General features: G+C 62.9%; 127 protein-coding genes and 4 tRNA genes (1 of these 131 cut by a window edge). 79 read left to right on the top strand and 52 right to left on the bottom strand.

Features of this window, described 5'->3' with window-relative positions:
- Positions 1 to 116 precede the first annotated feature (116 nt).
- A complete protein-coding gene (locus HV786_RS14905) occupies positions 117 to 752 on the top strand; it encodes a DUF4136 domain-containing protein (protein ID WP_128827804.1) in 636 nt (211 codons plus the stop codon).
- Between the two features lie 89 nt (positions 753 to 841).
- Here HV786_RS14905 and HV786_RS14900 read toward each other — a convergent pair whose 3' ends face one another.
- Positions 842 to 1225 carry an H-NS histone family protein gene (locus HV786_RS14900; RefSeq protein ID WP_056322597.1) on the bottom strand — a complete coding sequence of 128 codons (384 nt, stop codon included), beginning with the start codon at positions 1223 to 1225 and terminating at the stop codon, positions 842 to 844.
- Between the two features lie 749 nt (positions 1226 to 1974).
- Between HV786_RS14900 and tldD the strand changes: the two genes are divergently transcribed.
- The 6 genes from tldD to glcF all read left to right on the top strand — a co-directional run bounded on the left by tldD (position 1975) and on the right by glcF (position 10308).
- Positions 1975 to 3435, top strand: coding sequence for a metalloprotease TldD (gene tldD / locus HV786_RS14895; RefSeq protein ID WP_056322600.1), 1461 nt, complete (start codon positions 1975 to 1977; stop codon positions 3433 to 3435).
- A gap of 246 nt (positions 3436 to 3681) precedes the next feature.
- Positions 3682 to 4755, top strand: a complete 1074-nt coding sequence (aroG, locus tag HV786_RS14890; protein WP_128829855.1) for a 3-deoxy-7-phosphoheptulonate synthase AroG — start codon at positions 3682 to 3684, stop codon at positions 4753 to 4755.
- Positions 4756 to 4857: 102 nt separating this feature from the next.
- The gene (locus HV786_RS14885) at positions 4858 to 6267 is read left to right on the top strand and encodes an FAD-binding oxidoreductase (RefSeq protein WP_062838468.1); all 1410 of its coding nucleotides are present in this window, start codon (positions 4858 to 4860) and stop codon (positions 6265 to 6267) included.
- A gap of 180 nt (positions 6268 to 6447) precedes the next feature.
- Complete coding sequence (locus HV786_RS14880; RefSeq protein ID WP_128829856.1) at positions 6448 to 7947, top strand: FAD-linked oxidase C-terminal domain-containing protein; 1500 nt, start codon at positions 6448 to 6450, stop codon at positions 7945 to 7947.
- A gap of 12 nt (positions 7948 to 7959) precedes the next feature.
- Positions 7960 to 9066, top strand: coding sequence for a glycolate oxidase subunit GlcE (glcE, locus tag HV786_RS14875; RefSeq protein ID WP_175211163.1), 1107 nt, complete (start codon positions 7960 to 7962; stop codon positions 9064 to 9066).
- A 6-nt stretch (positions 9067 to 9072) separates the two neighbouring features.
- Positions 9073 to 10308, top strand: a complete 1236-nt coding sequence (gene glcF, locus HV786_RS14870; RefSeq protein WP_175211161.1) for a glycolate oxidase subunit GlcF — start codon at positions 9073 to 9075, stop codon at positions 10306 to 10308.
- A 25-nt stretch (positions 10309 to 10333) separates the two neighbouring features.
- Here the strand turns inward: glcF and HV786_RS14865 are convergent, their stop codons facing one another.
- The 5 genes from HV786_RS14865 to HV786_RS14845 form a co-directional block, all read right to left on the bottom strand.
- Entirely contained in the window at positions 10334 to 11773 is a 1440-nt protein-coding gene (locus tag HV786_RS14865) for an NAD(P)(+) transhydrogenase (Re/Si-specific) subunit beta (RefSeq protein WP_175211159.1), read from the bottom strand.
- Complete coding sequence (locus tag HV786_RS14860; protein WP_056567287.1) at positions 11770 to 12087, bottom strand: NAD(P) transhydrogenase subunit alpha part 2; 318 nt, start codon at positions 12085 to 12087, stop codon at positions 11770 to 11772. Before HV786_RS14860 ends, HV786_RS14865 begins: the two co-directional genes overlap by 4 nt.
- A 2-nt stretch (positions 12088 to 12089) precedes the next feature.
- Complete coding sequence (locus tag HV786_RS14855; RefSeq protein ID WP_128827805.1) at positions 12090 to 13208, bottom strand: Re/Si-specific NAD(P)(+) transhydrogenase subunit alpha; 1119 nt, start codon at positions 13206 to 13208, stop codon at positions 12090 to 12092.
- A 191-nt stretch (positions 13209 to 13399) separates the two neighbouring features.
- Positions 13400 to 14275, bottom strand: a complete 876-nt coding sequence (locus tag HV786_RS14850; protein ID WP_128827806.1) for an N-formylglutamate amidohydrolase — start codon at positions 14273 to 14275, stop codon at positions 13400 to 13402.
- Positions 14276 to 14342: 67 nt separating this feature from the next.
- Positions 14343 to 15332 carry a Bug family tripartite tricarboxylate transporter substrate binding protein gene (locus HV786_RS14845; RefSeq protein ID WP_056322627.1) on the bottom strand — a complete coding sequence of 330 codons (990 nt, stop codon included), beginning with the start codon at positions 15330 to 15332 and terminating at the stop codon, positions 14343 to 14345.
- A 238-nt stretch (positions 15333 to 15570) separates the two neighbouring features.
- Between HV786_RS14845 and HV786_RS14840 the strand changes: the two genes are divergently transcribed.
- From HV786_RS14840 to HV786_RS14830, 3 genes are all read left to right on the top strand, one after another.
- Positions 15571 to 16497, top strand: coding sequence for a LysR substrate-binding domain-containing protein (locus HV786_RS14840; RefSeq protein WP_128827813.1), 927 nt, complete (start codon positions 15571 to 15573; stop codon positions 16495 to 16497).
- A 7-nt stretch (positions 16498 to 16504) separates the two neighbouring features.
- The gene (gene mnmA, locus HV786_RS14835) at positions 16505 to 17623 is read left to right on the top strand and encodes a tRNA 2-thiouridine(34) synthase MnmA (RefSeq protein ID WP_128827814.1); all 1119 of its coding nucleotides are present in this window, start codon (positions 16505 to 16507) and stop codon (positions 17621 to 17623) included.
- 84 nt (positions 17624 to 17707) lie between these two features.
- Positions 17708 to 18526, top strand: a complete 819-nt coding sequence (locus tag HV786_RS14830) for a sulfite exporter TauE/SafE family protein (RefSeq protein WP_128827815.1) — start codon at positions 17708 to 17710, stop codon at positions 18524 to 18526.
- 79 nt (positions 18527 to 18605) lie between these two features.
- Here the strand turns inward: HV786_RS14830 and HV786_RS14825 are convergent, their stop codons facing one another.
- A complete protein-coding gene (locus HV786_RS14825) occupies positions 18606 to 19217 on the bottom strand; it encodes a glutathione S-transferase (protein ID WP_128827816.1) in 612 nt (203 codons plus the stop codon).
- Between the two features lie 162 nt (positions 19218 to 19379).
- Here HV786_RS14825 and purB point away from each other — a divergent pair, with 162 nt between their 5' ends.
- Together purB and HV786_RS14815 are read left to right on the top strand one after the other, a co-directional pair.
- Entirely contained in the window at positions 19380 to 20756 is a 1377-nt protein-coding gene (gene purB / locus HV786_RS14820) for an adenylosuccinate lyase (RefSeq protein WP_062838459.1), read from the top strand.
- 58 nt (positions 20757 to 20814) lie between these two features.
- Entirely contained in the window at positions 20815 to 21273 is a 459-nt protein-coding gene (locus tag HV786_RS14815) for a c-type cytochrome (protein WP_056322645.1), read from the top strand.
- A 78-nt stretch (positions 21274 to 21351) separates the two neighbouring features.
- On the opposite strand, the gene HV786_RS14810 is transcribed toward HV786_RS14815, so the two are convergent.
- From HV786_RS14810 to HV786_RS14800, 3 genes are all read right to left on the bottom strand, one after another.
- On the bottom strand, positions 21352 to 22044 hold the full coding sequence (locus HV786_RS14810; protein WP_128827817.1) for a cytochrome b/b6 domain-containing protein: 693 nt from the start codon (positions 22042 to 22044) through the stop codon (positions 21352 to 21354).
- 86 nt (positions 22045 to 22130) lie between these two features.
- Positions 22131 to 22412, bottom strand: a complete 282-nt coding sequence (locus tag HV786_RS14805) for a hypothetical protein (RefSeq protein ID WP_128827818.1) — start codon at positions 22410 to 22412, stop codon at positions 22131 to 22133.
- 582 nt (positions 22413 to 22994) lie between these two features.
- Complete coding sequence (locus tag HV786_RS14800) at positions 22995 to 23354, bottom strand: hypothetical protein (RefSeq protein ID WP_128827819.1); 360 nt, start codon at positions 23352 to 23354, stop codon at positions 22995 to 22997.
- A gap of 236 nt (positions 23355 to 23590) precedes the next feature.
- Between HV786_RS14800 and HV786_RS14795 the strand changes: the two genes are divergently transcribed.
- The 4 genes from HV786_RS14795 (at position 23591) to HV786_RS14780 (ending at position 27515) form a co-directional block, all read left to right on the top strand.
- Positions 23591 to 24301, top strand: a complete 711-nt coding sequence (locus HV786_RS14795; RefSeq protein ID WP_175211157.1) for a DUF3053 family protein — start codon at positions 23591 to 23593, stop codon at positions 24299 to 24301.
- 91 nt (positions 24302 to 24392) lie between these two features.
- Positions 24393 to 25574 carry an AI-2E family transporter gene (locus tag HV786_RS14790; RefSeq protein ID WP_254599481.1) on the top strand — a complete coding sequence of 394 codons (1182 nt, stop codon included), beginning with the start codon at positions 24393 to 24395 and terminating at the stop codon, positions 25572 to 25574.
- 107 nt (positions 25575 to 25681) lie between these two features.
- Positions 25682 to 25903: a hypothetical protein gene (locus tag HV786_RS14785; protein WP_128827820.1), complete on the top strand. Its 222-nt coding sequence runs from the start codon at positions 25682 to 25684 to the stop codon at positions 25901 to 25903.
- Between the two features lie 37 nt (positions 25904 to 25940).
- A complete protein-coding gene (locus tag HV786_RS14780; protein ID WP_128827821.1) occupies positions 25941 to 27515 on the top strand; it encodes a sensor domain-containing diguanylate cyclase in 1575 nt (524 codons plus the stop codon).
- A 24-nt stretch (positions 27516 to 27539) separates the two neighbouring features.
- Here HV786_RS14780 and HV786_RS14775 read toward each other — a convergent pair whose 3' ends face one another.
- The gene (locus tag HV786_RS14775) at positions 27540 to 27779 is read right to left on the bottom strand and encodes a 6-phosphofructokinase (protein WP_128827822.1); all 240 of its coding nucleotides are present in this window, start codon (positions 27777 to 27779) and stop codon (positions 27540 to 27542) included.
- Positions 27780 to 27875: 96 nt separating this feature from the next.
- On the opposite strand from HV786_RS14775, the gene yddG reads away from it, so the two are divergent.
- Complete coding sequence (gene yddG, locus HV786_RS14770) at positions 27876 to 28784, top strand: aromatic amino acid DMT transporter YddG (protein ID WP_128827823.1); 909 nt, start codon at positions 27876 to 27878, stop codon at positions 28782 to 28784.
- A 28-nt stretch (positions 28785 to 28812) separates the two neighbouring features.
- Here yddG and HV786_RS14765 read toward each other — a convergent pair whose 3' ends face one another.
- Positions 28813 to 29004 (bottom strand): hypothetical protein, encoded by a 192-nt coding sequence (locus HV786_RS14765; protein ID WP_056320042.1) that lies wholly within the window; start codon positions 29002 to 29004, stop codon positions 28813 to 28815.
- 259 nt (positions 29005 to 29263) lie between these two features.
- Here HV786_RS14765 and HV786_RS14760 point away from each other — a divergent pair, with 259 nt between their 5' ends.
- The 3 genes from HV786_RS14760 (at position 29264) to HV786_RS14750 (ending at position 30939) form a co-directional block, all read left to right on the top strand.
- Positions 29264 to 29515 carry a hypothetical protein gene (locus HV786_RS14760; RefSeq protein ID WP_128827824.1) on the top strand — a complete coding sequence of 84 codons (252 nt, stop codon included), beginning with the start codon at positions 29264 to 29266 and terminating at the stop codon, positions 29513 to 29515.
- 107 nt (positions 29516 to 29622) lie between these two features.
- On the top strand, positions 29623 to 29814 hold the full coding sequence (locus HV786_RS14755; protein WP_056320045.1) for a hypothetical protein: 192 nt from the start codon (positions 29623 to 29625) through the stop codon (positions 29812 to 29814).
- 201 nt (positions 29815 to 30015) lie between these two features.
- Entirely contained in the window at positions 30016 to 30939 is a 924-nt protein-coding gene (locus tag HV786_RS14750; RefSeq protein ID WP_128827825.1) for a hypothetical protein, read from the top strand.
- 242 nt (positions 30940 to 31181) lie between these two features.
- On the opposite strand, the gene HV786_RS14745 is transcribed toward HV786_RS14750, so the two are convergent.
- The 19 genes from HV786_RS14745 to HV786_RS14655 form a co-directional block, all read right to left on the bottom strand.
- Entirely contained in the window at positions 31182 to 32261 is a 1080-nt protein-coding gene (locus tag HV786_RS14745; protein WP_128827826.1) for a tyrosine-type recombinase/integrase, read from the bottom strand.
- 1 nt (position 32262) lies between these two features.
- Complete coding sequence (locus tag HV786_RS14740) at positions 32263 to 32505, bottom strand: DUF4224 domain-containing protein (protein ID WP_128827827.1); 243 nt, start codon at positions 32503 to 32505, stop codon at positions 32263 to 32265.
- Positions 32506 to 32585: 80 nt separating this feature from the next.
- Positions 32586 to 32798, bottom strand: coding sequence for a hypothetical protein (locus HV786_RS14735; protein WP_128827828.1), 213 nt, complete (start codon positions 32796 to 32798; stop codon positions 32586 to 32588).
- Positions 32795 to 33091: a hypothetical protein gene (locus HV786_RS14730; protein WP_128827829.1), complete on the bottom strand. Its 297-nt coding sequence runs from the start codon at positions 33089 to 33091 to the stop codon at positions 32795 to 32797. The genes HV786_RS14735 and HV786_RS14730 overlap by 4 nt, the downstream gene beginning before the upstream one ends.
- Complete coding sequence (locus HV786_RS14725) at positions 33091 to 33339, bottom strand: hypothetical protein (RefSeq protein WP_128827830.1); 249 nt, start codon at positions 33337 to 33339, stop codon at positions 33091 to 33093. Before HV786_RS14725 ends, HV786_RS14730 begins: the two co-directional genes overlap by 1 nt.
- Positions 33332 to 33712: a hypothetical protein gene (locus tag HV786_RS14720; protein WP_128827831.1), complete on the bottom strand. Its 381-nt coding sequence runs from the start codon at positions 33710 to 33712 to the stop codon at positions 33332 to 33334. The genes HV786_RS14725 and HV786_RS14720 overlap by 8 nt, the downstream gene beginning before the upstream one ends.
- A complete protein-coding gene (locus tag HV786_RS14715; protein ID WP_128827832.1) occupies positions 33705 to 34478 on the bottom strand; it encodes a hypothetical protein in 774 nt (257 codons plus the stop codon). The genes HV786_RS14720 and HV786_RS14715 overlap by 8 nt, the downstream gene beginning before the upstream one ends.
- The gene (locus tag HV786_RS14710) at positions 34475 to 35224 is read right to left on the bottom strand and encodes a hypothetical protein (protein WP_128827833.1); all 750 of its coding nucleotides are present in this window, start codon (positions 35222 to 35224) and stop codon (positions 34475 to 34477) included. The genes HV786_RS14715 and HV786_RS14710 overlap by 4 nt, the downstream gene beginning before the upstream one ends.
- A gap of 2 nt (positions 35225 to 35226) precedes the next feature.
- Positions 35227 to 35877 carry a DUF551 domain-containing protein gene (locus tag HV786_RS14705; RefSeq protein ID WP_128827834.1) on the bottom strand — a complete coding sequence of 217 codons (651 nt, stop codon included), beginning with the start codon at positions 35875 to 35877 and terminating at the stop codon, positions 35227 to 35229.
- 4 nt (positions 35878 to 35881) lie between these two features.
- On the bottom strand, positions 35882 to 36040 hold the full coding sequence (locus HV786_RS14700) for a hypothetical protein (RefSeq protein WP_158216665.1): 159 nt from the start codon (positions 36038 to 36040) through the stop codon (positions 35882 to 35884).
- A complete protein-coding gene (locus HV786_RS14695) occupies positions 36040 to 36204 on the bottom strand; it encodes a hypothetical protein (protein ID WP_158216666.1) in 165 nt (54 codons plus the stop codon). The genes HV786_RS14700 and HV786_RS14695 overlap by 1 nt, the downstream gene beginning before the upstream one ends.
- Before the next feature lie 242 nt (positions 36205 to 36446).
- Positions 36447 to 36860 (bottom strand): single-stranded DNA-binding protein, encoded by a 414-nt coding sequence (locus HV786_RS14690; protein WP_128827835.1) that lies wholly within the window; start codon positions 36858 to 36860, stop codon positions 36447 to 36449.
- Positions 36857 to 37507 (bottom strand): ERF family protein, encoded by a 651-nt coding sequence (locus HV786_RS14685; RefSeq protein ID WP_128827836.1) that lies wholly within the window; start codon positions 37505 to 37507, stop codon positions 36857 to 36859. The genes HV786_RS14690 and HV786_RS14685 overlap by 4 nt, the downstream gene beginning before the upstream one ends.
- A gap of 56 nt (positions 37508 to 37563) precedes the next feature.
- Positions 37564 to 37734: a hypothetical protein gene (locus tag HV786_RS14680; protein ID WP_158216667.1), complete on the bottom strand. Its 171-nt coding sequence runs from the start codon at positions 37732 to 37734 to the stop codon at positions 37564 to 37566.
- A 313-nt stretch (positions 37735 to 38047) separates the two neighbouring features.
- The gene (locus tag HV786_RS14675) at positions 38048 to 38374 is read right to left on the bottom strand and encodes a hypothetical protein (RefSeq protein WP_128827837.1); all 327 of its coding nucleotides are present in this window, start codon (positions 38372 to 38374) and stop codon (positions 38048 to 38050) included.
- A gap of 617 nt (positions 38375 to 38991) precedes the next feature.
- Complete coding sequence (locus HV786_RS14670; protein WP_128827838.1) at positions 38992 to 39447, bottom strand: hypothetical protein; 456 nt, start codon at positions 39445 to 39447, stop codon at positions 38992 to 38994.
- Positions 39448 to 40294: 847 nt separating this feature from the next.
- On the bottom strand, positions 40295 to 40480 hold the full coding sequence (locus HV786_RS14665) for a hypothetical protein (protein WP_128827839.1): 186 nt from the start codon (positions 40478 to 40480) through the stop codon (positions 40295 to 40297).
- 39 nt (positions 40481 to 40519) lie between these two features.
- Complete coding sequence (locus tag HV786_RS14660; protein WP_128827840.1) at positions 40520 to 40813, bottom strand: hypothetical protein; 294 nt, start codon at positions 40811 to 40813, stop codon at positions 40520 to 40522.
- 44 nt (positions 40814 to 40857) lie between these two features.
- A complete protein-coding gene (locus HV786_RS14655) occupies positions 40858 to 41061 on the bottom strand; it encodes a hypothetical protein (RefSeq protein WP_128827841.1) in 204 nt (67 codons plus the stop codon).
- A 141-nt stretch (positions 41062 to 41202) separates the two neighbouring features.
- Between HV786_RS14655 and HV786_RS14650 the strand changes: the two genes are divergently transcribed.
- On the top strand, positions 41203 to 41517 hold the full coding sequence (locus HV786_RS14650) for a hypothetical protein (protein WP_128827842.1): 315 nt from the start codon (positions 41203 to 41205) through the stop codon (positions 41515 to 41517).
- 398 nt (positions 41518 to 41915) lie between these two features.
- Here the strand turns inward: HV786_RS14650 and HV786_RS14645 are convergent, their stop codons facing one another.
- From HV786_RS14645 to HV786_RS27325, 4 genes are read right to left on the bottom strand one after another with little or no spacing between them, the layout of a single operon-like run.
- Positions 41916 to 42317, bottom strand: coding sequence for a hypothetical protein (locus HV786_RS14645; protein ID WP_128827843.1), 402 nt, complete (start codon positions 42315 to 42317; stop codon positions 41916 to 41918).
- A 37-nt stretch (positions 42318 to 42354) separates the two neighbouring features.
- Positions 42355 to 42819, bottom strand: coding sequence for a hypothetical protein (locus HV786_RS14640; RefSeq protein WP_128827844.1), 465 nt, complete (start codon positions 42817 to 42819; stop codon positions 42355 to 42357).
- A gap of 44 nt (positions 42820 to 42863) precedes the next feature.
- Entirely contained in the window at positions 42864 to 43253 is a 390-nt protein-coding gene (locus HV786_RS14635; RefSeq protein ID WP_128827845.1) for a hypothetical protein, read from the bottom strand.
- Positions 43254 to 43283: 30 nt separating this feature from the next.
- Positions 43284 to 44372 (bottom strand): LexA family transcriptional regulator, encoded by a 1089-nt coding sequence (locus HV786_RS27325; protein WP_252870061.1) that lies wholly within the window; start codon positions 44370 to 44372, stop codon positions 43284 to 43286.
- 39 nt (positions 44373 to 44411) lie between these two features.
- Here HV786_RS27325 and HV786_RS14625 point away from each other — a divergent pair, with 39 nt between their 5' ends.
- The 33 genes from HV786_RS14625 (at position 44412) to HV786_RS14465 (ending at position 69596) form a co-directional block, all read left to right on the top strand.
- Positions 44412 to 44681: a helix-turn-helix domain-containing protein gene (locus tag HV786_RS14625; protein WP_158216668.1), complete on the top strand. Its 270-nt coding sequence runs from the start codon at positions 44412 to 44414 to the stop codon at positions 44679 to 44681.
- An 83-nt stretch (positions 44682 to 44764) separates the two neighbouring features.
- Positions 44765 to 45274, top strand: coding sequence for a hypothetical protein (locus tag HV786_RS14620; protein WP_128827847.1), 510 nt, complete (start codon positions 44765 to 44767; stop codon positions 45272 to 45274).
- Positions 45274 to 45699, top strand: a complete 426-nt coding sequence (locus tag HV786_RS14615) for a NinB/YbcN family protein (protein ID WP_128827848.1) — start codon at positions 45274 to 45276, stop codon at positions 45697 to 45699. Before HV786_RS14620 ends, HV786_RS14615 begins: the two co-directional genes overlap by 1 nt.
- On the top strand, positions 45696 to 46148 hold the full coding sequence (locus tag HV786_RS14610; RefSeq protein WP_252870062.1) for a hypothetical protein: 453 nt from the start codon (positions 45696 to 45698) through the stop codon (positions 46146 to 46148). Before HV786_RS14615 ends, HV786_RS14610 begins: the two co-directional genes overlap by 4 nt.
- Positions 46145 to 46852, top strand: coding sequence for a YdaU family protein (locus HV786_RS14605; protein ID WP_128827849.1), 708 nt, complete (start codon positions 46145 to 46147; stop codon positions 46850 to 46852). Before HV786_RS14610 ends, HV786_RS14605 begins: the two co-directional genes overlap by 4 nt.
- The gene (locus HV786_RS14600) at positions 46849 to 47205 is read left to right on the top strand and encodes a hypothetical protein (protein ID WP_128827850.1); all 357 of its coding nucleotides are present in this window, start codon (positions 46849 to 46851) and stop codon (positions 47203 to 47205) included. Before HV786_RS14605 ends, HV786_RS14600 begins: the two co-directional genes overlap by 4 nt.
- Positions 47202 to 48146 carry a DnaB-like helicase C-terminal domain-containing protein gene (locus HV786_RS14595; protein ID WP_252870063.1) on the top strand — a complete coding sequence of 315 codons (945 nt, stop codon included), beginning with the start codon at positions 47202 to 47204 and terminating at the stop codon, positions 48144 to 48146. The genes HV786_RS14600 and HV786_RS14595 overlap by 4 nt, the downstream gene beginning before the upstream one ends.
- 2 nt (positions 48147 to 48148) lie before the next feature.
- Positions 48149 to 48511, top strand: a complete 363-nt coding sequence (locus HV786_RS14590) for a winged helix-turn-helix domain-containing protein (protein ID WP_128827851.1) — start codon at positions 48149 to 48151, stop codon at positions 48509 to 48511.
- Positions 48508 to 48891: a RusA family crossover junction endodeoxyribonuclease gene (locus HV786_RS14585; RefSeq protein WP_128827852.1), complete on the top strand. Its 384-nt coding sequence runs from the start codon at positions 48508 to 48510 to the stop codon at positions 48889 to 48891. The genes HV786_RS14590 and HV786_RS14585 overlap by 4 nt, the downstream gene beginning before the upstream one ends.
- Positions 48878 to 49237, top strand: coding sequence for a hypothetical protein (locus tag HV786_RS14580; protein WP_128827853.1), 360 nt, complete (start codon positions 48878 to 48880; stop codon positions 49235 to 49237). The genes HV786_RS14585 and HV786_RS14580 overlap by 14 nt, the downstream gene beginning before the upstream one ends.
- On the top strand, positions 49237 to 49776 hold the full coding sequence (locus HV786_RS14575) for a hypothetical protein (RefSeq protein ID WP_175211155.1): 540 nt from the start codon (positions 49237 to 49239) through the stop codon (positions 49774 to 49776). The genes HV786_RS14580 and HV786_RS14575 overlap by 1 nt, the downstream gene beginning before the upstream one ends.
- Positions 49777 to 49778: 2 nt before the next feature.
- Positions 49779 to 50276, top strand: a complete 498-nt coding sequence (locus tag HV786_RS14570; RefSeq protein ID WP_128827855.1) for a hypothetical protein — start codon at positions 49779 to 49781, stop codon at positions 50274 to 50276.
- A gap of 343 nt (positions 50277 to 50619) precedes the next feature.
- The gene (locus HV786_RS27585; RefSeq protein WP_128827856.1) at positions 50620 to 50940 is read left to right on the top strand and encodes an HNH endonuclease; all 321 of its coding nucleotides are present in this window, start codon (positions 50620 to 50622) and stop codon (positions 50938 to 50940) included.
- Positions 50941 to 51041: 101 nt separating this feature from the next.
- The gene (locus HV786_RS14560) at positions 51042 to 51455 is read left to right on the top strand and encodes a hypothetical protein (RefSeq protein WP_252870064.1); all 414 of its coding nucleotides are present in this window, start codon (positions 51042 to 51044) and stop codon (positions 51453 to 51455) included.
- Between the two features lie 62 nt (positions 51456 to 51517).
- Positions 51518 to 52960, top strand: coding sequence for a terminase large subunit (locus HV786_RS14555; RefSeq protein WP_252870065.1), 1443 nt, complete (start codon positions 51518 to 51520; stop codon positions 52958 to 52960).
- Positions 52957 to 54192 (top strand): phage portal protein, encoded by a 1236-nt coding sequence (locus tag HV786_RS14550; RefSeq protein WP_128827859.1) that lies wholly within the window; start codon positions 52957 to 52959, stop codon positions 54190 to 54192. Before HV786_RS14555 ends, HV786_RS14550 begins: the two co-directional genes overlap by 4 nt.
- A gap of 5 nt (positions 54193 to 54197) precedes the next feature.
- The gene (locus HV786_RS14545) at positions 54198 to 55055 is read left to right on the top strand and encodes a head maturation protease, ClpP-related (protein WP_128827860.1); all 858 of its coding nucleotides are present in this window, start codon (positions 54198 to 54200) and stop codon (positions 55053 to 55055) included.
- Positions 55056 to 55064: 9 nt separating this feature from the next.
- Positions 55065 to 56267: a phage major capsid protein gene (locus HV786_RS14540; RefSeq protein ID WP_128827861.1), complete on the top strand. Its 1203-nt coding sequence runs from the start codon at positions 55065 to 55067 to the stop codon at positions 56265 to 56267.
- Positions 56268 to 56615: 348 nt separating this feature from the next.
- Positions 56616 to 57938: a glycosyltransferase family 9 protein gene (locus HV786_RS14535; protein ID WP_175211153.1), complete on the top strand. Its 1323-nt coding sequence runs from the start codon at positions 56616 to 56618 to the stop codon at positions 57936 to 57938.
- Positions 57892 to 58482: a class I SAM-dependent methyltransferase gene (locus HV786_RS14530; RefSeq protein ID WP_128827862.1), complete on the top strand. Its 591-nt coding sequence runs from the start codon at positions 57892 to 57894 to the stop codon at positions 58480 to 58482. Before HV786_RS14535 ends, HV786_RS14530 begins: the two co-directional genes overlap by 47 nt.
- The gene (locus HV786_RS14525; RefSeq protein WP_128827863.1) at positions 58469 to 58780 is read left to right on the top strand and encodes a head-tail connector protein; all 312 of its coding nucleotides are present in this window, start codon (positions 58469 to 58471) and stop codon (positions 58778 to 58780) included. Before HV786_RS14530 ends, HV786_RS14525 begins: the two co-directional genes overlap by 14 nt.
- Complete coding sequence (locus tag HV786_RS14520; protein ID WP_128827864.1) at positions 58780 to 59136, top strand: head-tail adaptor protein; 357 nt, start codon at positions 58780 to 58782, stop codon at positions 59134 to 59136. The genes HV786_RS14525 and HV786_RS14520 overlap by 1 nt, the downstream gene beginning before the upstream one ends.
- Complete coding sequence (locus HV786_RS14515) at positions 59133 to 59621, top strand: HK97-gp10 family putative phage morphogenesis protein (RefSeq protein WP_128827865.1); 489 nt, start codon at positions 59133 to 59135, stop codon at positions 59619 to 59621. Before HV786_RS14520 ends, HV786_RS14515 begins: the two co-directional genes overlap by 4 nt.
- Complete coding sequence (locus HV786_RS14510) at positions 59621 to 59983, top strand: DUF3168 domain-containing protein (protein WP_128827866.1); 363 nt, start codon at positions 59621 to 59623, stop codon at positions 59981 to 59983. Before HV786_RS14515 ends, HV786_RS14510 begins: the two co-directional genes overlap by 1 nt.
- 60 nt (positions 59984 to 60043) lie before the next feature.
- Positions 60044 to 60523 (top strand): phage tail tube protein, encoded by a 480-nt coding sequence (locus tag HV786_RS14505; protein WP_128827867.1) that lies wholly within the window; start codon positions 60044 to 60046, stop codon positions 60521 to 60523.
- Positions 60524 to 60525: 2 nt separating this feature from the next.
- Positions 60526 to 60867 (top strand): hypothetical protein, encoded by a 342-nt coding sequence (locus tag HV786_RS14500; protein WP_128827868.1) that lies wholly within the window; start codon positions 60526 to 60528, stop codon positions 60865 to 60867.
- Positions 60868 to 60947: 80 nt separating this feature from the next.
- Positions 60948 to 61166, top strand: a complete 219-nt coding sequence (locus HV786_RS14495) for a phage tail assembly protein T (RefSeq protein ID WP_128827869.1) — start codon at positions 60948 to 60950, stop codon at positions 61164 to 61166.
- 4 nt (positions 61167 to 61170) lie between these two features.
- Entirely contained in the window at positions 61171 to 63501 is a 2331-nt protein-coding gene (locus HV786_RS14490) for a phage tail length tape measure family protein (RefSeq protein ID WP_128827870.1), read from the top strand.
- The gene (locus HV786_RS14485) at positions 63498 to 63845 is read left to right on the top strand and encodes a hypothetical protein (RefSeq protein ID WP_128827871.1); all 348 of its coding nucleotides are present in this window, start codon (positions 63498 to 63500) and stop codon (positions 63843 to 63845) included. Before HV786_RS14490 ends, HV786_RS14485 begins: the two co-directional genes overlap by 4 nt.
- A 1-nt stretch (position 63846) precedes the next feature.
- Positions 63847 to 64323 (top strand): DUF1833 family protein, encoded by a 477-nt coding sequence (locus HV786_RS14480; RefSeq protein WP_128827872.1) that lies wholly within the window; start codon positions 63847 to 63849, stop codon positions 64321 to 64323.
- Complete coding sequence (locus tag HV786_RS14475) at positions 64323 to 64706, top strand: hypothetical protein (protein WP_128827873.1); 384 nt, start codon at positions 64323 to 64325, stop codon at positions 64704 to 64706. The genes HV786_RS14480 and HV786_RS14475 overlap by 1 nt, the downstream gene beginning before the upstream one ends.
- Positions 64697 to 68572 carry a TipJ family phage tail tip protein gene (locus HV786_RS14470; protein WP_128827874.1) on the top strand — a complete coding sequence of 1292 codons (3876 nt, stop codon included), beginning with the start codon at positions 64697 to 64699 and terminating at the stop codon, positions 68570 to 68572. The genes HV786_RS14475 and HV786_RS14470 overlap by 10 nt, the downstream gene beginning before the upstream one ends.
- 1 nt (position 68573) lies before the next feature.
- Positions 68574 to 69596: a hypothetical protein gene (locus HV786_RS14465; RefSeq protein WP_128827875.1), complete on the top strand. Its 1023-nt coding sequence runs from the start codon at positions 68574 to 68576 to the stop codon at positions 69594 to 69596.
- A 128-nt stretch (positions 69597 to 69724) separates the two neighbouring features.
- Here HV786_RS14465 and HV786_RS14460 read toward each other — a convergent pair whose 3' ends face one another.
- On the bottom strand, positions 69725 to 70906 hold the full coding sequence (locus HV786_RS14460) for an acyltransferase family protein (protein WP_158216669.1): 1182 nt from the start codon (positions 70904 to 70906) through the stop codon (positions 69725 to 69727).
- On the opposite strand from HV786_RS14460, the gene HV786_RS14455 reads away from it, so the two are divergent.
- From HV786_RS14455 to HV786_RS14440, 4 genes are read left to right on the top strand one after another with little or no spacing between them, the layout of a single operon-like run.
- Positions 70893 to 71228, top strand: a complete 336-nt coding sequence (locus HV786_RS14455) for a hypothetical protein (protein WP_128827877.1) — start codon at positions 70893 to 70895, stop codon at positions 71226 to 71228. The genes HV786_RS14460 and HV786_RS14455 overlap by 14 nt on opposite strands.
- Entirely contained in the window at positions 71225 to 71443 is a 219-nt protein-coding gene (locus HV786_RS14450) for a DUF7940 domain-containing protein (protein WP_128827878.1), read from the top strand. The genes HV786_RS14455 and HV786_RS14450 overlap by 4 nt, the downstream gene beginning before the upstream one ends.
- Positions 71427 to 71930: a lysozyme gene (locus HV786_RS14445; protein ID WP_128827879.1), complete on the top strand. Its 504-nt coding sequence runs from the start codon at positions 71427 to 71429 to the stop codon at positions 71928 to 71930. The genes HV786_RS14450 and HV786_RS14445 overlap by 17 nt, the downstream gene beginning before the upstream one ends.
- The gene (locus HV786_RS14440; protein WP_128827880.1) at positions 71927 to 72415 is read left to right on the top strand and encodes a hypothetical protein; all 489 of its coding nucleotides are present in this window, start codon (positions 71927 to 71929) and stop codon (positions 72413 to 72415) included. The genes HV786_RS14445 and HV786_RS14440 overlap by 4 nt, the downstream gene beginning before the upstream one ends.
- A 570-nt stretch (positions 72416 to 72985) precedes the next feature.
- Here the strand turns inward: HV786_RS14440 and HV786_RS14435 are convergent.
- The 3 genes from HV786_RS14435 to egtD form a co-directional block, all read right to left on the bottom strand.
- Positions 72986 to 73062, bottom strand: a tRNA-Met gene (locus HV786_RS14435).
- A 160-nt stretch (positions 73063 to 73222) separates the two neighbouring features.
- Complete coding sequence (gene egtB / locus HV786_RS14430) at positions 73223 to 74539, bottom strand: ergothioneine biosynthesis protein EgtB (RefSeq protein ID WP_128827882.1); 1317 nt, start codon at positions 74537 to 74539, stop codon at positions 73223 to 73225.
- A gap of 32 nt (positions 74540 to 74571) precedes the next feature.
- Entirely contained in the window at positions 74572 to 75549 is a 978-nt protein-coding gene (egtD, locus tag HV786_RS14425; RefSeq protein WP_128827883.1) for an L-histidine N(alpha)-methyltransferase, read from the bottom strand.
- A 360-nt stretch (positions 75550 to 75909) separates the two neighbouring features.
- Between egtD and HV786_RS14420 the strand changes: the two genes are divergently transcribed.
- Together HV786_RS14420 and HV786_RS14415 are read left to right on the top strand one after the other, a co-directional pair.
- Positions 75910 to 76245 carry an ElaB/YgaM/YqjD family protein gene (locus tag HV786_RS14420; protein WP_128827884.1) on the top strand — a complete coding sequence of 112 codons (336 nt, stop codon included), beginning with the start codon at positions 75910 to 75912 and terminating at the stop codon, positions 76243 to 76245.
- Between the two features lie 9 nt (positions 76246 to 76254).
- On the top strand, positions 76255 to 77742 hold the full coding sequence (locus tag HV786_RS14415) for a phospholipase D-like domain-containing protein (RefSeq protein ID WP_128827885.1): 1488 nt from the start codon (positions 76255 to 76257) through the stop codon (positions 77740 to 77742).
- A 49-nt stretch (positions 77743 to 77791) separates the two neighbouring features.
- Here HV786_RS14415 and HV786_RS14410 read toward each other — a convergent pair whose 3' ends face one another.
- The 4 genes from HV786_RS14410 to HV786_RS14395 all read right to left on the bottom strand — a co-directional run bounded on the left by HV786_RS14410 (position 77792) and on the right by HV786_RS14395 (position 82904).
- On the bottom strand, positions 77792 to 79459 hold the full coding sequence (locus HV786_RS14410; protein WP_128827886.1) for an FMN-binding glutamate synthase family protein: 1668 nt from the start codon (positions 79457 to 79459) through the stop codon (positions 77792 to 77794).
- A 199-nt stretch (positions 79460 to 79658) separates the two neighbouring features.
- Positions 79659 to 80882, bottom strand: a complete 1224-nt coding sequence (locus tag HV786_RS14405; protein WP_175211151.1) for a YeeE/YedE family protein — start codon at positions 80880 to 80882, stop codon at positions 79659 to 79661.
- Positions 80883 to 81032: 150 nt separating this feature from the next.
- Positions 81033 to 81977 (bottom strand): AEC family transporter, encoded by a 945-nt coding sequence (locus HV786_RS14400; protein ID WP_128827887.1) that lies wholly within the window; start codon positions 81975 to 81977, stop codon positions 81033 to 81035.
- Positions 81978 to 82010: 33 nt separating this feature from the next.
- Positions 82011 to 82904, bottom strand: coding sequence for a DMT family transporter (locus HV786_RS14395; RefSeq protein WP_175211149.1), 894 nt, complete (start codon positions 82902 to 82904; stop codon positions 82011 to 82013).
- 119 nt (positions 82905 to 83023) lie between these two features.
- On the opposite strand from HV786_RS14395, the gene HV786_RS14390 reads away from it, so the two are divergent.
- On the top strand, positions 83024 to 83467 hold the full coding sequence (locus HV786_RS14390; RefSeq protein ID WP_128827888.1) for a GNAT family N-acetyltransferase: 444 nt from the start codon (positions 83024 to 83026) through the stop codon (positions 83465 to 83467).
- A 179-nt stretch (positions 83468 to 83646) separates the two neighbouring features.
- Here HV786_RS14390 and HV786_RS14385 read toward each other — a convergent pair.
- Positions 83647 to 83731 (bottom strand) — tRNA-Leu (locus HV786_RS14385).
- Between the two features lie 150 nt (positions 83732 to 83881).
- On the opposite strand from HV786_RS14385, the gene HV786_RS14380 reads away from it, so the two are divergent.
- Positions 83882 to 84493, top strand: coding sequence for a tRNA-uridine aminocarboxypropyltransferase (locus HV786_RS14380; protein WP_128827889.1), 612 nt, complete (start codon positions 83882 to 83884; stop codon positions 84491 to 84493).
- A gap of 148 nt (positions 84494 to 84641) precedes the next feature.
- On the opposite strand, the gene HV786_RS14375 is transcribed toward HV786_RS14380, so the two are convergent.
- Positions 84642 to 84726, bottom strand: a tRNA-Leu gene (locus tag HV786_RS14375).
- A gap of 237 nt (positions 84727 to 84963) precedes the next feature.
- Here HV786_RS14375 and rnr point away from each other — a divergent pair.
- The 12 genes from rnr to HV786_RS14315 all read left to right on the top strand — a co-directional run bounded on the left by rnr (position 84964) and on the right by HV786_RS14315 (position 97672).
- Positions 84964 to 87429 (top strand): ribonuclease R, encoded by a 2466-nt coding sequence (rnr, locus tag HV786_RS14370; RefSeq protein WP_128827890.1) that lies wholly within the window; start codon positions 84964 to 84966, stop codon positions 87427 to 87429.
- Between the two features lie 138 nt (positions 87430 to 87567).
- Complete coding sequence (gene rlmB, locus HV786_RS14365; protein ID WP_056320073.1) at positions 87568 to 88305, top strand: 23S rRNA (guanosine(2251)-2'-O)-methyltransferase RlmB; 738 nt, start codon at positions 87568 to 87570, stop codon at positions 88303 to 88305.
- A 46-nt stretch (positions 88306 to 88351) separates the two neighbouring features.
- On the top strand, positions 88352 to 89596 hold the full coding sequence (locus HV786_RS14360; RefSeq protein WP_128828378.1) for a cystathionine gamma-synthase family protein: 1245 nt from the start codon (positions 88352 to 88354) through the stop codon (positions 89594 to 89596).
- A 57-nt stretch (positions 89597 to 89653) separates the two neighbouring features.
- Entirely contained in the window at positions 89654 to 90334 is a 681-nt protein-coding gene (locus HV786_RS14355; protein WP_128827891.1) for a Fe2+-dependent dioxygenase, read from the top strand.
- A 355-nt stretch (positions 90335 to 90689) separates the two neighbouring features.
- Positions 90690 to 90962 carry an HU family DNA-binding protein gene (locus HV786_RS14350; protein ID WP_003812968.1) on the top strand — a complete coding sequence of 91 codons (273 nt, stop codon included), beginning with the start codon at positions 90690 to 90692 and terminating at the stop codon, positions 90960 to 90962.
- Between the two features lie 145 nt (positions 90963 to 91107).
- Positions 91108 to 91183 (top strand) — tRNA-Val (locus HV786_RS14345).
- 367 nt (positions 91184 to 91550) lie between these two features.
- Positions 91551 to 92369, top strand: coding sequence for an energy transducer TonB (locus tag HV786_RS14340; RefSeq protein WP_062838440.1), 819 nt, complete (start codon positions 91551 to 91553; stop codon positions 92367 to 92369).
- 1 nt (position 92370) lies between these two features.
- Positions 92371 to 93342, top strand: a complete 972-nt coding sequence (locus HV786_RS14335; protein WP_175211147.1) for a MotA/TolQ/ExbB proton channel family protein — start codon at positions 92371 to 92373, stop codon at positions 93340 to 93342.
- On the top strand, positions 93342 to 93827 hold the full coding sequence (locus tag HV786_RS14330; protein WP_056320087.1) for an ExbD/TolR family protein: 486 nt from the start codon (positions 93342 to 93344) through the stop codon (positions 93825 to 93827). Before HV786_RS14335 ends, HV786_RS14330 begins: the two co-directional genes overlap by 1 nt.
- A 63-nt stretch (positions 93828 to 93890) precedes the next feature.
- Entirely contained in the window at positions 93891 to 94562 is a 672-nt protein-coding gene (locus HV786_RS14325) for a response regulator transcription factor (protein ID WP_008164454.1), read from the top strand.
- Between the two features lie 114 nt (positions 94563 to 94676).
- On the top strand, positions 94677 to 95747 hold the full coding sequence (locus HV786_RS14320) for a sensor histidine kinase (RefSeq protein ID WP_063952906.1): 1071 nt from the start codon (positions 94677 to 94679) through the stop codon (positions 95745 to 95747).
- On the top strand, positions 95744 to 97672 hold the full coding sequence (locus HV786_RS14315) for a potassium transporter Kup (protein WP_128827892.1): 1929 nt from the start codon (positions 95744 to 95746) through the stop codon (positions 97670 to 97672). The genes HV786_RS14320 and HV786_RS14315 overlap by 4 nt, the downstream gene beginning before the upstream one ends.
- 75 nt (positions 97673 to 97747) lie before the next feature.
- Here HV786_RS14315 and argG read toward each other — a convergent pair whose 3' ends face one another.
- Both argG and HV786_RS14305 read right to left on the bottom strand, forming a co-directional pair.
- Positions 97748 to 99088: an argininosuccinate synthase gene (argG, locus tag HV786_RS14310; protein WP_056320095.1), complete on the bottom strand. Its 1341-nt coding sequence runs from the start codon at positions 99086 to 99088 to the stop codon at positions 97748 to 97750.
- A 70-nt stretch (positions 99089 to 99158) separates the two neighbouring features.
- Entirely contained in the window at positions 99159 to 100085 is a 927-nt protein-coding gene (locus tag HV786_RS14305; protein ID WP_152383860.1) for a LysR family transcriptional regulator, read from the bottom strand.
- Positions 100086 to 100182: 97 nt separating this feature from the next.
- Here HV786_RS14305 and HV786_RS14300 point away from each other — a divergent pair, with 97 nt between their 5' ends.
- The 4 genes from HV786_RS14300 (at position 100183) to HV786_RS14285 (ending at position 103178) form a co-directional block, all read left to right on the top strand.
- Positions 100183 to 101049 (top strand): amidohydrolase family protein, encoded by an 867-nt coding sequence (locus tag HV786_RS14300; RefSeq protein WP_175211190.1) that lies wholly within the window; start codon positions 100183 to 100185, stop codon positions 101047 to 101049.
- 69 nt (positions 101050 to 101118) lie between these two features.
- Positions 101119 to 102072, top strand: coding sequence for a Bug family tripartite tricarboxylate transporter substrate binding protein (locus HV786_RS14295; protein ID WP_175211145.1), 954 nt, complete (start codon positions 101119 to 101121; stop codon positions 102070 to 102072).
- A gap of 2 nt (positions 102073 to 102074) precedes the next feature.
- Complete coding sequence (locus tag HV786_RS14290; protein ID WP_128827893.1) at positions 102075 to 102605, top strand: carboxymuconolactone decarboxylase family protein; 531 nt, start codon at positions 102075 to 102077, stop codon at positions 102603 to 102605.
- Between the two features lie 12 nt (positions 102606 to 102617).
- Positions 102618 to 103178 (top strand): DUF4286 family protein, encoded by a 561-nt coding sequence (locus tag HV786_RS14285; RefSeq protein ID WP_128827894.1) that lies wholly within the window; start codon positions 102618 to 102620, stop codon positions 103176 to 103178.
- 75 nt (positions 103179 to 103253) lie between these two features.
- Here HV786_RS14285 and argF read toward each other — a convergent pair whose 3' ends face one another.
- Complete coding sequence (gene argF, locus HV786_RS14280; protein ID WP_056320238.1) at positions 103254 to 104195, bottom strand: ornithine carbamoyltransferase; 942 nt, start codon at positions 104193 to 104195, stop codon at positions 103254 to 103256.
- Positions 104196 to 104251: 56 nt separating this feature from the next.
- Positions 104252 to 105433, bottom strand: coding sequence for an aspartate aminotransferase family protein (locus HV786_RS14275; RefSeq protein WP_175211143.1), 1182 nt, complete (start codon positions 105431 to 105433; stop codon positions 104252 to 104254).
- Between the two features lie 179 nt (positions 105434 to 105612).
- On the opposite strand from HV786_RS14275, the gene HV786_RS14270 reads away from it, so the two are divergent.
- Positions 105613 to 105903 (top strand): DUF3579 domain-containing protein, encoded by a 291-nt coding sequence (locus HV786_RS14270; RefSeq protein WP_013392635.1) that lies wholly within the window; start codon positions 105613 to 105615, stop codon positions 105901 to 105903.
- A gap of 121 nt (positions 105904 to 106024) precedes the next feature.
- On the opposite strand, the gene HV786_RS14265 is transcribed toward HV786_RS14270, so the two are convergent.
- From HV786_RS14265 to HV786_RS14255, 3 genes are all read right to left on the bottom strand, one after another.
- Positions 106025 to 107302, bottom strand: coding sequence for a TRAP transporter large permease (locus tag HV786_RS14265; RefSeq protein ID WP_128827895.1), 1278 nt, complete (start codon positions 107300 to 107302; stop codon positions 106025 to 106027).
- 36 nt (positions 107303 to 107338) lie between these two features.
- Positions 107339 to 107839 (bottom strand): TRAP transporter small permease, encoded by a 501-nt coding sequence (locus HV786_RS14260; RefSeq protein ID WP_056320109.1) that lies wholly within the window; start codon positions 107837 to 107839, stop codon positions 107339 to 107341.
- 103 nt (positions 107840 to 107942) lie between these two features.
- Positions 107943 to 107991, bottom strand: the final stretch of a protein-coding gene (locus tag HV786_RS14255) for a TRAP transporter substrate-binding protein (RefSeq protein ID WP_056320112.1). It continues 926 nt past the right edge of the window; the window shows 49 of its 975 coding nt (coding positions 927-975); the start codon falls outside the window, past its right edge; the stop codon is at positions 107943 to 107945.

Genomic DNA, 107991 nt, shown 5'->3' with positions numbered 1-107991 from the left:
TGTAGTGGCTGGCGGTTGAGCGGTACCTTGGGCGTACGGGCTAGCCTGAAAACTTTTGGCAAGCGCTTATGTCAAAGCTCGGTATGATGGCGCCGTCGCGCGAACAGGAGTCTCAAATGTCCAGGATGTCTTGGATCAGCAGTCTGGGCCGATGGGCCGGTATTTTGTCGGTGCTGGCAGCCATGATGCTCACGGGCTGCGCCGCGCCCACCGTCTCCGCCCGCGTGACGTCGTTTCAGCAATGGCCAACCGGTGTCGAGGGCCAGACCTACCAGTTTGTTCCTGCCGACCCATCCCAAATCAATAATCTGGAATATCAGTCATTTCAGGATATGGTGCGCGCGGGGATCGGGGCCACGGGACTGGTCGAGGCGCGCCCTGGCTTGAAAGGGCGGTTCGAGGTGTCGTTCCGCTATGGCACAAGCCAGACGCAAGTGATGGTGCGCCGTCCGTACGACCCGTATTTCTACGGCGGCTACGGCGGCTTCTATGGGCCCGGACCCTGGGGCATGGGCGCGGGATTCTGGGGCCCTGACTGGGTGGATGTGCCCATGGTCGTCCAGCGCAATTCCCTCTCGCTCTTCATTCGTGATACCCAGAACGGCGGGGCGGAAGTTTACCGCTCGACGGCGTTCATATTGAGCGAGCGTGACGATTTGATTCGCACCATGCCCTATCTGGTGCGTGCAATATTCGACAATTTCCCAGGCAATAATGGCGCTGAGCGCGAGATTCAATTCCCGGCACGTTGACGAAAGCAGGCGCCTCGCGGCGCCTGCTTAAAATAAAAAAGCGGCGCACCATCATGGTGCGCCGCTTTTTTCTTACTGAAGAATAGGTTTTATTCCTTGATAAGAAAACTCTCGCGGGTGGCGCCGCCGGCTTCTTCGGCGGCGAGCCAGCGCGGCGCCTTGCCGCGGCCGCTCCAGGTTTCTCCGGTTTGCGGATGGCGGTACTTGGGCGCCACGGCGCGCTTGGCGGCGCCGGCTGCGCGGGCGGGGCCGCTGGCCTTGCGGCGGCCACTCGTGGCGGCGCGCGCGGGCTTGCCTGCGCCGTAGGCGGCGATGATCTCGTCAGGCGTAATGTCGTACTCGCGCATCGACGTGATGATGGAGGTGATGACCGGCTTGCGGCGCTTCGTCTGAAGGATTTCCGCCTTCTTCTGGAGCTTGTTGATTTCCTTTTCGATCTTTGCTTGCAGAGCTGCGTAGGTTTCTCGGGCCATGTTTATTCCTGATTATGGAACTGCTTTAATCGCCGGCGAAGTTATGTTTAATTGTTGTGCCTCGCATAATACAGAATTTACGAGGTGGTATCTCAATTGTCGGACTAATTACTTTGTATCAAAAGCGCCACCGGCTCTCCGCTTGCGGCTGGCTGCAATTTCCATCAGTTAGGAAGGAAAATCTCAAATTTGGGACAAACTGAAACATGCGCTTGCTTGGTTTACGGGCGGGCGGTGCGAGCCGCCAATTGTCGGACAACCTTGCAAAGGCGCGCCTGGCGTGTGATCGGCCGGCTTTGCATGCCCGCTCATCCTGGACGACGGCGCGTGCAATGCGCGTCAAATGCCGCAATTTTCTTCGGGCGGAAAATCGTCGCGAAAGCAGGTGCCATACATTATGGCTTTGCATCCCACCTCGGGTGATATACACCGGGCCCATAGTGTTCCGTCCCCGAGTTTTCATTTAGCCGTCAGGTCATACGACAAGACGAAAAGTGCCAGTCTTGCGATTCGGTCTGAGCACAATTGCTTAACTTGATACGTAATTGGGTACTTAACTTGATACCCAGTATGCCGTCTCCATCTATGTCGGCAAGATAATGCGAGACCATTTTGTCCCGCATTTGCCGCTGCGGTAAGCCGCGACTTTTGGCGTTTGCCGGGACGCCGGGCCCGTGTCGGCGGTACGATACGGTCTTGAGCGCCACGACGCGCATGCACGGCCCCGGTGCCGTTCCTGAACTGAGCCTATGAAAATCATCGATCCCGCCATTGCTTCCCTGGCCACCGCCAAATCCCTTCTTCTCGACCCCTGGGGTCTGACCGAAGCGGACATGGCGCGGGCGCTGGGTGAAATCTTCACCCACAAGGTCGATTACGCCGACCTGTACTTCCAGTACACGCGCAGTGAAGGCTGGAGCCTGGAAGAAGGGATCGTGAAAACGGGCAGTTTCTCGATCAGCCAAGGCGTGGGCGTGCGCGCGGTCAGCGGTGAAAAGACCGCGTTCGCGTATTCGGATTCGCTGTCGCCCGAGGCGCTGCTGTCGTCGGCGCATGCCGTGCGCGGTATTGCCCGCCGCGGTGCAGGCAAGGTCAAGGTGGCCGCCCAGGTCGAGGCCGAGATCGGCCGCAGCCTCTATGCCGATATTGATCCCGTCGCCAGCCTCAGCGCACCCGAAAAGGTCGCGCTGCTCGAACGCGTCGAACGCATGGCGCGGGCGCGTGATCCCCATGTGATCCAGGTCATGGCGGGCCTGGGCGCGGAATATGACGTGGTGCTGGTTGCGGGCAGCGATGGCCGTCTGGCCGCCGACGTGCGCCCGCTGGTGCGCCTGTCGCTGACCGTGATTGCCGAACGCAATGGCCGCCGTGAAATGGGCCACGCCGGCGGCGGCGGCCGCCTGGGTCTGGCTTACTTCACCGACGAGATGCTGCAGGGCTATGTCGAGCGCGCGGTGCACGAGGCGCTGGTCAACCTGGAGGCGCGCCCGGCGCCTGCTGGCGAAATGACGGTGGTCCTGGGGTCGGGCTGGCCAGGCATCCTGCTGCACGAAGCCGTCGGTCATGGCCTGGAAGGCGACTTCAACCGCAAGGGGTCCAGCGTGTTTTCCGGACGCATCGGCGAGCGCGTGGCGTCCAAGGGCGTCACCGTGGTCGACGACGGCACCATTCCGGATCGCCGCGGATCGCTCAACATCGACGACGAGGGCAATGCCACCCAGCGCAACGTGCTGATCGAAGACGGCATCCTGCGCGGCTACATGCAGGACACGCTCAATGCCCGCCTGATGAAGACCGCCGCCACCGGCAACGGCCGCCGCGAGTCCTTCGCGCACCTGCCCATGCCGCGCATGACCAACACGTACATGCTGGCCGGCGACAAGCCTGCCGATGAAATCGTGGCCTCGGTCAAGCGGGGCCTGTATGCCGTCAATTTCGGCGGCGGCCAGGTCGACATCACCAACGGCAAGTTCGTGTTTTCGGCGTCCGAAGCCTACATGATCGAGGACGGCAAGGTGACCTACCCGGTCAAGGGCGCAACCCTCATCGGCAACGGCCCCGACGCCATGAACCGCGTGACCATGATCGGCAACGATCTGCAGCTGGATTCCGGCGTCGGCACCTGCGGCAAGGACGGCCAGAGCGTGCCGGTCGGGGTGGGCATGCCGACGGTCCGCATGGAAGGCCTGACGGTCGGCGGCACGGCTTGATGCGTTAAATGGGGGCGGCACGCCGAAAAAATCTGGCGTGACGCTCTCAAAAAACTGTGCTAGAGTCAGTCCCCATGAAATTCTCGTCCCCCGCCTTTTATTTTTATTTTTTTGGTTTTCTGAAGCCGCTGGCGGAGGAAGGGACGCGCTCAATCTGAAGTTTGGAAAGAATCCCCCCAAAAAAGCCGCCAGCGAATCTGGCGGCTTTTTTTATGCCGCCGTGGCGGGCAACCCAGGAGCAGTACCGTGTCGCACAACACCGATGACCTTCGTATTCGAGAAATCAAGGAACTGAATCCGCCCTCGCACGTGATGCGCGAGTTCGCCTGCACCAAGGAGGCGTCCGAGACCGTCTTCTCCGCGCGGCAAGGCATGCACCGCATCCTGCACGGCATGGACGACCGCATGATCGTCGTGATCGGTCCGTGCTCGATTCACGACACGCGTGCCGCCATCGAATACGCCAAGCGCCTGAAGCCCGTGCGCGACCGCCTGAGCGCGGACCTGGAAATCGTGATGCGCGTCTATTTCGAGAAGCCGCGCACGACGGTGGGCTGGAAAGGGCTCATCAACGATCCCGACCTCGATGGCAGCTTCGACATCAACAAGGGGGTGCGCGTGGCCCGTCAACTGCTGCTGGACATCAACAGCATGGGGCTGCCGGCGGGATGCGAGTTCCTGGACATGATTACGCCGCAGTACATCGCGGATCTGGTCTCCTGGGGGGCGATCGGCGCGCGCACGACAGAGAGCCAGGTGCATCGCGAACTGGCGTCCGGCCTGTCGTGTCCGGTGGGATTCAAGAACGGCACGGATGGCAACGTCAAGATCGCCGTCGACGCCATCAAGGCGGCCTCGCAGCCGCACCATTTTCTGTCGGTGACCAAGGGGGGCCATTCGGCCATCGTGTCCACCGCCGGCAACGAGGACTGCCACGTGATCCTGCGTGGCGGCAAGACGCCGAACTACGACGCCGCCAGCGTTGACGCCGCCTGCCAGGACGTCTCCAAGGCCGGTCTTGCGCAACGCATCATGGTCGATGCCAGCCACGCCAACAGCAGCAAGAACCCCGAGAACCAGCCGCTCGTCGTCGAGGACGTCGCGCGCCAGATGGAAGCCGGCGATGCCCGCCTGGTCGGTGTCATGGTCGAAAGCCACCTCTTGGGCGGCCGCCAGGACATGGTGCCGGGCCAGCCCCTGGTGTATGGCCAAAGCATCACCGACGGCTGCATCGACTGGGACGCCTCGGTGGCTGTGCTGGAGCGCCTGGCGCAGGCCGTTCGTGAACGCCGCCGCGTCGCGCTGACCTCCGGCAAGTGAAGAGGATGCGCGCCGCGCGCCCTGCGCTTGGCGGGGTGTGCGGCGCAGCACGCGGGGCGGCGTAGAATATTCGGATTATCGAACCCGGGAAACCACGAGATCATGAACGCTCCCCTGCACGCCGAATCGTTGCGCCGCGCGGTGCCGGCCGCCTGCCTGGATGCGCTGCGCGCGCACTTTGGCGACCGCCTGTCGGAATCGGCCGCCGTTCGCGAGCATCACGGCCGCGACGAATCGCCTTATCCGGCCATGCTGCCTGACGCCGTGGTGTTCGCGCAGTCCACCGAAGACGTGGCGTACGTCGCCAAGGTGTGCAACGAGCATCGCGTTCCCCTGATTCCGTACGGCGCCGGTTCTTCGCTCGAAGGCCACATTCTCGCCATCCAGGGCGGCATCAGCCTGGACCTTTCGCAGATGAACAAGGTCCTGGCCATCAACGCCGAAGACCTGACCGCCACGGTGCAGGCCGGCGTGCTGCGCAAGCAGCTCAACGAAGAAATCCGCAGCACGGGCTTGTTCTTCCCGATCGATCCGGGCGCCGACGCCAGCCTGGGCGGCATGGCCGCCACCCGCGCCTCGGGCACCAACGCCGTGCGCTACGGCACGATGCGCGAGAACGTGATGTCGCTGACCGTCGTCACCGCTGACGGCCGCATCATCCGCACGGCCGGCCGCGCCCGCAAGTCGTCGGCCGGCTACGACCTCACGCGCATTTTCGTGGGCAGCGAAGGCACGCTGGGCATCATCACGGAAGTCACGGTGCGGCTGTATCCGCAGCCCGAAGCCGTGTCCGCCGCGGTCTGCAATTTCCCCACGCTGGACGCTGCGGTGCAGAGCGTGATCGAAATCATCCAGATGGGCGTGCCCATCGCGCGCGTCGAGTTCATGGACGCCGCGAGCGTTCGCGCCGTCAACCTGCACAGCAAGCTGACGCTGCGCGAAACGCCGCTGCTGGTGTTTGAATTCCACGGCAGTCCGGCCGGTGTGCAAGAGCAAGCGGAAACCGTGCAGGCCATCACGGCCGAGCACGGCGGCATGGACTTCGAATGGGCCGAGCGTCCCGAAGACCGCAGCCGTCTCTGGACCGCGCGCCACAACGCGTACTTCGCGGGCCTGCAATTGCGTCCCGGCTGCCGCGCCAGCACCACCGACGTCTGCGTGCCGATCTCGCGCCTGGCCGATTGCGTGCGCGACACCGTCGAGGAACTGGACCGCGCAAGCTTTCCGTACACGATCGTCGGCCACGTGGGCGACGGCAACTTCCATGTGCTGATGCTGCTGGATGCCGATAGCCCGCAGGAGTGGCAGGAATCGGAAGCCATCAACCACAACCTCGTGCGCCGGGCCATCGCTGCCGACGGCACTTGCACGGGCGAACACGGCGTCGGCCTGCACAAGATGCAGTTCATGGCCGAAGAGCATGGCGACGACGCGCTCGACCTGATGCGCAGCCTCAAGCACGCCTTCGACCCGAACAACATCCTGAATCCGGGCAAGATCGTTTCCTGGTAAACGGCGGGCGGGACGGCACGCGCCGCCTCGCTTGGGTCCACGCCTGCTGCATTTAAGCGACAGGCGCCTGCCCGGTTTACGGTCGGTTACGTATGAATCGGCCGCAAAGCCCCGTAAATACGTCAGGTGCGGGTAAATCCCGGCCTGATTAACCGGGGCACTCGCGCTATTGTTGCGCTCATGAATTCACTGGTCGAAACTGGCCTGGCACAAGTGCAGGCGCCTTATTCGCAGCAACAGCTCATCGAGGCGTTGTCGGCCGTGCTGCCCGCGCACTGTGTGCTGTATCGCGAAGAGGACACACGTCCTTACGAGTGCGACGGCCTATCCCTTTACCGCTCCATACCCGCGGTGGTTGCCCTGCCCGAAACCGAAGCGCAGGTGCAGGCCATCATGCGCGTGTGCAAGCGTCTGAATGCGCCGATCGTGGCGCGGGGCGCCGGAACCGGCTTGTCGGGCGGCGCCATGCCGCACAGCCGGGGCGTGCTGCTCGGGTTGTCCAAGTTCAACCGCATCAAGCATATCGACCTGGGCAGTGCGACTGCCATCGTCGAACCCGGCGTGCGCAACCTTGCCATCTCCGAAGCGGTGTCGCCGTACGGGCTGTACTACGCGCCGGATCCATCCAGCCAGATTGCGTGCTCCATCGGCGGCAACGTGGCGGAAAACTCCGGCGGCGTGCATTGCCTGAAGTACGGTCTCACGGTGCACAACGTGTTGCGCGTGCGCGTGGTCACGATAGACGGCGATGTGGTCGAGCTGGGATCGCACGCGCCCGATGCGCCAGGGCTGGACCTGCTGTCGGTGTTCATCGGATCCGAGGGGATGCTGGGCGTGGTCACCGAAGTGACCGTCAAGCTCATCCCCAAGCCGGCGTGCCAGCAGGTGGTCATGGCCAGTTTTTCCAGCGTCGAGGCTGCAGGCAATGCGGTCACGCAGGTGATCGCGGCGGGCATGATTCCCGCCGGCCTGGAAATGATGGACCGCCGCGCGACGCATATGGTGGAACCGTTTGTCCGCGCGGGCTACGACATGGATGCGCAGGCCATCCTGCTGTGCGAATCGGACGGCACGCCCGAAGAGGTGGCGCACGAGATCGCGCGCATGGAGTCGGTGTTCCGGCAGGCCGGCGCCACGCGCTGCCAGGTGTCGGCATCGGAAGCGGAACGGTTGAAATTCTGGGCGGGACGCAAGAACGCGTTTCCCGCCGCGGGGCGCGTGTCGCCCGATTACTACTGCATGGACGGCACGATTCCGCGTCGTCATCTGGCGCGCGTGCTGGGCGCCATCGAACAGATGGAAGACGAGTTCGGCCTGCGATGCGCCAACGTCTTTCATGCCGGCGACGGCAATCTGCATCCGCTGATCCTGTTCGATTCGAATAAGCCGGACGAGGTGGAACGCGCCGAAAAATTCGGTGCGGCCATTCTTGAGCTGTGCGTGCAGGTGGGAGGAACCGTGACTGGAGAGCACGGTGTGGGAATGGAGAAAATAAATCAAATGTGCGTGCAATTCTCTCGCGAAGAACTCGACGCGTTCCTGGCAGTCAAGCGGGCCTTCGATCCGCCGTGCCTGCTCAATCCTGAAAAGGTCATCCCCACGCTGGCTCGCTGCGCCGAATACGGCAAGATGCACGTCCATGCGGGAGAATTGCGCTTCCCCGATCTCGCCCGTTTCTAGGACGTATCCCTTATGGATTTTGTCCTGTCGGAATTGTGCGACCAGGTCATGACGGCGCGTGCCGGTCACAAACCCCTGTTCGTGATGGGCGGCGGCAGCAAGCGGTTCTACGGCAACTATCGTCCGGTCAGGCCGCAGGATGGCCATTGCCTGCTGGATATGACGCCTTACCGCGGCATCGTCAGCTATCACCCCTCCGAACTCGTGGTGACCGTGCGCGCCGGCACGCCGCTGGCCGAACTGGAAGCCGCGCTTGCAGAGCACGGCCAGATGCTGGCCTTCGAGCCGCCGCATTTCGCGCCCACCGCGACCGTGGGCGGCTGCGTGGCTGCCGGCCTGTCGGGCCCGCGCCGCATGAGTGCCGGCGCCTTGAAGGATTTTGTGTTGGGAGCGCAACTGCTGGATTCCGAAGGGCGCATCCTGTCCTTTGGCGGCGAGGTCATGAAGAACGTGGCGGGTTATGACGTGTCGCGCCTCCTGGCCGGCTCGCATGGCATCTTTGGCGCCATCCTGGAGGTGTCGCTCAAGGTCGTGCCCAAGCCGATGGAAGAGATGACGCTGACGCTGCCCGCCACGCAGGCGCAGGCGCTGGCGAACTTTGCCTTCTGGCGCGGCAAGCCATTGCCGATCTCCGCATCGAGCTGGACAAGCGAAAGCGGTGGGGCCGACGGAATGACGATGGTGCGCCTGTCGGGCGCGCCGCCCGCGCTCGCCAGCGCCCGAGGGCTGATCGGCGGCGACCTGATGGCGCCCGAGGCCGCGGCGGCGTGGTGGCAGTCGCTGCGCGAGCAGACCCACGCGTTCTTTTCGCCCGGGCAGCCCTTGTGGCGTCTTGCCTTGCCGCCCACCACGGCCGACCTCGAACTGGGGCCGACGTTGATCGAGTGGGGCGGGGGGCAGCGGTGGCTGAGCGGCCCGCACGATGCGGCCCAATTGCGCGACGTGGCGGCCCAGCATGGCGGCCATGCCACGCTGTTCCGGCCTGCGGACACGCCGCCGCCGGCCGATGGCGTGTTTCACCCGCTTGCGCCGGGCATTGGCGCGATCACCCGCCGGCTGAAGCAGGAACTGGATCCCGCCGGCCTGTTCAACCCCGGCCGCCTGGTCCTGGAGCTGTAGGACATCATGCAAACCAATCTGGCATCCTGGGCTAGCGGCACCGATCTGGGCAACGAGGCGGACGCCATCCTGCGCCGCTGCGTGCATTGCGGATTCTGCACGGCAACCTGTCCGACCTACCAGGTCCTGGGCGACGAGCTGGACAGCCCGCGTGGCCGCATCTATCTCATCAAGCAGGTCCTTGAAGGCAAGGAACCGACGCAGTCCACGCAGCAGCATCTGGACCGCTGCCTGACCTGCCGCAACTGCGAGACCACCTGCCCGTCGGGGGTCGAATACGGCCATCTCGTCGATATCGGTCGCAAGATCGTGGACGAGCGCGTGGAGCGGTCATGGGGCGATAGAACCCGGCGCACTTTGCTGCGCAAGGCGATGCTGTCGCCGATGTTCGCGCCCGCCATGCGGCTGGGCCAGAGCCTGCGCGGGCTGCTGCCGCAGGCGCTCAGGCGCAAGGTGCCGGAGCGCCGCGACGCGGGGGCGCTGCCGCAGGTGGGGCATCATGCGCGTCAGGTACTGATGCTGGCTGGCTGCGTGCAGCCGGCGATGATGCCCACCATCGATGCCGCCACCATTCGCGTGCTGGATGCCGTCGGCATCGGCGCGCGCATTGCGCCGGGCGCCGGCTGCTGCGGCGCGGTCAGTTTTCATCTGGATGCGCAGGACGAAGCCGTGGCGCAGATGCGCGCCAACGTCGACGCGTGGTGGCCGCTGGTGCAGGATGGCAAGGTCGAAGCCATCGTGATGAACGCGTCGGGTTGCGGCGCCATGGTCAAGGAATACGCGCACCACCTGCGCCACGACCCGGTCTATGCGCAAAAGGCCGCGGACATCGTGGCGCTGGTCAAGGACGTGGCCGAGATCGTCGCGCCGCATGCAGAATTGCTACGCGCGCGGCTGCCGGCGGGCATGCGGGCGGCCTTTCATCCGCCATGCACCTTGCAGCACTGGCAGGGCTTGCGGCCGTTGTCCGAGCAATTGCTGGCCGACCTGGGCTTCGAGCTGCAGCCGTTTGCCGACAAGCATCTATGCTGCGGGTCGGCGGGTGCGTACTCCGTATTGAATCCGGACATCGCGCTGGAGCTGCGCGACCGTAAGCTGGGCGCCATCGCCGCGGCAAGTCCCGATGTGATCCTGTCGGCCAACATCGGGTGCATCGGCCATCTGCAAAGCGGCACCGACACGCCGGTGCGGCATTGGGTCGAAGTGGTGGACGAGCAGTTGCGCCGCGCCGCGCAGGGCTAGGCCCGCGCGGCGGCTGGCGCGCCGCCTATTCGACGGCCTTGACCATGTCTTCGAGCACCTTCTTGGCGTCGCCAAAGACCATCATCGTGCGGTCCATGTAGAAGAGCTCGTTGTCCAGGCCGGCATAGCCCGAGGCCATGGAGCGCTTGTTCACGATGACCGTGCGCGCCTTGTAGGCCTCCAGAATGGGCATGCCGGCGATGGGCGACTTTGGATCGTTCTTGGCGGCGGGATTGACCACGTCGTTCGCGCCCAGCACCAGCACCACGTCGGTCTGCCCGAACTCGCTGTTGATGTCTTCCATTTCGAAGACCTGGTCGTACGGCACTTCGGCCTCGGCCAGCAGCACGTTCATGTGGCCGGGCATGCGGCCCGCAACCGGGTGGATCGCGTACTTGACGGTCACGCCGCGCTCGGTGAGCTTTTCGGCAAGCTCCTTGAGCGCGTGCTGCGCGCGCGCCACGGCCAGGCCGTAGCCCGGCACGATGGTCACGCTTTCGGCGTTGGTCATCAGGAACGCCGCGTCATCCGGGCTGCCCGACTTGACGCTGCGTTGCGGCGTGTCGCCAGCGGCCGCCGCGCCGCCCGCCTGGCCGCCGAAGCCGCCCAGGATCACGTTGAAGAACGAGCGGTTCATCGCCTTGCACATGATGTAGGACAGGATGGCGCCCGACGAGCCTACCAGCGATCCGGCAATGATCAGCATGGGGTTGTTCAGCGAGAAACCGATGCCCGCCGCCGCCCAGCCGGAATAGCTGTTCAGCATCGACACCACCACGGGCATGTCCGCGCCGCCGATCGGGATGATGATCAGCACGCCCAGCACGAAGGCGATGAGCGTCATGATGATGAAGGGCGTCCATTCCTGCGTGAGCATGAACCAGACGCCGCAGCCCAGCATCGCCAGCGCCAGCGCCAGGTTCAGCATGTGCTGGCCGGCGAACACCACCGGCGCGCCCTGGAACAGCCGGAACTTGTACTTGCCGGACAGCTTGCCGAAGGCGATGACTGAGCCGGAGAACGTGATGGCGCCCACGAACGTGCCGATGAACAGTTCAAAGCGGTTGCCGGTGGGGATGGCCATGCCGGGCGGCGCGATGCCGAAGGCGTGCGGCTCGGCCACGACGGCCACCGCGATCGCCACTGCCGCCAGGCCGATCATGCTATGCATGAAGGCGACAAGTTCGGGCATCTTGGTCATCTCGACGCGCTTGGCCATCAGCGTGCCGATGGAGCCGCCGACCAGCAGCCCCAGCACCACCCAGCCCAGCCCGATCGTGGCCGAGCCGCTGCGCGCCAGCCCCACGATGAGCGCCGCGGTGGTCACCACGGCGATCGCCATGCCGGCCATGCCGAAGGCGTTGCCCAGGCGCGAGGTGGTGGGATGGGACAGGCCCTTGAGCGCCTGAATGAAGCAGACCGAGGCAATCAGGTAAAGCAGCGTGACGAGGTTCAGCGAGATCATTTCGCTTCCTCCTTGCTCGGCTTGCGGTCCTTTTTCTTGAACATCTCGAGCATGCGCCGCGTCACGAGAAATCCGCCAAAGACATTCACGGCGGCCAGCGCCACGGCAAAGACGCCCATGCCGCGCGCCAGTCCGCCTTCGGTCAGCGCGGCGGCCAGCATCGCGCCGACGATGATGATGGCCGAAATGGCGTTGGTGACCGCCATGAGCGGCGTGTGCAGGGCGGGGGTGACGTTCCAGACGACGTGGTAGCCGACATAGATGGCCAGCACGAAGATGATGAGATTCATCAGGGTGGGATTGATCGCTTCCATGGTTACGTCCTCCGCGTCACATTGCCGCCTTCGCACACCAGGCAGGCCGCCACGATTTCATCGTCGCGCTGGATCGCCAGCGCGCCGTCCGCATTGATGATGAGCTTCAGGAAATCCAGGATGTTGCGCGCGTAGAGCGCCGAGGCGTCGGTGGCGACCAGGCCGGGCAGGTTGGTCAGCCCGATGATCGTGACATCGTGCTTTTCGACGATGCGGCCTTTCTCGGAAAGCGGGCAGTTGCCGCCGCGTTCGACGGCAAGGTCCACCAGCACGGAACCGGGCTTCATGGCCGCCACCGTTTCCGCCGAAACCAGCATCGGGGCGGGCCTGCCGGGAATCAGCGCCGTGGTGATCACGATGTCGGCCTGCTTGCAGCGTTCGGACACCAGCGCCGCCTGGCGGGCCATCCAGGCCGGGGGCATGGGGCGCGCGTAGCCGCCCTTGCCCTGTGCGATCTCGCGTTCTTCGTCGGTTTCGAAGGGCACGTCGATGAACTTGGCGCCCAGCGATTCGACCTGTTCGCGGGCCGCGGGGCGCACGTCCGACGCCTCGACCACGGCGCCCAGCCGCTTGGCCGTGGCGATGGCCTGAAGGCCTGCGACGCCAGTGCCCAGGATGACCGCGCGCGCGGCCTTCAGCGTGCCGGCGGCCGTCATCATCATCGGAATCAGCCGTCCGTAGTGATGGGCGGCGAGCAGCACGGCCTTGTAGCCGGCCAGGTTGGCCTGCGAGGACAGCACGTCCAGGCTTTGGGCGCGGGTGATGCGCGGCGCGGCTTCCAGCGCAAAGCCGGTCAGGCCGGCAGCGGCCAGTTGCGCCAGGCCTTCGGCGTCGAAGGGATCGAGCATGCCGATGACCACCGTGCCCGGTTTCATGTGCGGCAATTCTTCGGGGGCGGGCGCGCGAACCTTCATGACCAGATCGGCGCCCAGGGCATCCTGAGCGGAACCTAGCGTGGCGCCCGCGGCAACGTAGGCATCGTCGGGATAGCGGGCCGCGGCGCCCGCGCCACGCTCCACGACGACGGTGTGCTTGCCGCCCACGTACTTCTTGACGGTCTCCGGTGTTGCTGCGACACGGGTTTCCCCGTCTCGGGTTTCTTTTGGTATCCCGATGTGCATCGACGCCTCTCCTCAGAAGGTTCGCCGTAGTTATACACGGAATGTGCGTTCTGAAGCTTGCCCCGCTTGTCAGCATCTCGCGCGGGCAAAAAAAACCCCATGGCGAACCATGGGGCAGGGGTCTTGCAACCCGAATGCGCCGGCCGGTATGAACACGTCGCTGGCCGGCGCCGGCGCGTAGACGTCCGGCGTCAAGCCGTCTGCGCGCGCGTCCAGTTGATCAGCGCGCCGGTGAGGTCGCGCAGATCGGCCTTCAGGCGGCCATAGTTTTCGGTGGGACGAAGCGACACTTCGTCCATGTAGAGCTTGCGGTTGATTTCGATCTGCAGGCTGTGGCGGCCTTCTTGCGGGCGGCCGAAAGCGCGCACCAGTTCCACGCCCTTGTAGGGATCGTTCACGGTGACGTCGTAGCCGCGCTCGCGCAGCCAGGCTGCGATGAATTCGCGGAAGGCGGGGTCGCTGGTGCTGCCGTCGCGATCGCCCAGCACGAAATCGGGGTGGACGAGGCCGGGGCGGTCGGTGGCGAATTCGCCAGCGACGCTGGGCATGGAATGGCAATTGATGTGCCAGACCTTGCCGAACTTGCGATGCGCGTTGTCCAGCACCTGGCCAAGCGCGGCGTGATAGGGCTCCCAGCAGGCGTCGATGCGGTGGCGCACTTCCTCGACCGTCAGCTTGCGGTCGTACAGCGGCGTGCCGTCATCGAGCATGCGCCAGATCAGGCCCTTGCCAAGCTTGACCTTGGGCGAAGGATTCAGCGCGTCCGGCCAGGCCTGGTCCAGCAGCAGTTCGTCGATTTCGTCGCGGGCGCGGTTGGCGTCGATGTAGGCGCGCGGGAAGGCCGCGGCAATCATCGGCACGCCCATCTCGATGGCGTCGCCCCACAGATCGTCAACCCAGGTGTCCTCGGCCGTGCGCAATGCGCCAAAGTCGACTGCGGCGGCGAAGTCCGGGGGGTAGGCCGTGCCGCTGTGCGGGGAGTCCAGCACAAGAGGGGCCGAAATTTCCGAATCGGGATATTGCTGCGGGAGGTCGAGGCGGTAGGACAGGGGCTGGGTAAGTCGCATAAGGGGGTACTGCGTTCGTGAATCGGAGGTCCTCGCGCGCCACGGGCACGCGAGGACCGAAGACCGCTTAGTCGATCTTCACGTTGGCTTCTTTGGCGATGCGCTTGTTCTTGGCGATTTCAGCCGAGATCTGCGCGCCGAATTCGGCCGAGGTGTTGGCCGCGGGCGAGGCGCCCAGGGCGGCGAGGCGGCTCTTGACGTCTTCTTCGGCGCTGACCTTCTGGACGGCGGCGTTCAGCTTGGCCAGCACGGGGGCGGGCAGCTTGGCCGGGGCGACCAGGCCGAACCACGACGCGTCGTTCACGGCGGGCAGGCCGGCTTCGGCGAAGGTGGGCACGTCGGGCAGCGCGGCAACGCGCTGCGGGGCGGCGACAGCCATGGCGATCAGGCGGCCGGACTGCACGTGCGGCAGCGTGGAGGGCAGGTTGTCATACATGACGTCGACCTGACCGGCCAGCGCGTCGTTCAGCGCGGGGCCAACGCCACGGTACGGCACGTGCATCAGGTCGGTGCCCGACGCCATTTTGAACAGTTCGCCCATCATGTGCGAGACCGAACCGTTGCCGGCCGACGCGTACGTCAGCTTGCCGGGCTGGCTCTTGGCCAGCGTGATGAACTCGGCGATGTTCTTGGCCTGGACCTTCGGGTTGATGGTCATGATGTTCGGCACGGCGGCCAGGTTCGAGACGGGCGTGAAGTCCTTCTCGCCATCGAACGGCAGGTTCGGATAGATGGCCGGGTTGATGCCGTGCGTGCTGACGGTGGCGATGCCCAGGACGTAGCCATCCGGCGCGCTGCTGGCGACGAACGCGCTGCCGATCGAGCCGCCGGCGCCGCCTCGGTTTTCCACGACGACGGTCTGGCCCAGTTCCTTGCCGAGCTTGTCGGCGAACAGGCGGCCGACGATGTCGGTGGTGCCGCCGGGCGGGAAGGGAACGATCAGGCGGATGGGCTTGCTGGGATACGCGTCTTCAGCGTGCGCGATACCCGAGGTCAGCGGCGTGGCCAGGGTCGCGGCGGCGACACACAGGCCCAGAACTACATTACGGCGTTGCATGAATTCCCCTACTAATAAATGGAAAGCAACTGCATGAAAGCAGTCGCAAACCCGACGATTCTTTCCTGGCGGGCGTGTTTGCGCAAACGAAAGATTCTCCGTAAGCTATGACTTTTTTTCATACCTCTTTCTCGGCAGGTCTTCGCCGCAGTTACTTTTATGTAACATTTGCCGTGCATCCTGTGCCGACGTCACGCCCGCGAGGGCAAGGGAGCCCCACGACGGGTGGGGGCTGCAAATGAGGCGTTTCTGTCCCTCTTTAACCGATCTTCAGGCCTTTGAGGTCGCCGCCAGGCACAGCAGTTTCACGCGCGCCGCGCAGGAATTGTGCGTGACGCAGGGCGCGGTGAGTAAACAGGTGAAACATCTGGAGGAGTTCGTCGGCGTCGAACTATTCCTGCGAATCAGGCAAGGCCTGGTGCTGACCGAAGCGGGCCGCAGTTACCTGGCCAAGATCCAGGCCGGTCTCGGCCAAATCGAAGCGGCCACTGTCGAGCTGATCGCGCATCAAGGGCGGGGCGGCACGCTGAACCTGACCTGCATGCCCACGTTCGGCGCGCGCTGGCTGATTCCGCGCCTGACCGCCTTCATGCGCTTGCGTCCCGACATCCACGTCGAATTCCTGCCCCACCGCCAGGGCTACGACTTCTCCACGCCGGAGCTGGACGCCGCCGTGCGCTTCGGCGAGGGCCTGTGGCCCGGCAGCGGCGCCGACTACATCGTCGGTCGCGAGATTCTGCCTGTCTGCAGTCCCCGCCTGATCCCGGGCGGGTGCACGTCGCCCGAAGCGCTCTTGGCCTATCCGCTGCTGCACCATACCTCGGCCCTGGAGGGCTGGCGCGACTGGTTCGAGCAGGCAGGCTGCGACACGCGCCGCAGCCTGGAAGGCGCGCGTTTCGACCAATACGCGTTGCTCTCGCAGGCCGCCGCCGCGGGCTTTGGCGTGGCGCTGATCCCGCGCTGCCTGATCGAGGACGAGCTGCGCGACGGCAAGCTTGCCATCGCCATCCAACTGCCGATCCGGGCGCGCATGGGCTACTACCTGTGCTATCCCGAGCAAAAGGCCAATCTGCCCACCTTGCAGGCCTTCCGGGCCTGGCTGATGGAAGTGTCGCGCGCCGCCGAGCCTCCGCCGCGGGAAGACGCCGTGTCCGATCTAAAATAGCCGCATCATGAGTCAAACATCCACCAAGAAAGGCCGCGTTGTCGTCGGCATGTCCGGCGGGGTCGATTCTTCGGTCACCGCCTGGCTGCTCAAGCAGCAAGGCTACGAGGTCGTCGGCCTGTTCATGAAGAACTGGGAAGACGACGACGATTCCGAATACTGTTCCACCCGTCAGGATCTCCTGGACGCCGCCAGCGTGGCCGATCTGGTTGGCGTGGAATTCGAATTCGTCAACTTCGCCGCCGAATACAAGGACCGCGTGTTCGCGGAGTTCCTGCGCGAGTACTCCGCGGGCCGCACGCCCAATCCCGACGTGCTGTGCAATGCCGAAATCAAGTTCAAGGCATTTCTGGACCACGCCATGGCGCTGGGCGCCGAGCACATTGCAACCGGCCACTACGCGCGCGTGCGCGAAGTGCCGGCCGAGGGCGGCGGCACGCAGTTCCAGCTGCTCAAGGCGCTGGACGCTTCCAAGGACCAAAGCTACTTCCTGCATCGGCTGAACCAGGCGCAGTTGTCGCGCACGCTGTTTCCGCTGGGCGAGATCCACAAGACCGAAGTGCGCCGCATCGCGCACGAGATCGGCCTGCACAATGCCGCCAAGAAGGATTCCACCGGCATCTGCTTCATCGGCGAGCGCCCGTTCCGGGAGTTTTTGAATCGCTACCTGCCGACCGAACCGGGCCCCATCCTGACACCCGAAGGGCAGAAAGTCGGCCGCCACGAAGGCTTGTCGTTCTACACGCTGGGCCAGCGCAAGGGGCTGGGCGTGGGCGGCGTGAAGGGCCGGCAACGCGAGGACGGCACGGCCGAGGCCTGGTACGTGGCCCGCAAGGACCTCGAGCGCAACGTGCTGTACGTCGTGCAGGGGCACGACCATCCCTGGCTGCTGTCCGGCAACCTGAAGGCGCAGGACGCGAGCTGGGTGGCGGGCCACCCGCCGGCCGCGGGCGTCTACGGCGCCAAGACGCGTTACCGGCAGGCCGATGCGGCGTGCCGCCTGGCCGATGCGGCGCAAGAGACTTTTTCACTGGAATTTACCGACCCTCAGTGGGCGGTGACGCCCGGCCAGTCGGCCGTGCTATACGATGGCGAGGTTTGCCTGGGCGGCGGGATCATTCTTTAGAAATGTCCTGCCGCACGTAACCAAGGCCCCCGGGAGCAATACCCGTGGGGCCTTGTTCATGACTATAAAAGCGAGGAGAGGGTTGTGGATGTGACGATGGTGATCTGCCTGTTGGTCCTGGGCGGTGTGGTGGGCTTTGCGGCGGGCCTGCTGGGCATTGGCGGCGGGATGCTGCTGGTGCCGTTCCTGACGATGCTGTTCACCTGGCAGAAAATGCCGGCCGATCTGGTCGTGCATGCGGCGATCGCCACGTCCATGACGTCGATCCTCTTCACGTCCATCTCCAGCGTCCGGGCCCACCAGCAGCGAGGCACCATCAAGTGGCGCATCGTCGCGGCGATGGCGCCGGGTATCATCGTCGGCGGGCTGCTCTCCGGCGGCGCGGTGTTCGCGGCGCTGAGCACGTTGTGGCTGTCGCTGTTCTTTGCCCTGTTCGTGGGGTATTCCGGCTGGAGCATGCTGCGCAACAAGAAGCCCAAGCCCTCGCGGCAGATGCCGGGCGTTGTCGGCACCAGCGCGGCCGGCGCGGGCATCGGCTTTCTGTCGGGCCTGGTAGGCGCCGGGGGCGGGTTCCTGTCGGTCCCGTTCATGGTCTGGTGCAACGTGGCCCTGCACAACGCGGTGTCGACGTCGGCGGCGCTGGGCTTTCCGATTGCGCTGGCCAACAGCGTGGGCTACGTCGTCTCGGGCCTGAACGAGGCCCAGACCTATCCGGGGATGCTCGGCTTCATCTATTGGCCGGCGCTGCTGGCGCTGGTCTGCACCAGTGTCCTGACCGCGCCGCTGGGGGCGCGCATGGCGCATCGCCTGCCGGTGCAGACGCTCAAGCGCGTGTTCGCCGCGCTGCTGTTTGCGCTGGCGGCCTACATGCTGTTCAAGGCCTGGCAGACCTGGACGGTTTGATCGCGGAAATGAAAACCGGCCGCGGAAAGCGGCCGGTAAACGCGCGCGCCCGGCCATGCCGGGCGATTTTTTTGGGGTCTCAGGCCGTCTTGGGCACCGTGTCGAGGAACGACTGGCGTTGGGACAGCTTGTCGTACAAGCGGGCCAGGTTGGGCTGGCCAGTGCGCCAGTCCAGCGAGGGGAAGCGCAGGTCCAGATAACCCAGGGCACAGCCCACGGCGATGTCCGCGAGGCTGTAGTTGATGCCCATGCAATGCGCGTTGTCGCCCAGGCTTTTGTTCATGGCGTCCAGGCTGGCGTGGATCTTGCCGTACTGGCGCTCGATCCATTCGGGGCTGCGCTGGGCTTCGGGGCGCTGGTTTTCCTTGACGATGGTCACGCACGCGTCCAGGAGGCCATCGGCGATGGCTTCCCAGCACTTGACGGCTGCGCGGTCGCGTCCGGGCTGCGGAATCAGCCGGGCGACGGGAGACAGGGTGTCCAGGTATTCGACGATGACGCGCGAGTCGAACAGGGCGCCGCCGTCTTCCATGACCAGGCAAGGGACTTTGCCCAGCGGGTTGTACGTTTGGATCTGCGTGTCGGCGGACCAGACGTTTTCGAGTTCAAGCCGGTAGTCCAGCTTTTTCTCGGCCATGACGATACGCACTTTGCGCACGTAGGGACTGGTAAGCGAGCCGATCAGTTTCATGGAGTCACAAGCGGAGTCGGAAAGCGGCCGAAGTATAGCAGGCTGCATGACGGCCGGAATTGTCCGCAGGGCGGAATCTTCGTCAGTTTGCCACAATGTCGGGCCGCCCCGGATGATAAAATCGCCGGGTTTTCCCATCCGTCGCTTTTTCTCTACCAGACCATGCAAATCGCCGATCAGCTGAGCCAACTTAATGCCCTTTCGCCACTGGATGGCCGCTACGCTTCCCGGGGCGACGCGCTGCGCGGTCTGCTGTCCGAAGCCGGTTTCATGGCGCACCGCGTCGAAGTCGAGGTCGCCTGGCTGATCGCGCTGTCGGACGCCGGCCTGCCCGAGCTGCCGGCTTTTTCCGAGGGCGCCCGCGCGCGCCTGGCCCAGCTGGTCGCCAATTTCTCCGAGGCCGACGCCGGCCGCATCAAGGAGATCGAACGCGTCACCAACCACGACGTGAAGGCCGTTGAATACTGGCTGAAGGAAAAGGTCGCCGATGACGCCGAACTGGCCCGTGCGGCCGAGTTCATCCACTTCGCGTGCACGTCCGAAGACATCAACAACACTTCGCATGCGCTGATGCTGTCGCGCGCCCGTGACCAGGTCGTGGTGCCGCGCCTGCGCGAGGTGGCTGCCAAGCTGAATGAAATGGCCATCGCCAACGCCGACCAGCCGCTGCTGTCGCGCACGCATGGCCAGCCCGCCAGCCCAACCACGCTGGGCAAGGAATTCGCCAACGTGGCCGCGCGTCTGAACCGCGCCATCGCCGCCGTCGAGGCCGTCGAGCCCCTGGCCAAGCTGAACGGCGCCACGGGCAACTACAACGCCCACCTGTCCGCCTATCCGGAAATCAACTGGCCCGAATTCAGCAAGCGCGTGCTGTCCGGGCTGGGCCTGACCCAGAATCGCCACACCATCCAGATCGAGCCGCACGACTGGATGTCCGCGCTGTTCGATGCGATCACCCGCGCCAACATCATCATCCTGGACCTGGATCGCGACATCTGGGGTTATGTGGCGCTGGGCTACTTCAAGCAGCGCCTGAAGGAAGGCGAGGTCGGTTCGTCGACCATGCCGCACAAGGTCAACCCGATCGACTTCGAGAACTCCGAAGGCAACCTGGGTCTGGCCAACGCCGTCTTGCGCCATCTGGCCGACAAGCTGCCCATCTCCCGTTGGCAGCGCGACCTGACCGATTCCACCGTCCTGCGCAACCTGGGCGTTGGCCTGGGCTACTGCCTGGTGGCATGGGATGCCTGCATGCGTGGTCTGGGCAAGCTGGAAGTCAACACGGCCGCCATCGACGCCGATATCGACGCGTGCTGGGAAGTGCTGGCCGAGCCGGTGCAGACCGTCATGCGCCGCTACGGTCTGCCGCAACCCTACGAACAGCTCAAGGCCTTGACGCGCGGCAAGGGCATCACCGAAGAGGCTCTGCGAGAATTCATCCAGGGCCTGGCGCTTCCTGAAGAGCCCAAGGCCCGCCTGCTGGCGATGACCCCGCGCTCCTACATCGGCCTGGCGGCCGAGCTGGCCCGGGCGGTATAGTCGCCGTGCCGCGCGCGTCATGCGTGCGGCTTTCACGTTGTACCTACGGGAGATCGCAATGAAGAAGTTGTCCACGCTCGCAGCGCTGGCCTGTATGACGGTGGGTCCGCTGCTGGCGACGTCCGCCTCCGCGCAATTCGCCAAGCCCGAAGACGCGGTCAAGTACCGCCAGTCGGCGCTCTCGCTGATTGGCTCGCACTTTGGCCGCATGGCGCCGGTGGTCAAGGGCCAGGCGCCCTACGACGCCGCGCAGATCAAGGCCAACGTTGACGTGCTGAAGACGCTGTCGGCATTGCCTTGGGCGGGCTTCGGCCCGGGTACGGAAGGCGGAGACGCCCGTCCGGAAATCTGGAGCGATGCCGCGGGCTTCAAGCAGAAGCAGCAGGCGTTTCAAGACAACATCGTGAAGCTGTCGGCGGCTGCCGACGCGGGCGATCTGGACAAGTTGCGCGCCGCGTTCGGCGACGTGGGTGCCAGCTGCAAGGCCTGCCACGACGCGTACCGCAAGAAGAAGTAAGGTGCTGGGCCGGCCGTGCCGGCCCGCCGCCCAACAAGCAAAAAGCCCCGTCAAGGGGCTTTTTTCATGGGTGCGCGATCAGGAGAAGGACATGTCGGACACGATTTCGAGCGATCGTATCCACAGTACCAGTCCCGTCACGCAGGCGCCCAGCAGCAGGGCGCGCAGCCAGACCGCCAGCCCATCCTGTGCGGGCGGCGTGCCGGCCGGCACATCCTTGGCGTCGACGTTGCCGGTGATGATGGCGCGCACCAGGCGCTTGCGGCGCACGACCGAATACCAGGTGACGGCCAAAAGGTGCAACGCGACCAGGCCGATGATGACCCACTCGTTGAGCTTGTGCCAGGACGTCATCGCGCTGGCGGTGGCCTCCGAGACGTGCCCGAACAACGGGCCCTGCGTCATGATGTCGTCGGTGGTGAACAGGCCGCTGACCGCCTGAAAGCCGACGACCAGCAGCAAGGCCATGACCGACAGCGCGCCCAGCGGATTGTGGCCGGCGGGCGCGGCGGCGCCCTTCAGGTAGCGGACCACGGCGCCCGGGCCGCGCACGAAATGCGTGAACCGGGCATAGCGCGGTCCGGCAAAGCCCCAGAGCAGGCGAAACAGGATCAGGCCCAGCGCCGTACAGCCGAAACGCACATGCCAGTCCATGTACAGGCCGCCCAACTTGACGCTGACGAACGCGCCGACGATGCAGACGACGAGGGCCCAGTGAAAGAGTCGTGTGGGGAGGTCCCAGATACGGACCGCGAGACGATTGTTCTGCATGTTGAGATCGGCGGACTGGAGTTGCCCGGACTTTATCACGCACAAAGCAAACCGCCGCACTAGGCGGGCGGCGGTTTTGATTCAGATCAGCGCGCGTTGCGGCGCACCGGTTCGATGCGATGCACGTGCTCGTGGCGGAACCGGATGCGTTGGCCTGGCGCCTTCTGAACGGCCGATCCGCAGGGCACGACTTCGGTGGTGTAGGTCGTCGTGCCGTTGATCGGCGCATTGAAGATGACCGTGGCGCGAATCTCGGGGCCGTCGGCCGGTTGCAGATAGACGATGTCGCCGATGTGGATGGGCATGTCGTCGAGCTGCGTATGGGCCGGGCGTCGGATCAGGTCGGAGGTGGTGAAACGAGTATTCATGTTGTGTTCTCTTTAGGTTCTAGTTATAGGAAAAGCTGCGTCTTGCCATGGTGAACGCACTGGACGGGAAAGTTGCCGCCGGGAATGTGCGTGATGCGCTGCGTCCGCCGGATGTAATTGGACACGCGTTTCATGACACTAACGCATTGCTGCTGCCGTCCTTTTGCGCATTCTCATGTTTTTTGCGCGCCGGGTCCGGCGAAAGTGATGCCTTCGTCCAGTCTTGGAGGGCATCGATTCGGGCTGCGCGGCGAAAGACAAGATTGCCGGCCCGTTGACGTACGCCCGCGTGGATGCGGGTGAAGTCATCATTTGGGTTGGGTTTGCTTCATGCCGGTCCGGACTGGCGGACGGGTGAAGGCGTTCCCGATGCTGCGCTGGGTTTGCGTTTTTTGCGTTGTACTTCGCTAAGACGGCAGCGCTGTCGGGCGGATCTTGGCAGGGGGTGGCCACAGGCGTTTAGCTTGGCCGGGCTGACCCTCGGGGTCTGCTCTTTCAGATCCAATCGTCGATATTATCGACATTTGAGCGATTATGCAAGCCTTTTCGAAAAGGAGGGCGCGGGACGTGCGCCCTTGCATATTAGTGCGTTGCGGGCCGGGCCTGTCGCTGGGCCTCGATGATCAGCCCTTCCAGGCGTGGCGACATGCGCAGCGCCACCTGGGCGCCAGTCGTGCCATCGGGCTGCTGCTGGGTTTCCAGGGCGAGTTCGATACGTTCGTTGTCAAAGGCCTCCGGGGCCGCCTGGATTTCCACATAACGCTCGAGTAACGCATTGACCGCCTTTTGCGCATCCGCCAGCGCTTCCTCCGACAACTTGCCGTGGCCCAGGTATTGATTGACCACGCGCGCCAGGTCATTCATGAAATGAAGCAGGGCGTTTGCGCCGCGGCAGTCCGGCAGGGTGAAGCCCCAGGGAAGGGGGGAAGCGTTCTGAGTCATGTCGTCAGCCAAGGCAATGAGAGGAGGCGGCAACGGGCCGCCAAATGCTCGATTTTAGAGGAAGCGTAAAGGCTGCGACGCGGGCGCGCGGCGCGGCGCTCACTGTGTCAACTCGCTTCGATGGCAACAAATTCCGCCCCTTCTGGCCCCATTGGCGGCGCTACCGGATAATCTGCCGAAATGGCCCGCCCGGGGGCGGCCGTAATCTGCGGAATCGGAGTGCTAACAGGATGCGCATGGTTTGGGTTCGCGCGTGGGTGACAGGCATGGCGGTCGTCTCGATGTTGCTGGCGGCGTGCGTCAACAAGGAACCGCAGGAACGCGCCGCATTCATACAGTTGCTGCAGGGTCGGATGAACAACGTGACGCTCGTGCCGATCGGCATGCTGGGCAAGTCGGAAAAGGAAGCCATTGGCGGCTACGACGACGCGTACGAGGTCATGACGGATTTCCAGGAGGCCTTGGCCAAGGCCGCGCGGCCCCTGCGCGAGGTGCTGTCGGTGGAGACAATCCAGTCGGTTGGAGAGATCGTGGCGCGCCGGGGCAGCCTGGAGGCCGCACGCAAGACGCTGGCCGGCAGTGCTGCCCAGGTCCAGGCGGCGCGCGGCAAGGCAGACAAGGCGCGCGCGGATCTTGCCTTGCCCGCCGACCTGGCGCCCGTTTATGACGGCGTCTATGACGAGGCGGTGACGGCGCCGGCCGAGGAATTGATCGACGCGGCATCCAGGATGGATGCGATTGCCCGCGATGCGCTGGCCATTGCGGACTTCGTGGCGGCCAATGCCGCGGACATTCAATTCGAAGATGGGCAAACAAAGGTGGCCAAGCCGACCTTGCAACAGGAGCTGAACCAGCGGTTGCAAGCATTGAACGCGCAGTCGGGTGGGCTGGAAGCCGCGCGCGCAACACTGCTGCAGGCTGCCAGCGCGGGCTCGGCCGCGCCCTAGCCATGCGCCAGCCTTGGCGGGATCCGAGCGGCGCCCGGCCGCGCTTTGTACAATGCGGCTCTTGCGGCGAATGCCGCGCCTTGGACTGACTATGAGCGATTCTTCAGGCGTGCATTACAGGACCTTCGTGCTCCTGCTCGTGGTGGTCACCATCGCGTTCGGCTGGCTGTTGTGGCCGTTCTATGGCGCCGTCTTCTGGGGCACCATTCTTGCCATCCTTTTCGCGCCGTTGCAGCGCCGTCTGGTGGCGCGCATTGGCGGGCGGCGCAATCTGGCCGCGCTCATCACGCTGCTGCTCGTGCTGCTGCTGGTGATTCTTCCGCTGGTCGTGATCAGCGGGTCGCTCGTGAACGAAGGGGCAAATTTCTACCAAAGCATCAAGTCCGGGCAAATCAACTTTGGCGCGTACTTCCAGCAGGCGATGGACGCACTGCCGCCGTCCGTGCACGCATTGCTGGCGCGCTTTGACCTGGCCGATATTGCCAGCCTGCAGGACAAGCTGACGGCCGGTGCAATGCAGGCCAGCCAGTTCCTGGCTACCCAGGCCTTGAACATCGGGCAGGACACGTTCCAGTTCGTGGTCAGCTTCGGCATCATGCTGTATCTGCTGTTCTTCCTGCTGCGCGACGGTCCGCTACTGTCGGCGCGACTGCGCCGTGCCGTGCCGCTGAGCGACATGCACAAGCAGCACCTGTTCCGCAAGTTCACGACCGTGGTGCGCGCCACCGTCAAGGGCAACGTCGCGGTCGCAGCGGCGCAGGGCGCGCTGGGCGGCATCATCTTTTCCATCCTCTCGATCCAGGGTGCGCTGCTGTGGGGCGTCATCATGGCCTTCCTGTCGCTGCTGCCCGCGATCGGGGCGGGGCTGATCTGGGCGCCGGTGGCCGTGTACTTCCTGCTGACGGGCGCCGTGGTCAAGGGCGCGGTGCTCATTGCGTTCGGCGTGCTGGTCATCGGCATGGTCGACAACGTGCTGCGGCCCATTCTGGTGGGCAAGGACACGAAGATGCCGGACTACGTGATCCTGATCTCCACGTTGGGGGGCATGGCGCTGTTCGGGCTGAACGGATTCGTGATCGGTCCGCTCATCGCAGCGTTGTTCATGGCAAGCTGGGATCTGTTTTCGCCCGCGGCAGGCGACCCGGGGGGTGTGCACGCCGTTGGCGCGCCGCTGCCGGGCAACCCCGTGGCCGGTTCGCCGCCGGCGTCCGGGGGCGCCGGCGCGCGTGCGCAGGCAGCGCTTGCCAAGGATCGCCAGTCCCGCGACGAATGATCGCGCCGGGCGCCCGCGTGCGCCCGGCCCGGTGTAAGGTGTAGCAGCGCCGGCCGAACCGCGGCCGGCCTTTCGTGTCAACTTCGCCAAACAGGAGCGCGCCGGATATGGAATGGAAACTGCATCGGTCGGGCTGGATCGAGGAACGCAACTTCGACATTGAGTTCGCCGAAACGCCCGAGGGATACCACACACGCGTGCGCGTCTTCGGCTTTCCGGTTCTTGAAGACACCAAGCACGTGTTCCCCAACGAAGCGCTGGCCGAAAAAGGTGCGCTGACGCTGCTCAAGAGCCAGTTTTCAGGCACTCCCGACCTGCAAGAGAGATAGAGCAGGGCGATGGGCAGACCGAGGGGCAGGCCGCGCGATGGCTGACGGCGAAACGGTTGCTGGCGTGCGCCGCCGCCGGACGCGCCGCTATTCCATGCGGACGGGTCTGCTTGCCCTCGTCTTTGCCTGTATTACCCCGGCGCTCATCGTGGCGACGGTCGCCGTCTACGAAAGCTACGTCATCCAGAAAGAGCGGATCTTCCGCGACACGATCTTCCTGGCGCGCAATCTCACGGCGATCCTGGATCGCGAGCTCACCGGGGTCGAAGCCGGTTTGCAGATGCTGGCGTCCTCGCCGGATCTGGTCGAGGGCGATCTCGCCGGCTTCCATCGGCGCGCGCGCGAGTCCGTGCGCTTCCAGATCGCCGACGCTTACGTGCTGACGAACAAGGAAGGCCGGCAGATCATCAACACGCAGGTGCCCTACGGCACGCCCTTGCCGACCGGCAGCGCGCCCGATGAACTGGGCCGCGTCTTCCAGACGCGCATGCCGGTGCTGACAAGCCTGTTCACCGGCGGTCTGACCAAGGACCCCACCATCGCGCTCGGCGTGCCGGTCGTGCGGGGCGCAGAGGTGGTGTACAGCCTGAACGTGGGACTGTCGCCCGAGCGCATCGGCAACGTCCTGGGCCGCCGCGCCTTGCCCGAGGGCTGGGTGGCCGCCGTGCTGGATGGTTCAGGAACCATCATCGCCCGCACCCGCGACACCTCCAAGTTCGTGGGCCAGAAAGCGGTCCCGGCGCTGGCCCGCGCCGTGCAGCAGGAAGGCGAAGGCTCGTTGGAAACGATCACCAAGGAGGGCACGCCCGTCTATACCGCGTTCAGCCGGTCGACGCTGTCGGGCTGGACAGTCGCCGCCGGCGCGCCCATGCAGTTGCTGACCACGGACCTGTACCGTTCCATCGCGTGGATTGGCCTGGGCACGTTGTTCGCGTTCGGCCTGGGGTTGTGGCTGGCGCTCAGGCTTGCAAGCCGGCTCACGTCGGCCGTGCAGGGGCTGGTCGCGCCGGCGCTCGCGCTGGGCGAAGGCCGGACCGTGGAACTGCCCGCCACGCGCATCAAGGAAGCCCAGGAAGTGGGCGCCGCCATGCTGCAGGCGTCGCGCAAGCTGGCACGCGCCCAGCACCTGGCGCACTACGATCCGCTCACCGGCCTGTGCAACCGGGTGCTCTTCGGCGAACTGGTGCTGCGTGAATTGGCGGTCGCGCAGCGCAGCGGCGATTCGTTCTCGATCCTGGCGATCGACCTGGACGGCTTCAAGGCGGTCAACGACATGCACGGCCACGCGGCCGGCGACACGGTCCTTAAAGAGGCGGCCGATCGCATGGCCAGCGCCATCCGGGTCTCGGACGTGGCGGCAAGGCTGGGCGGCGACGAATTCGCGGTGCTGCTGCTGGGCGCCAACCAGGAGAACGCGCGGCCGGTGGCCGAGGCCCTGGTCGAGAGCCTGTCCTTGCCGTATCCCAACGTGCGCGTCGCGGTGTCGGCAAGCATCGGCATCGCGGTGTATCCGCAATCGGGCGCCACCATGCTGCAGTTGCTCGAGCGCGCGGATGTGGCGTTGTACCGCGCCAAAGGCCTGGGCAAGCGCCGGGTGGCGCAGGACCAGTAGGTCCGCCGCCCGTCGCCATGCGCGTCACGTATCCTGTCGCTGCGACAGCGCGGTCAGGACCTCGCCGGATTTCAAGCGATAGCGCCTGTCGTCCAGCGCGACGACAGGGTCGCCTTCGGATGTTCTGAGTATGTAGCGCGATGCGGCAAGCGGCATGGGACTGGCGCCCGCCTCGTCCGCGCGCAAAAACACTTCAATGCGGTAAAGGCGGCCCGAATCCGTGCTTGCCAGCACGTCGCTCATCCTGCGTGTGGAAATGGCCATGCCGCTATTTCTCCGTTGGGTTTTCGCTAAACTTGCCGCCTTGGCGCCGGTCCGGTCTGATTGCCGGGCATGCACGGCGCGCAATCGGAAACGGTAATGCAATTGAATCCTGGCCGGAACGCGGCCACCACCCTGGGGCTGCTGGCTATCCTGCTGTGGGGCACGGTCGTCGGCCTGATCCGGGGCGTCAGTGAAAACTTCGGGCCCATTGGCGGCGCCGCGCTGATCTATACGGGAGGGTCCATCTTCCTGGTGCTGTTGCTGGGATTGCCCAAGCTGCGCACGTTTCCCCGGTCGTATCTCATCGTGGGCAGCCTGCTGTTCGTGGCCTATGAGATATGCCTGTCGCTGTCGCTGGGGTTCGCGGCCGATCGTGCGCAAGCCATCGAGCTGGGCATCGTCAATTACCTGTGGCCGTGCCTGACGGTGGTGTTCGCCATGCTCATCAATGGGCAGCGGGCGAGCTGGTGGGTGGCGCCGGGCATCTTGTTGTCGGTGTGCGGCATCGTCTGGGTCGTGGGCGGAACGGGCGGGCTGTCAATTGAACGCACCGCCGCGAATGTGTCGAGCAATCCTCTGAGTTATGGGCTGGCCTTCAGCGGCGCCATCATCTGGGCCATTTACTGCAATGTGACCAAGCGCTTTGCGGACGGCAAGAATGGCGTCGCGCTGTTTTTCATGCTCACGGCAGCGGTCTTGTGGATCAAGTACCTGTTCAGCGCGGAACCCGCCTTGGTGTTTGCCGCGCCAGCCACGGTCGAACTGTGCGTGGCCGCGGGCGCCATGGCAAGCGGCTATGCACTGTGGAACGTGGGAATACTGCGGGGCAACCTGACCTTGCTGGCTACCGCGTCGTACTTCACGCCGGTCTTCTCCACCTTCTTTGCCGCGCTGTGGCTATCCACGCCGCTCACCCTGTCGTTCTGGCAGGGCGTGGCAATGGTCACCGCCGGTTCATTGTTGTGCTGGGCAGCGACGCGCGGCAGACCGGCCCGCAACGGATAGTCCGGGCCGTGTCCTGAGAGGGGGAGATTTACTCGACGAGCATCGTCAGGGCGACTGCGAACCCCAAGGGAACCAGCAGCAGCGATGCAAAAGTGGAACTGACAATCGCCGCCGATATCTTCAGCAAGGGCTCGGGCCCTGCGCTTCGTATCGTTTGAATCACCAACGCGACGATACCCATAACCATCAAACAGCTCATGAAAACTGCTACGTAAGTCATGTTGTCTCCGTCCTCGCCTGATTTAGGGGATGCGGCGCCGCTGTGCGGTCTTGATGTTTGTGTCGATTGTGCGCCTGTATTGCGAGACTGCACCCTAGGGTTTTCCTTGCTGGCGGGCGGCTTTGTGGCGTATTTGCCGCGCAGTGTGCAGCATGAAAATCGTGTGCGGACGCAGCAATTTCTGACGTCGGAACAGGCTTCGGCAACCCGGCGCGATTGCGCTACGATGGCGTGATCAAAACACCGGAGAGGCCGCCAGATGCCGCAAAAACTACGCCCTGGCACGCGCGCCACCTTGCAGGTCCGCCAGCTTTCGCCCGGCGAATTTGCGTGGATCATTACCCTGCTCGATCCCGAATCCGGCAATGTGCGCAGCACCAATTACTCGGACAGGCGATATCCCAGCCAGGATGAAGCGTCGACGGCCGGCAAGGCCGCCGTCCTTGCATTTCTCGCGGATGGCACGCCTGAACGCGCGCCGGCCGCAAACGGCGGCAAACGCAAGGACTGACGCCGCGCGTCGCCCCTCCATGGCGCCCCACCGCCGACCGGTCTTGGGCACGCCATTTGCTGATGCTCATGCAAGGCGCATCTTGCGCTGCTTGAGGAGAGGCAATCATGTCCCAGATCCCGCATCGAGAGCCCGGTCAGCCGGACGATCTCACGCCTGACGATCCGGCGCTGCCGGGAAATCCGCCTGCGGACGATCCGCGTCCGGACCCGGGCCGTCCCACGGACAACCCCGACGTCATCGACCCCACGCCGCCCGCGCCGGATCCCCGCGCGCCCGGCACCATCGACCTGGCCTGATTGCGGCCAGCATTACTTCAATTCCGATCCCTTCATCGAAGCAAGGAGGTTTCCATGCGCTCAATCCTGTTGTGGCTGCTCGGCGTGCCCATTCCCATCATCATCCTGCTGGCTCTGTTCTGGCACTGAAGGCCGGTGCGTCATTTCCGCTTTGGCACCCGCCTGTGCGCGGCTGCGTAAGTCTCTGGACAAGGATCGATCATGCAAAATACGTCTTCATTGAGCCAACCTTATGCCGATGGTGTGCCTCCACGTGAGTCATCCATTTCGGCCGTGTCGTGGGCGGCAGTATTCGCCGGCGCGGTGATCGCCGCGGCGCTGTCGCTGGCATTGTTTGCCGGCGGCACCGGCCTCGGTTTTCTGTCCGTTTCGCCCTGGGGCGAGGAGGGCATGTCGGCCCCCGCCGTCGGCATTGGCATCATTGTCTGGATGCTGCTCACGCAGATCATTTCGTACGGCATTGGCGGCTATGTCGCCGGGCGCCTGCGGACGAAATGGGTCGACGTGCATTCCGATGAGGTCTACTTTCGCGACACCGCGCACGGCTTTCTGGTCTGGGCGCTGAGCGCCGTGGTCAGCGCCGCGCTGCTGGGCTCCGCGCTCGCGTCGATGGCTTCCGGCGTTGCCAAGGCAGGCGCTTCGGTGGCGGCCACGGCCGGTACGGCGGTAACCGCAGCGGCGACGGCCGGCGCTGCCGGTGCGAGCAGTGGCGGTGGCATGGAGCGCGCGACCGACTATCTCACCGACACCCTGATGCGCTCGGAACGTCCCGAGGCCAACACCGATCCTGAAGCGGCGCGTGCCGAAGTTGGTCGCATCGTCGCCATGAGCATCACCCGCGGCGACATGACGTCGGCCGATCGCGACTACGTGGTGAAGGTCGTGGCCGCGCAGGCCGGTGTGGAGCCCGCCGTGGCGCAGCGCCGCGTCGACGAGGCGATCCAGAACGCCAAGAAGACCGCGGAAGAAGCCAAGGTGAAGGCCAAGGAAGCCGCGGACGCAGCCCGCAAGGCTGCCGCGGCGTTCGCGCTGTGGGGCTTTGCATCGATGCTGATCGGCGCGTTCGTGGCGAGCCTGGCTGCCACCTGGGGCGGCCGCCGCCGCGATGCGGTCTATCGGGTTTAATGTGGTGTTCCGGGTGTAAATAACCAGCCCGAATGCAAAAGGGCCCGCACAGTGTGCGGGCCCTTTTTAATTCCTTGGTGGCGCATCCCTGATTCGAACAGGGGACCTGCGGATTATGATTCCATGCCAAATGCCAATTAAATCAACGCTGTAGTTCCAATTTCCGCTCCGCAACTGGTCATCAAATGCGCAGCTAGAAGCCGCATGTTTGCTTGTGTTGCCCTCCGATTGCGGAGCAGGTTTCAGCGGGTCGGACCGACCTTATCGCCCTTGCGTTCTCTCACGTAATGCTCGGTCATTTGAATGGATTTGTGCCCCAGTTGTCGTTGTGCCTGACGGATATCGCCGGACGACTCAGCCGTGTCGGTCCCTGCCTTTGCCCGGAGGTCTCGGAACTGGAAACCTTCCTTCGGCACTCCTGCATCTTCCCGTGCAGCATAGAACCGCTGGCGCAGTGCGTCATACCCTAGACGCTGCCCGGACTCGTTCACGACGAGCGCGGTAGACGTCACCTTGCATCCGGCCTTGCGGGCACGGATGCGGGCGATCACCTTTGCCAATTCCCCTTCGACGCTGATCCGCAGCTTCTTCCCAGTCTTGTTCTGGCCTAGGTGAAGCATTCCATCCCGGATATCCCGCTCGTCGAACTTCAAGGTGTCGGCCGGGCGCTGGCCGGTGAGATAGGCCAGATCCATGGCGTCTCTGGTAGGCCCGTCTGCCTTCGCCCAAACGCGCTTAAACACATCGTCCTCTACGTATACGTCCCGTCCGGTCTCCCGGTTCTTGCGGACGCCTGCGCAAGGGTTCGGTGCGTTGGTAATGCCAACTTCCCTGGCAAAGTTGAACACGTGGCTGAATAGGGCAATTTCCCGGTTGGCTCGGACGTGGCCCGGGTTCGGCGGGACTTCTCGCTTGTTCTCCACGTACCACTGCCGGGCCAAGTCACTGCGCCACGTCATGTACTGCTTGATGAGCTGGGGCTTGATGGCGTCCAAAGGGGCGGGCGGATCATCGAAGAACTTGTAGAGGACCGCGAATTCCTTTAGGTTGTCCGATTGGGTCCTGGGCGCTTTGGTGACCAGCACATCTCGGATATAACGCTCTGCCGCATATCGGAAGGTGGCCACCGGGGCAGACGACGGGGCGTTATCTCGCTCCAGGTCCGCCCACTTCCTGACGGCTTCCACCAGATCCGGCCCCAGCGGTATTTCCACCCGGGGTCGTCCGCCCATGTCGTAGTAGTAGTACACCGTCCCGCTCTTCTGCTTGCGGGCACGCATCCGAGGCGGGAGATTGGTGTTCTTGTAAGGTTTTCGGCCCATATCAGGCTGCTCTCAAAACTCGGGGCTGCCAGGCAGGCTTAGGTTGCTCTGCGCTTGGCCTACCCATGATATTGGCTCGGACGACCACCGGGCGCCCGCGGGCGTTGAGGTAGAACGGGATTCCCATCGTGCGCAGGCACTCGGCCTGCAACTGCTCGCGGTGAACGGTCTTGCCCTTGATGCGCTTACCGGTCTTGATGCCGGTTAGTTCTGCCATCTCTTCGGCGCTCAAAAACGTATCCATATCGCCTCCAAAACAAAGCCCGCGCTAGGCGGGCATCCAATACTTGCGGGTTACTTCCAGCACGCGCTGGATTTGGTCAGTCACAGGCCGATATCCTTGGCAGTAAGCGGCTCATCACCATCACCAACGCAAAGCTTGAGCTCGGCCACCAGATCGCGGATGACAGACAGGGTGAAGTCAAAATCGGCCATCTGTCGGTCGATGGCCTTGATCATCTGAAACGCCTGTTCGTGAGTTTCAAACTCAAGCCCGTCAACGAAATCGTCTTGGGATAGTTCTAGAATTATCTTCACCCTCCCTCCTTCGCCGGGTTAGCTGCTACCCAGGCTCGCGCCCAACGTTCCATAAGTACGCTTGTATGCGCCCAGTTTTCGCCATGACGCCAGATCAGATGCCATGCAATGCCGGGGTAAGTGTTGGCCCAGTCCTGGGATTCGCCTTCGTCCACAGCGTCTAACTGGTCAAAGGCAAGTCTCGCCAGCGCCACCAGCTCGTCGCGCTCTCCAATACTGAGCGTCACCGAAGCGCCATAGGGCTTGCAGTGCGCCTCGCGGGTGGCTATGGCGTCCAAGTCTTGCTTGTTCATCATTTCTCCTTCAATTCATCCAGCAGCTTGACCGAATCGGCATAGGCCCGCATGGCGCGCTGCTCGTCGATCTGGTCGGCCCCGAGGGTTTCGGCGCACTCGCGGAGCTGGGACAGGGCGCGTGCCAGCTTGGCATCCAGGTTGTCGGTGTATTCCAGGTAATAGCGCGCCAGACTTCGAAGCGCCGCTATTTCCTGAGCCGCTTCCATTTCTCCGTTCCCGCGCAGGCGTTCGATTAGGTCATCCATACACAGCGCCTCCGTCCTTGTGGTCGGGGTGGGCCTGGAACAGATCGGGCCTGCTGGCCTTCACCATTTGCTCGACGATGCCGGGGAAAGCGAGCAGCACCGCTTCGTCGTATGTCGGGCAGTGAATTAGCGCCCCGACGTACAGCGGCCGGAACGTGGCATCTACCAGATTTCCGAAGTTGTATTTCGGCTGGACCCAGCACCAGCCCTTGTAGACCTCGATTTGTGCCGGACATCCGGGCTGAGGCGTTGCATACAGGCCATGCACCAGCGCGCTGTCCTTGTACCCTTCCAGGGCGTAATGCTCCGGCGTCATATAGCAGGGGTCGCCCGGCTTCCATTCCAGCCGATACCCTAGGATTTCGTCAGGCATCGCTGCCTCCGTTCATCTGCGCGCCCGGTTGCGCGGACAGGGCGGCGCTCAGTTCATCGTATGCCTGTCGAATCCGCACGACTTCGTCCATGACTGGCTCCCGATAGATCAGTTCCGGATCATCTTCCTTCCGCGTGTCCGGCCCATCAGCCTTAGCTATGGCGGCGAGTGCTTTGAAGACCTTCGATCCGCACGTTTTGATTGCATCGCGCTCAGCCTGCCATTCCCGGTACCGCTCCAAGCTGCCCTTTGCGCTGGGCTTCGGTGCCGTGACGCCCTGATGCTCGTCGAGCCAGGCTTGCACCTCGCCGCCCGACCACATCTTGCGCAGATGCGTGGGGAACAGGATGCGCACCGCCTCGCTGGCCTGGGGCGCGGCATCGAGTTTCGCCTTTTCTTCGCAGCTCCAATACTGGACGGGAACATGCCAGGGTAGTTGCGCCTCCCCGGCTACAGGGGCGCTTGCCAGGGCGGCGCGGGCCATGTCAACGAAGGTAGACCAGTAGCTGGTCGGATTCAGCGTTACGCTATGGTCCGGCTCGGCTTTGGCCCAGGCCGTTTGCAGGACGCGCGCGAGGGTGTCCACGTTCGCCCGCTCATCGGCTACAGGGGCGCGCAGCTTGGACAGCAGGGCCTGCGCGCCGGCCAGCACGTATTCGCCCGGCTGGGTGGCGTCAGACGGGCCGCTCATGTTGTGGGCGTGCTTGACGGCTGCGCGGATTTCGTCGCCCGTGAGCGGGGCGGGGGTGTTGGGGTGGGTGTTCAAATGAGCGCTCCTTGTTGCGGCGGCAGAACGTCGGGGACATCAAAGGACCATCGTGCCGGCGCGTTGTTGGATTCGATTCTCTGGCGCATGACCGCTGCCCGCGCCTCCTTGGTGGGCGGCGTGTACGTCCCACGCCATGCTTGGTCGATGCCGATGTTGCGTCCGATGTTGGTGCTATCCGCGCTGGCGAAGGGCAGTCGCCCGAATATCTCCGGGTCAAGCATCCGGAGGCCGTGAAGCTTGCACATGGGTCGCCCGTCGTCATCGCAGACAACGCGCATGGCGCGGGCCATCTGGCCCCACCAGGTCGCCGTCCCTATGGTTGCGAACTCGCCCGAGCTTCCGATGCACACACGGGGCCATGCGCTGGCCAGTCGCTCAAGGCGGGTCAGGGATTCGTGCATGTGCCACACCGGCGCTCCAAACCAACGTGGCAACGGCCATTCAGCGAGCAAGGAATCATTCGCTGCCTCGTCGCCGTCAATCACGTCAGGGATGACCGCAAAGTCGCATGCGGGAATGCGCTGGCCAGCGGCGGCCCATTCGTAAAACGGTGCCCAGTCTCGGACAGGTTCTCCACGCTTCCATGCGCTGAATGCGCCGTTGTCTAGTGCGAACGACTGGCAGACCTTCGCAGCGACGCCAAGTTGCCCGGCGTGCGCGAATGACACAAAGGCATGACCTCCTGCCACAGCCGCCACTGCGGCCGTGTCCGGCGTAATCGGCAGTCCGTGGTAATGGATCATGTCTACCCCCCCTGCTGCTGAGAGGCTGCAATCCCATCCAGCAGATCGCTCGCTTGGCTGATATTCGACGCGCACTGTCCGCAACTGCTCCAGTAGTCCGGCTTCTCGGGCTTTTGCTGCGCAACCTCGCGCACGAATTCCAGCATCCGCGCATCGCCGGCAGCGGGAGCGGCAACGGAGGCGCGGGCCTGCCATGCTTCCCACATCAGATTGGCGAACTGTCTCGCGAACGGGTAGCCTGCGCGCGTGCGTTCCCACGCTTCATACATCGATCGCTCATTCGTCGGCGCGTTGTTGCGAGCGCCAAGAATCATGCTTTCAGCTATGGCCCATTGATCCTCGTCCAGCACACGAGAAAGGTACTCGCCCAGCCTTCGGAGAGGCTCGGTGGCGTGGTCGACAGCGGCCTGAATGAACTTCTCGTCCTTCGCATCGTCCTGTGCGCTGGAGGGAGGGGTGCCAGGAGCGGCGGGGAGCGGCATCCAGTGCGTGGGCTGACGGACTTTGTAGTCCTCATTAGTTTCCCACCATGCGCCGCGATGGAACTTCACCGCGCGAAAGTTGCAGTCGTGAAGTCTGCCATCATTCCAGTAGCCGAGAATGCCGGTGCCGTCCTTCGGCGCTGATTCAATCGGCTTCCATTGTTGTGTCATTTGTTCACGCTCCAGGGTAGAAGAAGGACAGGGCGTATCGCCACAGGTAGAAGATGCCGACGTTCAGCATCACGAGGCCAGCGATCACGCCTAGGAGGCCCCATCGGATCAGCCAGCGTTCGAGAATGGCTTCATCAGGATCAGGAATTTCGTAGCTATCCATCACATCCCCCTCAGGAGCGCACGCTCCTTGGCTTGCATAATCAGGTCGTCGTAATCCAGAGCCCGCGCCACAATCTCGGCACGGCGCTCCATGTACTGCTTGTCGGTCGTGATGCCGTCAACGCGGTCGGCGTCGGCTTGCTCGAGTTGTTGCGCTAGGTCCATATCTGCTCCGTTAGGCGGGGACGTACTTGCGGATGCGGGTCTTGATCCTGTCGTAGGCAGTCTTTTGGAGGTAACGAGCCTTGGCGCGGGTTTCTCCGGTATCTATGAATTCCCATCCAGTGACGGCCTTCACCTCAATTACCCATAGGTGCGTTGTCATTTGCATACCTCCAAGGAATAGGGTGGCAGCCCCCAGCGGATGCTGCGGGTTCCAGGTGGGTTGTGCTGGGAGCTGCCGGGGATCAGAAGGGGATTTCCGAATCGTCGTCGCTGGTGCTGGGTGCTGCTTGGCGCGCTGCGGGCTTAGATGCCGGGCGCTGCTCAGATTCGTCGTTCTTGCCGCCGAGCATCTGAAGCTGGTCCGCAACGATTTCAGTGCTGTAGCGATCCTGGCCGCTGTCCTTGTCAGTCCATTTGCGCGTCGTCATGCGCCCGGAAACATAGACCTGCTTTCCCTTGGTCAGGTAGTCCGCGCAAATCTGCCCGAGCTTGCCAAAGGCGACTACGCGGACCCATTCGGTGCCTTCCTTGCCGGAAGTCTTCCAACCGACCGCCAAAGAGAAGTTGCAGATTGCCCCACCATCAGGGGCATACCGCACGTCAGGATCTTTGCCCAGCCTTCCGATGAATTCGCACCGGTTCAGGTCATTGCTCATTTCTTCTCCTTGGCAGCCGCAACTTGCTTCTTGATCGAAGCGCGGCATTTGCTATCCAGCTTGTCCCAGACAGCGATTTTGAATGTCTGATCGTCCGGGCATTCTTCCCAAATAACGAAGGCTTCCCATTCGTCCTCAGCGTCGAACTTCGCCTGGATCACTGCAGCCGTATCCAGCGCCTTGGCCTGGTCGTCTTCGCTCAGGCTTTCCAGCGCACCAGCAGTGGGCTTGGAGACGCGCGTCTTTTTCTCCCCTGCACCAGACGCCGCGTTGCCATCATCGTCGTCTTGGTAGACGCCGGTGATTGCCGCCAGAGCGTAACGACGGGCATAGGTCATCGCTGATCCATATCCTTGCGGGTCTTGCTTTGGAAGCGGCATAACCAGCGTGTCCGAGATCCATTCGCCTGACTCGTGCATCAGCATCGTCGTCAGGTGCAGGCGGTTGTCGTCGGACGGGCTGGCGGTCTGTATGTACACGATGCCCGCGGCGTTCAGAGCCGGTTTGACCGCCTCAATGACAGCGGGCAGGTCAGCGTACTTGTTCTTGAAATGCGGGTTCGTAGCGTCCTTCTTGGCGAACTCCGTAGCCTTCTGGGCAGCCAAGAGCGCCGGGGCGATGGCCTTCACTGACTCGCTGTGTTTCATGATCTTGTTCCTGTTCGTCTAGTTGTTGCTGGTAGGCCAGCGCGGCGGCTTCGTCATCACGGCGCATAGCTTTCACCTGCCGCGTATTTGGTCCCACCTTCCTTCGCAATCCGGTCCTCTTCGTACTTGTCGAGCGTGGGACGCAGAATGCAGGTGGCAGTAATAAAAACGGCCCCGAAAAGAATCGTGAGGCCGTGGATTTTGAGGAAGGTCAGTAGGCGTTTCATGTCTCACCTCGGGCTTTGGCAACAGCAAGACGAGCAGCGCTTTCGGCTTCTTGGACTTTGGGCCCTCGCTGATAGGAGATATCCATATCCAACAGTGCTTCAAGAGCCTGAAGAAGGTCAGGCGCGGCGGCCATAAGGCGGGCGGTATGTTCGTCATTCTCCGGAGACCACCCGCTGAGCTTTGCTAGCTCATGGGAAATGCAACCTTGAGGCCCAGGCGCTCGGATCGACCAATAGTCCTTCTCAAGTTCGCCATATCCGGGGTCAAGATTCGGGGCTTCAGCAGTCCACGGCCCAGGCTTGTATGAGGCGGTCATTCTTTCTCCCATTCCGGCCAGAAGCCGCGAACAAAGTTCTTTGTTTGGTAGTCGGCAAGCTGGCCTATCGCCAGCTTCACCATGTCTTGGGCTGCTTGCCCCATGATCCCGTCATGGGCCTGTCTGAGAATCACCTCGGGCTTGTCTGCCTCCGATGCGAAGTGGTAAAGCTCGCAGGCGTCCGGGTTGTGGTTCTCCTGCCCGAGTTCTTCGACGATCTGGTGCCGCCACTTGAACAGATCCGCCTCGATGGCCTTGGCGACTTCTGCGTACTTCTCGTCGTAGATGTGCTGGGGCGGGTCGAAGGTGAATCTTGATCCCATCTCTATCTCCTACCACCCCACTACGCACGCGAGCGGGATAATTAGGGTTGCGTAGTACCAGCGCATGGCCCAGGCGTTGTGCAGCATGTGTTTGAGGGCGGCTAGCATGGCGGGTCCTTTTCGGCGCTATGTCCAGAGCTTGTGTCCATAGGCGCGGGCTTATGTCCAGAGCCAGGAATGACGACGCGTATGCTCTGTATGGCTTGGTGATAGGCCATGTGGGTCGGCCATTTCAACCCCGGTCGTTCAAACTCTTCTTGGGACATGCGCTCTATGGTCTGCACGACATGTTCCAGAGCTTCGCGTACTGCTTGCTCGGCGTAGCCAGCGGCATAGTCGTGGATGGCTTCAGCACTAACGCAATCGTTAGCTATGCCTCCGAGCACATTCCACGGGATCGGAGGAAGCGGCGGGAGTTTCACAGGGGAGGTCATGGCAAGCTCCACGGTCGGGTTTCGATTTCTAGCGGGCCTACATACAGCCGGAAGTACCCCGGCTTGCCCGGCGGCCTCACTGCATAGAAATGCCACCGCCAACGCAGCGCTAATAGGACGCGGCCAAAGGCGACGAACACGCCATCGCCTCGCCTCTCATCAACGAAGGTGCCGAATCGCATTTCAGTCTTCCTTGGATGCGGGATGAGATTTGAGGGCTTCTTCTAATATGCTGATCGCAAACTGGCGGTCCCGGCTACGGAAACCCTGTGCCTCGTCTGCCTTGAAAGTTTTCAGAATGAACTGAACGGCTTCGAGCAACACGTCGTCCCTTCGGACTGTCCTACTCAAAACAACAACTTTGTCAGGCTGGGAGCGCATCGCTTTGGAAAGGCTAAGCGGTTGCTGAGCGTGCGGCCCAGTTGTTTGTAGCTTTGATAACAGAGCCGCTACATCACTTTCTCGGTACAAGCGTTCGGCATTGTGCGGACCCGTAGACCAATGGTCGGCGTAGCAGCGGACGGCATTATCTCTAGGTACTTGGTCAGGGCTGAAAGCGTCCTCTTCCCAAGTCCAACCAGCTACTCGCATGCCAAGCCACGTAGCGCCGTTGCAGTCGATTTGCACGTGGTCTTCCATACGATCTCCAATCAGGTAAGCCCCCGCTCTCCCCCGGCATACCCTGCACGGGAGAATTAGGGGGAATAGTGGGGGCTTGAGGGGTGAGGGTGCCGGGTGCGAATCCGGCTTGATAGCTTTCGGCTGCATCGACATAACCAGACATTCGCCGGGCCAGCCTTCGTCCCGCTCTGGCTACGACATCGCTATCTGACGCCTTAGCCCATCGCCTGGGCGTACTGCATACCCTCAAGGGACGCGGCTACGTTCGGTCAGCGTCTGTCGTCCGGACCGATGAACCGCATCAGTGAGCGCAACCACGTCGCTTGAGAGTGCCGGGCTACCCTCCCGACTTGCGCCATATGTACGTGGCGTCGTCACTGCTCAACGGACTCGCACCGCATTGACACCGTTTTCGTACGGGCTACGGCCGACTGTTGCACGGCGCCAGGGAGATTGACTTGCTTACGTATGGCTAGGGGATTCGCCCCTAAGCCCGGCCGGCGCCGAAGAATCAGATCAGTTCGATATAGGACTCAAGTTTTGATCGGCAACTTCGCATTTGATCTTCCTTTTCTTTGATTGACCTGTCTTCAAGCGGGCAGGTATTCGCTTTCAAGGGAGATTTGGGTGGGGGTGACCGGAGCTGATCCCGGCATAGCAATGCCAGCGAACTTACTTTCCTAGCGCCGTGTGCCGGCATTCGGAGTTTTCGGGAACGCTGGTTACGCATCAGCCTGCGCATTCACCCCCAAGGATGCGGAGCCACCGGTACTGCTGTGGGACTCATGCGCTTTTTCGCGGAACGAATGAATAAAAGGCTCCGCATCCTTGGAGGTTCAGGGCTTGCGCGGCCCTGAGCGCGTATTCAAGCTGCCTGCCGGTTTTCCTGCTCGGCCATCTCACGGTAGTTCTGGAATTCAGCGTTGAACGCCAGTTCCAGCCGCATCCGCTTGTCCGAGTCCAGCGCAAGCCAGCACGCCGCCAGCTTCTGCATTCCGTTGCCGCCGTACTTCTGCATCGCAGCTACGGCTTGTTGGGTAGTGATCTGCATATCTTCTCCTTTGCCATTCGGGCTGCTATTAGGGAGGGGTTAGACGAACATGGCCAAAGATTGAATGTCTGTGTCAAATCTCACGCCGCAGCGCACAAGCGAGAGAACGTCGTCCTCAGTGGCAACTCGCGCAAGTTCCTCGATGTCAACGTCAAGCCAGATTTCGTCGTGCTCGGCAGAGCAAACCATGTCCCGGCTTTTCTCGCTGGGAACAAGGCGGTCAAGCATGATGAACGCGCACACATCTGGCCGAGAGTGCGCCGGGTTCTCGATCCTCTCAAAGAGGATGTACTCGTCGTCGAACTTTTCAAACACTGCTTCCAGATCGATCATCTCGTTCTCCTTGTTAATCGGTATGAATCCTGAAAGAAGCGGGATTAGGCAGCCGAGCGCTCAGGCCGGGAATTCAACTCTTCGTGGACCTCTCGCATTTCCTCAAGGATGGCTTCGCGCTCTTCGCGGCTGTCGACCATGTAGAAGGAATGCACAACTCCGATCCGGATGGTTCCTTGGATTTCCATCTTCGTGCGGGCGTTGCGAACCGTGGCCTTGAACGGGGCCGGGGGAGTGCGGGTTGCCATGTAGGCTCCTTAGTTGTTGTTCACGTGTCTGCGTCCTGTCACGGCGCAGGCAGATGAATCTGGTCTGCATCGCCCCTGACGGTTCCAGTTCGCAATACAGACACGCGGCTTAGAATCAGCTACCGAACAACGGAGGCGGCTATGTCCGTAGACGATCTGATCCAAAAGTTTGTAGAAACTGGCGAACTGACGCGGGACGAAAGTCAGTACCTGCGAAAAAACCTGACGAAGGCGCGCCTAGAGCACCTGGCTACTCGGCCTGAGGCCCGGAACAAGCTCGCCAAGCGTCTGTTCAAGCTGTCCAACGACTTGTTCGCCAATCCTGCGCACACCAATGACAAGACGTCGGCGCAACCCGTGAACACCGCTACGACCGTGGTGCGGTCTTCAATTGCGAAGGCAAGCGGTCACGTTGTCTCCGGCGGCGGAATCAATGGCACGGGTAAGTCCCGTTGACCTTCACACATGAATCGCAGCGCTGGCCACCAGCGGCGATTCAAATGTGGCCTCGATAGAGGCTCATTTGCGTCCCTTGCTCGCAGCGTCTAGGACTCCCAAGGGGCACTCGTCCTAGCGATCCGGTCCACCAGGTTGCAGCCCTGGCTAGGCAATTCCCGCGTGGTTCACCACCACTCTTACGGTCTGGGCATCCGGGCTTTCTCTCTCGGCGGGGCCACCGCCTGGCATGCCGCGGCTCCAAAACCGTTACTTGCTGCCCTTAGGGCTACGCGTTCTTCGGAATCGGTGCAGCGTTGGAATCAATTAAACCATTGCTTTATCTTAAAAGCAAGCAATGATTTAAGTCGAGAAGCAAAAAAACCGCCCGGAGGCGGCTGTAGCTAGGTGAGGAGGCCTTAGTAGACTTGGATCCAGATGACGGCGGCGATGACGACTATCACGCCTGCAACGTAGAGAACCTTCCAGGCGCCCAGGTCCTTCAGTTCGGACGCCAACGATGGATCACGGTCGAGGAGCAGGGAGGTGTCCGCGACAACCAGTTTGCAGCCACAATATCGGCACACGCGAGCGTCCTTGAGGATCAACTCTCTGCAGTCCGGACATTTGACGTGTGTGTCGGGGGTAGGGCGCTGCGCCTGGCTACGCAGGTTGGCGCTGACGAGCAGGAAAATTCCAGCCAATAGGGGGCTGATAAGGCACGCCAGGATGAACCAACCGAAGCCGCTACGACCGCGGCTGGAGGCGATCATGCCCACGACGATGGCGAACAACAACCAAAAGAAGATGATTGCGATCATGAGGCGATTCTAGCGTCCGCATAGCGCAACGGGAAGATTACTGAATTCCCATGTCGCATTTAGCGCTAAACACTGCGCCGCTACCGCCTTGATGAAGGGAACTGATCATGTGGCGGGAGGCGACCATCACCTTAGAGGATGGGAACAGCGTGTAGACCCAAAGGCCTGATTCATAAAAGACGAAGAACGATATCGACTCCAGGCCGTCACTAAACCTTACCGATGCGTCGGCACCCCGGGTGCCACTACCGGCACTTTGAGAGTCCTGAGTAACAACTCGGCCCACACCCGGAGTCGCTGTGCTCCACTGGAAAGACCAAGCGGCGTTCTTAAAACCATCCTTCACCCGTTCCGGATTGCCATCCTTGCTCTGGTAGCTGATCAAATGCCCTTCCGGCTGCTTACAGATCGCCGATAGAGTCATCACCTTGTCTTGTCCAAAGGCGATGTGATGAGCCGAGAGCAGCAGCGACAGGCCAGCCAACAATCTGAAAAATCGCATTCTGTGCCTCATTCTGAGTGCTTTGTATCGCCCGCCGCTTCGCGTTAATCGCAATCCGCCGGTGCCTTGATAGCCTTGAAGATGTTTTCGATGTGGCCTTTCCACGTCGAGTAGTAGCTGTAGCCCTTCGCCCGAGTGGCGGTTCCCTCTTGCCGCAGGTCGATCAGCACGGCGACGCTTGCTTTGGAGCGCCCCGGCATCTCTATGGTGATCAAGCCTTCGTTAGGGTTGGAGGGGTTTTGAACCACGCGGCCAACGTCGCGACATTGCGCTTGGTGTTCGTACAGAGCTTGGCTGATCTGCGCGATAGAAAGCGGAAACGTTTGTTCCGCTCTCAGGTGTTCGCTGTTCCGAATGTCGGTAGCTGAAATGTTCTGAAGGTTTCCGCATCCGGCCAGCACCAACGCCGCAGCACAAACGCCAATCTTTCTCATCTCGTCATATCCTCGAATATTGCGGCCGCGCTAGTAGCGGACCCACTGTCCCGCCTCGTCATCCCGCAGCCGAGCGCCAGCCCAGACGACCTGGCCGAGAACGCGCACCGGATGCCCGTTCTCAAGTGGGATATCCGCATAGGTCGGATTGAAGGACCGAGCGACCCAACGCTGCGTCAGCTTGTCCCGCGCCACCGTTTTGACGATCATCTTGCCGTCATAGTTGATGGCGTAGACACCGCCCGCGGCCAAGTCACGGATGGTTAGGTTTTCGTTCGGCACCACGAGCAGGGCGGCGCCGTCGCGAATGACGGGTTCCATGCTGTCGCCCTTGGCGTACACCACGCGTGCCTTACCGCCGTCAGCGCCAACTTCCTTTAGGAACGAGCGCCGGAACTGGATCATTCCAGTCTGTTCTTCGCTGTGTGCCTCAATCCCTTCACCAGCCGCCAGGCGCACATCAGCCAATTCTTGAACCATCTCGAATGCGTCGTTCGCAGCGTGCGCCTCAGCAGGGCCGACGTTGGCAATGACTCCCGTCTGGGTGCTGATTCGGAGCGGTGCAGTCACTACTTCTTTGGCACGCATTGGGAACAGATCTGCAGCTGCGTCCATATCAACTACTGACCCACGAGCGCTATCGGTTAGCGAGGCACGGGGTTCCGGCACATGGATAGTTGAAGTCCCTTCTGCATAGCCCTGCAAGGCGAAGAGCATCACGCCTTCGAGATGCTTCAGGCGCTCAGCCGGTAGGGCTTCGATCCTTTCCCTCTCAATTGAGGCAAATGGCCAGGGCGCCGGGACAGTCGTTTCGTCTTCCAAATCGTCACCCGGCAACCACCACGAAACAGGCAGGCCCGTCAGGCGAGCCAGCGTCTTGATGTGCTGTTTTCCAACGCGCCCGTTCGTCTTCCAGCCATTGATGGCTTGCACCGTAACCCCACACGCCTCCGCCACATCTTTAGCGGGAACAAGCCCACGCCCGATGGTCGCGGCAACTTTGCCAGCGAGATCCGCGGGAGGCGAGGAGAGGAGTTCTTGAATTAAGGCAGAGGAAAGCATTGCTTGATTGTGCTTGGGCGCAACGCGTGCAAGCAATGATTGCTTTTGATAAAGCATTAGTTTAGTATGGAGGCAAGTGATGCTTTAGGACCGGATATGGACCGAAATGTCGGCCTCGAAAAGGCCATCTCGATTGTGGGTAGTCAGAAAGCTCTGGCCGCAATCCTCGGCGTTACCCCGCAGTCGGTTAGCCAGTGGGTCAACGGCTCGCGGCCGCTCCCTTCGGAGCACTGCCCGGTCATCGAAGAGGCTACCGGCAAGCGGGTCATCTGTGAAGAGCTTGTGCCGAGTTTCCGTTGGGACGTGCTGCGCAAGCCGCGCCGGATCCGCAAGGCGAAAGCGGTAACTGCCGAAGCTGCGCTGTAGAGAGAGTTGAGTTGTTCCATGCGGTGAATCTTAGTAAAGCCGCACTAGTACCGAAACGCTGAAATCATCAGGAATCCAACGTAATGACTTGCCCCACCACCATTACCTACTGGCGTGACGCTCTCTACAACGCCGTGCGCGCTGCTGACGGCGGTGTCGAGGCTGCCGCCCAGTTCCTGACGCTTCGACGCGATACGTCCATTCACCCGGAATCGCTCCGTCGCAAGCTGCGTGGTGGCGACCAACTGGACGTCGACGTTGCCGTTCTTCTGGCTGAGTTTGTTCGGAACGATGCAGGCGCCCAGCACAAGTCGAATGACTGGCTTCTGTCGCTGAACGCTCAAGAGGGCGTTTTTGTCGACGATGTTCCGGCTGCGCCTGTTGGCGGTTGGGAAAACGAGGCGAAGGCGCTGCAGGACAAGTTCCTCGCTTTGGCCACCGAAATGGGCAAGATCGCCGCGGTAACGGCTCAGACCACGGCAGATAGCCAGATTGACCAAGCTGAGGCGGACCAACTGGTCCCTCTGCTGCGTGCGACGCGTGTCTTGTTGCATCGCATGGAGCGCAACGTCCTGCGCGCTGCGAGCAAGTAATGGCAAACCAGGTCTTCATCCTGTCTAGCCCTCTGGTCCGCCGTAACGCGGCCTATGCCTGCGCACACGCGCCGGATGGCTACAAGGTGGAGATCAAGGCCAAGACTCGCTCGAAATCTCAGAACGCCTTTTCCCACGCCTGGTACGAGGAAATCTCGCTAGCTCTGCCGGAAGACGACGCGCTGGGCTGGAAGTGCTACTGCAAGCTGCATCACGGCGTTCCGATCCTGCGCGCTGAAGACGAAGAGTTCCGCGAAGCCTACGACGGCGCCATCAAAGGCCTTTCGTACGAGCAAAAGCTGCTCGTGATGCGCGTCTTCCCCGTCACTTCCCGCATGACCACCAAGCAACTGACCAAGTTCGCTGAAGCCGTCCGTGACGACTTTGCGAGCCGCGGCGTTCATCTGGAAGTGGAGGCAGCATGACCTGGAATTCCACCCTCAAGCGCAGCACGCCTCTCCGGGCTAAGTCGGATCGCGGCCAAGGCCTCGGGCAGAAGGTTGCAGCTCAGCTTGGTTTCCTGCGTCCGCTGGGCATGAAGGCCAGCACGGTAATGCGTTCAGAGAAGCACCGCCGCAATGTGGCCAGCTTGGATTGCGTCGTGTGCGGTCGGTTCGGGCCTTCTCAATGTGCCCACGCCAACTTTGGTAAGGGGCTTGGCCTGAAGGCATGCGATTCCCAAACCTTCCCCGCTTGCCCGGACTGTCATCGATTGCACGACAGCGGCGGGATAAGCAAAGAAGCGCGTCGCAAGCTAGAGGTCGTTTACGTCGACCGTACCAGGGCCGAACTTATTGCACGTGGTTTGTGGCCTGCCGATGTTGAGGAGGCCTACAAGACCGCCTATGAGCCGATGAAGAGGGCTGCAGCATGAACTTCTACAAGCACTACATCGGCGACTTCCAGCGCGATACCGGACACTTGTCCCTGACGGAGCGCGGTGCCTACCTAGCGCTCATGCACCACTACTACGCCACCGAGGTCCCGTTGCCTAACGACCACGGTGCTCTGTGCCGCATCGCTGGCGCCTTCACCAAGGCAGAAAAGGACGCTGTGAAGGCTGTGACGCGATTCTTCACGGTGGTTGAGTCTGGCTTGATGCACAGCCGTATCGAGGCGGAGCTTGAAAAAGCTGGCAAGCAGGCTGACACGAATCGTCGCATCGCTCAGGAACGTGAGGCTAAACGTAAAGAGGCAAGATCGTCGAACGAAACGAGCACGAATCGTGCGACGAATCGTGAAACGAACGATCAACCTAACCAGACACCAGACACCAATAAAGAAAAACATTCGTCGGCTCACGCCGACCATGCCGACCGGTTTCAGGAGTTCTGGGACACCTGGCCGGTAACGCAGCGGAGAGCGGCGAAGGCTGAGTGTGCGAAGAAGTGGCGGTTGCGAAAACTTGACTCTGTTGCAGACCAAATCATTTCCCACGTGGCGGCGATGAAGGGCACGAAGCAGTGGCAGGACGGTTTTGAGCCGGCGCCCTTGACCTACCTGAACCAGAAGCGCTGGGAGGACGGTGTGGTGGCTGATGGCGGGTCGCTTGAGCAACCGTGGGAGGGCGCGCTGTGATCGGCCACGAAACCCTGCTGTCGCTTCGGATGCGCGGTTATCGACCGGCTGCCGTTTTTGTCTGCCTGACCGAAGCCCGCGACTACTCGGTTTTCAGCCACCCGGACATGGTCATGTCGCTGGGTGGATTTCCCGAAATAGACGTTTTCCCCGATGACACCCTCAAGACTGTTGACCTGCGGGTTCTTGCTGGGCTGAGCGTCCATCTTTCCGGTCCAGAAGGGCGCCACGTGAAAGCCCTGTTCAAGCGGATCCTCGACTTTTCCCCGGCTGACGTGACGGCTTGTGCCCTGGATTCAACCGGAATTCTTCGATACGAGAACGGCGAAACCCGCCGCCTGGAGGTTGCATGAACAACGTAGTCCAAATGATTACGCCTGACACGTTCGACTTCAAAGCCTACATGGCCGAGTCGGAGCCGCAGGCCAAGGTGATCAGCGCAGACACATGGACCGATGATCTGGTCGATTCAATCCGGAATGGAAATGTCGTGACTGGAGCGACGTTGCCGTGGGCCAAGACGCATGACCACCTGCGGTTTCGTCCGGGCGAGGTGACGGTGTGGCAGGGCATGAATGGCCACGGCAAGAGCCAACTCTTAGGGATGGCGTGTCTTGGTTTTGCCGCGTCTGGCGAGAAGCTGTGTATTGCGAGCTTTGAAATGAAGCCATTGTCGACGCTGAAGCGGATGCTGCGCCAGGGGGCCATGAACGACCGCCCTAGTGAGGCAATGGCGCGCAAGTTCGGAGAATGGTTGAAGGGCAAGGTGTGGCTGTACGACCAGCAGGGGACGGTCAAGCCGGAGATGGTCTACGCAGTCATCCGGTACTGCGCTTCAAAGCTTGGAATCAAGCACATCGTGATCGATAGCCTGATGAAGTGTGTGCGTGGCGAGGACGATTACAACGCGCAGAAGGACTTCGTAGACATGCTGACCTCCCTGGCACGTGACCACCAAGTCCATGTCCACCTTGTGCATCACGTGCGCAAAGGCGAAAGCGAAGAAAAACCCCCTGGAAAGTTGGACGCCAAAGGCAGCGGCTCGATTTCTGACCAGGTAGACCAGTTCCTGACTGTGTGGCGGAACAAGGCGAAGGAGAAGGCGCTGGACCAATGCGCCCGGACCGGCACACCGCTGCCGGACAAGTTCGCCAATGCCCCTGACGCAATGCTGATTTGCGACAAGAACCGGCACGGCGAGTGGGAGGGAAGTATCGCGCTTTGGTTTCACCCCCAATCGCTGCAGTACGTGGCCGATAGCCGCTGCCAGCCAATCAACCTCATTGGAGCGTGAAGATGCCTCCTAGAAACTACACCTACCCCTCGATCTTGGAGGCCCTCGAAGAGCGCGGCGATATGACCCACCGCGAGCTTGTGGAGGACCTGAAGTGCAGCCCGGTGACGGTTCACGACAACCTGCGCAAGCTGCGTGACGACGGGAAGATCCATATCTGCGACTGGCTGCCGCCCAAAGGGAAGGGTCCGCGGACGCCCGTCTATCGCTACGGATACGGTCGAGACGCCAATCGGGTTGTTCAAAGTAACGAAGAAAGGAACAGGAAGAAGCTCGCCTGGGTAAAAACGAGATCCATGAAGGACAAGCTGGCGCATTGCCCCCGCGATCCTTTCGCATCTTTGATCGCCCAGGTGACGGCATGAACGTCTTGGAACTCCCCTTTCCGCCTAGCGTGAACACCTATTGGCGCCACCCAAACAAGGGCAAGTTGGCAGGGAGACACCTAATCTCTGAAAAGGGCCGTGAGTATCGCCAAGCAGTGATCGATGAGGCAGGCCGCTACCAATTGCCGCGGCTTACTGGGGGGCTGTCTGTGCATATCCAGGCATTCCCGCCGGATAGGCACCGTCGTGATCTGGACAACCTGTTGAAAGGGTTGTTGGACGGTCTGGTGCATGCCCAATTGATCGAAGACGACAGTCACATTGACCAATTGTCGATTGAACGAGGTGTGGTTTGTAAAGGCGGCTTAGTCCGCGTGTTCATTAGCAAAAGCGAGGAGAACGGATATGGCGCTGCCTAGAAGCATTGAAGACTCGAATAAACAGATGCGCACCGCCGCCATCGAGCGTTTGCGTGCGGAACATGGGGTAGTACTGGATAAGAAGCGCCGCGGAGCGGAAGGCATTGCCGACGCTATCCGGGCTGTCGAGCCGTCGTTGCAGTCAGACGATGCGATGGTCTTGATCCGGGCGTGGGTTGCGCTCAAGCCGTCCGAGGTCGTCCCTGGTCGGCTCGCTTATGGGAGTGGGCAGCCCTACACCCTAGACAGCACGATGAGGAACGCCGCGTCGAGGCTGCAGGCCATGCGTATGCCGACCCCTGTGAGCATGAGCAGCAGGGTCCAGTACAGCCCGGAGTTTGCGTAATGGGCGCGCTCCTGCCGAAGTGGGCGATGGGCGACCCAGCATTAGTGTGCGAACGCCTGGAGGAATATCGCCGTCGACCACAGAAGCCCCGGCTAAGTCGGCAGGAGATTGCAAGACAAGGATTGGAGCAGCTATTCAGCGAGGATCACATGACGAAAGACGAAAGCGAACAACTGGAAGAACTGCTCATGACCTGGTACCACTGGGAGAAAGCCCAGCGGGACAACTTGGGCTACAGGAGCGTTGCCCCCGGTTTCCAAGGCGTGTCGAACTTGGACGGTTACGGCGATACCGACGAGACCGACGCCAAAATCAACCGCTACATCGGTCAGCAGGTGAATCTGTGTATCGACCTGCTGGATATCGAGCTGCGCGCCGCCGTCCGTCTGACCCTGCGTAACAGGGACGTTCCAAACAAAGTATTCATCAATCCGCGGTGCAGCCGGGAAGAACAGCACCGCCGATATCAAGAGGCGAAGGACAAGCTGCTTCCGATGCTGCGTCGGCGGGATCTCATCAAGCAACCGGTTGGGGCGTAGCCATGGCAACCCTTGTCCACGGCATGAGCCGAGAGCAGATGGCCAAGATTCGGGAGCAGATTAAATCCCAAGGGTTGCCCGACCCTTATCGTGCATATGCCGTTCAGGCAAACAGTGCGCGAGTGCGAGGGATCTCGTGGGAAATGACCTTCGCACAATGGTGGGAGATTTGGCAGCCTTACTACCATATGCGCGGGCCGGGGAAGAATGGCCTTTGCATGGCGAGAGAGCGGGACGACGGGCCATACGAAGTAGGCAATGTGTACCTGACCACTAATCTAGGCAACGCGCTTGACTATCACCAACGCTGCTCGCGAGCCATCGAGGCAAGACAGAAGTTGAAAGAGAAGAAGGAGATTGCCTATGCCAGGCGAGGCAGCACAGCAGGTGCGGCCCATGATGGGAAGGTGTCGCAGCGGACGTGGGAAGCGAACAACACGTCTAAATCTACTTGCAATTACAAGGACGATGACATATCCTATGAAGTATCGACGCCCTAATTGCGTCCGCAGTAAACACAAGCCTCGGCACACGCCGGGGCTTTTTGCTTTGGAGCTGCCGTGTTCAGTGGACAAGACCGTGAAGACTCGCAGTTCTACCCTAAGCGCAAGCAGGGTTTGGGACCAAGCGCATGAGAGGCGAGGGCTATCAGCCACTATGCACTGGCGTGATGCCTCGTCCCCCTGGGTCGACCATCGCCCAAGAGCCACAGCTTGACCGCATAGAAGCCAAGCTCGACGCGCTTCTGGATGCGCTGGCAGATGAAGGCGAAGAGATGGAACAGCCCGAGCTAACGCTTGATGGCGAGGCAGTAGGCGGCGAGCGGGACGATTCCCAGCCGCTATGAGCTACGGGCAGGGAAGAGGCGGCAGACCATGGCGCCGCCTTCGAGATCAGATCATGGCTCGTGATGGGTACATGTGCCAGTGCGAAAACTGCAAGGGCGTGAGGCTAATCGCACATGAGGTCGATCACATTAGCAACGCGAGGGATGCAGCCGGCAATCTGAACGATGACCCGAGCAACCTGAGAGCGATGAGCCGTGACTGCCACGCCGAGAAGACCAAGCGCGAGGCGAACCAGGGCTACACGCCCAGGTCCGCAGTAGGGTTGGACGGGTGGCCGCAGGGGCATAGGGTGGGTCTGAAGTCTGGCCCCTTTTAGCTGGACACCGGCCGCTGAGCTCTTTTTTCATAAACGTCCAGAAAAAACGGGACACAGTAAGGATTGAAATGGGCGCTCGGGGCCGTAAGTCGACGTCGGAAATGACCGTCGCGGCCCAAGTTGCGCCCGTGTTCAGCACGGACCGCCTGCAAGCGCCGGTGCATATGACGGATGCAGAAAGGTCAGTGTGGCTGGAGGTGGTCAACGATCAGCCAGCCAACGCTTTCACCCCGACGCATTCGCCACTACTGGAGCAGTACTGCCGTCACGTGGTGCAGGCTCGTTTGATCGCCGACGAGATCATGAGCTTTGACCGCGCTTGGTTGGCAGATGACGACGGGCTGAAGCGCTACAACCTTCTGTTGACGATGCAGGAGCGAGAAGGCCGGGCGGCGTCGTCCCTGGCCACGCGCTTGCGTATCACGCGGCAGGCTACGGCTGACCCCAAGACAGTCGGCCGGGCAAACAGCAGGCAAGGTAAGGCAAGGAAGCCGTGGGAACTAGTCGAAGACTGACCCGCGGCGAGCGCAACATAGCCTGGATCGAAGCGACTTGCCGGATTCCAGAAGGCAGGTTCGTGGGCAAGGCGGTCACGCTGACCAAGGCGCAGAAGGGCTGGATTCGCGCGATTTACGACACGCCGACGCGGATGTTCATCTTGTCGATGGCGCGCAAGAACGCGAAGACGGCTACCGCGGCGTTCCTCCTGCTACTGCATACGTGTGGTCCTGAGGCACGGCCCAATAGCCAGTTGTACAGCGCGGCTCAGTCGAGGGAGCAGGCGGCCATCCTGTTTGCCTTGGCCGCGAAGGTGGTCCGCATGTCTCCTCAGCTGAGCGAGTATGTGGTGATCAGGGATACGGCGAAGCAGTTGTTTTGTCCCGAACTGGGGACACTCTACCGGGCGCTATCGGCGGAAGCCAGTACAGCATACGGGCTGTCTCCGGTGTTCACGGTACATGACGAGCTGGGCCAGGTTAAAGGGCCGCGCTCTGAGCTGTACGAAGCGCTGGAAACGGCCTCGGCTGCTCAGGAGGCCCCGCTGTCGATCATTATCAGCACCCAGGCGCCGACGGATGCGGACCTGTTGAGCTTGCTGATCGACGATGCCCGGACCGGGGCCGATCCTAGGAACAAGGTGGTCCTACATAGTGCGCCGCTCGATTCGGATCCTTTCAGCGAGGACACGATACGGTTAGCGAACCCGCACTACGACGAGTTCATGAACAAGGAAGAAGTGCGGCGGCAGGCGGCGGATGCCAAGCGCATGCCAAGCCGAGAGGCTTCATACCGCAACCTTATTCTGAACCAGCGTGTGGAGGCGAGCAACCCGTTTATCTCCCGTACGGTCTGGGAGGAGAACGGCGCGCCGCCCGAGAGTTTGGAGGGCAAGACGGTCTACGGCGGTCTGGACCTGTCCAGCGTGTCGGACCTGACTGCCCTGGTCCTTGTATCGGATGATGGCGACGTCGAGTCGACGTTCTGGCTGCCTAGCGAAGGGCTCGCCGAGAAAGCCCGGAACGACAGGGTGCCGTACGACGTCTGGGAAGACGAAGGTCTGTTGCAGACTACGCCCGGCAGGGCAATTGAATACGAGTACATCGCGCATTACCTGCGGGATGTCTTTGACAGGTATGAGATAAGGGCGCTTGCCTTTGACCGCTACAACATGCGGTTTCTCAAGCCGTGGCTGGAACGCGCAGGATTCACCGAAGAAGAGTTAGAAAGATTCGTGGAGTTTGGCCAGGGCTTCGTATCGATGAGCCCGGCAATTCGCGAACTGGAAGCCCGGCTGCTGGCAAAGAAGCTGAAGCACGGAAAGCACCCGGTTTTGACGATGTGCGCGGCAAACGCGGTGGCGGTCTCCGACCCTGCCGGCAACCGAAAATTCACCAAATCGAAAACGTCCGGCCGGATCGACGGCATGGTGGCGCTCGCCATGGCGGTGGGGGTTATGCCGAATGAGACGGAGGACGACGGCGATTTTGCCGACTTTATCAGGGACCCGATCATCGTATGAAAACCAAGGCAAAGCCCGGTCGAGTCAAGGCCGCGCTCTTGAACTGGCTCGGGGTCCCCATCAGCTTGACCGATGAGGCGTTCTGGTCGCAGTTCGGAGTGACTACGGCAGGGCAGCAAGTCAACGAAAGGACCATTCTGCAGTTGTCGGCAGTCTGGGCATGCGCCCGGTTGGTTGCCGAAACGATTTCGACGTTACCCCTGGGCGTGTACGAGCGCACACCTAGCGGTCGTGTGCCGGCCGAACGGCATCCGCTTTACAGCCTGATTCATTCCCGTCCCAGCGCGGATACGACCGCGACGGTGTATTGGGAGGCGAAAATTGTTTCCATGCTGCTGCGTGGTAATGGATTTTCGGAGAAGAAGTACATCGGTAGCCGTCTGGTAGCGCTGGAGTTCCTGATCCCGTCTCGGCTGGCCATCTCGAGCGATTCGAACGGCAATCCTCGTTACCGCTACACAGAGAAGAACGGTAAGCAGAGAGAGATTCCTGCAAGTCGGATTTTCCGGATCCCGGGCTTCACGCTTGATGGGGATTGGGGGCTGAGCGCGATTGAGTATGGCGCCGGCGTATTCGGTTCCGCGTTGGCCGCATCTACTGCGGCAAATAGCACCTTCGAGAAGGGCTTGGCGCCGACAGTGGCGTTCACAGTCGACCGAGTACTGAAGAAGGAGCAGCGCGAAGAGTTCCGAGAGACCGTCAAGAAAATTAGCGGAGCGCTTAACGCCGGCGAATCTCCAGTACTTGAAGCGGGCATGGATGCCAAAACTATCGGCATCAATCCGACTGATGCTCAATTGCTAGAGTCGCGAAACTTCAGCGTGGAGGAGATTTGCCGTTGGTTCCGCGTTCCGCCGCACATGGTCGGCCACACAGCCAATTCGACGAGCTGGGGAACAGGTATCGAGCAGCAGATGATCGGGTTCCTGACGTTCACGCTTCGGCCCTGGCTGACCCGTATCGAGCAGGCGATCAACAAGGACCTCCTGTCCCCTGCCGACCAACCTCGTTACTACGCGGAATTCAGCGTCGAGGGCCTGCTGAGGGCGGATTCCGCTGGTCGCGCTGAGTACGAATCGAAGATGGTCAACAACGGAATTATGACCCGAGACGAGGTGCGCCGCCTTGAGAACCTGCCTCCGATGGGCGGGAATGCAGATGTGCTTACGGTACAGACCGCCCTTGTTCCGATAGATCAACTGGGCAGCGCCCAAACCGTCACCCAGGAGTAGACCTCATGCCCCGAAATCACCTTCCGGCAGCGCCGGAGGGGCGCCCCTGCGCGGGCGTCCGATATGACCTGTCGCCCAAGGCTCTGGACCGCTGGAACCCCGGCATCAAGGCCGCTTCAGACGAAGAAAACACGATCAGCGTCTTTGACGTTATCGGGCAGGATTACTGGACGGGTGAGGGCGTCACGGCAAAGCGGATCGCCGCCGCCCTGCGCTCGATGGATGGCAAGGACGTCACGGTCAACGTGAATTCGCCCGGGGGTGACATGTTCGAAGGCCTGGCGATTTACAACCTCCTTCGCCAGCACAAGGGCGACGTGACCGTGCGAGTGCTCGGTGTAGCGGCGTCGGCTGCGTCGATCATCGCCATGGCAGGTGACCGCGTTGAAGTCGCTCGCGCTGGCTTTCTGATGATTCACAACTGCTGGGTAATGGCGGTCGGGAACCGGCATGACTTCCGGGAAGTGGCTGACACGATGGAGCCGTTCGACCAAGCCATGGCCGACATCTACGCGGCTCGGACGGGCGACACGCTGGAGTCCATCCAGTCGTTGATGGACGCGGAAACGTGGATTGGTGGCGCAGATGCCGTTTCCCAAGGCTTTGCGGATTCCCTGCTCTCGTCGGACGAGGTCGCACAAACAGAACAAACAGCCAGCGCCGCAGCCGTGCGGCGTATGGAAGCCGCTCTGCGTTCCTCGGGCATGCCCCGAAGCGAAGCTATGCGGCTTATCAGCGAATTCAAGACCAGCCTGCGTGACGCGGCTGGCGGCGGTGGGCGCGATGCCACCGAACGCGGCCTGAGCGAGTCAGCCGCTTCTGAAGCAGCCGCACTCGCGGCATCCCTCATCAAATCCGTGTAAGGAAACACCATGAGTCTCGAAAAAGACATTGAAACCATCACCGCCAGTCTGAAGCAGGTCAACGATCAACTGAAGACCAACGCGGAAGCCGCCCAGAAGGAGATCAAGGCTCACGCCCAGATGTCCGAAGAAACCAAAGCGAAGGTCGACCAGCTGCTCGTCGCGCAAGGTGAGCTGCAAGCGCGTCTGCAAGCAGCGGAACAACTGGTCGTCAAGCTGCAAGACGGCGGCAGCGCCGGCCACCCTGCCTCGATGGGCGAAGAGTTCATCAAGGCGGACGGCTTCGAAGCGTTCGCGATGAAGGCCGCCGGCGGCATGAAGGGCAGCTTCTCCGTCCCCGTGAAGGCGGCCATCACGAGCCTGGACACGTCCGCTGGTGAACTTATCCAACCCACCCGCGTCGGTCTGATTCAGCCTGTTCAGCAGCGCCTGTTCCTGCGCGACCTGCTGTCGTGGGGCCGTACCAGCTCGAACAGCATCGAGTACGTGCGCGAAACGGGCTTCACCAACAATGCCAACGTGGTTTCGGAGAATCCCACCAATCCCAAGCCAGAATCGGACATCACGTTTGAACTGGACACGGATCCGGTCGCGACCATCGCTCACTGGGTGCGTGCCTCCCGCCAAGTCCTGTCCGACGCGGCTATGCTCGCCAGCTACATCGACGGGCGCCTGCGCTACGGCCTGAAGCTGAAGGAAGAAGCGCAGCTGCTCAAGGGGTCCGGTGTTGGCCTGAACCTGAACGGCATTTATACCCAGGCCACGAACTACGTGAATCCGGGCGTGACGGTCCAAGCGGAAACTGCTATCGACCGTCTGCGCCTGGCGTTGCTGCAGGTGACTCTGGCCGAATTCGACGCTGACGGCATCGTCCTCAGCCCCATCGATTGGGCCGCTATCGAACTGACCAAGACGACGGACAACGCATACCTGTTCGCCACCCCCCGCGGCTTGGCCACCCCCGGCCTTTGGGGCCGTCCGGTCGTAGCGACCCAGGCCATGACCGCCAGTGATTTCCTGGTCGGCGCTTTCCAACAAGGCGCCCAGGGCTGGGATCGCGAGGACGTTTCGGTGACGGTTTCGACCGAAGACCGCGACAACTTCGTGAAGAACATGGTCACGATCCTGTGCGAAGAGCGCGTGGGCCTGTCGGTCTACCGTCCGGAATCGTTCGTCAAGGGCGACTTCGACGGGCTGCCGGCCTCGGCCTAAGGCGGCGGGGGCTCCGGCCCCCGTCTTTCTGGAGAACACGATGGTTACGGTTACTGCGCGGCAGTCCTTCGATCACGATGGCAAACGGATGCCGGGTGATCAATTTGAGGTCAGCGACCACCATGCCAAGCAATTGGCCGGCAAAGGGCTGATCTATTCACCGAATGGCGATACCACTGACCCTCAAGAGGCCGCTGGCGAACCGTCGTCTGCATCGCAAGCGGCCCAAGCCTCACGGCAGACGACTGCGAAGCGGTCCGGGCGTGGAGGTCGGGCTCGAAAGACCGCGGAGTAATCGTCACCAACACCACTTTTCAGATGGCTCCATGGGCTGATGTCCTGTACGCCATGGACCGCGTTTGGTGGAAAGAGTACGGGGAAGAGGCCCAAAACAGTTTTTCCGGTGAGCTTTGGGCGCCATTGACCGGAATCCGGGGCGTTCGGAAAGCGTCTTTTGACTACGGTAAGAATTCCGGCCTGGGCGCCATTTCGTTGGCTGCGCATTGGGGTGCGCAGCGGATCATCTTGATTGGCTACGACTGTCAGAAGACCGATGGAAAGGCGCACTGGCATGCGGACCATCCTAATGGGCTCGGCAACGCCGGTGCCGTTGATAAGTGGCCACAGCAGTTCGCGGATCTGGCCAAGCGTCTCAGCGCTGAGGTGGTGAATGCATCGAAGGTGACGGCGTTGGAATGTTTCCCCAGGGTGAGCTTGTCTGATGCCTTGAAGCAGCAGACGAAAGCGCCCCTCTTCATACAGGGGATGCATGGTCTGGGTGACAACTTGCACCAAAGGTCTGTAGTGCGGCAGTTGAGCCTGGATCATGAGATCTGGCTGGAGACGCCTTGGCCCTGTCTCTACCACGACATGCCGGGAGTGAGTTTGGTCGGGAAAGGTTCGAAGTTGCGGACCCAGGCCAAGAATGCAGCGCGCGAGCGCGATCGGTTTACAGCAAGGCCGGTACCGAGAAGCGCAAAGCGGCTGGAAGTGAAGTATCCGCCGGAGGCTGTGCGTCGGCATGGATCGGTGCTGGCCGCCATGTCAAACCAGTGCGGCGTGGAGCCGGGAGAGTTTCGGCTTCCCATACCCGAGGCGTGGCGTGCCAGGGCGTATGAGTTGGTACGCCGGTGGAGCCCGGATCGGCCGCTGATGATTTACCGTCCGCTGGTTGAGCGGACCGAATGGGGGGGCTGCCGGAATCGCAACCCGGATCATGCGGCATATGCCGACCTGTTTCGGAGTGTGCGAGATCACTTCTTCGTGGTGAGTCTCGCGGACGTGGCGCCCGGGAAGGAGTGGATCGTTGGAGAAAAGATAGACGCCGAGGTGGAACTGCACGCCGGTGAGTTGGACATTGAGGTCCTTGCCGCGCTGGTTGCGCAGTCGGCCCTCGTATACACCGCGCCAGGGTTCGCAGTCATCCTGGCGCAAGCGGTGGGGGTGCCATCGGTGGCGGTGTTCGGTGGTTATGAGAACTCGCAGTCGTTCTCAGCCGGTGCATCGCAGGCGCCGTACCTGGGAATTGATCCCATAAAGCCGTGCAACTGTTTCAGCCATACACACAGGTGCGAGAAGCGCATCGACATGGTGAGCGCCAAGCGCCGCCTTTTGGAGTTTGTGAATGCGCATAGTCCGCAACAGGGAGTCCTTCAGACTCTCGCCGCGTAGCTACGAGGCCAATGGTTTGCCCACTGAGTATTTCAACCCGGGCGAGCTGGACGTTCTTCTGAGCCTGATGGAATCCGTAAACGCCGAGGTGGTCATCGAGTTCGGCGTGAACAGCGGGCGCAACCCCGCGGCGGTATTCCGGAACCTGGCATCGGTGCGCCGCTACGTCGGCGTCGATGTGGCGCCGGGCTACCAAACGGTCATGCCGGTCCAGCGCCGGGAAGTGCTGCGCAACCCGGGGCACTTGGTCAAGCACGATCCGCGGTTTGAGTTGATTGTCCGACCGAACGGCAGTTTCGATCTGCGCCCGAGCGACCTGCCGCAGGCTGATGCAATCTTTATCGACGCGGACCATTCTCGCGCCGGAGTGCTGAATGACTACGCTCTAGCTCTGAAAGTGATTCGCCCTGGTGGAATCATCATCTTCCACGATGACAACTGTAGGCCGGTTGTAGAAGTGACGCAGACGCTCAACGAGCTTTGCGACAACGGTGCCGATATCAAGCACGTGGAAGGAACCTGGATCTCCTATGAGCGTCATTGACCTTGATACCGCCAAGCAGTTTTTGGACGTCATCCATAGCTCGGATGACGCCAAGCTGCAGATGCTGCTTGATGGCGCCGAGCGGGAGGCGCTGGACTTCATGAACCGAAGCGAGTTCCGGGCGGAGGAATGCAGTAGCGAGTCTTCGAGTGAACCAGAGGTGATGCCTGACAGTGTTCGCCTTGGCGTTCTTCTTCTGCTCCAGGCTGCCTACCAGGCCACGCCGGACGACGCGGCGAAGCTGCGTGCCGCGGCTGAGGTCAAGCTGATGCCGTACCGCTGTTACATGGGGGTGTGATGCTGGCCGCACGACTACGCCACCGCGTCACCTTTCAGGAGCAGGTAAACAGCCAAGATCCGGTAACGGGCGCTGTGTCGCTTACGTGGGAGAACGTCTGGCTCGATTCCACCACAGAACTGAAGGACGTCCCCGCTGAGGTTCTGACCGGTCCCGGGCGGGAATGGGTGGGAGCCGGCACGATCAACGCCGAGCTTTCGGCCCGTATCAACCTGCGCTGGTTCCCAGGTTTGCGCCAATCCTGGCGCATCCTCTGGGACGGCCGGGTCTACAACATCGAGTCCATGGAAACTGACGCAACTGCACGGCGGGAATGGCGGCTGCGCTGTGTCGACGGGCCGAGCGAGGGGCTATGAAGGTCGAAGTCAATCTGCGTGGTGTCGACGGCGTGATTGCAACGCTCAAGAGCCTGCCGCCTGAGATTGTCTCGAAGCGCGGTGGCCCGGTGAAGCTTGCCCTGGCAAAGGGCGCCCGCCTGATCCGTGATGAAGCGAAGAAGAATTTGCGAAGAGCGATCGCTATGAACGGCGACGAATCGACTGGGTTGCTGGAAAAGAACGTAATTTCTAGCCGCGGCAAGCCTCCTAGCACGGGTAAGGGCGAACGGTACTTGGTTCGTGTGCGCCGCAAGACTTACCCGGGCAAGAATGGAAAGCCTGTTACGACACGGGCCACCGCGAGCTTTATGGAGTATGGGACGGAAGACCAGCCCGCTACACCCTGGCTGCGTCCTGCGGTTCGCCAACACGGTGAAGCGGCGATCAACGTCATTACGCAAGACCTGAACAAACGCATTGAAAAGGTGGTGTCCGAGATGGGTGCCAAGAACCGGAACAAGTGATGCTGCCAGCCGTATTCCAGACCCTTCAGACGCCCTCGGTATTGGCGATTGTCGGCGGTACGCCCGTCCGGATATTCCGGCACGGCGCCGCGCCCCAGGACACAGAGAAGCCGTATGTCACCTGGTTCGAGGTGGCCGGGCAGCCGTATGACCAACTGAGCGGCACGCCTTGTGGCGACTTTGACAGCGTGCAGATCGATTGCTGGTCCAAGTCGGATCTGCAGGTCGAACAGCTTGCCGAGGCGGTGCGTGATGCCGTCGACTTAGCCGGAATAGCTAATCGGGTGGTCGTGAACCTGCGAGATCCCGACACGAAGCTTTTCCGGATAGGCCTTGAGGCTGATTTCATCAACTCCCGATAGACCCATTCCCCTAGTTTTGCCTTGCCCGCCTCGAGCGGGCTTTTTCTTTTGGAGCCCGCAATGACCGCTGGAATCGTAAAAACCCAAGGTACCGAGCTGTACTTCAAAACCGTTGACTCGGCCCCGCAACTGGTCAAGATGGCCTGCCCGACTGGCATTACCGGCCTGGGTGGCGCTGCTGACCAGCTCGAGACGACCTGCTTGGATACGCAGGACGATAAGGAATACACGGGCGGCCTGGGCAACCCCGGCCAGGTGTCCGTACCGTTCAACTTCATCCCGACCAACGCGTCCCAGCAAGACCTGTTCGACATGAAGGCCCGCCGGGACGTGCTGGACTGGATCGTCCTGCTGTCGGACGGTACCGCTGCCCCCGTGCTGGATTCGAACGATGCTATCGACCCGCCGGCTGGCCGCTCGAGCATCATGTTCCAGGGCTACATCGCCGACCTGAACCTGGATATCGCTACCAATGAAATCGTGCGCGGCACGCTGACTATTCAGCGCTCCGGCCCAGTGATCCTGACTCCGAAGGCCTAAGCATGCTCGACAAGTCCTTTTTCGCATCTGAAGCGGTATTGGCCAAGGAAGTGCCGTTGGGTGACGGCGAGCTGCACACACTGCACTTTCGTGCGTACAGCGGTGCCGCGTTCAACGCGTATGCGCATGCCATGAAGTCGGAAGACCCCATGATGAAGGGGAAAGGCATGGCGATTCTCATCGCCGACTGCCTTTGCGACAAGGAAGGCGTTCGCCAACTGACCGTCGAACAGGCTTCGAAGCTGAATCCAGTTCCGATGCAAGCCATCTTTAAAGCGGTGCTGGAGGCGAACGGGCTCGGTGCTGACAAGTCAGAGAGCCAGGACGAGCCGGGAAACACGTAAAGGCTGGCAGCGACGACTGGCTGTGGGCCGTCCTGGCGCTTCGTCTGGGCGGCCGCACTATCCAGGAATTGCGGCTGGCCATGACCCAGCGTGAATTCGAGTTCTGGAAAGCGTTCTACGAGCGCCATCCGTTTGATGACCTGCATATGTTCCACCGCCCAGCAGCTTTGATAGCACAAAGCATGGCAGGCGGCGATATGGCCCAGAAGATCCAGTGGCTTTCTAGCCCAATCGTTCGTGACCTCTCTGATGCTGACCTTCGCACTCTGAAGGCGTTCGGACTCAAACCCCAAGGATAGCTAGATGGCAACCGCAGGAAGCATAGTTGTAGATTTGCTCATGCGCACGGGATCGTTTGAGACGGATGCCCAACGTGCGTCGAAGACGGCGGAGAAGCGCTTCAAGGAGATCGAGAAGCAGGCCAAGGACGCGGCGACGAATGTAAGTAGTGCCTTCGCCGGTCTACTTAGCGGTGCGTTGCTGGGGGTGGGCTTCGGTACGGCCTTTGGCAAGTTCATCGAAGAGACTAAGAACGCGCAAAGCGAACAAGCTCAACTTGCCGCCGTTCTCAAGTCAACGGGTAACGCAGCGGGGTTCACTGCGGCTGAACTGAACAAGATGGCCAGCGGTATGGCCGGGTTTGTCAGTGAGGGCGACATTAACCGCGCTCAGACCCGCCTGCTGTCCTATACCGGGGTGGTTGGCGATGAGTTCCCCCGGGCGCTTCAGGCCGCTATCGACATGTCGGTGCGCCTGGGAATGACGGTCGAGCAATCTGCCGAAACGGTCGGCAAGGCGTTGGACATTCCCAGCAAAGGACTTACCGCTCTGTCGAAGCAGGGGTTCCGCTTCACGGAGGACCAGAAGAAGCTGGTGGAGTCGCTGGAGTCCACGGGCCGTGTGGCCGAGGCGCAGGATGTCGTTTTGAAGGCGCTCGAGGCGTCCTATGGTGGTGCGGCAGAGGCCGCCCGCAATACGCTGCCCGGTGCTCTTCAGGCTTTGCAGAATCAGATTGACGACCTGATGACGGGCGATGACGGCAGCGTTAATGGCCTGACGGAAGCAGTCAATGACTTTACCGATTTGCTAGGATCGTCAGAGACCAAGGCCACCTTCGCGACCTTCACGCAGTTCTTGGCGGAGATCGCGACAGGCCTGGTAACTGTCATCAACGAGTTTACAAATGCGGCAAGGGCGGCTGATAGCTGGCTTGAGGCTATCAACGTCAAGGTGGCGGACACCATATTTGGTAATTCGGATGCCGCGAAAGAAGTTGAGACTATCACGCAGCGCCTGAACGAGAACCGGGAAGCCGTAGAGAAGCTGCGCGCTGCGCAGGCGGCGAACCCCTCGGGGAAGTCGACGAACATGTTCGGCTTCGAGCAAAACGAGAACTATCAACAGCGCATCAATGCCATTCAAGCCGCGATCAAGGCCGGTGAGGCTCGTCTCGTTTTTGCCCAAGGACGATTGAAGAGTCAAGACAAGGCGCTTCTGGAGGGGCTAACCGGAATCGATGAAACCGGCGGGCCTACTCAGACACTTGAGCCAATCCGCACCTCCGCGTCTTCGCCGGTCGAGAAGAAGACGAAAGAGAAGGTCGATCAGGGGCAAAAGCTGATCGACCAGATGAACCAGCGTATCGCTCTGATCGGAAAGGAAACGGAATACGAGAAGCTGCTCGAGCAGGTCAGAATCGGATCTGTAACCTTCAAGACTCAGGCTCAGCAGGACGAAGCGCTGGCATCTGCGCAAACGCTCGACTTTATCAATGAGCAGACCAAGGCTTACGAGGAATCGCAGAAGCAAGCCGCCGCTCTGTCCAAGGTTCTGGACGAGCTATACCCGGACCAAGCTGCGACGAACGATTACCTATCTAAGTTGGCACTGCTGACTGAAGGACTGAACAACGGTACGTTGTCCGCCGAACAGTACTACGAGGCCGTCGACAAGCTCGAAGAGAAGTTCAATGAAACCACGGACGGGATGACGGAGTTCGCTGTCCAGGCCGCTCGAAACATCCAGGACGCCTTGGGCGACACGCTGGAAGACCTGCTGAGTGGGAATTTCGACAACATCGGTTCCAAGTTCGCCGACATGATTCTTAAGATGGCGGCCAATGCCGCAGCCGCCAACCTTGCGACTGCGCTCTTTGGCGACTTTGGTAAGTCCGGGAATATTGGCGGGCTGATCGGGACCGCAATTGCGGGCTTCATCGGCGTTCCTGGCGGCGGATCTGGCCCCGCGCCTACCGCGGCCCAAGTCGGCGCTGCGGGTGATGGTCTTATGTTTTTCGACGGAGGCGGATACACGGGTTCTGGCGGGAAACTTGACCCGGCTGGAATCGTTCACAAGGGGGAGTACGTGTTTGATGCGGACTCCACTCGCCGTCTGGGCGTCGGGTTTCTGTCCCGCCTCCGGGGTTATGCAGATGGTGGCTATGTGGGCGCAAGTGGAATGCCGAGCGCAGACGGTGGATCCACCCGCGTCGAGATCATCAATAACGGCACGCCGCAACAGGTGAGTGGTGCTAGCCGATCCTTTGACGCTCAAGGGGAGGTCATCCGGATTGTGGTCCAGGATATCCGTCGCAATGGTGATACCGCCAAGGCAATCAAGGGGATGCCGGCATGAGCAGCTTCCCGGATTACGCGAAGGTGCTGCTATCAGGGTTCACGGAGGCCGATGACTATGGCGTCCTGCGCACAGATATGGATAGTGGCATAGCCAAACAACGTCCCACTCGCTCCCTCCCTATCGTGACGCGCGACGTCATCATTCACGTGGAAACTCTGGCAGACAAGAATGCCTTTGACGCGTGGCGAAAGACCGCGCTGAACGGAAGCGTTGCCTGGTTCGATTGGCTAGATCCGCTAGACGGCGTTGTGAAGCAGGCTCGCTTCGTGGGTGGGAAGCTGCAATGGACGAGTCCGGGAAAGGTTTGGCGGGCGTCCGGACAGATGGAGACAGTGGGCTGACATGCCGCGCACATATTCCGCTGAAGCTCGGCAGAACCTTCTCTCCACTAGCGCTGATGAGCCGTTTCTCGTTGCTATCGAAATTACTCATCCCGATCTCTCGGTACCCGCGCGCTTTGTCAACGATAGCCAGAACATTGTCCTCTTCGGAGCGGAGTTCTTTGCAACCGCTTTCCGGGTGGCGCTACCTGATGACAAAGAGCAGCAAGTCCCTCAAGCCCGACTTGAGGTCGACAACGTGGGTAGGGAGCTTACCCAGTGGTTGGAATACAGCCGCGGCGGCAAGGGCGCTCGCTGCCGGATTATCCAGGTTCTCCGGAGTGATCCCAGCGTTATCGAATTTGACATGACCTTGGATCTAACTGGGCTTGTGATCGACAACATGACGGTGAGTGGCGTGCTGGGCTTTCAGTCGACACTCGGCCAGGCAGCGGTGACGGTCCGCTTTGATCCTCTTTCCTCACCTGGTCTCTGGTAATGCACTGGTCTGATAAGTATGTGGGTCTTCCCTATGTCGCGGAGACTGGGGACTGCGCCGCCCTCGCGGCGAAGGTGGCGATTCAAGAGTTCGGGCTGAATCCGCAGATTCCAAGTTCGCATGCGGTGACGCTGCGGGATCAGACGAGCCAGATCCTGGAGCACCGCGACGAACTCGCCGAACGGATAGCTGACCCGTTTGATGGTTGTCCGGCCTTGTTCATTGGTCGCGGGCGGCTTTGCCATATCGGCGTGATGTGTTGGATCGCGCACGAATGGTGGGTGCTCCACGCGGATCAGTCTTCGGGCGCAGTGATCAGGCAAAGACTTCGGGACATGACCAGAATTCATTTCAAGTTGGAGGGCTACTACAAATGGAAGTAGTGGACTCGCGGCCATCTCTCGTCCATCTGCCCAATCCCATTAGCCCTGCGGGCAAGGACGTTAGTTTCGCGGCCTTCCTGCCAGGGGAGACCCTGGGCGCGTATCTCGCGCGAGCGGGTGTGCGTGTTGCTGATGCGCCCATGCACGTTTGGCAAAACGGTAGACCCGTCCCGCCCCAGTTATGGAAGCGTCTGATTCCTCGGACCGGAGATCAGATCGTTATCCGGGCGAAGATGGAAGGCGGCGGCGGCGGGAACAAAATTCTGCGTACCGTGGCCATGATTGCGGTGGTCGTCGCGTCGATCTTCGCTCCGTACCTGGCGCCGGCCGGATGGGGGGCAATCGGCGCAACGGGTGCTCTGACTACGACGGGAGCGTTGATTTCGGCTGGTGTGATGCTCGCAGGGACGTTGATGATCAACGCGTTCCTCCCGATGCCGCTGCCTACTGCGGCCAAACTGTCGGCTGGATCTAAGTACGAAAGCAGTCCTACGTACTCCATTCAAGGCGGTCGGAACCGTCCGCGCCCGTGGGAACCCATGATGCTTGTGATGGGGCGCCATCGGGTGGTTCCGGATTCGGGCGCTACACCTTGGACGAACCAAGTTGGCGACGATCAGTTCCTGAATCAGATTTTCCATTTCGGTCTGCAAGGGATGGATCTGATTCTTCGAAACTTTCGGATTGGTAGTACGCCGATTGATTCGTACGACGGAGTTCAGTTGCAGAGGTCCGGCCCGGACGGACTGGTAACGATGTTCGCTGGGAACGTAGACACCTTGCAAGGGTTCGCCCTATCGTCAAATGATGGCTGGGTGTCAAGAACGACGCCTCCTAACGTGGGCACGATAACGGTCGAGATTGCTTCCCGATTGTTCCGAGTAGCTGACGATGGAAGTATTGATAGTCGACGGGTCGAGTTTCGGATTCAGTACCGAGAAGTTGGTGCTCCTGATTGGTTGGAGCTGGGCTTCATCAATGCGACATATGCAACGCATTATTGGTCTGCCCGGCTTTTTCCGGGAGGGCAAACTCAGGTCCGGATGGGGTCGACCAATTACGGCGATCATGAGGAAGGTGAATCTTGGTTCGAAATCGACTCGGCGACCGGTACGATTTACAGCGGGCAATGGTGGTGGGTTCCTCATCCATTCCAGATGGGCCAACCCTGGCAAGGGATAGCCCCGGACCCCTTAGTCTTGCCGGGAGGCCCGGGCTACCGGCTATGGGGTAATCGACAAGAGCCCACTCGCGCCCAAATTTCCTGGGATGTCACAGGGGGGCAATATGAAGTTCGAGTGATGAAGGTGACGCCCGACGTCAACGACACCCGGGAGTCCAACGAGACAGCAGTAAGCCAGATCCTGGCGTACCAGTACGACACAACCGACTATTCGGAGCAGGTGCGAGTTGCCCTTCGGATCAAAGCCACTGGCCAGTTGAACGGGGCGGTTGACGAGTTGAGTGCCATCGCTAGCGCGACGTGCCCCGTCTGGAATGGTGTTGGCTGGGTAGTTGCTGAAACATCAAACCCGGCATGGTGGTTCCTGTGGTTCGCGCGTGGGCGAAAAGGCGCGGATGGGAAGCGTCGATTTGGGCTGGGGCTGGCTGACTCAGGCATCGACATTGAAGGTCTGAAAGCATGGGCTGCGTGGTGTGACAGCAAGAATCTGACCTTCAACTATGTCTTGGACAGAAAGGCGTCGGCGGCTGAAGTCCTTAACCTAATCGCTCGGGCCGGCCGGGCGGCGGTCTCCCAGCAGACGGGGAAGCTGGGCGTCATTTGGGATGCGGCAGACCTGCCGGAAGTTGCCACCTTCGGGCCATTCAACATTCGTGCTGGGTCTTTCCAGATCGCTTACCTGAACGAGGGGTCAGTTGACGAAATTATCGTCAACTTCGTGAATGCCGAGCGCAACTGGACCATGGACGAGGTTCGGGTCGCCGTCCCCGGTGGAGCAGCAAACAATCCGCTGCAGCTAGATCTGGATGGATGTACGAACGCCGACATGGCAGGTCGCGAGGCGAATCTCATCGCGGCCTCGCAGGTGTGGCATCGCCGCAGGGTCACGTTTGAATCCGATATTGAAGGCTACGTGGCCACGAAGGGTGATGTGGTCCGACTTACCCATGATCTGACCGTTTGGGGATATTCCGGACGGATGATGCCTGGAAGCCGGGGAGCTGACGGTTCCTCGCTTCCGAAGATCGTCCTGGACAGCGCAGTCCCTTCTGGCGGCGATGGAATCGCGTTGCTTAGAGATCCTGCGGGCGTGATGAAAGTTGTATCGGTGACGTCGGACGTGGGGGACGTGACTGAGTTGACCATTGTCACTGACCTGACCGGCTTCAGCATGCCGGGTGACGCGCCGTTTGAGGACGTCAACTCACTGGATTGGGTCTGGCAGTTTAGTCCGCTTGATATGCCCGGTCGGCGGTTCAAAATAACGAGCGTGGAACCCTCTGGCGATGGGGTGAAATTCACGGCGATTGACGACGATCCTGGTTACTACGCGAGCGAGTACGACCCGTACGCGTACACGCCGCCGCGGGATGGTGCGTTGCTCGGAGGTGTAATTTTCTCTCTGCGATTCACCGAGGCGATTCGAAGCGTTCAGAACGACACTATTGATGTTCAGCTGGACTGGTCCATTTCGATGTCCAGCCGCGTGCAGATCAACTATTCGATAAACGGGATAGCGCAGCAGCCAATCACTACTGAAGCTCGCCAAGCCACTGTGCAGGCCAAGACCGGTGATGTGATTGTCGCCACAATTCGTCCGGTTAATTCGATAGGGACAGGTCAACCGTTTACCGGCACCTATACGGTGCAAGGTCTACTTTCTCCATTGCCCGCTGTTACGGGCCTAACGAGCGTATTCCGCGACGGCCTGACGACGTTGGTTTGGAACCCGGTGGTGGACATTCGACAGCCGGATTATGAGGTGCGCCTGGGCAGCTCATGGTCTAACTCGAGAACTGTTGGTACCACCCGAAATCTAGAAATGCTGGCGGTTGGCAACGGGACGTACTTCGTTGCCGCGCGGTTTCAGACACGTGGCGTGACGATCTACGGCCCGGCAGACAGCATTCAAATCTCCGGTGCGGTTCTGGTGCGAAATGTTTTAGTCACCGTGCAAGAGGATCCGACATGGACGGGAACCCTTGGTGGTGGAGCATTCGTCCATGACGGGGAACTGACGCTGGTGGGTGTGGGCGACATTTTGTCGGCACCGGACGTTCTTGGACTAGAAGATGTTCTGTGGTTCGGAGGTGTTGAAGGCAGCGGAACGTACACGACCGATGCCAGCAACATCGTTGATCTGGGGTATGTGGCTCCGGTGCGCGTCGACTTCGCGATTGACGAGTATGCACTGAACTTCGGTGAAGACTTTCTGGCACTGCCTGATGTCTTGAGCGAAGTAGATGTACTCAATGACTCCAACCGCCAGCACTATCGAGTCCGCCCGCAGATCCAGTCGGCGTTGGACGATGGCGTATTCGGAGAGTGGCAGGATTACATCCCCGGAACTATCAACGCTCGCTACTTCAATGTGCGCCTCGTTCTTGAAACGGATCAGCCGCTGATCGTTCCGTTTGTGCGTCATTTTTCCTGGACTATCGATGTACCAGATCTAGTTCAGTCCGGTACAGGCGTGACTGTCCCTTCTGGTGGCCTACGGGTCAATTTTCCCAAGCACTTTCACATGAAGCCGAATCTTCAGGTCACGACGATTGACGCCGTGGACGGGGACCGCGCGGTCGTTCTTCAGGATGTCGATCCGGAAGAGGGTTTCAACATTCAGATGTTCAATAATGCGACTCCGGTGGAGCGCGTCGTCAACTGGCTAGCACAAGGGTATTGATATGCAAGAACCTATCGCGATTTCGGAAACTCCACCGCTCCCTGGGCTGCAGATGGTCCAGCAGGCAAACGCAGCCCTGGCGACAATTGCAACGGACTTCGCCGGGACGTCGGATCCGGCTGCTCTCGCTGCTCCGTTCATGACCTGGGCGAACACGGCTACGGGTGTAGTCTCGCGCCGTAACGCAGCAGGAACTGCCTGGGTGGAGGTAGGCCGGGTGTTTGAGCGACCGTTCTACCAGAGCGATGCTGCGAGCGGGCTGATACCCACGGGCGGCTTCAAGAACCTGCTGATCAATGCCAAGTTCAACATCAACCAGCGCGCGGTTTCCGGAACAGTCACGCTCGCCGCTGGTGCCTATGGGCATGATCGCTGGAAGGCGGGTAGCGGCGGCTGCACCTACACGTTCGCGACTACGGCCGGCGTTACCACGATCACGATTACGGCGGGTACGCTCGTGCAAGTTGTTGAGGGGAACAACCTGCGGACGGGTGACCATGTTCTTTCCTGGACCGGAACCGCCACAGGCCGAATTGCCGCGGGCGGCTTCGCGTCCAGCCCGGTAACTGGCGCGGTGACGGGTGGAACGAATACAAGCATCGAGTTCGGTACGGGGACTCTGACGTTGCCGCAGCTTGAGGCGGGTCTCAACCCCACATCGTTTGAGAATCGTCCTCTGAAAGCAGAGATGGATCTGTGTCTATGGTACGCAGAAGTAAAGACGACTGTGGCATCAGTACGTATTTTTGGCATGTGCCAGGTGGTGAGCACTACCATCGCAGAAGGGTTACTTGAATACACCAAGAAACGAGTACCGCCGTCGATAACCAACAGTGGCGCAATAGCTGTTACGTCGGCTAGCGGCAGCGCTGTTGGTTTGTCTTCGCTTATCTTCAATGCCATCAGCGATTCTTCTGCAGGCATCGCTGCCACGGCGAATGCTGCAGCTTTAGTTCAAGGCCAATCTTCGAAGCTTATTGGCAACGCCGTGAACGCAACCATCGTCATTTCTTCGGAGCTTTGAATATGTATCGCATTATCGACAGTACGACGATCTACCGGGTCACTGATTCAACGTCCATCCCCGTGCATCCCGATAACTCTGCCTATCAGGAGTATCTGGAATGGGTGGCGTCGGGGAACACTCCTGAATCAGACGCGAGCGCGCATGGGTTTGGTGAACAGCCTGATAGCGAAACTGCTGAAGGCACGCCCGGCTGACACAGAAAAAGTTTCTACGGGCGATAATGCGGCGGCGATGACTAATGCGGTAAAAGTGGAAGCTGCAGCCACGGCTATCGCGCCCATTGGACTCACCTCTCCGCCATCACCGAGCAGCAGATACAGCCACGAACCTACGGTGTAGATGGAAAACAGATGGGTGAGGTAGAGCGGGAAGGACAGACGCCCGAGCCACTGCGATATCGGAAGGTCCAGGAACCTGCGCGCAGCAGGGGACAAGATGCACGCCGCCAGTATCAGGGCGGAAAAGATGGACAAAACCCGGATGCCGTCACCTGGGTAGCGCAAGGCCGAGACCGTCAGGACGGATCCCAGGGTGATCGCCGCGACAACTCGGAGGGAGCCGCGGAACACGGTGGCGCGCGAGAGTGCGACAGCCATCCCAAGTGCAAACGGTAGAAAGTAGGAATTGGCCCACCACGCCGCGATGCAGAACGCACCCACGATTAAGGCTTGGCTGGGCCTGGATGCGCCCGCGATAAGCAGGCAGGCGAAGATAAGGAAGGAGCCGACCAGCTCAAAAGGCATCGTCCACAGGACGGCGTTGTAGTAGATGCCGTCATGCGGAGTGAAGCTGTACACGTTGAAAAGGGCGAACTGCGCAGCTTCTAGTAGGTCCAGCGGCTTGCTGAACCCAAGCGCAAGCCAAGGGCTACCCGCTGCTTCGCCTGCGGCCTGGTTCTGAGCGAGCCCGGACCTCGCCACGAGAACGGCGAGCAGGACGGACGCGGCAATCGGTATGGTCAGACGCAGGTATCTGCGCAGCGCGAGCGATACGACGCCCACGCGGACCCCGGTCTGGAAGAAGCCGATGGACAAGACATAGCCCGACAGTACGAAAAAGACGAAGACGGCCAGCCGGGCGTCGATGAAGAAAGGTAGGGGTGGAAACGTGCGGTCCACCAGCAGGAATACCGGCCCTAGATGGCCGAAGACGACAAAAAGGGCGGCCCAGCCGCGCAACCCGTCTAGATATGTCTCGCGCATTATGTCACCGGTTTTTTGGGTGATTGTATGCGCGATCTTGGTGCCCGCTTCGACGGGCCTTTTTTTCGCCTGAGGGCCACGGAGAGACAGGGTGACACAGAACATCCCGGGCATCAGCCCAGACGCGAAGGCGATTCTGTCGGCGCTGCACGAGCAGCAAGAGGCGGCGAGGCGGGATTCCGACGCCAAGCATGACGCCCTGCAAAAGGAAATGCTGGCTCTATCGGCAGCGGTTAAGACGGCGTTCCCCGGCGGTGACTTTGACGGTCATCGGCGCTATCACGAGCTTCTGATATCTCGGGAGGAGCAGCGTCAGCAAATTCGGCGGGAAGTAATCACCCACCTCATCAAGGTCAGCACATGGGGCGCCTTAACGGGCCTTGCGTACATGTTGCTTCGTCAACTCAAGGACTTCCTGCAATCGTGAACCTGATCCAAAACTGGCGGCAGAAATGGCCGCGATTGTGGAGCGTGCGCCTGGCGTTGGTCGCTGCGCTGCTCTCCGCAGTAGAAGTGGCCATGAACGTATGGCTGACCGGCAAGCCCCCATTGATTGTGATTGGTGCGGGGCTTTTCTCATTGTGCGCGGCGATTGCCCGCGTGGTTTCACAGCCGAGGCTGAACGATGAAGACAGGAACTAAGCGAACACTGCAGGGAACGGTAGGAGCGGGGGCCGCGGCAATTCTGCTTTCCATAGTCCCTCAGTTCGAGGGTATGGTATTGCGCGGCTACAAGGACCCCATCGGGATCGTCACTGCGTGTGCGGGCCACACCAAGACCGCCGTCCTAGGGAGGCCGTACACGCGGGAGGAGTGCCTAACGCTACTTGATCGGGATCTGGTTGACCACGCCCAGGGAGTGCTGGCATGCACCCCCGTCCTTTCCGGGCATCCGAATCAGACGGCAGCAGCAGTGAGCTTTGCGTACAACATAGGGGTAGGGGCGTATTGCGGATCGGCGGCAGCGCGGCGATTCAACGCGGGGGACTGGGCTGCTGCGTGTCGGTCTATGAACCAGGCCGATAACGGAAAGCCACAATGGGTGTGGGCTGGAGGCAAGATCCTGCCTGGGCTGGTGACGCGCAGGGCGGCTGAGCGCGCCTTGTGTGAAACGGATCTGCCCAAATGAATCCGGCGCTGCGTTGGCTGCTTCCGTATGTGATTGGCGCTGCCGTCCTGGCTGCAGCGTTAACAGCCGTGCGCTGGTACGGACTTAGCCAGTATCGGGATGGTGTAACGCAGACCCAACTGGAAGCCGCTGCCAATGCGCGCCAGATCGAGGCGCAGTACCGGCGCCAGGAACAGGAGATGGTGGCCGATTACACGAGCCGCCTGGAGAAAGCCAATGAAGACGTCCGCCTTTCGAATGCTGAGCGCGATCTTGCTAACGATGCTGCAGGCAGCCTGCGCGACGTCATCGCCGCCCAGCGTGCCCGAGCCGCCCAAGCAGCCGCCCGCGCCGGAATCTCTGAGCAAGCCGCTACCCGAGCCTGGGACGTTCTCAAAGCGTGCACGGACGAATATGCAGCTTTGGCAAGAGACGCTGACACAGCCATCGACGGATTGAGGGAGACCGACGCTTGGGCAAAGGCGGCAGCGAAGATCCGACCCTAGTCAGGCTAGACGCAAGGCTGCGCGACTGGCCCGGGATGGACGACTAATCCCATTCTTCCATATCTGCTATAGCCTCGGATTGGCGAGCTAGCGCTTTTTTCAATTCGTCTGAGAAAGTGTGCCACATACCTCGAACTTCCTCGGTAACGTAGTTCTTCCATTCATGCGCTTTCCCGCAATTACCCCAATCCGGGGACTGATAATCGTCGGGCGTTGTGTAGGTTTCTAGCATACTTATTCGATCTCCTTGGGCCCGCGATCCTTGGATAGATTGATCTCATCGTCTGCCCCAATCTCCCTCACCCAAGACCCGCAGCCCTCGTCTGGATACGCTGGGGCAATCTTGTAGGCTGGCTCACGGCGGCAGTACGGCCTGCGTCCCTGGTCGGTCGTCTCGCCGTGCCAGTGTGTGCAGGTCCAGCAGCCGCCGGGGCGCTGGGATAGGGGGATGAAGTAGGACATAGCCTGGATGCTGTGAATGCATCCAGTATATGACCTATTTTGCGGAGCGGATGGATAATTGCGGAGCAAAGCAAAAGGCCCGCAACAGTGTGCGGGCCTTGGTATTCTTGGTGGCGCATCCCTGATTCGAACAGGGGACCTGCGGATTATGATTCCGTCGCTCTAACCGGCTGAGCTAATGCGCCATCCTTTTTTCGCCGCTCGGTTTGCGTTGCAAGTGCCGATCAACGAAGAACGAAATTCTAGCACGAAGTTTTTTTGGAGTGCAAGTGGGCCCCGGCCAAATTTTTTCGGCCGGTCTGAACGCCTTGTTCAGCCAGTGCTGATACGGTCGCGCGCTGCCCTTCAAGCATCCCGCGCCAGGCGGATGCCCGAGAACTGCCAGCGCGCCTCGGGCGGAAAGAAGTTGCGGTAGCTGGGCCGGATGTGGTCGCGCGGCGTCGCGCACGAGCCGCCCCGCAGCACGTATTGGTTGCACATGAACTTGCCGTTGTATTCGCCGACGGCGCCCGCGTTAGGCTGAAACCCGGGATAGGCGTCATAGCCGCTTGAGGTCCATTCCCACGCGTCGCCGAACAATTGCACGGGACCGCCCTGGCTGTGGCGCGCCGGGGCAGGGCGCGTGTCCAGGTGACCGTTTTCCAGCATGTTCGCGCGGGCCGAATAGGTGTCTTCCGACAACTGGCGCGCGGCGTGTTCCCATTCCGCTTCGCGCGGCAGGCGCGCGCCGGCCCAGCGGGCGTAGGCGTCGGCCTCGAAGTAGCTGACATGCGTGACCGGGGCGTGCAGCTCCAGGTCCTGCATGCCGCGCAGCGTGAAGACGCGCCACGCATCTTCCGAGCTTTCCCAATACAGCGGGGCGCGCCACCCTTGTGCGCTCACCATGTCCCACCCCATCGAGAGCCACAGCTCGGGCCGCTGGTACCCGCCGTCTTGCATGAAGGCCAGGTATTCGCCCTGTGTCACGAGGCGATCGGAAAGGGAGAAGGGCGTCAGCAGGACGTCGTGGGCTGGCCCTTCGTTGTCGAAGGCGAAGCCGCGTCCGTCGTGGCCGATGCGTGTGATGCCGCCGTCGTACCGGGTCCAGCCCGGTGTCGTTGCGGGCGGCTGCGCGGGCTGGCCCGGCGCGACGTAAGCAGGCCTGAGCGGGTTGGCCGACAGCATGTGCTTCAGATCGGTCAGGATGAGTTCCTGATGCTGTTGCTCATGATTGAGGCCAAGCTCGAGCAGCGCGTCGAATTCGGAATCGTTGCCGCCCAGGCGCGAGATCAGCGCGTGCATCGCTTCGTCGACGTGTTGCCGGTATTGCAGCACTTCCGACAGCGGCGGGCGCGACAACAGGCCGCGTTGGGGGCGCGGATGTTTTGCGCCGACTGCGTTGTAGTAGGAGTTGAAAAGCATCCGGTATTGCGGATGGAAGGGCGGACTGGACGCGTCATAGCGCGCCAGCAGGAAGGTCTCGAAGAACCAGGTGGTGTGCGCCAGATGCCATTTGACCGGACTGCAATCGGGCATGGATTGCACCTGGCAATCCTCCGGGCTCAAGGGCGCGGCCAAGGCGGCGGTGGTAGAGCGCACGGCGTCGTACCGGTCGTGCTGTCCGGCTTGTCCGCTGGCATAAGGCCCGATGGCGGGATGAGTCAGCAGGCATGCGGGGTCCATGGGGATATCTCCAGAATCGTGGGCGCCCTGCGTCAGGCGCGGGCGCTGAAAACAGAAAACCAGTCGCGGGCGTCCGACCAGTGCGCAACGTCGTGAAAGCCTGCGCGATGTAGCAGGTCGCTGAAGGCCTGCGGCGTGAACTTGTAGGAGTTCTCGGTGTGGATGCGTTCGCCGGCCTTGAACTCGCGATGGCCGCCGGGCCACGCGACGCGCACCGCGCGCTGCGCCTCCAGGTGCATCTCGACGCGCGAACGTTCGCTGTTGAAGAGCGCTACGTGGCGCCAGTCATCCACATTGAAATCGCTGCCGAGCACGGTGTTCACGTGGCGCAGCAGATTCAGGTTGAACGCGGCCGTCAGGTGCAGGGCGTCGTCATACGCCGGTTCCAGCACGCTCTTCGATTTGACCCGATCGACGCCGACCACGAGTCCGCCGCCGGGACAGGCTTCGCGGATGCGCCGCAGCATGGCATACGCGGCATCGGGGCCTAGATTGCCGATGCTGGAGCCGGGATAGAAGAACAGGCGTTGCTGCGCCGGAACGCCTTCGGGCATCGCCAGTTCATGCGAGAAATCCTGGCCGACCGCCGTGATCCGCATGTCCGGATACGAAAGCTTCAGGCGCCGCACGGCTGCCTTCAGATAGTCGGCTGAGATATCGACGGGCACATAGTGGCTGGGCCGCAGGCTGGCGAACAGCCGCTCGGCCTTGACGCAATCGCCGGCGCCCAGGTCGATCATGGCCTGCACGGGGCCGACATGGCGCGCGATATCTTTGCCGTGGCGCTGAAAGATCTCGTCTTCGCAACGCGTTGGATAGTATTCGGGCAGTTGCGTGATGGCCGTGAACAGCGACGAGCCGAGCGCGTCGTACAGGAACTTGGGATCGATATGGGCGGCACTGTCGAGCAGCCCTTCGTGCAATTCGATCTGCTCGGCGCTGGGGTGCTGCGGCTCCTGCGCGATGAATTCGGGGGCGACGGCGGCAAGGAGTGCGGAAGGAGAAACCATGCGTTCAGTTCCTTTTTGGGGCGGTTGAAGCGCATTGCAAAGACTCATTGTGGCGGCTGAGGGGGTTTGCGTGTCAAGCGCCAGGCCTCTGAATGCAATGGACTTTTACGAAATCGAAACCGCGTTTGGCGGAATACGGGAAGGGGGCTGCGAGGTCACGCGCAGGCGTTCCGCCTGCGCCATCAGCAAGTTTCGGGCCGCTGAAATATCGGTTTACTGCTGGTTGCGAAAGCTCGGGCAGTTTGGGGCCGTTGCTGTGGACAATGAGGCTTCGGCCAAGCGGAACGGTATTTCCGCACCCCCGGTCATGTTGCATTGCGACAGTCGCCGGAGGCGGTCCAAAAAAATCAAGGAGCTACCATGAATCGAAAGCACCAGCGCGCTGAAATGGCCCTGCATCGTGAACGCGTGAATGACAGCTTGCACGAGCTGCTCGCCGGCACGGAAGACCTTTTGCGTTCGACCGCGTCGTATACGGGCTCCGAAATCGAAGCGGCGCGCGCGCGCTTGAAGCGCCAGCTCGCCGATGCGCGTGAATCCGCTGGCGGCTGGGAAGGCGCCGCACGCGAACGAGCCCGCCGGGCCACTGCCTACGCGGACGAATACGTGCATGAGAATGCATGGAAGTCGGTCGGCGTGGCGGCGATAGTGGGCGCCGTGCTGGGCTGCATTTTTGTGGCGGGTAATCGACGCTAGAGACGCATCATGAGCCCATTACCGGCATTGAGCCGGGGTGGGCCGCGCAATGCCCTGCAGGAATTGACGACCGACGCGCGCCGGTGGGCGCGCGCCGTGCTGTTTGTGTGCGCCGCATCCGTGCTCGCCGCCTGCGCCAGCGTCCCCGACGCGCAGGAGCGGCACGCGCGCGCCGCACAAGCAGGCCTGTCCGCGGATGCGGCACAGGACAGCTATCGTCGCGGGCAAGGCATTGCAGCGGACCCTCAAACCCCCAAGGATGATTTTCTTGCACGGCACCTGGCGGTGGAGCAGGCGGTCAGCGGCGCGCCGCTGGTCAAGGGCAATCGTGTGCGTCTGCTTGCCGACGGGCCCAGCACGTACAAGGCGATGCTCCAATCCATCGCCCAGGCGCGCCGCTACGTGCACATGGAAACCTACATTTTCGACGATGATGCGGAAGGCAATCGCTTTGCAGACGCGCTGATCGCGGCGCGCAACCGCGGCGCCGAGGTGTCGCTGATGGTGGACGCGGTCGGCACGATCAAGACGCCCGATGACCTCTTCCAGCGCATGCGAGACGCGGGCGTGCAGGTGGCGGTCTTCAATCCCGTCAATCCGGTCAACGCCCGCGCCGGCTGGTCGCCGAATCAGCGCAACCACCGCAAGGTGCTGGTCGTCGACGGCAAGGTGGGCTACCTGGGCGGCATCAACGTCAGCAGCGTGTATGAGTCGTCTTCTTTCTCGGGCGGAAGCGGCTCCGGGTCGACGGGATCCGGCGGCGGCTTGGGCGCCAAGGCGGGCGAGCCCGCCAAGGATGCCGACTCCGCGCCCTGGCGCGACACGCACCTGCGCATCGAAGGGCCGGCGGTGGCGCAGCTGGAACAGGTGTTGCAGGCCGGCTGGGCATCGCAGGCCAAGGAGCCCATCAAGGGCGGCGATTCGCACGTTGCGCCGGCGGTCGGCGACACCGCCGTCCGCATCCTTGCGAACCAGCCCGATCGCAGCGACGGCTACACGGTCTATCTGACGTTGATGTCGGCGTTCGAAAGCGCGCAGAAATCCATCCACATCACGATGGCGTACTTCGTGCCGGATCCGGCGTTCATCGAGGCGCTGCAATCCGCGGCGAGGCGCGGGGTGGACGTGGTGCTGGTGCTGCCGGGCTTCAGCGACTCGTCGCTGGTGTTTCATGCCGGGCGTTCGCACTACACCGATCTGCTGCGCTCGGGCGTGAAGATCTACGAACGTCGTGACGCCTTGCTCCACGCGAAGACGGCGGTGGTCGATGGCGTCTGGTCGACCGTGGGGTCCAGCAACATGGATTGGCGCAGCTTTGCGCTGAACTACGAGATCAACGCCGTGGTGCTGGGTCCCGAGTTCGCGGGCGAGATGGAGGCGCTGTTCCAGCGCGACGTGGCCGATGCTGTGCAGGTGACGCCCGAGGCCTGGAAGGAGCGTGGCCTGGACGACCGCTTCATGGAGTCGTTCTCACGCATGTTCGAGCGCTGGTTGTAGCGGGTGCGCGGGCGGCTCGGATCCAGTCCTCGCTGCCCGTCAGCGCCGTTCAGGAGTTGCCGGCCGCGGCGGCCTGTGCGGCGTGCTCGCGCGCCAGGGCAGTGGTGATGTCGTGGGTGGGCTGAAACGACTGCGCCTGCGCCATCGCCCAGCCTGCACGGAAGACCTGGTGCCGGAACTCGCCGCGCAGCAGCTCGCCAGGCGCCAGTTCCGGAAACAGCGCGGACAAGAGGCGGATTTCGCTGGGCGAGATGCGGCGCGCGATATGGTGCGGGCGCAACTGGCCTGGGTGGGTCAGGCCGGCCGCGGCCAGCAGTTCGGCAAGTGCGTGCAGCGTGTTCTTGTGAAAATTGGCGACGCGCTGCGCCTTGTCCGGCACCACCAGCGCGCGTTGCCGTAGCGGATCCTGCGTGGTGACGCCGGTGGGGCATTTGCCGGTGTGGCAGGCCTGGGCCTGGATGCAACCGATGGCAAACATGAAGCCGCGCGCGGCGTTGCACCAGTCGGCGCCCATCGCCATCACCCGGGCCATGTCGAACGCAGTGATGATCTTGCCGGACGCGCCCAGCTTGATGCGGTCGCGCAGGTTCACGCCGATGAGCGTGTTGTGCACGAGCCGCAGCGCTTCGCGCAGCGGCGTGCCCACGTGATCCACGAATTCCACGGGCGCCGCGCCCGTGCCGCCTTCCGCGCCATCCACCACGATGAAGTCCGGGGTGATGCCGGTTTCAAGCATCGCCTTGACGATGGCGAACCACTCCCATGGATGCCCCACACAGAACTTGAAGCCGACGGGCTTGCCGCCGGAGAGTTCGCGCAGGCGCGCCACGAATTTCATCAGGCCGATCGGACTGTCGAACGCGGAATGGCTGGCGGGCGAATTGCAGTCCTGCCAGGGCGCCACGCCCCGCGCCTCGGCGATTTCGATCGTCACCTTGCCCGCCGGCAGGATGCCGCCGTGGCCCGGCTTGGCGCCTTGCGAGAGCTTGATCTCGATCATCTTGACCTGTGGCGTACAGGCGTTGCGCACAAACGCTTCTTCCGAAAACGCGCCGTGCTCGTCGCGGCACCCGAAATAGCCCGAGCCGATGTTCCAGACGAGGCTGCCGCCCGGCTGGCGATGGTAGCGGCTGATGCCGCCTTCGCCGGTGTCATGCGCAAAGTCGCCTTGCCGCGCGCCTTCGTTCAAGGCCAGCACCGCGTTGGCCGACAGCGCGCCAAAGCTCATGGCCGAGACGTTGAACACCGACATGGAATAGGGCTGCGTGCAGTCAGGCCCGCCCACGGTGACGCGAAAGTCCGTGTCGTTGATATGCGAGGGCGACATGGAATGGTTGATCCACTCGTAGCGGTCGCCGTAGACGTCTTCCTGCGTGCCGAAGGGGCGCTTGTCGATTTCGCGCTTGGCGCGCTGGTAGACGATGGAACGCTGCGCGCGTGAAAAGGGCGAGGCCTGCGTGTCGTCCTCCAGGAAGTACTGGCGGATCTCGGGGCGGATAAATTCGAACAGGAATCGCAGGTTGCCGATGACCGGATAATTGCGGCGGATGGCGTGCCGCGGCTGGATCAGGTCGTACACGCCCAGCGCGCCCAGCAGCGCCAGCGGCACGGCTGCCGCTAGCCACCACAAGGACGCGGTGGCGGCCAGGACCGCGGTGATCGCCGCGCCTGCAAGGGTCAATAGAAAGGCCGTGAATCGGCCGGCTATCCAGTTCATGTCCGTCTCCGTTTTTCGGAATGAAGCAACCATACACCAGGGCCGCTGGCTGCCGGATGAATGTCGGGCCGCGCGCGTGTGCGCCGGCGCGTGCCTTGCGCAGCCGTGGGATGAGCTGAAAGGCGCATGTACTCTGGCTCGGCGGCCGGGCAAAAAAATGGCCTCCTGCATCAGGAGGCCATTGCTGGAACACTGTTTCTCAGCAGCTGGACGCCGGCGGCGTCTTTTCGACGGCCAGGCCGAACAGCGGACGCAGGTGCACGCCCAGTGCACTGCCGGCGAACGCGGCTGGCAGCCACAGCCAGGCATGCAGGCTGCCCGACAGAATGCCGCTGAAGTAAGCGCCGATGTTGCAGCCGAAGGCCAGGCGCGAGCCATAGCCGAGCAGCAGGCCGCCGATCACGGCGCCCGCGAGCGAGCGCGCCGGCACCTTCCAGACGGGAGCGAACTTGCCGGCCGCGCTGGCGGCGGCCAGCGCGCCCAGCATGAGGCCGATGTCCATGACGGTGGTGACATCCTGGCGCAGCGGCGCGGCCAGCGACGGCTGCTTGGCCCAGTAGGCCCAGGTCGCGACGTCGCCGCCCAGGGCATCCAGCGTCTTGGCGCCCCACAAGGCGAAGGCAGACGTAATGCCCCAGGGGCGTCCGGCCAGCGCCAGCGTTGCGAAGTTCAGCACGACGAGCGCCACGCCGCCCCACACGAGGGGCCACGGACCCTGCAGCAGCGAAACGGGGCGAGCCGTGCGCGAGGCGAAGGAAATCACGTGTCCATGACGGCGCTTTTCCAGCGTGGTGGCGATCCAGGCGATCAGCGCAAAGACGGCCAGATTGATGAGGATGGCGGGCGCCAGGCCCCAGGTCTTGATGAGCGACGTGGGCGCCAGCGCCGGCAGGCTGGACCACCAGCCGAAGTTGGCCGTGGCGATGACCGAGCCCACGATGAAGAACAGCAGTGTCACCACCATGCGGGTGTTGCCGCCGCCCACCGCGAAGAGCGTGCCCGATGCGCATCCGCCGCCAAGCTGCATGCCGACGCCGAACAGGAATGCGCCCAGCACGACCGAGACGCCCGGGGGCGACACGAAGCCGTTGACCGGCTGACCGAACAGCGTGCCGGCGGCCAGAAAGGGGAAGAACAGCAGCACGCCCACGGCGAGCATCAGCATCTGCGCGCGCAGGCCGGCCCCGCGGCGGTCCGACACGAACACGCGCCAGGCTTGCGTGAAACCGAACGACGCGTGGTACAGCGTGACGCCAAGCAGTGCGCCGACCACCCACAGCGCGCCCTGACGCCAGCTGACGGTCTGGTTGAGGTACAGGGCGCCGGCCAGCACCAGCAGCACCGCAATCCAGAGCGGCTTGCGATTGATGTGGATGGGTGGCAGGGCCGAGGGCAGCGGCAGGGAGGAGGCGTTGGCGCTCATGAAAATCCCGAGGATCAAGTCGTAAATGCAAACGGGTGCGAAAGGCGCACCCGTGGGAATGGACGTCAGTCTAGTCCTGTCGGTAAATATCTCAAACCAAGGATTTGTGCTTTAGCAATAACTTCAAGTTATATAGAACTGCTTGTGAGTTCACGAGACGGGGTGCGCGCTGATCCACGCGACGAGCAGGCTGACCGTCACCACCGACGCCACGGTGCTGACGAGGATGGCGCGCGACGTCACGCGGGCGTCGCGTCCATACATCTTGGCCAGCATGAACGGTCCGGTGCCGATGGGCAGCGCGCTCATCAGCACGGCCGTCCAGGCCCACAGCGGCGGCATCGAGAACACGTAGAACGCCAGCACTGCGGTCGCGGCCGGTTGCAGGAGCAGCTTGCCCAGCACCAGGCGCATCACGCCCGGTCCGGAGGCCGCGGTTTCCGTCTGCGCCAGAAAAAGGCCGATGGTCACCAGCGCGCACGGGCTGGCGGACGCACCCAGCAAGGCCACATAGCGGTCGACGCCTTCGGGCAGCGCGACGCCGGTTGCAGCCCAGGCAAGGCCAAGGACCGGGGCGGCCAGCAGCGGATTGCGGATCAGGGCGCGGCCTACTTTCAGCAGCGTCGCGGGCAGGTTGGGCGTCTGCTGCCGATCGAACTCGATGAGCGCGATGGCAAATCCGAAGAGCACGCTTGCGGTGAGCAGCGTGGTGAAGGTGGCGGGCGCCAGGCTGTCGGCGCCAAGCAGCGCCAGGCACAGCGGAATGCCCATGTATCCGGCGTTGGCGTAGGACGCCGCCAGGCCTTCGATGCTGCGGTCGGTGAGCGTCTGCGCGCGGCGCCCGCGCGCCAGGAACGAAGCCACGAACGTGATGGCGATGCCGCCCGCAAATGCGCCGACAAAGCCCCAGTGCGCCATCTGAGCCAGGTCCACCTGCGTCATGGCGCGGAACAGCAGCGCGGGCAAGGACAGGTACACCACGTAGCGATTCAGCGCGTCGGTCGCGTGGGTGCCCAGGATGCGCCAGCGGGCGGCCAGCCAGCCGGTCAGTATCAGCGCAAAGACCGGCAGGGCGGCGGTGACGACGGCGTTCATGGGCGAGGTCGCGAGGGCGGAAAGGCGGTCATTCTACTTGGCGTCGCTGGCGGGCTTGCGGGTCACCAGCAGGATGCCCAGCGCGGCCAGCACCATGCCGGGCCAGGCCAGCGGGGGAATGGGTTCGCGCAGGATCAGCAGCGCAATGATCGCCGTGCAGGGCGGCACCAGGAAGAACAGCGCGGACACGCGCGAGGCCTCGCCGTGGCGGATCATGGCCAGCAGCAGGGTGATGGCGACCAGGGAGTTGCCGACGACCAGATAGGCGAGCGAGCCGAGCAAGGGGCCGGTCCATTCGATGCGCATGGGTTCCAGCCAGAACGCCAACGGCGCGGACACGGCAAGGCCCACGCCATACTGGACGAAGTTGGAGGCGACGGGATGGATCTGCGTGCCGAAGCGCTTTTCGTAGAGCGTGCCGCCCGTGAGGCAGAGCAGCGCGCCGACCGCGAACGCCAGCCCCAGCGGCGCCAGCACGTCGATCGATGCCTTGGCCACGATCACGAGCGCGGCGCCCGCCACGCCCAGCGCCAGGCCGGCCCACCGCCGGGCGTCGACGCGTTCATGCGCGAGCGCGGGCGCCAGCAGGCCGATGAGGATGGGTTGAAGCGAGGTGATGAGGGCCACGCCGCCCGCCGACATTCCCTGCTTGAGCGAGAGGTAGGTGAAGCAGAAGTAGCCGGCCTGCAGCAGCAGGCCCACCATCGCAAGGTGACCCCATGCGCTGACCCGCGTGGGCAGCGGCGGCCGCAGCGCCAGCAGCAGCGGCGCAAGAATCAAGACAACGCATGCGTAGCGCAACGCCAGGAACGTCAGCGGATCGGCATAGGCCAGCCCCACCTTGAGCACGACAAAGCCGCTGGACCACAGCACGAGAAAGAGCGCGGGTGCGGCTTTCAACCAGGCAGGGGGCGCGGCAGGCGTCATGGCGGACCAAGGGCGGCAAGGGCAAGCCGCGATCGTACCCCTTTTCGCGTCTTCTTCATCCTTGCGAAAATGCGGCGTAGGATTCAGTTAATTCATTTGCTGCAACGTAGGGGTAGGACATGTCGGCCAACAAAGAAGCAACGGTGCGTATTGCGCTGGGAACCTGGGATCGCTTGCGCGACGACGCTTATTCGGTGCGCCACGCGGTTTTCGTGGTCGAGCAGAACGTGCCGCCGGAAATCGAGATGGATGACGACGACGCGGTGTCGGTCCATGCCGTGGCGTATGGGCCCGATGGCACGCCGATGGGCACGGGGCGCCTATTGCCAGACGGTCACATCGGCCGCATGGCGGTTCACAAGCGCGCGCGCGGGATGGGCGTGGGCGGGCAGTTGCTCGATGCGCTGATCGGGCAGGGGCACGGCGGCGGCCACCGCATGCTGGTGCTGCATGCCCAGACGCACGCCGCTGGCTTTTACGAAGCGCATGGCTTCAAGGCCGAAGGCGAAGAGTTCGTCGAGGCCGGTATGCCGCACGTGGTGATGACGCGCACGTTGAAGTAGCACGCCGCGGGGCTTCGCGCCCCATGCAATCTGCTGGCGCCGATTCGCTGCAGCAGATTCGCTGTGGCGCCCGCCCGGCGCGCCGCAGTTTGGCGAGCACAAAGCAAAAACCCCGAACGCTTTCGCATTCGGGGTTTTTCTTTTGGCGCATCACGACAGGTACCTCGTGATGTAGTAATTGGTGCCCAGGAGAGGACTCGAACCTCCACACCTTGCGGCACATGGACCTGAACCATGCGCGTCTACCAATTCCGCCACCTGGGCGCTGTTGCTTTACATGTTACGTCGCTTTCGCTTCCGTTTCGTGTTCAGCAGCAGAGGAACGAGATTATGCACACTTTTTTTGAAGTGTGCAAGTTCGTCTGCATTTTTTTCACTTTTTTTGTGCGGTCCGCTTTCGATATAGTGTCGGCCATGTCTCGATCCCTCTGTACGCGCTGCCTGCGTCCGCTGTCGCATTGCCTTTGCGCCCTGATCCCGTCATTGTCCTGCCGCACCAGCGTGGTGGTCCTGCAGCATCCCAGCGAAGCGCGCCACGCACTGAACACGGCGCGCCTGGCAGTGCTGGGAATCGCGGGCGCGCGCCGTGTCGTCGGTGAATATTTTTCCGAGGCGGATTGGGCGGCGCCGGGGTACGCGCCGCGCCTGCTATTTCCGGGAGAGGGTGCCGACGTACTGACGCCGGGTTATGGCCAGGACGTGGGCACGCCCATCCGGCTGATCGTGCCCGACGGCACTTGGGGGCATGCGCGCAAGCTGCTGCACATCAACCCGGCGCTTGCCGCGCTGCCCCGCGTCATGCTGCCGCCAGGCCTGTCGACGCGCTACCGTGTGCGCCATGCCGATGTGCCGGGCGCGCTGTCCACCATCGAGGCCGTGACGCACGCGCTCAATGCCATCGAGGCGCCGCGCAACTTCGACGCGCTGCTGGCGCCATTCGAGGCGTTGATCGATGGACAGATCGACGGCATGGGCGCAGACCTTTACGCGCGTCATCATTTGAATCGCAAGGTGCCCTGGCGCTGACCGGGGAAAGTAAAACGCGTGGGGCAACGTAAATCCCCCGGGCAAAGCAAAAGCCCCGCAGAAAGCAAAAGCCCCGGGAATCTTTCGATTTCCGGGGCTCTTAGCCTTTTGAACAAGTCAGTTTGAAACTGCCTTGATTAGAATTCCGTGGTGCCCAGGAGAGGACTCGAACCTCCACACCTTGCGGCACATGGACCTGAACCATGCGCGTCTACCAATTCCGCCACCTGGGCACTGAAAGATACTGTCAGAACTATGTGCTACGCTGCGTTCCAGTCGCGTGACTTGATTCAAGTTCTAAACCTTGAACTAATCCATGCGTCCGAATGCAGTTGGTTTTACAATGGGTTTTTTTCAACCCGAGTTATCAGCTTTTTATTTCGGCTTCTAACTCTTCTGACCATTTCTGCTTCAGTGTTCAGCCTTGGGCGAACCACAGAAGCTGCGCATTATATACGGAAAATTTAGCTTTGGCAAAACGATCGAATAACGAATCGAATAACAACAGATCAACACCCTTGCCCGAAGCGCCGCCGGACTTCGACCCTGATGTTCCGTCCCGTGAAGCCATCCTGACAGCGCTGCGCGCCGCGGGTTCGCCGTTGTCGCCAGCCGAGCTGGCCGAACGCATGGGCGTCGAGCGCGAGGCGACGATGGTGGGCTTTGAGCGCCGCCTCGGTGCGATGGAGCGCGATGGGCAGTTGCTGCCCAATCGCAAGGGTGTGCTGCTGCTGGCGACCAAGCTCGACTTCGTGGCGGGCAAGGTGCTGGGGCATCGCGACGGCTTCGGATTCCTGCTGCGCGATGACGGCGGGCCGGATCTGTTCCTGTCGCCTCGCGAAATGCTCAAGGTGCTGCACGGCGACCGCGTGCTGGTCAAGCCGTCGGGCGAATACCGGGGCAAGCCGGAAGGCACCATCGTCGAAGTCATCGAGCGCCGCACCAACAAGCTGGTGGGCCGCTTCCTGCATGAGCACGGCCTGTCCATCGTCGTGCCCGAAGACCAGCGCATCAAGCACGACATCCTGATTCCGCCCAGTGATACCAACGGCGCCCAGCACGGGCAGGTGGTCGCGGTGGAAATCATGGCGCAGCCCACGCGCCACACGCAGCCGCTCGGCCGCGTGGCCGAGGTGTTGGGCGAGATCGACGATCCCGGCATGGAAATCGAAATCGCCGTGCGCAAGTTCGACGTGCCGGTCGACTTCACCGAAGGCGCCTTGAAGCAGGCCGCCCGCCTGCCCGACACGGTCCGCAAATCCGACCTGAAAGACCGCGTCGACCTGCGCGACGTGCCGCTCATCACCATCGACGGCGAGGACGCGCGCGACTTCGACGACGCGGTGTACTGCGAGCCCGTCGAGCTGGGCACGGGCCAGCGCAAGCGTCCGGGCTGGCGCCTGCTGGTCGCCATTGCCGACGTCAGCCATTACGTGCGTCCGGGCGATGCGCTGGACGACGATGCGATGGAGCGCGGCACCAGCGTTTACTTCCCGCGCCGGGTCATTCCCATGTTGCCCGAGTCGCTGTCCAACGGCCTGTGCTCGCTCAATCCTGACGTCGACCGTCTGGTGCTAGTGTGCGACATGGTCATCCCGGCCAGCGGCGCCAAGGCCGGCACGGTCACGGCGTACCAGTTCTACAACGCGGTCATGCACTCGCACGCCCGCACCACCTACACCAATATCTGGGCGGCGCTGCAGCAGCCGGGCGGTCCGGCCGCGCATGCGATGCGCAGCGTGATGCCGCAGGTCCAGCACCTGTACGAGCTTTTCCAATTGCTGTCGCAAGGCCGCAAGAAGCGCGGCGCCATCGATTTCGACACGGTCGAAACCAAGATCGTCTGCAACGAGCTCGGCCGCATCGAACAGATCGTGCCGTCCGTGCGCAACGACGCGCACAAGCTGATCGAAGAGTGCATGCTGGCCGCGAACACCTGCGCGGCCGACTTCATGACGCGCAGCAAGCATCCGGGCCTGTACCGCATCCACGAGGGTCCCACGCCCGAGCGCCTGCAGTCGCTGCGCGAATTCCTGCGCACCATGGGGCTGTCGCTGGGTGGGGGCGAAATGCCCACGGCCAAGGACTACGGCGATTTCCTGGATTCCGTGCGCGGGCGTCCCGACTACCAGCTGCTGCAGACCATGTGCCTGCGCTCGATGCAGCAGGCGGTCTACAGCCCCGACAACATGGGCCACTTCGGCCTGTCCTATCCGGGCTACAGCCACTTCACCTCGCCGATCCGCCGGTATCCCGACCTGCTCACGCACCGGGTCATCAAAGCGTTGCTCGTGGGGCAGCGCTACGTGCCCAGCCTGGACGATCACGCGGTCGTCATCGGCCGCAGCCAGCGCGAACACGAGCAGGCCATCTGGGAAAAGATGGGCTTGGTGCTGTCGGCCAGCGAGCGCCGCGCCGACGAGGCGTCGCGCGATGTCGAGGCATGGCTCAAGTGCTGGTTCGTCAAGGAGCGCGTGGGCGAAGACTTCAGCGGCACGGTCACCGGGGTGGCAAGCTTCGGCATCTTCGTCACCCTGGACACGTTGCACGTCGAGGGCCTGGTGCACGTGTCGGAGCTGGGCGGCGAATATTTCCAGTTCAACGACGCCCTGCACGAACTGCGGGGCGAGCGTACCGGCATGCGTTACCGCCTGACTGACAAGGTGCAGGTGCAGGTCGCGCGCGTGGACCTGGAAGCGCGCCGCATCGAGTTCCGCCTGGTGCAGGGCACAAGCTTTGACGCGCTGCGCAAGGCCGCGGCGCGCGGGCCCGATGAACCCGTGCGCCGGGTCAAGAAGGCAGCCTCTCCCAAGCCCGCCAGCCTGAAGGGCCAGACCGCCAAGGAACGGCGCGCCTCAGCCAAGAAGGCCGGCAAGCCGCCCAAGGCCACCCAGCGGGCTGCGCCCGCCAAGCAGGCCACCCGCAAGCGCCACTGACCGGCGGCGCGGAACCTTATGGCCATGCCGTCGTTTGGCGGCGTGGCCTAAGGGGGTAACATTGCGGTTAGTGCCGGCGCTGTCCGGTGGCCCGCCCCCCTCTGGGGCGGGTATTCGTTTATCTAAAGGTATTGTTTTATGGCGTCGACCCAAGTCCTGGCCGGGTTTCACGCGGTTGTCGCGCGGCTGCGGCATGCGCCCGAGTCGATCAAGGAAATTTACGTCGAGGCCTCGCGCCGCGACAAGCGCATGCAGACATTCATCGAGCAGGCCGAGCGCGCCGGCTGCCGGCTTCACCCGGTGCCGATGGAACGCCTGGACGGCCTGGCGCGCGGCACGCGTCACCAGGGCGTCGTGGCGCTGGCCGACGAGCGCCAGCTGGCGGTGGATGTCGACGAAGTGCTCGACGTGATCGAAGGGCCGCCGCTGCTGCTTATCCTTGACGGCGTGACCGATCCGCACAATCTGGGCGCTTGCCTGCGCACCGCCGACGCGGCGGGCGTGCATGCGGTGATCGCGCCGCGCGATCGGGCGGTGGGGCTGAACGCCACCGTGCAGCGTGTCGCATGCGGCGCGGCGGATACGGTGCCGTATCTGATGGTGACCAATCTGGCGCGCACCATGCGCAGCCTGAAGGACCGGGGCGTGTGGCTCGTCGGGACGGACGATCAGGCCACCGACAGCATGCACAAGGTCGATGCGCGCCAGCCGATGGCATGGGTCATGGGCGCGGAAGGCGAGGGCATGCGCCGCCTGACGCGCGAGACCTGCGACCAGCTCGTGAACATCCCGATGCTGGGTTCGGTGGAAAGCCTGAACGTCAGCGTCGCCAGCGCCGTCTGCCTGTACGAGACCGTGCGCCAGCGCCAATCTTGATCCGTCACACTCTGTAGATTTCCTTCTTCAATTGCGTCAGCCCATCATGCACCAGAACGGCTTTACCACCACGATTCTCCATTCCGACCGCAATCAATCCGTCGAGCACGGAGCGGTGCACAAGCCGATGCACCCGTCGTCCGAGTTCGCTTACGATGACGCGCGCGAGCTGGCTGCCGTATTCCAGGGCAAGGCGGGCTTCACGTATGCGCGCCAGGGTACGCCGACCACGACGGCGCTGGAGGCCAAGATCAGCCAGATGGAAGGCGGCAAGGGCACGGTCAGCTTTTCAACGGGCATGGCCGCGCTGGCCGCCATTTTCACCACGCTGCTGCGCCGGGGCGATCACCTGGTGTCCAGCCAGTACGTGTTCGGCAACACCAACAGCCTGTTCGGCACGCTGCAGGAACTGGGCGTGGAGATCACCTTCGTCGACGCGACGGATTCGGCGCAGGTGCGCGCCGCCATCCAGCCCAATACGCGGATGGTCTTTACCGAGACCATCGCCAATCCGGGCACGCAGGTGGCCGACCTGGCCGTGATCGGCGAGATCTGCCGCGAGAAGGGGCTGGTCTATGTCGTGGACAACACGCTGACGTCGCCGTGGATGTTCCGGCCGGCCTCGGTCGGCGCGTCGCTGGTGATGAATTCGCTGTCCAAGTACATCGGCGGGCACGGCAATGCGCTGGGCGGCGCCGTGACCGACACCGGCCTGTATGACTGGGCCGGCAACGACAACATCTACGAAGCCTATCGCAAGGGCGCGTCCACCGGCTGGGGGCTTACGCAAATCAAGAAGAAGGGTCTGCGCGACATGGGCGGCACGCTGGCCGCCGAGCCCGCGCACCGCATCGCGGTGGGCGCCGAGACGCTGGCGCTGCGCATGGCAAAACATTGTTCCAACGCGCTGGCGCTGGCGCGTTTGCTGCAAGCGCATCCGGGCGTGGCGAAGGTGCATTATCCGGGCCTGGCCAGCCACCCGCAGCATGAGCGGGCGGCGGCATTGTTCGGATCGCGGTTCGGCGGTCTGCTGGGCGTCGAGCTGGCGGACGGCGTCGATTGCTTCGATTTCCTGAACCGCCTGCGCGTGGTGCTGATGGCGACGCACCTGGGCGATACGCGCAGCCTGGCGCTGCCGGCGGCGCACACGATCTATTACGAGATGGGCGCGGAGCGCCGCAAGCAGATGGGCATCGCGGACAGCCTGATCCGCGTGTCGGTCGGCATCGAGGACGAGGCCGATTTGCTGTTTGATTTCGATCAGGCGCTCAATGGTTGCCTGAAGGGATAATTCGGCAGGCGCGGCGCCCCGGGCAAGGGCGCCAGCAACGCAATCGGGCAGGAACCCATGCTTATTCAGATCGCAGAAGTCTTTACGCCGCAAGAGGCTGCCGACATCCGCCAGCGGCTGGATGCCGCGGACTGGGTGGACGGCAAGGTGACCGCGGGCCATCAGTCGGCCCAGGTCAAGCGCAACCGGCAATTGTCCGAGCAGCATCCGCTGGCGCAAGAGCTCGGCACGCTGATCCTGCAACGCCTGTCGGCAAACAACCTTTTCATGTCGGCGGCGCTTCCGCGCAAGATCTTCCCGCCGCTCTTTAACCGCTACGAAGGCGGCGAGGCGTTCGGCTATCACGTGGACAATGCCGTGCGCGGCATCGCCGGCTCGGCCGATCGTGTGCGCACCGACTTGTCCGCGACGCTATTCTTCTCGGACCCCGACAGCTACGACGGCGGCGAACTCGTCATCGACGACACCTATGGCCCGCGTGCCGTGAAGCTGCCGGCCGGACACATGGTGCTGTATCCGGGGACGAGCCTGCATAAAGTCAATCCCGTGACGCGCGGCGCGCGCGTCAGTTCATTTTTCTGGATGCAGAGCCTGGTGCGCGAAGACAGCCAGCGTGCGCTGCTGCTGGATATGGACGTCGCTATCCAACGCTTGAATCAAGATGTGGCGGGACATGCCTCAATTGTTCAGCTCACCGGCATTTATCACAATCTGCTTCGCCGCTGGGCCGACGTTTGATGAAGCTTAAAGTGTTTTTTGCGGGTGTCGCGCAAACCCCAAAATGAGCGTTTTTGTTTATTGCGGAATCGGCTAAAAGCTAGTATTGACGCGGGTTGCCGTGAGGTTTTCGCTTGACAGCCGCTCTACGCCAAGGCCTAATACACGTCTGCGTCGCTGACGGTTTGCAGGCATTAAGCCAGCAAATCCTAGGCGGCGCAGCAGTTTAAAAGTTGTGCTTTGCAGCGCAAGAAAAAAGTTTATCCACTGTCTGTTCGTCGTTTGCCTGGTCTCGCGTCCATTTGTGGCATTCCTTCCTGACGGCCATGAACTGCCGCCCCGGGCAGACTCCACACCTTGTGAGGGGTACACCTGCATGAACAAAACCGAACTCATCGATCACATCGCCAGCAAGGCCGATATCTCCAAGGCTGCAGCCGGCCGTTCGCTCGACGCCCTGATCGGTGCCGTGAAGACCACGCTGAAGAAGGGCGGTACGGTCACGCTGGTCGGTTTCGGCACGTTTGCCGTGTCGGCTCGCGCCGCGCGCACCGGCCGCAACCCGCGCACTGGCGAAACCATCAAGATCAAGAAGGCCAAGGTGCCGAAGTTCCGTCCGGGCAAGGCCCTGAAGGACGCTGTCAACTGATAGGACGGCAGCCGATCGCATGGCGCACGGCGCTGCGATTTGCCCACAAGTACGCGGTCCGGTATACTCCGGCCCGCGTATTGCTTTTGAGTACCCCAAATTGGCAATGTCCCCGCGCAAATGCGCCGGGCGATTGCACCGAAATGGGTGCTTAGCTCAGTTGGTAGAGCGGCGCCTTTACACGGCGTAGGTCACAGGTTCGACCCCTGTAGCACCCACCAGAAGCCCTCGCAGTTCACATCGAACCCGCACACATCCCGCCTCCGGCGACGTGGCGGGTTTTTTGTTTTCCGGCCCTGATTGCGACGGCGCGCATCGTCGAATCCAACGGTTGGCTCGCATGGGGCTGACCCGCGTGGCTAACGCGCCGTCACGGGCATGCCTCATGCTGCCCGCCTTTTCATAAGCGTTTTATTGATGCTGCCTTGATTCCGATCAGCAGTGTTACGCTGTTCCATTCGAAATACAACGTGCGAATCATTCGCATTTAAGATACTATGACGGGCTTGTACCGGTCAGCCGGCGCCGCGGTTTTGTGCGCGTCAACTTCCTGGCAGGCCGGAAAAGTCAATGCACCCTGGCTGATTCATGCCTAGTCTTCAACCCGGTTGGAATTCTTCTTCGCGGTCTTCTTTTGGTATTCGCGCAGGCGCTGGCCTGGCGGTCGTTGCGCTTCATGCAGCGGTGATCGGCGCAATTTTCATGGCGCCGGAGAGTCGTCCTGAATTGGAGGAACCCGAGGCGATCATGGTGAGCGTAGTGGATGCGCCCGTTCCCCAGATCGCCAAAGCCGAACCTACGCCCGAAGTGCCGCAGCCGGTCACCGAGACGCCCCCCGAGCCGGAGCCCGAGATCGAGCCCGAACCCGAGCCCGAACCGGAATTGAAACCGGAACCCGAGCCGGAGCCCGAACCCGAGCCGGTAGTCGAAAAGCCGCCCATGCCGGCGCCCAAGCCGCCTCCGCCCAAACCCAAGCCGAAGCCCAAGCCCAAGCCTCAGCCCAAGCAGGAGGTCAAGCCCGAGCCCAAGCCCGAGACGCCGCCGCAGCAGACGCCGCCCAGCGGCGCGCCAGAAGGCACGCAGGCGCCGCAAGGCCCGACGCAGGGCCCGCCGCCCGATCAGCCCGTGCTGGTCTCGAGCATTGAATTCCAGGGTGCGCGGCCGATGCCCAACTATCCGATGGCATCGCGCCGCATGCGGGAAGAGGGGCGTGTCGTGGTGCTGGTGGAGATCAACACCCAGGGCCTGGTCGAGCGCGCGACCATCGACGCTTCGTCGGGGTTTCCGCGTCTGGACGAATCGGCGCTGGCAGCCGCCCGCAAAGGCCGTTTCAAGCCGTATACCCGCAATGGCGTGGCCTATCCCGCCAAAGCAAAAATTCCGTTCGATTTCGTAATGAGGAACTGAGATGTCCAACGCACTGCATAGCGCCACCCTGGTGGCGCAGGCGACCACCAGCCCGGCAGCAGCGCCGGCTGCCGCCGCCGCGCCCGCAGCCCAGCAGGCCGCCACGACGGGCGGCGAGGTCGCCCAGCAAGCCGCCGGCGCCGTCCAGCAGGCCGCTGGCGCCGTTCAGCAGTCGGCCGACGCGCTGCACAGCGCCGCGGCGTCGCTGCCGGCCACGCCCGCGCCGACGCCCGACATGGGCTTCCTGCACTTCGTCGCGCAGAGCGACTTCGTGGGCAAGAGCCTGTTCGTCATCCTGATCCTCATGTCGCTGGTGACCTGGTATCTCATCCTGGTCAAGGCCGCCAGCAATGTCAGCATGCGCAAGCGTTCCGCCGACTTCCTGAACAAGTTCTGGAACGCCAGCTCGCTGGAACAGGTCGAGCACGAAATCAACACGCACGGCGCGCGCGATCCTTTCTCGCACCTGGCCAGCCACGCCATGCACGCGCAGGCGCACCACAACAAGTTCGGCGCGACCAAGCTGGAAGAGTCGGGCAGCAATTCGGATTTCGTCACGCGCACCATGCGCAAGGTCATCGACGAAGAAACCGCCAAGCTGGAGAACGGCCTGACCGTGCTGGCCTCGGTGGGTTCGACGGCGCCTTTCGTCGGCCTGTTCGGTACGGTGTGGGGCGTGTATCACGCACTGGTGGGTATCGGCCTGTCCGACGGCGTGACCATCAACCGCATCGCCGGTCCGGTGGGCGAGGCCCTCATCATGACGGGCCTGGGCCTGGCAGTGGCAATTCCGGCCGTCCTGGCGTACAACACGTTCGTGCGCAACAACCGCGTGTTCCTGTCGCGCCTGGATGCCTTTGCGCATGATCTGTTTGCGTTCCTGACCACCGGCCAGCAGGTTGCGCTGTCCGACGGCAAGGTGCGCGCGCTGCGTCGCCAGAACGGCCACGCGGTCCAACGCGGGAGCGAATGATGGCCTTTGGCAGCTTTGAGGGTAAAGGGTCCGGAAGCCATGCGGTGTCCGAGATCAACATGGTGCCCCTGATCGACGTCATGCTGGTGCTGCTGGTGATCTTCATCATCACGGCGCCGCTCTTGGCGCACTCGATCAAGATCAACATGCCCCAGGTGGCCGCCGAGCAGATCGAGGAAGAGCCCAAGACCGTGGACCTGGCCATCGATGCCAGCGGCGCGCTGTTCTGGGACGAGAAGCCGGTCAATATCGACGACCTGCCCAATCGCTTCAAGTCGATCGCCGGCACCAAGCCGCAGCCCGAGATCCGCATCCGCGCGGATCAGAACACCCGTTACGAAACGCTGGCCAAGGTTATGGCCTCGGCGCGTCGTTCGGGCATGACCCGGATCGGTTTCGTCACGACGCCGCCCTCTGGCGGCGCCCCGGCGGCCGGTGCGCCGGCAGGGGCGGCGGCGCCCGCCGCGGCACCGTCCGGCCGGTGAACGAATCCAGAAAGGGGGCGCATTTCGCGCCCCTTTTTTTTTGGATCGCGCTAGAATCGCGGCATGCGAGTTCTGGTAATCGAAGACGACACCACCCTGGGCCATGCGCTCCAGGAATTCCTGGCCGACCAGGGGTATGCGGTCGACTGGCTGACCGACGGCGACCGGGTTCTGGGCGCGCTGGCAGGCCAGCCATATGACCTGATGCTGCTCGACCTCAACCTTCCCGGCATGAGCGGCCTGGACGTGCTGCGCCAACTGCGCCAGGACGGCAATCAGGTCCCCGTGCTCATCCTCACCGCCCGCGATGGCATCGAAGACCGCGTCGCCGGTCTGGACGCCGGGGCGGACGACTACGTCACCAAGCCTTTTGAACTGCCCGAGCTGGCTGCGCGCGTGCGCGCCTTCGGCCGGCGGCGCGCGGGCCAGGCCCAGCCGCTCATCGAAGTCGGTCCGCTGGTGTTCGACACCGTTGGCCGCGAAGTGCGCGCCAACGGCCAGCGACTGTCGCTGTCGGTGCGCGAGCTTTCCGTTCTCGAAATGCTGATGGCCCGCGTGGGCCGCGTCGTGACCAAGCGCCAGATCGTCAATTCCCTGTCCGCCTGGGATGCGGATTTCAGCGAGAATGCGGTCGAAGTCTATGTGTACCGCTTGCGCAAGCGCCTGGAAGGCACGGGCGCCAGCATCCAGACGGTACGCGGCTTTGGCTACATGCTGGATGTGGAAGCGGCCTGACGGGCCAGCCGCGGCCGGCGACCGCCAGCCGCGCGCATTCATCCGCCTCATCGAGGGCTTCGCGCCATGACGCAGGAACGCACCCAACAACCGTCTCCGGCTGCGCGTCCCCCCATGCTTCCCTCCCGTTCGCTGGCCCGGCATCTGGTCATCCGCCTGATGCCGCCCATCCTGCTGCTCGTCCTGCTGGACCTGGCGGCCACCTGGGTCATCACCCACAAGATCGACATGTCGTTGTGGATGCTGGAAGACTTCTTCTGGCTGATGGTCGTGGGGCAGGTGGCGCTGATTGCGCTGTTCGCGTGGGTGGTGATGCAGGGCGTGCGCTCCGGGTTGCGGTCGGTGAATCACCTGTCCGAAGAAATCCGGCAACGCTCCATCGACGACATGCAGCCGCTCGAGGTCGCCGGCGTGCCGGTGGAGATCGAGCCGCTCGTCACCCACACCAATGACCTGTTGCTGCGGCTGGATGCGTCGCTGGCCGCGCAGCGTCGCTTCATCGGCCATGCCGCGCACCAGCTGCGCACGCCGTTGTCGGGCCTGCGGCTGGAATCCGAACTCATGCTGGCGCGTCCCTTGCCCGACGATGTCCGGGCCCGCGCCGAGCGCATCAAGGCCGTCAGCGACCGCATGATCCGGCTGGGGCAGCAGCTTCTGGTGCTGGCCCGCGCCGATCCGAACGCCCGGCCCCAGGACAGTTTCGTGCGCATTGACCTGTGCGAATGGGTGCGCGTGCATGGCGCGGAATGGTTTCCGCGCGTGCGCGAGGCGCACTACGAACTGGACCTGGCCGCGCCCGAAACGCCCATCTGGATCGACGCGGATCCCTTGCTGCTGGCCGAACTGCTGGGCAACCTGATCGACAACGCGCTGCGCTATGGCAACCCCACCGGCCGCATCACGCTGATCGTCGGCGCCAATCCCCCCTCGCTGACCGTTGAAGACGACGGCCCCGGCATCCCGCCCGAAGAGCGCGACCGCGTGTTCGAGGCGTTCTACCGGTCGCCCACGGCTACGGCCGGCGGGTCGGGTTTGGGACTGGCCATCGTGCGCGAGATCGCGCATGCGCACGGCGCGTGGTGGAAGCTCACAAGCCGGCCCGATTTTTCCGGAACGCGGCTGTCGGTCGTGTTCCCCGGCCCCCGCAAGGGGGCTCAACTCACTCGCCAAGAACCTGCATCATGAGCCAAGGCACGGTCAGCTCTGCTTCTTTGCCCCCCGGTCACCCCGGCAGCGCGCACGCGCCTTCGTCGCGCGCCGCCCTGATCCTGGGCGCGCTGGGCGTGGTGTACGGCGATATCGGCACCAGCCCGCTGTACACGCTGCGCGCCTGCCTGACCGGCCTGAGCGTGCATACCGATCTGGAACCGGCCCACCTGCTGGGCGTGCTGTCCATCCTGTTCTGGATGCTGATGGTGGTGGTGTCCCTGAAATACGTCATGCTGGTGCTGCGCGCGGACAACCGCGGCGAGGGCGGCACGCTGGCGCTGCTGGAGCTGGCGGTGCGGGCCCGCGAGGGCAAGCTGCGCTGGATCCTGATCGTGCTGGGCATCTTCGGCGCGGCGCTGTTCTACGGCGACAGCATGATCACCCCGGCAATATCCGTCCTGTCGGCCCTGGAAGGCATCGGCATTGTGTCGCACACGCTGGACCGTTGGGTGGTGCCGATCGCCTTGGTGGTCCTCATCGCGCTGTTTGCGATCCAGTCGCGCGGCACGGCGACGATGGGCAAGCTGTTTGGCCCCGTGATGTTCCTGTGGTTCGCCACGCTGGCCGCGCTGGGCGGTTGGCAGATCTGGCAGACGCCCGAGATTCTGGCCGCGCTGAATCCGATATGGGGGCTGCGCTTCATCGTCGAAGCCCCGTGGGTGAGCTTTGTGCTGCTGGGCGCGGTGGTGCTGGCGCTGACCGGCGCCGAGGCGCTGTATGCCGACATGGGCCATTTTGGCCGCCCGGCGATCCGCCGCGCCTGGTTCAGCATGGTGCTGCCGGCGCTGACGCTGTGTTACTTCGGCCAGGGAGCGCTGCTGCTGCGCGATCCCACCGCGATCCGCAATCCCTTTTTCCTGATGGCTCCGGAATGGGGGCTTGCCCCGCTGGTGGCGCTGGCCACCGTCGCCACCATCGTCGCGTCGCAGGCGGTGATCTCGGGCGCCTATTCGGTGACGCGCCAGGCGGTGCAGCTGGGCTTCTGGCCGCGCATGCAGATCCTGCACACGTCCGCCGTCGAAAAGGGCCAGATCTACCTGCCGCAGGTCAACGCGTTGCTGCTGTGCGCGGTTCTGGTGCTGGTGCTGTGGTTCCGCAACTCCGACAACCTGGCAGCCGCCTATGGTTTCGCCGTGACGGGCACGATGCTCACGACGTCGGTGCTGGCGTTCGCGGTGCTGCCGCGCGGCACCACGGGCGTCAAGCGCATGATGTGGTTTCTGGTGCTGGGCCTGTTGCTGCTGCTGGACGTGCTGCTGTTTTCGGCCAACGTCTTCAAGATTCACGAGGGCGGCTGGCTGCCGCTGGTGGTGGCGATCGTGGTGTTCACGCTGATGATGACGTGGCGCCGCGGCCGGCACCTGCTGTCCGACATGCAGCAGCGCGACCGCCAGCCGCTCAAGGAATTCATGGAGCAGCTCGAGCAATACCCGCCGTCGCGGGTGCCGGGCACCGCGATTTTCATGACGATGAATTCGGGCAACGTCCCGTCGGCGCTGCTGCACAACCTGAAGCACAACAAGGTGCTGCACGACCAGGTGCTGTTCCTGACGATCCTGTCGGCCGACGTGCCGTATATTGCGCCGGAAGAGCGATTCGAGGTGAACCGGCTCAGCGCGTCGAGCTGGTCCGCGACGATCAACTACGGTTTCAAGGAAGATCCGGACGTGCCGGAGGCGCTGCGCCTGATCGCAGAGGGCTACCCCGAACTGGATCTGGAACCGATGCGCACGTCGTTCTTCCTGTCGCGCCAGACCGTGGTGGCGGCCAAGAAGCCTGCCTTGTCGCGCTGGCGGCGCGCGATATTCTCGTTCATGGCGCGCAATTCCACCCGCAGCACCAAGTTCTTCAAGATCCCCGCGAACCGGGTAGTGGAGATGGGCATGCAGGTCGAACTCTAGGCGCGCCGCGCAGCGGTCAGGCGAAAAAAAACCCTCGGTGTGAAAACCGAGGGTTTTTTGTTGGGCCTTGAAGCATTACTTCTTCGAGGTCGCGTCCTTCAGTTGGGGCAGCGACGTGCCGCTGGAGGCGAGCAGGCCGGTCTTGACGTACGTGAACAGCTTTTCGCGCGTGTCGACGATGTCGAGGTTGCGCATGGTGAGCTGGCCGATGCGGTCCGCCGGCGTGAAGGGGGCGTTTTCCACCTTCTCCATGGACAGGCGCTCGGGCGCGTACGTGAGGTTGGGCGACACGGTGTTGAGCAGCGAGTAGTCGTTGCCGCGGCGCAGTTCGATGGTGACTTCGCCGGTGATGGCGCGGGCAACCCAGCGCTGGGCGGTTTCGCGCAGCATGATGGCTTGCGGATCGAACCAGCGGCCCTGGTACAGCAGGCGGCCCAGCTTGCGGCCGTTTTCGCGGTATTGCTCGATGGTGTCTTCGTTGTGGATGCCGGTGACCAGGCGCTCGTAGGCGATGAAGAGCAGGGCCAGACCCGGGGCTTCGTAGATGCCGCGGCTCTTGGCTTCGATGATGCGGTTTTCGATCTGGTCGCTCATGCCCAGACCGTGACGGCCGCCAATGCGGTTGGCTTCGAGCATCAGTTCGACGGGGTCGGCGTATTCGACGCCGTTCAGGGCGACGGGCTGGCCTTCTTCGAAGCGCACCGTGACTTCCTCGGCCTTGACGGCGACGTCGTCGCGCCAGAACGCCACGCCCATGATGGGCTTGACGATGCGGATGCCGGAGTTCAGGTGCTCCAGGTCCTTGGCTTCGTGCGTGGCGCCGAGCAGGTTGGAGTCGGTGGAGTAGGCCTTTTCAGCCGACATCTTGTAGTCGAAACCGGCTTGGCGCATGTATTCGGACATTTCCGAACGGCCGCCGAGTTCGTCGATGAAGCGCTGGTCCAGCCAGGGCTTGTAGATCTTGAGTTCCGGGTTGGTAAGCAGACCGTAGCGGTAGAACCGCTCGATGTCGTTGCCCTTGAACGTGCTGCCGTCGCCCCAGATGTTGACGTTGTCTTCCTTCATGGCGGCGACCAGCATCGTGCCCGTGACGGCGCGGCCGATGGGCGTCGTGTTGAAGTACGTGATGCCGGCGGTCGAGATGTGGAAGGCGCCCGATTGCAGGGCGGCGATGCCTTCGGCCACGAGCTGCGCGCGGCAGTCGATCAGGCGGGCATTTTCGGCGCCGTAGGCCATGGCCTTGCGGGGAATCTCGTCGTAGTCGGATTCGTCGGGCTGGCCCAGGTTGGCGGTGTAGGCGTAGGGAATGGCGCCGTTGTTGCGCATCCAGAGGAGCGCCGCGCTGGTGTCCAGGCCGCCGGAAAAGGCGATGCCGACTTTCTGGCCGGTGGGCAGGTTCGGGAGGATAGTGGTCATTGTTTGAGGTGAGACGCCAACAGGACTTTGACAGCAACGAGCCGCCAAACAAGAAAAGTAGCCCGCCATTTTAACTCTTTTGAGGGGGGCTGGCCTCGGGGGCGAACAGATCGGCAAGCCGCAGTTCGCGAATGAGCTGGCCCGTGGCGGCGGCCAGCCGGGTGGCCGGGCGATGGCGCGGGCTGGCCAGCACCAGGTTGTTGGTGATCGTGGGCGAACCGATGGCGCACAGGGACAGTTCATGCTCGGCGGCCGGGCCGCGCGCGGCCGAGCGCGGCAGGATGGCGTAGGCGTCGCCCTGCGCCGCCAGTTCGACGATGGTCTGCACGGCGTCGACCTCGGCCGCCACCTTGAGCCGCACGCCCTGCGCGCGGCAGACGCTTTCCACGAGGGTGCGGATGGCGTTGGGCAGGCTGGGCAGCACCAGGGGATAGTCGCCCAGCCGCGCAACCGGCACGCGATCGGGCAGGGGCGGCTGATGGCCCGCGGCGGCCGCCAGGACGAGATCTTCGCGAAACAGCGATTCGTACGCGAGCTGCGGGGACGGGGCCGGATCATAGAGCAGGGCCAGGTCCACCCGGCCGGCGAGCAGCCATTCGCGCACCTGGGCGCTCAGCCCCTCGGCCACTGCGATGGAGGCATCGGGAAAGTCCTGGCGGAACGCCTGCACAAGCGGGGGCGTGAGCACGCGCGCGATCCGTGGCGGCAGGCCGATCATGACCTTGCCCGTGGGCGTTTCGCGCAGCGTCTGCAGATCTTCCTTGGCGCGTTCGGCCAGCGTCAGCAGGGCGCGGGCGTGCTCCAAAAAGCGCAGGCCGGCCTCCGTGGGTTCGGCGCCGCGGCCGTTGCGGTAGAGCAGATGCTGGCCCAGTTCAACTTCCAGCAGCCTCACCTGGCGGCTGAGCGTGGGCTGTGCGACGTCCAGCATCTCTGCGGCGCGCGAGAAGCTGCGGCGCTCAGCCACCCGCACGAAGTATTCGATCTGCTTGAGATCCATCGGATATTAGCTTTTTCGATATCAGAAATATCAGGTATAGCATTGTTTGCCGGGCCACATTCCGCGACGATGGCGTTTTGCAATGAGGAAGTCCCCCGTGCCCGATTGCCGTCCGCCGCTCGCCTCGCCGTCCCGTCCCCGCCATGCGCTGCCGCCGGGCGCGTGCGACGCGCATTGCCACATCTTCGGGCCGGACGACGTGTTTCCGTACGCGCAGGGCCGTTCCTATACGCCGCCGGATGCGCCGTTCGCCAGCATGGCGGCGCTGCATGCCCATCTGGGCATCGAGCGGGCCGTCGTCGTGCAGGCCAATTGCCATGGGTCGGATCACCGCGCGCTGCTGGACGCGCTGGCGCGCAGCGCCGGGCGGTATCGCGGCGTGGCGTTGCTGGGCGCCGACGCCACGGCGGCCAGCGTCAAGGCCCTGCATGAGGGTGGCGTGCGGGCCGCGCGCTTCAATTTCGTGCCGCATCTGGGCGGCGCGCCCGATCCGGCCGTGTTCGACCATGTGGTCGCGCTGATTGCGCCGCTGGGCTGGCACCTGTGCCTGCATGTGGACGGCGCGATGCTGCCGGAATTGCTGCCGCGCCTGCTCGCGTTGCCGGTGCCGTTCGTCGTGGACCACATGGGGCGGCTGAAGGCGTCGGACGGGCTCGATTCGCCGGCAATGCGGGCGCTGCTCAGCCTGGCCGACGTCGACGCGGCCTGGGTCAAGGTGTCCGGCATCGACCGGATTGCCGCCGGCCGGCGGCCGTTCGCCGAAGGCATCCCTTTCGTGCACGCGCTTGTTCAGGCCATGCCGGACCGCACGCTGTGGGGCACCGACTGGCCGCATCCGAATGTGGCGGGCGACATGCCGGACGACGGCGAGCTCGTCGACACGTTCTTCGAAGCGTGCCCGGACGCCGGGCTGCGCCAGCGCGTGCTGGTGGACAACCCCGCGCGGCTTTACGGATTTCAGTAGTACCGAGACCGCGGAACGAGGGCCACGATGCCCGAGCCGCAAGCACACCCCCATCAACGAGGAGACACCATGTTCAAGAAAATCATCTCGGCCGCCGTGCTGAGCCTGGCCGCCGCGGGTGCGGCCCATGCCGACGGTCCCGTGCGCCTCATCATTGCGTTCCCGCCGGGCGGTCCGGTGGACCTGGTGGGCCGCGTGCTGGCCGAGCAGCTGGGCAAGGAGCTCAAGCAGAACGTCATCGTCGAGAACAAGGCGGGGGCCAATGGCAACATCGCGGCCGCCTACGTGGCCAAGGCGCCCGCCGACGGCTCGGTGCTGTTCCTGACCAGCGTCGGCGCGGTGGCGATCAGCCCGGCGCTGTACAAGGACCTGCCGTACGATCCGGCGCGCGATTTCGCGCCGGTGTCGCGGGTGGTGAACAACGCCACGGTGTTCGTGGTGAACCCGTCCAATCCGGCCACCGATGCCGCCGACTTCGTGAAGAAGTCGCAAGCCGCGTCGCAGTCGGTCGCCATCGGCTCGTCGGGCATCGGCAGCATTCCGCACCTGACGCTGGAAATGTTCGCCGATTCCAGCAAGGCCAAGGTGCTGCACGTGCCTTACAAGGGCGCGGCCCCCGTCATCAACGACGTGATGGGCAATCAGGTGTCCGGATTCTTCGGCGACGTGCCGGGGCTCATCGGCCACATTCAGGGCGGCAAGCTCAAGCCCCTGGGCCTGGCGGCGCCGACCCGCCATCCGCTGCTGCCCGATGTGAAGACGCTGGCCGAGCAAGGCATTCCTGGCGTCGAATCCAACAACTGGTATGGCCTTGTCGCGCCGGCGGGCACGCCTGCCGCCACCGTGGACAAGCTGAACCAGGCCGTGCGCGCCGCGCTGGGCAACGAAACCGTGCGTGCCCGCCTGGAGAAGTTCGGCGCCGAGGCCGCGCCCAGCACGCCGCAGGAATTGGGCGCGCTGATCGCCGCCGACCGCGAGAAGTGGACCGCGCTGATCCAGCGCAAGAACATCCGTCCGGAGTAAGCATGAGCGCCCGCCGAATCGAACCCGTCGTGCCGGGCACGCGCCCGGAACTAGCCGTGCTGGAGGCGCGCATCGCCGCCGCGCGCGGCCGCATTTCGCCGCTGTATCAGGTGCTGCTGAACAGTCCGGCCGTGGTCGAAGGCTGGGAAGCCATGCTGACCGCGATCCGGCAGAAGACGTCGCTGGCGCCGCGGCTGCGCGAGCTGATCATCCTGCGCGTGGCGACCTTGAACAACGCGCCGTACGAGTTCGAGGCGCATGTGCCGCACGCGCTGGCGGGCGGCATGCCGCAGGCGGTCATCGACGTGCTGCGCGGCAATCCCGCTCCGGATCAGGTACAGGGCCTGGAACCTGGCGAGGCCGAGGTGCTGGCGCTGACCGACGCCATGACCCGCGATATCGAGGTGCCGGACGCGGTGTTCGCGCCGCTGCGCGCGCGCTACGACGACGCGCAACTGGTGGAACTGACCGCGACGGTGGGCGCCTACAACATGGTGTCGCGCTTCCTGGTCGCCTTGCGCGTCGGACATTGAGAGGAGAGGGCTGTGCAAGAAACGATGTTGCTGGTGTCGCTGGGCGAACGGTTTGACGAGGCGCGCATTCAGGGGCTGGCCGGGCGTCTCTCGGACGGGCTGGAGGATGTGAAGATCAGCGCCTTTGCTGCGCTGGAAGCCGAAGACACCTACGTATACGTGCGCGGGGCCCGTGCATTGCCGCAGATCCAGGCCCGCCTGAATGAACTGGCGCCCGGCGCGCACGCGCGGGTGCTGCATCTGACGCTGGATTTGCCGGGCGCGTCGGCGGGGCAGGAGGCGCCGTGGCATTACATCGTCGAAACCGACGTGCTGCCCGAGGCCGAGGCCGACCTGAACGCCTGGTACGACCAGGAGCACCTGCCGGGCCTGGCGTCGGTGCCCGGCACGGTGCGCGCGCAGCGCTGGGAATGCCGCGATGAGTCGCCGCGGTATCTGGCCAGCTACGACCTGCACACGCAGGAAACCTTCGGCAGCCCGCCGTGGCTGGCCGTGCGCGCGACCGACTGGAGCAGCCGCGTGCGGCCGTCCTTTCGCAACACGCGGCGCACGATGTTCAGGAAGATCCTGTAGCGCCGTTGCGCCACAAAAGTGAAGGGGCCCGGACATCGCGCGATGTCCGGGCCCCTTTTTCCTTGAAGGACGGGATCAGTCGACCTGACCCAGCAGCAGGAATTCCATCAGCGCCTTCTGCACGTGCAGGCGGTTCTCGGCCTCGTCCCAGACCACGCTCTGCGGGCCGTCGATGACTTCGCCGGTCACTTCCTCGCCGCGATGGGCGGGCAGGCAGTGCATGAAGACGGCCTGCGGGTCGGCGGCGGCCATCATTTCGGCATCCACGCACCAGTCGGCAAACGCGGCGCGGCGCTCTTCGTTTTCGGCTTCGTAGCCCATGCTGGTCCAGACGTCGGTCGTGACCAGGTGCGCGCCCTTGCACGCCTCCATGGGATCCTTGAACTGGCGCAGCACCTTGTCGGGCGGCGTGCCGATGCGGGCGGCTTCAAGTTCGTAGCCGGCCGGCGTGGACACGTGCAGCGTGAAGCCCAGCATTTCGGCCGCCTGCAGCCACGTGTAGGCCATGTTGTTGGCGTCGCCCACCCAGGCTACCGTCTTGCCGGCAATGGGGCCGCGGTGCTCGATGTAGGTGAAGATGTCGGCCAGGATCTGGCAGGGGTGGAATTCGTTGGTCAGGCCGTTGATCACGGGCACGCGCGAATGCGACGCGAAGCGCTCGATGCGGGTCTGCTCGAACGTGCGGATCATGACGATGTCGACCATGCGCGAGATCACGCGCGCGGTGTCTTCGATGGGCTCGGAGCGGCCGAGCTGAGAGTCGTTGGACGTCAGGTTGATGACCGAGCCGCCCATCTGGTACATGCCGGCCTCGAACGACACGCGGGTGCGCGTGCTGGCCTTTTCGAACACCATTGCCAGCGTGCGGTCGTGCAGCGGCATGTGGGGCTCATAGCGTTTGAACTTTTCCTTGATCAGGCGCGCGCGGTCCAGCACGTAGGCGATCTCGGCGGACGAGAAGTCCTTGAACTGCAGGAAGTGCCGCAGCGGGCCGTTTTGAGTCGTGGGAGGAGTCATGTTGATGTCGCAGGTCATTGGGCCCGGCCAGGCTCGTGGCCCGGCAGGGACGTTGATTATGGTTTTTCGGCCAGGAACTGTTGGATGAGCGGCACCAGGAGGGCGACGATCTGGTCGGCCTCTTCCCGGGTCAGGATCAGCGGCGGCAGCATGCGGATGACGCGGTCGCGCGTGACGTTGATGAGCAGGCCCGCTTCCAGGGCGCGCAGCGCCAGGACGCCGCAGGGGCGGGCCAGTTCGATGCCCAGCATGAGGCCGCGGCCGCGGATGTCGGCCACGCCGGGCGTGCCGGCCAGCGCGCCGGCCAGGCGGTCTTTCAGGTATTCGCCCACGGCATGGGCGTTTTCAAGCAGGTTTTCGGATTCCAGCGCATCGAGCACCGCCAGGCCCGCGGCGCACACCAGCGGCCCGCCGCCGAACGTGGTGCCGTGGCTGCCCGGCGTGAAGACGCCCGCGGCGGGCCCTGCCGCCAGCATCGCGCCGATGGGCACGCCGCCCGCCAGCCCCTTGGCCAGCGTCATGACGTCGGGACGGATATCGGCCCATTGGTGCGCGAACCACTTGCCGGTGCGTCCGATGCCAGACTGCACTTCGTCGATCATCAGCAGCCAGCCGCGCTCGGTGCACAACTGGCGCAGTGCTTGCAGGTAGGCAATGTCGGACGGGCGGATGCCGCCTTCGCCCTGCAGGACTTCCAGCAGCACCGCGGTGGTGCGGGGCTCGGCGTCGCCCGCGGCGCGCACCGCTTCCAGGTTGTTGTACGGCACCTGGATGAAGCCGCTGGGCAGGGGTTCGAAGCCCTTGCGCGCCTTGTCGCTGCCGGTGGCCGCCAGCGTGGCGAGCGTGCGGCCATGCCAGGACGAATCCATCGTGATGATGTGGGCGTGCTTGTTGCCGCGCTGGTACGCGTAGTAGCGGGCGAGCTTGATGGCCGCTTCGTTGGCTTCGGAGCCGCTGTTGTTGAACGCGACTTCCTGCATGCCGGACAGCGCCGTCAGCCGGGCGGCCAGCGCGGTCTGCTGGGGGATTTCGTAGATGTTGGAGGTATGGATGACCCGGGCGGCCTGCTCGGTGATGGCGGCGACCAGCTTGGGATGGGCATGGCCCAGGCACGAGACGCCGATGCCGGCCAGGGCATCCAGGTACTTTCGGCCGTCGGCGTCCCACAGCCAGACACCCTGGCCGTGCGTGAACGACACCGGCAGCCGGGCATAGATATTGGCCAGAGGCGAGCTCATCGCGGATCCTCCTGGGGGAATGGCATCGACAGCGTGCCCGCTTCCAAGGGGCGAATCGGGGCGAATCGCAGTTTGAAAGAGGGCAAAGGATCAATCATATACAATTCGCGGCGCGGCACGCATGTTTGATCACGCCGAAGATCCGGCTTTCGTGAAAGGCGTCCCGCAGTGAAGAACACATGGCAACTCGCGTCAGACAATTCGTAATTCATGGCGTTACCGAAAGCGGTAGCCGCTTCCGCCCCAGCGATTGGGCGGAACGGCTCGCCGGCGTAATGGCACAGTTCCGGCCGGCCGGCTGTGCTGGTAACCACCTCACTTATTCGCCTTATGTGCTGCCCGTCGTGATCGATGGCGTGCGCGGGATCGTGGTCGACCTGCGCCTGCGCGACCTGGAGCCGCTGGCCTACAAGTTCGTGGTGGACTTCGCCCGCGACAACAACCTCAAGACGGAAGAACGCGAAATCTAGGCCCCCAGAACGAAAAAGCGCCCCAACCGGGCGCTTTTCTCATTCTGCGGCCCTGCACGCCCATCGGGCGGGCCGGGCGCTACCCGCCGCGCGGGCGCTGGCCCGCACGGCGGCAGGCGGATCACTTGGCGTAGACCAGGTCGCGCAGACCCAGCGACAGCCCGGGCCAATAGGTGATGACCATCAGGCACAGGATCACGACGCCGACGAAGGGCACCAGCGGCTTGACGATACGCTCGAGCGGCAGCTTGGCCACCGCGCAGGCCGCGAACAGGTTCACGCCGAACGGCGGGGTGATCATGCCCAGCGCCAGGTTGACCACCATGATGATGCCAAAGTGCACCGGGTCCACGCCGAACTGCAGCGCCACCGGCAGCAGCAGCGGGGCCAGCACGACGATCGACGCCGAAGTCTCGATGAACATGCCGATGACGAACAGCGCGGCGTTCACGCCCATCAGGAAGCCGAACTTTGTGTCGAAAACCTGGGCGAGCCACGTGCCCAGCGCGTCCGGAATGCCGGCGCGGTTGAGCAGGAAGCTGAACAGGCCGGCGTTGGCGATCACGAACATGATGACCGCGGTCGACACGACCGACTTGTGCAGCGTGGCGGACAACTGGCGGAACGTGAGGCGGCGGTAGATGACCTTGCCCACGAAGACGGCGTACATCACGGCCACGACCGAGGCCTCGGTCGGCGTGAAGATGCCGCCATAGATGCCGCCCAGGATGATGACCGGCATCAGCAGCGCAAGCCACGCGCGCTTGAACGACGGCCACAGCGGCAGGCGGCCTTCGCCGTCGCGCTTGCCCAGGTTGTTGCGCTTGGCGTAGATCCAGACGTAGAACATCAGCGCCACCCCGATCAGGATGCCGGGCATGACGCCGGCGATGAACAGCTCGCCGGTGGACGTGTCGGTGGACACGGCAAACAGGATCATCGGGATCGACGGCGGAATGATGACGCCGAGTTCCGCCGCGCTGGCCTGCAATGACGCCGCAAAGGGGGCGGGATAGCCGTGCCGGATCATCGCGGGGATCAGGATCGCGCCGACCGCGAAGGTGGTGGCCACGCTGGAGCCGGCGACCGCCGCGAAGATCATGCAGGTCAGCACGCAGGTGCAGGCCAGGCCGCCCTGGATGCCGCCCACCACGCTCTTGGCGAATTCCACCATGCGTTCGGAGATGCCGCCGGCTTCCATCAGGTTGCCGGCCAGGATGAAGAAGGGGATGGCCACGAGCGGGTATTTGTCCAGCGCGGCAAACAACTGCTGCGCGACGACCAGCCAGGGCAGGCCCGCGGCGCCGACGCCCGCCAGGCTGGCCAGCCCGATCGACACGGCGACCGGCACGGACAGCCCGAAGAAAATCAGCATCGAGACAATCATTAATTGGGACATGGCGATTTCTGCTGCTCAGGTTCGATAAGGGGCGGCTCAGCCTTGCGCGTCGTTGCGCACGGGCACGTCTTCTTCGTCGCCGGCGCACCAGCGGGCCAGCACGGCGATGGCCGCCAGCGTGGCGCCCACGGGGATCGCCAGGTAGATCCAGGAAATCGAGATGTCCAGGCTCGGCACGTTCTGGAACCGCACGCGGTAGGTCATGTTGCCGCCGATCCAGGCCAGAAAGCCGAGAAAACCGGCGCAGATGAGGCCGATGATGGCTTCCAGTACCCGGCGTCGCTTGCCGCCCAGCATGTTGCGCAGCAGTTCCACGCTGATCATGGCGCCGTGGCGAAAGGCCAGGGCCACGCCCAGCAGCACGGTCCAGATGAGAAGCGCGCGGGTGAGGACCTCGCTCCAGTCGGCGGGCGAATGCAGCACGAACCGGGCGATGACCTGATAGAACGCGGCCGCTGCGGCGGCGACCAGGAGGAGTTGGGCGAATGCCGAGACCAGCTTGAACAGGCCGCGGTCGAAGGCGCAGAGCAAACGCATGGTGAATTCCGTTGGCGAAAGTCGCGAAAAAAATAGGGCGGGCGCGCGGCGAAAGCCGGCCCCGCCGCCAGGCGAGCGGCCCCGCCACGGGGGCCGCGCCGGCTTACTTGGTGTCGCGGATCGAGTCGATCAGCTTCTTGTCGAACTTCTTG

The organism is Achromobacter mucicolens (genome assembly GCF_902859725.1).
Lineage (GTDB): Bacteria > Pseudomonadota > Gammaproteobacteria > Burkholderiales > Burkholderiaceae_B > Achromobacter > Achromobacter mucicolens.
Note: the sequence above shows the minus strand (reverse complement) of the source record. Positions and strands in the feature narration are given on the sequence as shown.

Bases quoted from the DNA above. Each gene is read 5' to 3' on its own strand.
- HV786_RS14905 (WP_128827804.1), top strand. From the start codon at position 117: ATGTCCAGGATGTCTTGGATCAGCAGTCTGGGCCGATGGGCCGGTATT.
- HV786_RS14900 (WP_056322597.1), bottom strand. From the start codon at position 1,225: ATGGCCCGAGAAACCTACGCAGCTCTGCAAGCAAAGATCGAAAAGGAA.
- tldD (WP_056322600.1), top strand. From the start codon at position 1,975: ATGAAAATCATCGATCCCGCCATTGCTTCCCTGGCCACCGCCAAATCC.
- HV786_RS14885 (WP_062838468.1), top strand. From the start codon at position 4,858: ATGAACGCTCCCCTGCACGCCGAATCGTTGCGCCGCGCGGTGCCGGCC.
- HV786_RS14880 (WP_128829856.1), top strand. From the start codon at position 6,448: ATGAATTCACTGGTCGAAACTGGCCTGGCACAAGTGCAGGCGCCTTAT.
- glcE (WP_175211163.1), top strand. From the start codon at position 7,960: ATGGATTTTGTCCTGTCGGAATTGTGCGACCAGGTCATGACGGCGCGT.
- glcF (WP_175211161.1), top strand. From the start codon at position 9,073: ATGCAAACCAATCTGGCATCCTGGGCTAGCGGCACCGATCTGGGCAAC.
- HV786_RS14865 (WP_175211159.1), bottom strand. From the start codon at position 11,773: ATGATCTCGCTGAACCTCGTCACGCTGCTTTACCTGATTGCCTCGGTC.
- HV786_RS14860 (WP_056567287.1), bottom strand. From the start codon at position 12,087: ATGGAAGCGATCAATCCCACCCTGATGAATCTCATCATCTTCGTGCTG.
- HV786_RS14855 (WP_128827805.1), bottom strand. From the start codon at position 13,208: ATGCACATCGGGATACCAAAAGAAACCCGAGACGGGGAAACCCGTGTC.
- HV786_RS14850 (WP_128827806.1), bottom strand. From the start codon at position 14,275: ATGCGACTTACCCAGCCCCTGTCCTACCGCCTCGACCTCCCGCAGCAA.
- HV786_RS14845 (WP_056322627.1), bottom strand. From the start codon at position 15,332: ATGCAACGCCGTAATGTAGTTCTGGGCCTGTGTGTCGCCGCCGCGACC.
- HV786_RS14840 (WP_128827813.1), top strand. From the start codon at position 15,571: ATGAGGCGTTTCTGTCCCTCTTTAACCGATCTTCAGGCCTTTGAGGTC.
- mnmA (WP_128827814.1), top strand. From the start codon at position 16,505: ATGAGTCAAACATCCACCAAGAAAGGCCGCGTTGTCGTCGGCATGTCC.
- HV786_RS14825 (WP_128827816.1), bottom strand. From the start codon at position 19,217: ATGAAACTGATCGGCTCGCTTACCAGTCCCTACGTGCGCAAAGTGCGT.
- purB (WP_062838459.1), top strand. From the start codon at position 19,380: ATGCAAATCGCCGATCAGCTGAGCCAACTTAATGCCCTTTCGCCACTG.
- HV786_RS14815 (WP_056322645.1), top strand. From the start codon at position 20,815: ATGAAGAAGTTGTCCACGCTCGCAGCGCTGGCCTGTATGACGGTGGGT.
- HV786_RS14810 (WP_128827817.1), bottom strand. From the start codon at position 22,044: ATGCAGAACAATCGTCTCGCGGTCCGTATCTGGGACCTCCCCACACGA.
- HV786_RS14805 (WP_128827818.1), bottom strand. From the start codon at position 22,412: ATGAATACTCGTTTCACCACCTCCGACCTGATCCGACGCCCGGCCCAT.
- HV786_RS14800 (WP_128827819.1), bottom strand. From the start codon at position 23,354: ATGACTCAGAACGCTTCCCCCCTTCCCTGGGGCTTCACCCTGCCGGAC.
- HV786_RS14795 (WP_175211157.1), top strand. From the start codon at position 23,591: ATGGTTTGGGTTCGCGCGTGGGTGACAGGCATGGCGGTCGTCTCGATG.
- HV786_RS14790 (WP_254599481.1), top strand. From the start codon at position 24,393: ATGAGCGATTCTTCAGGCGTGCATTACAGGACCTTCGTGCTCCTGCTC.
- HV786_RS14785 (WP_128827820.1), top strand. From the start codon at position 25,682: ATGGAATGGAAACTGCATCGGTCGGGCTGGATCGAGGAACGCAACTTC.
- HV786_RS14780 (WP_128827821.1), top strand. From the start codon at position 25,941: ATGGCTGACGGCGAAACGGTTGCTGGCGTGCGCCGCCGCCGGACGCGC.
- HV786_RS14775 (WP_128827822.1), bottom strand. From the start codon at position 27,779: ATGGCCATTTCCACACGCAGGATGAGCGACGTGCTGGCAAGCACGGAT.
- yddG (WP_128827823.1), top strand. From the start codon at position 27,876: ATGCAATTGAATCCTGGCCGGAACGCGGCCACCACCCTGGGGCTGCTG.
- HV786_RS14765 (WP_056320042.1), bottom strand. From the start codon at position 29,004: ATGACTTACGTAGCAGTTTTCATGAGCTGTTTGATGGTTATGGGTATC.
- HV786_RS14760 (WP_128827824.1), top strand. From the start codon at position 29,264: ATGCCGCAAAAACTACGCCCTGGCACGCGCGCCACCTTGCAGGTCCGC.
- HV786_RS14755 (WP_056320045.1), top strand. From the start codon at position 29,623: ATGTCCCAGATCCCGCATCGAGAGCCCGGTCAGCCGGACGATCTCACG.
- HV786_RS14750 (WP_128827825.1), top strand. From the start codon at position 30,016: ATGCAAAATACGTCTTCATTGAGCCAACCTTATGCCGATGGTGTGCCT.
- HV786_RS14745 (WP_128827826.1), bottom strand. From the start codon at position 32,261: ATGGGCCGAAAACCTTACAAGAACACCAATCTCCCGCCTCGGATGCGT.
- HV786_RS14740 (WP_128827827.1), bottom strand. From the start codon at position 32,505: ATGGATACGTTTTTGAGCGCCGAAGAGATGGCAGAACTAACCGGCATC.
- HV786_RS14730 (WP_128827829.1), bottom strand. From the start codon at position 33,091: ATGAACAAGCAAGACTTGGACGCCATAGCCACCCGCGAGGCGCACTGC.
- HV786_RS14725 (WP_128827830.1), bottom strand. From the start codon at position 33,339: ATGGATGACCTAATCGAACGCCTGCGCGGGAACGGAGAAATGGAAGCG.
- HV786_RS14720 (WP_128827831.1), bottom strand. From the start codon at position 33,712: ATGCCTGACGAAATCCTAGGGTATCGGCTGGAATGGAAGCCGGGCGAC.
- HV786_RS14710 (WP_128827833.1), bottom strand. From the start codon at position 35,224: ATGATCCATTACCACGGACTGCCGATTACGCCGGACACGGCCGCAGTG.
- HV786_RS14705 (WP_128827834.1), bottom strand. From the start codon at position 35,877: ATGACACAACAATGGAAGCCGATTGAATCAGCGCCGAAGGACGGCACC.
- HV786_RS14700 (WP_158216665.1), bottom strand. From the start codon at position 36,040: ATGGATAGCTACGAAATTCCTGATCCTGATGAAGCCATTCTCGAACGC.
- HV786_RS14695 (WP_158216666.1), bottom strand. From the start codon at position 36,204: ATGGACCTAGCGCAACAACTCGAGCAAGCCGACGCCGACCGCGTTGAC.
- HV786_RS14690 (WP_128827835.1), bottom strand. From the start codon at position 36,860: ATGAGCAATGACCTGAACCGGTGCGAATTCATCGGAAGGCTGGGCAAA.
- HV786_RS14685 (WP_128827836.1), bottom strand. From the start codon at position 37,507: ATGAAACACAGCGAGTCAGTGAAGGCCATCGCCCCGGCGCTCTTGGCT.
- HV786_RS14680 (WP_158216667.1), bottom strand. From the start codon at position 37,734: ATGAAACGCCTACTGACCTTCCTCAAAATCCACGGCCTCACGATTCTT.
- HV786_RS14675 (WP_128827837.1), bottom strand. From the start codon at position 38,374: ATGGGATCAAGATTCACCTTCGACCCGCCCCAGCACATCTACGACGAG.
- HV786_RS14670 (WP_128827838.1), bottom strand. From the start codon at position 39,447: ATGGAAGACCACGTGCAAATCGACTGCAACGGCGCTACGTGGCTTGGC.
- HV786_RS14665 (WP_128827839.1), bottom strand. From the start codon at position 40,480: ATGCAGATCACTACCCAACAAGCCGTAGCTGCGATGCAGAAGTACGGC.
- HV786_RS14660 (WP_128827840.1), bottom strand. From the start codon at position 40,813: ATGATCGATCTGGAAGCAGTGTTTGAAAAGTTCGACGACGAGTACATC.
- HV786_RS14655 (WP_128827841.1), bottom strand. From the start codon at position 41,061: ATGGCAACCCGCACTCCCCCGGCCCCGTTCAAGGCCACGGTTCGCAAC.
- HV786_RS14650 (WP_128827842.1), top strand. From the start codon at position 41,203: ATGTCCGTAGACGATCTGATCCAAAAGTTTGTAGAAACTGGCGAACTG.
- HV786_RS14645 (WP_128827843.1), bottom strand. From the start codon at position 42,317: ATGATCGCAATCATCTTCTTTTGGTTGTTGTTCGCCATCGTCGTGGGC.
- HV786_RS14640 (WP_128827844.1), bottom strand. From the start codon at position 42,819: ATGCGATTTTTCAGATTGTTGGCTGGCCTGTCGCTGCTGCTCTCGGCT.
- HV786_RS14635 (WP_128827845.1), bottom strand. From the start codon at position 43,253: ATGAGAAAGATTGGCGTTTGTGCTGCGGCGTTGGTGCTGGCCGGATGC.
- HV786_RS27325 (WP_252870061.1), bottom strand. From the start codon at position 44,372: ATGCTTTATCAAAAGCAATCATTGCTTGCACGCGTTGCGCCCAAGCAC.
- HV786_RS14625 (WP_158216668.1), top strand. From the start codon at position 44,412: ATGGACCGAAATGTCGGCCTCGAAAAGGCCATCTCGATTGTGGGTAGT.
- HV786_RS14620 (WP_128827847.1), top strand. From the start codon at position 44,765: ATGACTTGCCCCACCACCATTACCTACTGGCGTGACGCTCTCTACAAC.
- HV786_RS14615 (WP_128827848.1), top strand. From the start codon at position 45,274: ATGGCAAACCAGGTCTTCATCCTGTCTAGCCCTCTGGTCCGCCGTAAC.
- HV786_RS14610 (WP_252870062.1), top strand. From the start codon at position 45,696: ATGACCTGGAATTCCACCCTCAAGCGCAGCACGCCTCTCCGGGCTAAG.
- HV786_RS14605 (WP_128827849.1), top strand. From the start codon at position 46,145: ATGAACTTCTACAAGCACTACATCGGCGACTTCCAGCGCGATACCGGA.
- HV786_RS14595 (WP_252870063.1), top strand. From the start codon at position 47,202: ATGAACAACGTAGTCCAAATGATTACGCCTGACACGTTCGACTTCAAA.
- HV786_RS14590 (WP_128827851.1), top strand. From the start codon at position 48,149: ATGCCTCCTAGAAACTACACCTACCCCTCGATCTTGGAGGCCCTCGAA.
- HV786_RS14585 (WP_128827852.1), top strand. From the start codon at position 48,508: ATGAACGTCTTGGAACTCCCCTTTCCGCCTAGCGTGAACACCTATTGG.
- HV786_RS14580 (WP_128827853.1), top strand. From the start codon at position 48,878: ATGGCGCTGCCTAGAAGCATTGAAGACTCGAATAAACAGATGCGCACC.
- HV786_RS14575 (WP_175211155.1), top strand. From the start codon at position 49,237: ATGGGCGCGCTCCTGCCGAAGTGGGCGATGGGCGACCCAGCATTAGTG.
- HV786_RS14570 (WP_128827855.1), top strand. From the start codon at position 49,779: ATGGCAACCCTTGTCCACGGCATGAGCCGAGAGCAGATGGCCAAGATT.
- HV786_RS27585 (WP_128827856.1), top strand. From the start codon at position 50,620: ATGAGCTACGGGCAGGGAAGAGGCGGCAGACCATGGCGCCGCCTTCGA.
- HV786_RS14560 (WP_252870064.1), top strand. From the start codon at position 51,042: ATGACCGTCGCGGCCCAAGTTGCGCCCGTGTTCAGCACGGACCGCCTG.
- HV786_RS14550 (WP_128827859.1), top strand. From the start codon at position 52,957: ATGAAAACCAAGGCAAAGCCCGGTCGAGTCAAGGCCGCGCTCTTGAAC.
- HV786_RS14545 (WP_128827860.1), top strand. From the start codon at position 54,198: ATGCCCCGAAATCACCTTCCGGCAGCGCCGGAGGGGCGCCCCTGCGCG.
- HV786_RS14540 (WP_128827861.1), top strand. From the start codon at position 55,065: ATGAGTCTCGAAAAAGACATTGAAACCATCACCGCCAGTCTGAAGCAG.
- HV786_RS14535 (WP_175211153.1), top strand. From the start codon at position 56,616: ATGGACCGCGTTTGGTGGAAAGAGTACGGGGAAGAGGCCCAAAACAGT.
- HV786_RS14530 (WP_128827862.1), top strand. From the start codon at position 57,892: ATGCGCATAGTCCGCAACAGGGAGTCCTTCAGACTCTCGCCGCGTAGC.
- HV786_RS14525 (WP_128827863.1), top strand. From the start codon at position 58,469: ATGAGCGTCATTGACCTTGATACCGCCAAGCAGTTTTTGGACGTCATC.
- HV786_RS14520 (WP_128827864.1), top strand. From the start codon at position 58,780: ATGCTGGCCGCACGACTACGCCACCGCGTCACCTTTCAGGAGCAGGTA.
- HV786_RS14515 (WP_128827865.1), top strand. From the start codon at position 59,133: ATGAAGGTCGAAGTCAATCTGCGTGGTGTCGACGGCGTGATTGCAACG.
- HV786_RS14510 (WP_128827866.1), top strand. From the start codon at position 59,621: ATGCTGCCAGCCGTATTCCAGACCCTTCAGACGCCCTCGGTATTGGCG.
- HV786_RS14505 (WP_128827867.1), top strand. From the start codon at position 60,044: ATGACCGCTGGAATCGTAAAAACCCAAGGTACCGAGCTGTACTTCAAA.
- HV786_RS14500 (WP_128827868.1), top strand. From the start codon at position 60,526: ATGCTCGACAAGTCCTTTTTCGCATCTGAAGCGGTATTGGCCAAGGAA.
- HV786_RS14495 (WP_128827869.1), top strand. From the start codon at position 60,948: ATGACCCAGCGTGAATTCGAGTTCTGGAAAGCGTTCTACGAGCGCCAT.
- HV786_RS14490 (WP_128827870.1), top strand. From the start codon at position 61,171: ATGGCAACCGCAGGAAGCATAGTTGTAGATTTGCTCATGCGCACGGGA.
- HV786_RS14485 (WP_128827871.1), top strand. From the start codon at position 63,498: ATGAGCAGCTTCCCGGATTACGCGAAGGTGCTGCTATCAGGGTTCACG.
- HV786_RS14480 (WP_128827872.1), top strand. From the start codon at position 63,847: ATGCCGCGCACATATTCCGCTGAAGCTCGGCAGAACCTTCTCTCCACT.
- HV786_RS14475 (WP_128827873.1), top strand. From the start codon at position 64,323: ATGCACTGGTCTGATAAGTATGTGGGTCTTCCCTATGTCGCGGAGACT.
- HV786_RS14470 (WP_128827874.1), top strand. From the start codon at position 64,697: ATGGAAGTAGTGGACTCGCGGCCATCTCTCGTCCATCTGCCCAATCCC.
- HV786_RS14465 (WP_128827875.1), top strand. From the start codon at position 68,574: ATGCAAGAACCTATCGCGATTTCGGAAACTCCACCGCTCCCTGGGCTG.
- HV786_RS14460 (WP_158216669.1), bottom strand. From the start codon at position 70,906: ATGTTCTGTGTCACCCTGTCTCTCCGTGGCCCTCAGGCGAAAAAAAGG.
- HV786_RS14445 (WP_128827879.1), top strand. From the start codon at position 71,427: ATGAAGACAGGAACTAAGCGAACACTGCAGGGAACGGTAGGAGCGGGG.
- HV786_RS14440 (WP_128827880.1), top strand. From the start codon at position 71,927: ATGAATCCGGCGCTGCGTTGGCTGCTTCCGTATGTGATTGGCGCTGCC.
- egtB (WP_128827882.1), bottom strand. From the start codon at position 74,539: ATGGACCCCGCATGCCTGCTGACTCATCCCGCCATCGGGCCTTATGCC.
- egtD (WP_128827883.1), bottom strand. From the start codon at position 75,549: ATGGTTTCTCCTTCCGCACTCCTTGCCGCCGTCGCCCCCGAATTCATC.
- HV786_RS14420 (WP_128827884.1), top strand. From the start codon at position 75,910: ATGAATCGAAAGCACCAGCGCGCTGAAATGGCCCTGCATCGTGAACGC.
- HV786_RS14415 (WP_128827885.1), top strand. From the start codon at position 76,255: ATGAGCCCATTACCGGCATTGAGCCGGGGTGGGCCGCGCAATGCCCTG.
- HV786_RS14410 (WP_128827886.1), bottom strand. From the start codon at position 79,459: ATGAACTGGATAGCCGGCCGATTCACGGCCTTTCTATTGACCCTTGCA.
- HV786_RS14405 (WP_175211151.1), bottom strand. From the start codon at position 80,882: ATGAGCGCCAACGCCTCCTCCCTGCCGCTGCCCTCGGCCCTGCCACCC.
- HV786_RS14400 (WP_128827887.1), bottom strand. From the start codon at position 81,977: ATGAACGCCGTCGTCACCGCCGCCCTGCCGGTCTTTGCGCTGATACTG.
- HV786_RS14395 (WP_175211149.1), bottom strand. From the start codon at position 82,904: ATGACGCCTGCCGCGCCCCCTGCCTGGTTGAAAGCCGCACCCGCGCTC.
- HV786_RS14390 (WP_128827888.1), top strand. From the start codon at position 83,024: ATGTCGGCCAACAAAGAAGCAACGGTGCGTATTGCGCTGGGAACCTGG.
- HV786_RS14380 (WP_128827889.1), top strand. From the start codon at position 83,882: ATGTCTCGATCCCTCTGTACGCGCTGCCTGCGTCCGCTGTCGCATTGC.
- rlmB (WP_056320073.1), top strand. From the start codon at position 87,568: ATGGCGTCGACCCAAGTCCTGGCCGGGTTTCACGCGGTTGTCGCGCGG.
- HV786_RS14360 (WP_128828378.1), top strand. From the start codon at position 88,352: ATGCACCAGAACGGCTTTACCACCACGATTCTCCATTCCGACCGCAAT.
- HV786_RS14355 (WP_128827891.1), top strand. From the start codon at position 89,654: ATGCTTATTCAGATCGCAGAAGTCTTTACGCCGCAAGAGGCTGCCGAC.
- HV786_RS14350 (WP_003812968.1), top strand. From the start codon at position 90,690: ATGAACAAAACCGAACTCATCGATCACATCGCCAGCAAGGCCGATATC.
- HV786_RS14340 (WP_062838440.1), top strand. From the start codon at position 91,551: ATGCCTAGTCTTCAACCCGGTTGGAATTCTTCTTCGCGGTCTTCTTTT.
- HV786_RS14335 (WP_175211147.1), top strand. From the start codon at position 92,371: ATGTCCAACGCACTGCATAGCGCCACCCTGGTGGCGCAGGCGACCACC.
- HV786_RS14330 (WP_056320087.1), top strand. From the start codon at position 93,342: ATGGCCTTTGGCAGCTTTGAGGGTAAAGGGTCCGGAAGCCATGCGGTG.
- HV786_RS14325 (WP_008164454.1), top strand. From the start codon at position 93,891: ATGCGAGTTCTGGTAATCGAAGACGACACCACCCTGGGCCATGCGCTC.
- HV786_RS14320 (WP_063952906.1), top strand. From the start codon at position 94,677: ATGCTTCCCTCCCGTTCGCTGGCCCGGCATCTGGTCATCCGCCTGATG.
- HV786_RS14315 (WP_128827892.1), top strand. From the start codon at position 95,744: ATGAGCCAAGGCACGGTCAGCTCTGCTTCTTTGCCCCCCGGTCACCCC.
- argG (WP_056320095.1), bottom strand. From the start codon at position 99,088: ATGACCACTATCCTCCCGAACCTGCCCACCGGCCAGAAAGTCGGCATC.
- HV786_RS14305 (WP_152383860.1), bottom strand. From the start codon at position 100,085: ATGGATCTCAAGCAGATCGAATACTTCGTGCGGGTGGCTGAGCGCCGC.
- HV786_RS14295 (WP_175211145.1), top strand. From the start codon at position 101,119: ATGTTCAAGAAAATCATCTCGGCCGCCGTGCTGAGCCTGGCCGCCGCG.
- HV786_RS14290 (WP_128827893.1), top strand. From the start codon at position 102,075: ATGAGCGCCCGCCGAATCGAACCCGTCGTGCCGGGCACGCGCCCGGAA.
- argF (WP_056320238.1), bottom strand. From the start codon at position 104,195: ATGACTCCTCCCACGACTCAAAACGGCCCGCTGCGGCACTTCCTGCAG.
- HV786_RS14275 (WP_175211143.1), bottom strand. From the start codon at position 105,433: ATGAGCTCGCCTCTGGCCAATATCTATGCCCGGCTGCCGGTGTCGTTC.
- HV786_RS14270 (WP_013392635.1), top strand. From the start codon at position 105,613: ATGGCAACTCGCGTCAGACAATTCGTAATTCATGGCGTTACCGAAAGC.
- HV786_RS14265 (WP_128827895.1), bottom strand. From the start codon at position 107,302: ATGTCCCAATTAATGATTGTCTCGATGCTGATTTTCTTCGGGCTGTCC.
- HV786_RS14260 (WP_056320109.1), bottom strand. From the start codon at position 107,839: ATGCGTTTGCTCTGCGCCTTCGACCGCGGCCTGTTCAAGCTGGTCTCG.